We start from the raw sequence: 111,385 nt of genomic DNA, 5'->3' as shown, positions 1-111,385 counted from the left end.
GTGCAGCTCAGCGACGGCATTCTGGGTTACAGCTACCTGTTAGGGCGTGACAAAGCCCATGCCGAACGCTGTGCCCTGCTGGATGCGCTTTTACAGCAGCCGGAAACCCGGCAACTGCTGGAAGAGAAGATTATTACCCCGCTGGCGGCGTGGCGCGATGAGCAGCGACAGCTGCGCGCCCGTGAAATCGCCAGCAGCAAAGTGGATTTCTTTACGCTGGTTCGCGGAGATAACTGATGACTTTACTGGCAAGTTTTAACCATCCGGTGGCGGATGCGCAGCGCGCGTTTCGCCGTATTCTGAAAGCGATGAGCGAACCGGGCGTGATGGTCTCGCTGCCGCTGCAACAGGGCTGGGGCGCACTGTCACCGGCGGCCACGGCGCTGCTGCTGACGCTGGTCGATCAGGAAAGCCCGGTCTGGCTGGATGCGGAAATCGACAACGAACAGCTGCGCAACAATCTGCGCTTCCATACCGGTGCGCCGATCACCACGCAGCAGGATGCGCCTTTTGCCCTGAGCCATGCGGCGGCGCAGCCCGACCCGACGCAGTTCGCGGCCGGTGACAACATTTCACCAGAAAAAAGCACCACGCTGATTATCGAAGTGCCGTCGCTGAATGGCGGCCTGACGCTGCGCCTCTCCGGCCCTGGCCTGCGGGAAACCCGCGCCATCGCGCCACAGCTGCCCGAAAGCGTGCTGGAATATCTGCGCACTCGTCCGCATCCGTTTCCACAGGGCGTGGACCTGATCTTCACCTGTGGCGAAGCGATCATGGCCGTGCCGCGCACCACCGTTGTGGAGGTGTGCTGATGTATGTCGCGGTGAAAGGGGGCGAAAAAGCCATTTCAAATGCCCACCAGTTGCAGGCCGATCTGCGGCGCGGCGATAGAGCGGTAGCCGAACTCGGCTGCGATCAGGTGGCGCAGCAGCTGGGACTGGCGGTGGATCGGGTGATGACCGAGGGAGGAATTTACGATCCTGAGCTGGCGGCGCTGGCGATTAAGCAGGCCAGCGGCGATCTGGTCGAGGCGATCTTTCTGTTGCGCGCCTATCGCACCACGCTGCCACGCCTGGCGGAGAGCACGCCACTGGCGACCGGTGCGATGCGCATCGAACGCCGCATCTCGGCGGTCTATAAAGATCTGCCTGGCGGCCAGGTGCTGGGACCAACTTACGACTACAGCCACCGTCTGCTCGACTTCACCCTGCTGGCCAATGGCGAAACGCCTGCCGCGCCGCGTGACGATCGTTCGGTGCCTGACCAGTGCCCGCACATGTTCAGCATGATGAGCGATGAAGGGCTGGCCGCCGCTGAGATGGATGACGGCAGCGAGCCTGTCGATATCACCCGCGAGCCGATGAGCTTTCCCGCCTCACGCGCCGCGCGCCTGCAACAGCTGGTGCGTGGCGACGAAGGCTTTCTGCTGGCGCTCGGCTATTCGACACAGCGCGGCTATGGGCGCACCCATCCGTTTGCCGGCGAGATCCGCACCGGCACTCTCAGCGTCAGTATCTGTCCCGAAGAGCTGGGTTTTGATCTCGAGATTGGTGAGCTGCTGCTGACGGAGTGTGAAATGGTCAACGGCGTTGCCCACAGCGACGACACGGCGCCGCACTTTACCCGGGGCTATGGGCTGGTGTTTGGCCGCGCCGAACGTAAAGCGATGGCGATGGCGCTGGTGGACCGGGCGCTGCAAAGCAGCGAACAGCATGAGCGTGTTACCAGCCCGGCGCAGGACGAAGAGTTTGTGCTGTCGCACGCCGACAACGTGGAAGCCGCAGGCTTTGTCTCGCATCTCAAGCTGCCGCACTACGTCGATTTCCAGGCGGAACTGGAACTGCTGAAACAGCTGCAGCACGATTATCAGGAGCGCAACCATGGCTGAACTCACCGGCTATAACAACGGCTATCTCGATGAGCAGACCAAACGCACCATCCGCCGCGCCATCCTGAAAGCGGTGGCGATCCCCGGCTATCAGGTGCCGTTCGCCGGACGTGAGATGCCGATGCCCTACGGCTGGGGCACCGGCGGCATCCAGATCACCGCCAGCATGATTGGCGATCAGGATGTGCTGAAGGTGATCGATCAGGGCGCAGATGACACTACCAATGCGGTGTCGATCCGCCAGTTCTTTAAGCGGGTCAGCAATGCTGCCACCACCGAGCGCACCGCCGATGCCACCCTGATCCAGACCCGGCACCGCATCCCGGAAACGCCGCTGGAAGAGGATCAGATCCTGATTTTCCAGGTGCCGATCCCGGAGCCGCTGCGCTTTATCGAGCCGCGCGAAACCGAAACCCGCACCATGCATGCGCTGGAGGAGTACGGCATCATGCAGGTGAAGCTGTATGAAGATATTGCCCGCTACGGCCACATCGCGACGACTTACGCCTATCCGGTCCGGGTCAACGATCGCTACGTGATGGATCCTTCGCCCATTCCCAAATTCGACAACCCGAAGATGCACATGATGCCCGCGCTGCAGCTGTTTGGTGCCGGGCGTGAAAAGCGCATCTATGCCTTGCCGCCTTACACCCGTGTGGAAAGCCTGGACTTCGACGATCATCCGTTCACCGTGCAGCAGTGGGATGAACCCTGCGCGCTGTGCGGCTCGCGCCACAGCTATCTCGATGAGGTGGTGATGGACGATCAGGGAACGCGGATGTTTGTCTGCTCCGACACCGACTTTTGCCATCAGCAGCAGGAACAGCAACATGCACAGTGAACAGCCGCTGCTTGCGGTGAACCAGCTCACCCATCTTTATGCGCCGGGCAAAGGGTTTGAGCAGGTCAGTTTTGATCTCTGGCCCGGTGAAGTGCTGGGCATTGTCGGCGAGTCCGGCTCCGGTAAAACCACGCTGCTGCAGAGCCTGTCGGCGCGTCTGACGCCGCAGCAGGGCAGCATCCTCTATCAGAATCGCGACCTCTATCAGATGAGTGAAAGCGATCGCCGTCGCCTGCTGCGCACCGAATGGGGCGTGGTGCATCAGCATCCCATGGACGGGCTGCGTTCGCAGGTCAGCGCGGGCGGCAACATCGGCGAACGGCTGATGGCGACCGGACAGCGCCACTATGGCGACATCCGCGCCGAGGCGAGCCGCTGGCTGCAGGCGGTGGAGATTGACGCCGGTCGCATCGACGATTTGCCCACCACCTTTTCCGGCGGCATGCAGCAGCGTCTGCAGATCGCCCGGAACCTGGTGACGCAGCCGCAGTTGATGTTTATGGATGAGCCGACCGGCGGGCTGGATGTGTCGGTGCAGGCGCGACTGCTGGATCTGCTGCGGACGCTGGTGCGCGAACTGAATCTGGCGGTGGTGATTGTCACCCACGATCTCGGCGTGGCGCGACTGCTGGCGCATCGCCTGCTGGTGATGAAGCAGGGGCGGGTGGTGGAGAGCGGTCTGACTGACCGCGTGCTGGACGATCCTCATCATCCTTACACTCAACTGCTGGTCTCTTCGGTGCTCAATTAAATGACAACTATCACTCCGCGCCTGCGGGTAGAGAATTTGTGTAAAACCTTTGTGCTGCATAACCAGAACGGCGCGGCGCTGCCGGTGCTGCACAACGCCAGCCTGACGGCAGGCGAGGGCGAATGCGTCGTGCTGCACGGTCATTCCGGCAGCGGTAAATCCACACTGCTGCGCGCGCTTTACGGCAACTATCAGCCCGACAGCGGCCACATTCGGGTCGCGCATCAGGGCGAGTGGATCGACATGGCGCAGGCATCGGCGCGCCAGATTATCGCCCTGCGCCGCGACACGCTGGGCTGGGTCAGCCAGTTTCTGCGGGTGATCCCGCGCGTGCCGACGCTGGAGATTGTGATGCAGCCGCTGCTGGAGCGCGGCGTCGAGCGCGCCTTATGTGAAGCACGTGCCGCCGAACTGCTGACCCGGCTCAACGTGCCGCAGCGTCTCTGGTCGCTGGCCCCGTCCACTTTCTCTGGCGGAGAGCAGCAACGCGTCAATATCGCTCGCGGCTTTATCGCCGACTATCCGGTGCTGCTGCTGGATGAACCCACCGCCTCGCTCGACAGTGTCAACAGCGAGGCGGTGGTGAGCCTAATTGAACAGGCGCGCGCCCGTGGTGCCGCCATCGTCGGTATTTTTCACGATCGGGCGGTGCGCGAGCGGGTAGCGGACCGGCTGCACCTGATGCACCCAATCGAGACAGGAGCGCAGGCATGATCATCAATAACGTCAGACTGGTGCTGGAAAACGAAGTGGTAACCGGATCGCTGGAGTTTCGCGACGAGCGCATCAGCAGCTTCAGCGAAACCACCAGCCAGCAGCCGGGCGCGCTGGATGGCGAGGGCGCCTGGCTGATGCCGGGTCTGGTGGAGCTGCACACCGATAACCTCGATAAGTTTTTCACGCCGCGTCCGAAAGTGGACTGGCCGGCACACTCGGCGATGAGCAGCCACGATGCGCTGATGGTCTCCAGCGGCATTACCACGGTGCTGGATGCGATTGGCGTCGGGGATGTGCGCGACGGCGGGCACCGGCTGGATAACCTCAGCAAGATGATCGACGCCATCCGCGACAGCAACCGCAAAGGACTGAACCGGGCCGAGCATCTGTTGCATCTGCGCTGTGAACTGCCGCATCCCACCACTGCGCCGCTGTTTGAAGCGCTGATGGGCACGCCGGAGCTGGCGCTGGTGTCGCTGATGGACCATTCACCGGGCCAGCGTCAGTACGCGTCCCTGACGAAGTATCGCGAATATTATCAGGGCAAATATCAGCTCAACGACGCGGAGATGGATCAGTTCGAGCATGACCAGCTCACCCTGGCAGCAGAATGGTCACAGCCTAATCGTCAGGCGATTGCCGGACTCTGCCGGGAACATGGCATCGCCATTGCCAGCCACGATGATGCCACCGCGGCGCACGTTGAAGAGTCCCATGCCGCGGGCAGCCGCATCGCGGAGTTTCCTACCACGCTGGAGGCGGCACGCGCCTCGCGTTATCGCAATATGCAGGTGCTGATGGGCGCGCCTAACATCGTGCGCGGCGGCTCGCACTCCGGCAACGTCGCTGCCTGGGAGCTGGCGTCACACGGCCTGCTGAATATTCTCTCCTCCGATTACTATCCGGCGAGCCTGCTGGATGCAGCGTTCCGGCTGGCAGATGATGAGCGCAACAGCCTCGGCATGGCGCAGGCGATCGCGCTGGTCACCTGTAACCCGGCGCGCGCCTTAGGGCTCGAAGATCGCGGGGTAATCGCCGAAGGCTGCCGCGCCGATCTGGTGCTGGCGCACACCGCACACGGCTACCCGCACGTGCGGCACGTCTGGAGCAAAGGCCGGCAGGTGTACTGATGGCGCGGCTGATCTGGCTCACCGGTCCCTCGGGTTCGGGTAAAGACAGCCTGCTGGATGCGCTGCGGGCGGCACCTCCGCCACGGCTGCTGATCGCCCATCGCTACATTACCCGCGCCGCCGATGCGGGCGGCGAAAACCATGTGGCACTGACCGAGGCGGAGTTTGCCCGTCGCGCAGCACTCGGTCTGTTCGCGGTGAGCTGGCAGGCGCACGGTTTCAGCTATGGCATTGGCTGTGAGACGGAACAGTGGCTGCTGCGCGGGCAGAATGTGGTGGTGAACGGTTCGCGGCTGCATCTGGCGCAGGCGCAGGCCCGTTTCGGCTCGCAGCTGCTGCCGGTCTGTCTGCAGGTCACACCCGCCGTGCTGGCAGCGCGGCTGCGCCAGCGCGGACGGGAAGATGAGGTGGAGATCGCCCGGCGGCTGGCGCGCGCCGCACAGCCGCAGCCCGATGGCTGCCTTATTCTCAACAACGACGGCGCGCTGGCGGATACCGTGTGCCTGCTGCGTCAGATACTGGAGGCGCATCAATGAAACTCTCTTATCCTGGCACCGGGGGTGACAGTCCGGCATCGACATCCGCTACCGAAGGCGCATCAATGAAACTCACTTTTCTGGGTACTGGCGGGGTCACTGCCGCACCGCTGCCGGGCTGCGACTGTCGCGCCTGTCAGCGTGCGCAGCTCAACAGCGGCTATGCGCGTGCGCCCTGCAGCGCGCTGATTGAGTTTGGTCGCGAGCGCATCCTGCTGGATGCCGGTCTGCCGCTGCTGGCGTTGTGCTTCCCGCCCGGCACGCTGACGCGCATTCTGCTGACTCACTACCACATGGATCATGTGCAGGGGCTTTTTGCACTGCGCTGGGGAGTGGGCGCGCCGATTCCGGTCTGGGGTCCACCCGATCCGCGAGGCTGTGACGATCTCTATAAACATCCAGGCCTGCTCGATTTCCGTCCCGCCTTAACGCCGTTTGTAGCACACGCCTTTGGTGAACTGCAGGTTACGCCGCTGCCGTTGCAGCACTCGAAGCTGACGCATGGCTATCTGTTCGACTGGCACGGCACCCGGCTCGCCTGGCTGTGTGATACCTGCGGATTGCCACCCGACACCGCCGACTTCCTGCGCGGTCAGCCGCTGGACCAGCTGGTGATTGACTGCAACGATCCGCCGCAAGCAGAACCGCGTAACCATAATGATGTGACCCAGGCGCTGGCGATAGCAGAGATGCTCCAGCCGCGTCAGACCTGGCTCACCCATCTCAGTCATGAGATGGATAACTGGTTAGCTGAGAACCCGTTGCCGGACGGCGTGCTGGCTGCCCGTGACGGCCAGACATTGCTGTGCGGCGCGCACTGGCCTGTCACGGTTTGATCATCTGACTGTCATCTCGTGTTCATCGCGTCACGCCTTAATAACCCGCAGAACGCAATCAGCGATGACGGAGAAACCATGGCACAGGCACTTCTGAAAACGGTGGTCGACAACGACCTGCCACCGGCCAGCCTTAGCGGACAAAAAGTGTTGTCGGTGCAGAAACTGAGCAAAGCCTACGGCGACACTCAGGTGCTGGATCAGGTCAGTTTCGACCTGCACGCCGGTGAGCTGGTGGCGGTGATTGGCCGCTCTGGCGCGGGTAAATCAACCCTGCTGCACATGCTCAACGGCACGATTGAAGCGACTTCCGGCGCGATTGTCAGTCTGCATCATGGCGAAGCGGATCGTAACGTGGTTACGCTCAACAGCCGCCAGCTGCGCGAATGGCGCAGCCAGTGCGGCATGATCTTTCAGGATTTCTGTCTGGTGCCACGCCTCGACGTGCTGACCAACGTGCTGCTGGGCCGTCTGAGCCAGACCGGCACGCTGAAATCCTTCTTTAAAATCTTCTCCGACAATGACCGGGCGCACGCCATCGAACTGCTGCAGTGGATGAACATGCTGCCGCAGGCGCTGCAGCGGGCGGAAAACCTCTCTGGCGGGCAGATGCAGCGTGTGGCGATCTGCCGTGCCCTGATGCAGAACCCCAAAATCCTGCTGGCCGATGAGCCGGTGGCGTCACTCGATCCCAAAAATACCAAGCGCATCATGGATGTGCTGCGTCAGGTCAGCGAGCAGGGCATCAGCGTGATGGTCAACCTGCACTCGATTGAGCTGGTGAAAAGCTACTGCACCAGGGTGATTGGCATTCAGCGCGGCGTGGTGCTGTTTGACGGCCATCCTTCAGGACTGACCGACAGCCTGCTGCACCAGCTGTACGGCGATGAACTTAACCAAATCCATTAACTTCCACAGCAAGAGAACAACCCCGAATGAAACTGACTTCTTTAGCACTCCTGACCAGTGTAATGGCGTTTGGTGTCAGCGCAGCGGATGCGCCGAAACAGCTTAATCTGGGGATTCTGGGCGGTCAGAACGCCACCCAGCAGATTGGTGATAATCAGTGTGTGAAGACCTTCTTTGATAAAGAGCTGGGTGTGGATACCCAGATGCGCAATGCCTCCGACTACTCTGGCGTGATTCAGGGTCTGCTGGGCGGCAAGATCGATATGGTGCTGAGCATGTCGCCAGCCTCGTTTGCGTCGGTCTACATTCAGGACCCGAAAGCGGTGGATGTGGTTGGCATTGTGGTGGATGACAAAGATCAGTCACGCGGCTACCACTCGGTGGTGATCGTCAAAGCGGACAGCCCGTACAAAAAGCTGGAAGACCTGAAAGGGAAATCTTTCGGTATGGCCGATCCCGACTCGACGTCCGGTTTCCTGATGCCTAACCAGGCGTTCAAGAAAATGTTCGGCGGCTCAGTGGATGACAAATATAACAACACCTTCTCCAGCGTCACCTTCTCCGGCGGCCATGAGCAGGACATTCTGGGCGTGCTGAATAACCAGTTTGATGGCGCAGTGACCTGGACCTCACTGGTCGGTGACTACAACAGCGGCTATACCTCTGGCGCGTTTGGCCGTCTGATCCGCATGGACCATCCTGATCTGATGAAGCAGATCCGCATTATCTGGCAGTCACCGCTGATCCCCAACGGTCCGGTGCTGGTCAGCAACAAGCTGCCCGCTGACTTTAAAGCAAAAGTGGTGTCGGCGATTAAAAAGCTGGATAAGGAAGATCACGCCTGCTTCGTGAAAGCGGTGGGCGGCGAGCAGCATATCGGTCAGGCGACGGTTGCCGATTATCAGAACATCATCGATATGAAGCGCGACCTGATGAAAGGCAGCCGCGGCTAAATCCAGCTACTTCTTATCTTCTCCGCTCAGGCGGGGAAAGCGGGACGCGGCAAACTCGCCTGCGTCCCGCTGCTTTAGCGCCGGAGATCCCCTTTGACCGAATTCGAACACTACTACCAACGCATCCGCCGCCAGCAGAAACGAGACACGCTGCTCTGGTCACTGCTGCTGGTGGCACTCTACCTGGCGGCGGGCAGGGTGGCAGAATTTAATCTGCTCACCGTCTGGCAGTCGCTGCCGCACTTCTTTGACTACCTGCACGAAATCCTGCCGGTACTGCATCTGCCGCTGCTGTTTGCCGACGGCAAGACCGAAGGCTCGCTGGCTTACTGGGGCTACCGTCTGCCGATCCAGCTGCCGCTGATCTGGGAAACACTACAACTGGCGCTGGCTTCGACGCTGGTGGCGGTGGCACTGGCCGCGGTGCTGGCCTTTTTCGCCGCCGACAATACCCAGACGCCGGTCAGCGTGCGGATGACGATTCGCGCCTTTGTCGCCTTCCTGCGCACCATGCCGGAGCTGGCGTGGGCGGTGATGTTTGTGATGGCCTTTGGCATCGGGGCGATCCCCGGTTTTCTGGCGCTGGCGCTGCACACCGTGGGCAGCCTGACCAAGCTGTTTTACGAGGCGATTGAGTCGGCGTCGGATAAGCCGGTACGCGGCCTGGCCGCCTGCGGAGCCAGCAAGCTGCAGCGGATGCGTTTCGCTTTCTGGCCACAGGTTAAGCCGGTCTTTCTCTCCTACAGCTTTATGCGGCTGGAGATTAACTTCCGCTCCTCAACCATCCTTGGGCTGGTCGGCGCAGGCGGCATCGGCCAGGAGCTGATGACTAACATCAAACTGGACCGCTACGATCAGGTCAGTATTACGCTGCTGCTGATCCTGATTGTGGTGTCGCTGCTGGATACGCTCTCCGGCCAGCTTCGTCGCCGTGTGACAGGAGACAGGACATGATAAGCACCGTTCCCGATATCGCGCTAATGAAGCAGCAGCATCGTGAACTCTTCGCCGCACAGCCGCGCTATCTGCGTCGCCTGGCGCTGATCACACTTGCGGTGCTGCTCTATTACCTCTTTTTCTTTTCGGTATTTGGTCTGGAGTGGTCGCGTTTGCTGATGGGCTGTCAGCAGCTGGGGCGCTATTTCCTGCGGATGTTTGTCTGGCACGATTTCGTGAACTGGCCGTTTGGCTACTATCTGTCGCAGGTCGGCATCACCTTAGGGATTGTCTTTGCCGGCACGCTGACTGCCTCGCTGCTGGCGCTGCCGCTGTCGTTTCTGGCGGCGCGTAACGTGATGCACAGCCGAACCGCGAAACCGCTGGCGTTTCTGATGCGCCGTCTGTTTGACGTGTTGCGCGGCATCGACATGGCGATCTGGGGGCTGATCTTCGTCCGGGCGGTCGGCATGGGGCCGCTGGCCGGGGTGCTGGCGATTATCCTGCAGGATGTCGGTCTGCTCGGCAAACTCTACGCCGAAGGGCACGAAGCGGTGGAGCGTTCACCGGGTCGCGGACTGGGCGCCGTCGGCGCCAACAGCCTGCAGAAACACCGCTTCGGCATCTTCACCCAGTCATTCCCGCAGTTTCTGGCGCTGAGCCTTTACCAGATAGAGTCCAATACCCGCTCAGCGGCGGTGCTGGGCTTTGTCGGCGCCGGGGGCGTCGGTCTGGTTTACGCTGAGAATATGCGCCTGTGGAACTGGGATGTGGTGATGTTCCTGACGCTGATTCTGGTGGTGGTAGTGATGGTAATGGATGTGATCTCCAGCCGCCTGCGCAAGCGCTACATCAGTGGGAAGCCGGTGCCGTTGTGGCAGCCTGCTGCGCGCGATTAAGCCTTTCGCTGCGCTGCCAGGCGCGCTGTAACGCCTGCACCAGCTGTGCCTGCTGCCAGGGCTTCGCCAGCCGTTCGCACAGCGGCAGCGTCACCGGCTGATGGCGCAGGTCCTGACCGCTGATGAGCAGCGTCGCCAGCTGCGGCCAGTTCTGCTGCGCCTGGCGGATCACCTCCGCGCCGTTAATCTCGCCGGGCAGCATCAGGTCGCTGATCAGCAGGTCGATATCAGGTGTCTGGCGCAGCAGCGCCAGCGCCTCTTCACCGTCACCACACTCCAGCGTCAGATAGCCCAGCTGATGCAGATGCTCACAGAGCGTCTGGCGCACCGCCGGTTCATCATCCAGCACCAGCACCAGCCGGTTACTGGCCGCCGCAATGTCCGTCTCAATGTGCACAGGCGATGGCGGGGTGATCACTGCCGCGACGGCAGCTTCCGGCGCGCGTGGCAACAGCAGCCGCACCGTTGTGCCCTGGCCTGGCGCGGTTTCCAGTTCGATCTGGCCGCCTGACTGCCGTACAAAACCATAAACCATCGACAGGCCCAGCCCGCTGCCGCTGCCGGTAGCCTTGGTAGTGAAAAAAGGCTCAAACACCTGCTCACGAACCCCGGCCGACATGCCGCAGCCGTGGTCTATCACCTCGATTGTGACCCTGTCACGCTTTTCATCCCCCTCCAGACGACGCTGATTCCAGATGCGCAGCCGGATTTCACCGCTTTGCTGATGCATCGCATCGCGGGCATTCACCACAAGATTCATCAGCGCATTCTCCAGCTGGCTGGCATCAATCCAGGCGGGCCAGCCGGGACGCTGTGCATCAATAATCAGCTGCTGGCCAGGCAGCAGCGAGTGCTGCAGCAGCCCCTGCAGGTTATCCACCAGCGTCACCACCGACACCGCACGGGGATAGAGAGCCTGCTTGCGGGAGAACGCCAGCAGCCGCTGGGTCAGCTGTGCAGCGCGGTCGGCCGCCTGTCGCGCCCGATCAATCCGGCTGGCCAGCGGGCCGGGCGTCAGCTGGCCTTCGGTCAGCGCCAGACTGCCGATAATCACCGCCAGCAGATTGTTGAAGTCGTGTGCCAGTCCGCCGGTCAGCTGGCCGACCGCCTTCATTTTCTGGCTGTGCTGCAGCGCCTCCTCCAGCGTTTTACGCGAGGTCCGGTCCAGCACGGTATTGACCATGCCGCGCCGCGGGATTGGACTGAAGCGCAGCTCCAGCGTACGACCATCGGCCAGCCGGATCTCCTGCGGTTCACCGGGATCGTGCAGATCCACCGCCAGCGGCGCCAGCAGTTGCTGCCAGGGAACGCCGCGATGCAGTTCATGCGGCGCGATGCCGAGCAGCTCCGCATACTGGGCGTTCCACACCACCAGCTGTCCGTTGTTATCAAACAGCGCAAAGCCGTCGCGCATCGCCAGAAAGGTGGATTCCAGCTGATTACTCTTCTCTTTCAGCAGCCGTGAGGTGTGAGCCAGTGAGGCGGTGTTACGGGCAAAGACGTTAAACGCCCGCGCCAGCTCGCCCAGCTCGTCGCGACGTTGCAGCCCTGGCACGCTGACGTTCTGCTCGCCCTGCGCCAGCCGCGTCATGGCCCCGGCAATCGCCGTCAGGCTCGACCCGAGATTGCGGTAGATGTAGATACCGGCATAGCCGGTAATTGCCAGCGCCAGCAGCGCAAACAGCGCGATAAAGCCGATGATGGAATCCAGCTCACGGTGGGTCGCCAGGGTGCGCGCCTCACTCTGTAACGCCACCTGCTGCACCGAGGCGCTGATATCTTCATTCAGCATTGCCACCAGCGCTTTAATCCGGTAGGTGGCATAGGCGATCGCCAGATCGCTCTGTTCCAGCGCCTCTGCCAGCGGCAGCAGGCGCTGCTGGGTAGCCAGCAGTCGCTGCACGTTTTCGCCGGTCACGCCCGTCAGCGGCACGTTGCGCCAGTGCGCCATCACCTGCTGGAGCTGTTCGATGACGGCGATGGGCGAGGGTGTGCGGATCGCGATGGTGATCAGCCGTTCGGTTTGCTCCCGCAGCGCGGCATCCGGCAGCGTCCGCTGTTCCCGCTGTACCAGCTGGTCGATATGGCTGAGCAGAATCTGTGTCTGCCACAGGTCGCTCAGCATGTTGTTGCGCTGCAGATGACGCTGGTGACCGGTCAGCAGCAGGCTGTTAATCGTCTGTTCCAGCATCAGGCTGCGGGCGCGGATCCGGGCGATGCGCTCCGGCTGACGTGCCGCCAGCGGCGCACTGGCCAGCAGGCTCAGCGACTGCTGCAACGCCTGCTGATTCTGCTGCAGCCGCTGTGATTCGCTCTGGTACTCCAGCGCGCCCACCACCTGTGACAGCCGCACTGCCGCTGTCGCCACGTTGGCGGTATCCCGCGCCAGCGCCAGGCTGCCGTTCATGTCGGCCAGGGTCTGCGCCTGTGCCTGCTCCTGAATCGCCCCGGCATGACGAAAGCCGAAGATCGCCACCACGCTGACCATCAGCGTGACCGACACCACCAGCAGATTGAACAGCAACAGGCGTCCACGTGCCCCGGCCTGCCACGGATAAGTGCGCTGCATCCCACGACCTCTTATTCACTGCAACGATGGGCCGAGTATAGGAGTGTGCAGGCGGGCGTTTATGACAAATATGAACGGGCGCTGACATTTTCCGTTTATCTGGCGTTGCTTTACTGACGGCTATCCACAGTCCGCAGGAGCGAGGCGATGACAGCCACACCGATACTGGAAATGCGGGGAATTACCCGGCGCTTCGGCAGCTTTTATGCCCTGAAGGGCGTCGATCTCACGGTTTATCCCGGTGAGGTCCACGCGCTGATGGGGGAGAACGGCGCGGGTAAAAGCACACTGATGAAGATTCTGGCCGGTGCCTATACCGCCAGCAGCGGGGAAATTTTAATTGAAGGCAAGCCCTGGGCGCTGAAAGGGCCGAAAGAGGCTCTGGCCGCCGGGATCACCCTGATTTATCAGGAGATCAACCTGGCACCCAACCTGACGGTGGCGGAGAACATTTTTCTCGGCAGCGAAATCGCGCCCGGCGGGCTGGTCAGGCGGCGGCAGATGGCCGAAGAGGCGCAGCGGGTCATTGACCGGCTCGGCGCGCAGTTCAGCGCCTGGGATCTGGTCAGCCGTCTGAGCATCGCCGAGCAGCAGCAGGTGGAGATCGCCCGCGCGCTGCAGCGCAACAGCCGCATTCTGGTGATGGATGAGCCGACCGCCGCGCTCTCCAACCGCGAAACCGAACAGCTGTTCGCGCTGATCAAACGGCTGCGCAGCGAAGGCATGGCGATCATCTATATCAGCCACCGCATGGCGGAGGTGTATGAGCTGTCCGATCGCGTCAGCGTGCTGCGCGACGGGGAGTATGTAGGCAGCCTGACCCGTGATCAGCTTAACGCCAGCGAACTGGTGCGGATGATGGTCGGACGGCCGCTCAGCGACCTGTTTAACAAAGACCGTGCTATCCCGCTGGGCGATATCCGGCTGGCGGTCAATCACCTTACCGATGGTGGCAAAGTGCATCCCAGCAGTCTTGAAGTGCGGGCCGGAGAGATTGTCGGCCTGGCCGGGCTGGTGGGCGCAGGCCGCAGCGAGCTGGCACAGCTGATTTTTGGCGTGCACAAGCCGAAAGAGGGCGAGATCTGGATCGATGGCGAGAAGGTCACCATCCATTCACCGCGCGATGCAATTGCACGCGGCATCGGTTTCCTCACCGAAAACCGCAAAGAGCAGGGACTGTTTCTGGAGATGGCGGCGCAGGAGAACATCGTGATGGCGACGCTGGAACGTGACGCCAGTTACGGGATGCTGAACCGCCGCAAAGGGCAGACCATCGCCAATGAGGCGATCGCTTCACTCAATATTCGCGTTCCTCACGCTCAGGTCCGGGCGGGCGGTCTGTCGGGCGGTAACCAGCAGAAGCTGCTGATTTCGCGCTGGGTGGCGATTGGTCCGCGCATTCTGATCCTCGATGAACCGACGCGCGGCGTCGATGTCGGGGCGAAAAGCGAGATCTACCGCATGATGCAGGAGATGGCGCGGCAGGGCGTGGCGATTCTGATGATCTCCAGCGAACTGCCGGAAGTGGTCGGGATGAGCGACCGCGTTTACGTGATGCACGAAGGCACCATCGTCGGTGAGCTGGAGGGCAGCCACATCAGTCAGGAAAATATTATGACGCTGGCAACCGGTGCGCACAGCGCGTCAGCAGGCGAAATCTAAGGAGACCACCATGACACAACTGGCCCGCACCAAAGCACCGACGCTGAAACGCGCCCTGATGGGCGATCTGCTGCAAACGGTGGGTATCCTGCCGATTCTGATCCTGATCGTGGCGATATTTGGTTTCGTCACGCCGAACTTCTTTACCGAAGCAAACCTGCTCAACATTACCCGTCAGGCGTCGATTAACATCGTGCTGGCGGCGGGCATGACCTTTGTGATCCTCACCGGCGGCATCGACCTGTCAGTGGGGTCAATGCTGGGGACCACCGCGGTGGTGGCGCTGGTAGCGTCGCTGGATCCGATGCTGGCTTCCATGACCATTCCGATGGCGCTGGGCGCCGGCCTGGTGATGGGGCTGTTCAACGGCATCCTGGTCGCCTGGGCCGGGTTGCCGCCCTTTATCGTCACGCTTGGCACCTACACCGCGCTGCGCGGAGCCGCTTACCTGCTGGCGGATGGCACCACAGTAATCAACTCCGATATTAACTTTGAGTGGATCGGCAACGGCTATCTCGGGCCAGTGCCGTGGCTGATTGTGATTGCCTTTGCGGTGATCGCCATCTGCTGGTTCATCCTGCGCCGCACCACGCTGGGCGTCCATATCTACGCGGTCGGCGGCAATATCCAGGCGGCGCGTCTCACCGGCATCAAGGTGGGGATGGTGCTGCTGTTTGTCTACGGCATGAGCGGGCTGCTGTCGGGGCTGGGCGGTCTGATGAGTGCCTCGCGGCTTTACAGCGCCAACGGCAACCTCGGGGTTGGCTATGAGCTGGATGCGATTGCGGCGGTGATCCTCGGCGGTACCAGCTTTGTCGGCGGCATCGGTACCATCACCGGCACCCTGATTGGTGCACTGATTATCGCCACGCTGAATAATGGCATGACGCTGATGGGGGTCTCCTACTTCTGGCAGCTGGTGATCAAGGGCGCGGTCATCATCATCGCGGTCCTGATCGACAAATACCGTACCCGTCATCATGTGAGTTGAGTCTTATAAGGGCGGATGTGCCATTTCACCTCCGCCACCTAAAAAACGCCATTAAGTGGTTGGCACCTTGAAAACAGCAGGAGAAGGTCTATGCGTTTTAATCCGATTGTAACCGGGCTGCTGGCGGCGACGCTGTTCAGTACCGGCCTGGCTCAGGCAAAAGAACTCAAATCTATCGGCGTAACGGTCGGCGATCTGGCAAACCCCTTCTTCGTGCAGATCACCAAAGGCGCTGAGATGAAGGCGCGTCAGCTGGCGGGCGATAAGGTGAATGTGACGCTGGTCTCCAGCGGCTACGATCTCGGTCAGCAGGTGGGCCAGATTGATAACTTTATTGCTGCCAAAGTCGACATGATTATCCTCAACGCCGCCGACTCCAAAGGGATCGCCCCGGCGGTGAAGCGGGCGCGTGATGCCGGTATCGTAGTGGTGGCGGTCGACGTGGCGGCCGATGGCGCGAATGCGACCATCACCTCCGATAACACCGAGGCGGGCGCGATGGCCTGTAAATATATTGCTGACCGGCTGAAGAACAAAGGCAACGTGGTGATCATTAACGGACCACCGGTCTCTGCGGTGCAAAACCGCGTTGAAGGCTGCATGACCGAGCTGAAAACCCATCCTGACATCAATCTGCTCTCTTACAACCAGAACGCCAAAGGCAGTCGTGAAGGCGGACTGGAAGTCATGACCGGTCTGCTTTCTGCCAATCCAAAAATTGATGCGGTGTTTGCCATCAATGACCCGACAGCGATTGGCGCAGACTTAGCGGCGAAACAGGCGCAGCGCAGTGAGTTCTTTATCGTTGGCGTCGATGGCTCGCCGGACGGTGAAGAGGCGCTGAAGCGCAAGAATTCACTGTTCGTCGCGACGCCTGCGCAGGACCCGCAGGTCATGGCCGCCAAAGCGGTCGAGATTGGTTATGACATCCTGCAGGGCAAACCGGCACCGGACAAACCGGTGCTGATCCCGGTGAAACTGATCGATCGTAATAATATCGGCAGCTACCAGGGCTGGACGGTGAAATAAGCTTTAGGGCGGCACTTTTAGGGTGCCGCTCTCAGGAGGCCACCATGCAACGTTCAGAGGTTAATTATTACCTGCAACATACGCGCGAGTTTTTCCGACAGCAGGATGTGCATCTGCCGCCGTGGGCCGATTTCGATGCGAGCCAGTGGCGGGCTCAGGATCGTGAGGTCGCGCAGGAGATTCTGGCGTTGCGGCTGGGATGGGATCTCACCAGTTTTGGCGCAGCTGATTTTCTGCAGACCGGGCTGACACTGTTTACACTGCGCAACGGTTCACCAGGCGGGCAGCCGTGGCATAAACCCTACGCCGAGAAAATAATGCATGTGCGGGAAGGGCAGCAGACGCCGATGCACTACCATCCGCGCAAGATGGAAGACATCATTAATCGCGGCGGCGGGAATCTGATTGTCGAATTGCATAACCGCAATGGTGACGGGCTGGCTGACTCGCTGGTGGCGGTGTCGCTGGATGGCCTGCGCCAGACTCATGCCGCCGGTTCACAGCTGCGGCTCTCACCGGGTGAAAGCGTGACGCTGGAGGCGGGCATCTGGCACAGTTTCTGGGGTGAAAGTGGCTTCGGCGACGTGCTGGTGGGCGAGGTGTCGATGCCCAACGATGATGAAAACGACAATGTGTTTCTGACGCCGCTGGCTCGTTTCAACCCACTGGAGGAAGATGAAGCGCCGCGCTGGCTGCTGTGTAATGATTACGCGCACTGGTTATCCTGCGCGCGGCAGGCGTAATCAGGCAATCTGACTGGCACGCGTTGTCGAATCGGGTTTCACCACATCGGCCGAAAAGACATAACCCAGTCCGCGAATGGTGCGGATCAGGTCGGGCTGGTGCGGGTTGATTTCGATTTTACGGCGCAACCGCATGATCAGCACGTCGATGGTGCGATCAAACACGTCGAGACTTTCGCTGTGGGTCAGCTCCAGCAACTGATCGCGGGTCAGCACTTTTCGGGCGTGGCGAACCAGCGCGCGTAACAGGCTATATTCCCCCTGGGTCAGCGGCACCAGCTCGCGCTGCGGATTAAACAGCTGGCAGCGGCCATCATCCAGTTGCCAGCCGCCAAAACGCCAGCCCTCCTGTTCAGGGTCTGCCTGGGCAATGCGTCCGCTGCGGCGCAGGGCCGCCCGGGTTCGCGCCACCACCACGCGTGGATTAAAGGGTTTGGCGATGTAGTCATCTGCGCCCATCTCAAGGCCCACCACCATCTCCGCTTCAGAACCCATACCGGTCAGCATAATCACCAGCACTTCGGGTCGCTGACGCTGAAGCTGCTGCAACACCAGTAGCCCGTTGGTATCGGGCAGCATCATATCCAGCATCACCAGCGAGATTTCCGGGTGTTCGCCGAGCATCGATAGCGCCTCGCGTCCCTGATGACAGCGGTAGACCGTTAACAGATGTTCACTTAACGCATCCTGCAAGACGTCGCAGACTGCAGGATCATCATCCACCACCAAAATTGCTGGCTTCATTGCGCGGCCTCAATGTTACGAAAGAGTTAATTCAGGAGTCTACACAGGCCAGAAAAGCTTGCTGAGGCAGCGTGCTGAAACGTGACCAGCTTCGCCTGTGAGAGTGCGGAAGCGTGCGCTGGCGCAGAGTTTTTCGGGGCTCGCCGTTTGCCGCAGGAAAACGATTGCGCGGCATCGGTGCATTGCACCATAATCGCGCCTCGTTTTGGTTCGGAATTCTCTTAGGCGTACCCGGCTCTGCCAGGTAATCGATTGCGTCGGTAGATGGCATGGCAATTGCTTTGGGCAGTGGGTAAGTCAGGGATTTCAGGCGATTCTGGCACGCAAGTATGCAGCGGCCGGCATCAGTGTCCCGGAAACAGAATAATCAGCATGCAAACCCCTTTGGCAAGTGAGACTGATGTCTCCTGTATCGAGAGATGATGATGTTAGAAAAACTATTCAAACTCAAAGCGCATAACACGACGGTTCGTACTGAGATTATCGCCGGGATCACCACCTTCCTGGCGATGGCTTATATTCTGTTTGTGAACCCAAGCATTCTGGGCGCAACCGGCATGGACAAGGGCGCGGTATTTGTTGCCACCTGTCTGGCGGCGGCGATTGGCTGCGTGCTGATGGGGCTGATCGCCAACTATCCGATTGCGCTGGCTCCGGGTATGGGACTGAACGCCTTTTTCACCTACACCGTTGTGCTGCACATGGGCTATACGTGGCAGATTGCGCTGGGCGCGGTGTTTCTCTCGGCGGTGATTTTCTTCGCGATGTCGCTGTTTAAGATTCGTGAATGGATTATTGCCAGTATTCCGCTGCCGCTGCGCGCCGGGATTGGTGCCGGTATCGGCCTTTTTCTGGCACTGATTGCGCTGGAAGGGGCGGGCATCGTGGTCGATAACCCGGCGACGCTGGTGGGCATTGGCGATCTGACTAAACCGGGTCCGCTGCTGGCGATGCTCGGCTTTGTGGTTATTGTGGTACTGGAAGCACGTCGGGTGACGGGCGCAGTGCTGATCGGTATTCTGCTGGTGACCTTTATCTCCATGGGCATTGGTCTGTCGCCCTTTGCCGGGGTTTTCTCTGCACCGCCGTCGATTGCACCGACCTTTATGCAGCTGGATATTGCCGGCGCGTTTAACGTCGGCCTGATCAGCGTGATTTTTGCCTTCCTGTTTGTTGATGTGTTTGATAACACTGGCACGCTGCTGGGTGTGACCAAACGCGCCGGTCTGGCGGATGAGCAGGGTAACGTGCCGAAGATGGGCCGTGCGCTGATTGCTGACAGTGCGGCTGCGCTGTTTGGTTCACTGCTCGGCACCTCGACCACTACCAGTTATGTGGAATCGGCGGCGGGCGTGAGTGCCGGGGGCCGTACCGGCCTGACCGCGATTGTGGTCGCCGTGCTGTTCCTGCTGGCCCTGTTTTTCTCGCCGCTGGCCTCCAGTGTTCCGGTTTATGCCACCGCGCCTGCGTTGCTGTTTGTAGCGGTGCTGATGGCATCGGGTCTGGCAGAGATTAACTGGAAAGATATCACCACCGCCGCGCCAGTCACCGTCACCGCGCTGACCATGCCGCTGACCTATTCGATCGCTAACGGTATCGCGTTTGGTTTTATTACCTGGACGCTGGTGAAGCTGCTGAGCGGACGCGCGAAAGAGGTGAATGCGGCGCTGGTGATCCTGTCGATCCTGTTTGTGATTAAGCTGGGATGGTTGAGTGCTTAGTTGTTGCCTGGCGGCAGGGAAGGTCGCTTAGCAGCGGGCGGATTTCGCTGTGCAGCGGGCAGGCACACTGAGTAAGTTTCGCCTGGCAGCGGGCTGGCTGTGAGCAGGTTTCGCCCGCACAGGCGAGGGGAGTTTCAGATCACTTACCGCGCGTAAGCACTGAGCGGGTTTCGCCCGCCAGTCGTTCGGGAGTTTCAGGTTGCCCGTGCAGGCGGACGCGTTAAGGGGCGTACGCCCGCCCCTTAACAATCCCGGCGTCCGGCTGCCTGCGCGCCCCGCTACGCGGGGTGCCTTCGTCACGCCCTGCGGCCGACGGACCGTCCGGACTCGCCATCCCTGGCTCGTGCCGTCCTTTCGCCGACGTCCTGTCGGCTCCCGGCTTCCGGTTGTTCCTCAGCGCTCCGGACGCCTCTGGGAAACCCCCTGCCGGTGGGTTTGTCACCCGGACTGGCTGGGCTCCGGCCGCTGAAAGCGGGAAAAGATTCATAAGGTTTCGCTTTGTAGCGGGCTTGCACTGAGCGGTTTCGCCTGCAAGGCGATGGGGCGTCTTAGTTCACTTAGCCGCGCGTTAGCGCTGAGAGGGTTACGCCCGCCAGGCGATGGGGAGTTTCAGGTTGCCTGTGCAGGCGGACGCGTCAAGGGGCGTACGCCCGCCCCTTAACAATCCCGGCGTCCGGCTGCCTGCGCGCCCCGCTACGCGGGGTGCCTTCGTCACGCCCTGCGGCCGACGGACCGTCCGGACTCGCCATCCCTGGCTCGTGCCGTCCTTTCGCCGACGTCCTGTCGGCTCATCCTTGCCTCCGGTTGTTCCTCAGCGCTCCGGACGCCTCTGGCAAACCCCTGCCGGTGGGTTTGTCACCCGGACTGGCTGGGCTCAGGCCGCTGAAAGCGGGGAAAGATTCATTAGGTTTCGCTTTCTAGCCGGCTGACACTGAGCGGGTTTCGCCTGCCAGGCTATGGGGAGTTTCAGGTTGCCCGTGCAGGCGGACGCCTCTGGCAAACCCCTGCCGGTGGGTTTGTCACCCGGACTGGCTGGGCTCAGGCCGCTGAAAGCGGGGAAAGATTCATAAGGTTTCGCTTTTAGCAGGCTGACACTGAGCGGGTTTCGCCTGCCAGGCTATGGGGTTGGCGGTGTCTGATACACTGCGAAACATTGTAATAGAGCGCATATGGCGGAGTTGTCGTTATTCACGGCTGTTCTCGTTTGTGCGTTTAAATTATAAAAGCATTTCACTTGTGGCGTTTGTTGTTACTTGTTACTCCATTTCAGCGGTGTATTTAATTCCATTATTTCTCACATCATGGCTATCAAAAATCCGGGGCTCCACTGTACGCCAGCTCTAATCTGACTTTCCCTGATGGCAAAACAAGAGGGGTTTCATACATACTCAGCGTTGACAGGATCTCTGAGCGTTTTAGTTAGTTCAGGTAAGCTGATTTTAATGTTGAGCTGACGGAGCTGACGGAAAGTTTTCTTACGCTAAATCAGAGTTATTAAAATGCCTGTTTTAGCTGTGAATTAACCCGTGATAATTGCTGTTCTGGCCTGTTTTATAAGCCTGCTGCCAGGAGAGAAGAGATATTAAGGCGTGGGTGAATTTAGTCGCCGCCATCTCCTCCGTCACCACCGTTACCTCCCGCACCGCCGTCACCTCCCGTGCTGCCACCATTCCCTCCGTTCCCCCCTGCGCCACCAGCACTACCATTGCTGCCATCCCCTCCATTTCCCCCGTTTCCGCCATCTCCCCCCATACTGCCGCTTCCTCCATTCCCGCCATTGCCTCCGGCCTGGCCATTCTGTCCAGCACCTCCGTTCCCGCCATTTCCACCGTTTCCTCCCAGGCCGCCATTTCCGCCATCACCGCCATTGGCTCCGGCACCACCATTTCCTCCTGGCCCTCCATTTCCGCCGATACCCCCGTTTCCCCCTCGTCCTCCATTTTCACCCGGACCGCCATTGGCCCCGGCACCGCCGTTCTGCCCCGGTCCGCCATCAGAACCTGCAGCGGCATCAATGAGAATGACATTATGGTGTGAACTCAACATATCCGTTTTGTACTCAGCATGCGCATACGGAATGATGATTAGCGAAGCTAACAAAGTGATTGTTTTCATTTGAAAATCCTTTTCAGAAAACTTTCTCCACCGGTCCCTCCGTTACCACCCGCACCGCCTGCACCGCCCGCACCACCTGCGCCACCCGCACCACCCGCACCGCCTGCGCCACCCGCACTGCCTGCGCCACCCGCACCGCCTGCGCCGCCCGCACCGCCTTTACTTGATGTATCGGGATTATCGGCACTCCCGCCATTGCCGCCATTGCCGCCATTACCTCCTTTTCCTCCGTTAGTACCTTCTCCCGGAACGCCTCCTTTGCCTCCCGCGCCTCCGTTTTCACCATTGCCTTGTTGTCCGTCTTTGCCTGCTGAGGGCTGGAGGGAGGTATTTGAGGATGAAGTATTCATGTCGCTGGCAGTCTGAGCCAGCGAGTAAAACGGACATGCCACTGTCAGTACGGTGGCTAAAAATAATGGGTAACTTCTGGTAAGTTTCATGTGCTGTTCCTGTGCTAACAGTGATAATGCTCCTGCTATAACGGTTACAAACAGGAGCTTTTTAGTTAATGGACGCCAGACTATCAGTCTCCGCCGCCATCACCGCCGCCATCACCACCGCCATCACCACCGCCATCACCACCACCATCACCTCCTCCATTACCACCGCCGTTGCCTGCATCATTTCCGTTACCGTCACCACTCCCGTTAGCATTCCCGGTGCCGTTATTACTGTTATTACCCTGATCAGAACCGTTGCCGTTTTTACTGCCGTTATCATTATTGGAATTATTACCATTCTGGCTGGCGTTAGCGGCGCCATTACCATCACTTCCGCCAGCACCTCCGGCGCCTCCAACACCTCCGGCACCACCTTGCCCGCCTAACGCGCCTCCTGCACCCCCCGCGCCACCTGCGCCGCCGGCACCTCCCGCACCAGTAAGAATGAAGGAAAACTTAGAGGTATTGACGTCAATGTTTGCTGCACTGATATCAAATTGCCTGGCCATACCCTGAGCGGAGTAGAATAAAACCATACTCGCTAACACAGTCATATTTTTAACTTTCACAATAAATCCTCTTTAAGTGAGTAATTAAATTTATTATCTGCGCTGCCAAAGGTATGTTAATTTTCCTCAAATACTTCTTGTCAATCTTCCTCCATTTTGGGGTTTCTTTATGCGTCCTTTATTTTATTTTATGTGAAAGGCGGGAATACATTGCCAGTATGTGGCACTAATTTTAAGAAATAGCTTCTACAGTCTGCTGTTATTTATATTGCACAGCAATTATGGAGTGACAAGCTCAATAATGATGTTTTTTGTTGCTGTGTATGTTTTTATATTTCGTCTGCAATATGCTTCAGTTATGTTACGGCTTTTAATTTCATCTGTTACTGCAGCTGATGCGCGTGTCAGACAAACCTATTTCTCTCTGCGATTGCCCGGGCTATCCGTTCGTATCAAGGGCTGATGATGGAGAGTTTATTCGTGATGCATATCAGACCAGGGCTATCGTGCAGACGGACACGCTCATCAACGCACTCAGCGCGTTTTCTGCCTGAAGGCTGGATTGCTGCGGCCGGGCTGAAGCATCCTTATGCCGGTCTGTTCTGCCATATTCATCGAACTAATAAAGCATTTATATCCTGCGAGACGTCACAGAACCGGCCCGCGTTTAAAGTGATGTACAGAAGTTCCTGACGTTATTTATAATTATAATTTATGTATTCCTGGTTTTTATTTCGGTGTTTTTTGCATGCGAAAAGCATTCAGTTTGTAGCAGCCTTAAAAGCCGCGCCTGCAAGGGTTAAATGAAATTTTTATGAGATGCAAACCAGTGTAGCGTAACGCAGTAATAAGTTAAGACAATGGTAAGCATAAGGGTTCTGATTGTTTATAACGCACAAAAAACGATTTCTGGTTGAACTGGAAATCATCAAAGCCTGACAAATTTATGAGTTTTTTTGATGCTTTGCAGCGGTGCCATTAATTATGGTTAATATTATTTATGTGATAAATATTCATTGAAGTTAAAAAAAGAGATGCCGATAGATCTATATCGCCGCCCCCCTTCAAGGAATTTTAATGAAAATCTCTACGCGCCTCGGTTCCGGATTTGGCACGTTAATCATCTTTTTCTCCATATGTATCGTTGTCGCTATTCACTCTTTATATCAGGCTAAAAGCACGCTTGAGTCAGTTGTTCAGGGTGATATGAAAAAAACAAAATTAATCAATGAACTTACCCTGGCGCAGCGTGATATGGCGATAACCGTCAGGAATTTATCACTCTTTTCAGATCAGGCTCTTATCCAGGAGCAGTCTGATCGTCTGGTTAAACTGAAGGCTAAATTTGCAGCCAGCAGGGATCAACTGAATACGATGATCAGCCAGTCTGGCGATACGGAAGAATATAAAGCCTTTGCGAAGATCAGTGACAGCGAGAAAAATGCTCTGGATGCCTTCAGTAACACCGTTCCGCTGGCACTGGCTAAAAACAGTGATATCACCGTTAAGTATCTGTTGGAAAAAGTCAGGCCCGCACAGGTTCCGCTGCTTGAAGGTCTTACCCTGATGAGTGAAATCCTGGCAAAGCAGTCGGATGACTCAGTTATTCAAAACGCGAAAAATACCGAAAGAGCCTACATCATCCTGGTGACGCTTTTAGTTGCGGCTATTTTGTTCGGCACGGGCACCAGCATCTATCTTATTCGTAAACTCATGAGCGAGCTTGGCGATGAACCGAGTACCGCGCGGAAACTTGCTAATGCAATCACTAATGGGGATCTGACCACTCCTGTTAGCTTGAAGAAAAATGACACTCTCAGTCTCATGGCCTCTTTAAACAGCATGCAGGTTCGGTTACGGGATATCGTTTCAGAAATTAAATCAGGCTCTTCTTCAGTCGCCCTTTCTGCGAATGAAATTTCTGAAGGAAACAATGAGCTTGCATCTCGTACTGAACAGCAGGCTGCTGCCTTGCAGGAAACGGCTGCGAGTATGGAACAGCTCACCGCTACAGTACAAAATAACAGCAAAACTGCCAGGGACACAGCCAACTCAGCGAGAGATACCGCCTCGATTGCAAAACGAGGGGAAACGGACGTCAAACGAATGTCAGATACGATGAGTGATATTTCAAAAAGCGCGTCTAAAGTCAGAGATATCACCGCCGTCATCGAAAGCATCGCATTCCAGACTAATATTCTTGCCCTGAACGCAGCCGTTGAAGCGGCACGAGCGGGAGAGACGGGAAGGGGCTTCGCTGTCGTCGCGTCTGAAGTCAGAACGCTTGCACAACGTAGTGCGACTGCCGCAAAAGATATTAAAGCGTTAATAGAGCAGGCTGTCGGACAGGTTGAATGCGGCGTCACTGTTGCCAGTGATACGGGTTTGAGTATTCTCAAAGTCGTGCATTTAGTGGATGAACTGGCTGAATCCATGGATGCTATTGCGCTGTCGTCGGCTGAACAGATGCAGGGGATTTCTCAGGTGAGTATTGCAGTCAGCCAGATGGATGGGGTGACGCAAAATAACTCTGCTCTGGTAGAAGAATCATCAAGTGCTTCTCAGTCTCTCTCTGAGCAAGCGCAGTCTCTCAGGCTGATTGTAGAGACCTTTAAAGTATAAATTATCCCGGCACTGACATGCGCGTTGGGTAGATTCCAAAGCAAGAGGCCGGTACTGCCTGTCAGCAGTACCGGCCTTATTCCCCGCATCAGCCGGCTAACGCTTACCTGAAAGGCGGCTCATTAAAGGTACGCAACTTACGCGAATGCAGCTTATCGCCCTCGGCGCGCAGCAACTCAACCGCGTGAATACCAATCTGCAGATGCTCCGAAATCGCCCCTTCATAGAAACGGTTCGCCTGACCGGGCAGCTTAATCTCACCGTGCAACGGCTTGTCTGAAACGCACAGCAGTGTGCCATATGGCACCCGGAAACGATAACCCTGTGCGGCAATAGTGGCGCTTTCCATATCGACCGCCACCGCACGGCTCAGGTTAAAGCGCAGTGCCGAAGCGGAGTAGCGCAGTTCCCAGTTGCGATCGTCCGTGGTCACCACGGTGCCGGTACGCAACCGCTGCTTCACCTCTTCGCCTGGCATGCCGCTCACCGATTTGGTGGCGTCATACAGCGCGCGCTGCACTTCGGCAATGCTGGGTACCGGGATATCAGGCGGCAGCACGCTGTCCAGTACGTGATCGTCGCGCAGATAGGCATGGGCCAGCACATAATCACCAATCCGCTGGCTCTCGCGCAGACCGCCACAGTGACCAATCATCAGCCACGCATGTGGACGCATCACCGCCAGATGATCGCAGATGGTTTTGGCATTCGACGGGCCGACACCAATGTTAATCAGCGTAATACCGCGACGATTCGGCGAGGTGAGATGCCAGGCAGGCATCTGGTGCTTCTTCCACGCCAGATCCGAGAGCATCGACTCACTGTCAGCGGTGTCGGCGGTCAGCACCACATCGCCCGCGCAGGCCAGGCTGTCGTAAGGGGTACTGGGATCGCGCACCTGCTCGATCGCCCAGCGCACAAACTCATCAACATAACGGGTGTAGTTGGTGAACAGCACAAACGGCTGGAAGTGCTCTACGCTGGTGCCGGTGTAGTGACGCAGGCGGGCCAGCGAGAAGTCGGTTCGCAGCGCGTCGAAGTGCGACAGAGGGGATTTTGCATCGGCGTGGAACAGGCCATCGGCGGTCTCATCGCCAATCTGCGACAGCTCGGTGGTCGGGAAGTGGCGCGCAATACCGGCGCTCATGGTGCGATCCAGTGACAGGTCGGAACCGTCGATCACGTAAGGATAGGGGATCTCCTGGCTGGAGGGCCCCACGTCGATCTCCAGCTGATACTCCTTCTCCAGCATCTGAAGCTGTTCCGAAATATAGTGGCGCAGCAATGCCGGGCGGGTGATGGTGGTGCTGTAACTGCCGGTGTGGGTGAAGCGTCCCCAGGCACGCGTGCGGTTCTGCTGCGGACCGTCGCCGCGCCAGGTGATGCGCAGCTCCGGGTAAACAAATAGTCCCTGCGCCCGTGCGGTGGCATCGGGCAGCGTGCCGTTTTCGGTAAAGGCTTTAATCGCCTCGCGCAGCGCATCAACGGCGCCATCGTACAGGCGTTCGAGTTCATCCAGCGCCTGCTGGCTGGTCAGGTTTTTCCGTAGTGTCGGCATGGTTTCTCCTTCCATTTTTTTCCGCAATTTGCCCCAAGCTTAGCGGGTTTGTTGCGGAGATTGTTGAAGAATCTGTGATCGCCGTTTTTTTGCGCCAGCGAAGCGGGAATTCTGAGCAGCGCTGTTTTAAGTGAAGATCTGCTGCACTGAAAAACAGTAAGAAAATCTTTACTATCAGAAGGGGTGGTTCGCCACGTTTGAATGCGTTACCGATGAGGAGATGGCGGAAAAACCGCCAGCAGCAAAGCATGGCCAACCGATCATAACGTCAGGGAAATAATCAGGTTTGCTACAGCGGGCGGGGCAGTGAGGCAGATTGTGCCGTGGCGGCATTAAAAAGTTTGTAACCATGATTAATTTGCACCGGAAAGACTTTGCATATTTCCCTGCCCACTATCATCATTAGAACTCCTGTCCAGTCTCTTCTGATTTGGTAATCCTTTGCAAAATCCCGGCGTAGCAGTGATGCAGGCGATCAAGCGCACGGCGTGGTACCCGAAACGCCGTTCGTATCGCACGCTCTACTGGCGTGAGATATCGCCATTAGCAGTGCCTATCTTTTTCGAGAACGCCTGTGTGCTATTGATGGGCGTACTGAGCACCTTCCTGGTCAGCTGGCTGGGTAAAGAGGCGATGGCGGGCGTCGGCCTGGCCGACAGCTTCAACATGGTGATCATCTCGTTCTTTGCTGCCATCGATCTTGGTACCACGGTGGTGGTGGCGTTCAGTCTGGCAAAACGCAACGGCAAGCGCGCCCGTGCCGCCACGCGTCAGTCGCTGGCCATGATGACGATACTCGCCTTTGTGCTGGTGATCGCCATTGAGTTCTGGGGCCATCTGATCGTCGATGCGATTGCCGGTGCCGCCGATCCAAAAGTCAAAGCGCTGGCGCTGAGCTATCTGCAGACTTCCGCCTGGAGCTATCCGGCCGCCGCCATCACCCTGATTGGCAGCGGGGCGCTGCGCGGTGCAGGTAATACCAAAATTCCGATGCTGATTAACGGCGGCATGAACATCCTCAACATCATCATCAGTAGCGTGCTGATTTATGGCTGCTTCTCGTGGGACGGTTTAGGGTTTATCGGTGCCGGGCTCGGACTGACCATCACCCGCTATATCGGGGCGATCGCGGTGATTTACGTGCTGATGATCGGCTTTAACGCCTCACTGAAAATTACGCTGTCGAGCTATTTCCGGCGCTGGAACAGCAGCATTCTGATGGAAGTTTTAGGAATAGGCGTGCCTGCCAGTATCGAGTCGGTGCTGTTCAACGGCGGCAAACTACTGACACAGGTGTTTGTTGCCGGAATGGGCACCAGCGAGATTGCCGGTAATTTTATCGCTTTTTCTATCGCCTCACTGATCAACCTGCCAGGCAATGCGCTGGGTTCGGCTTCAACGATTATCACCGGTACCCGTCTGGGCAGGAATCAGGTGTTCCAGGCGGAACGCCAGGTGCGGCACGTCTTCTGGCTGGCGACGGTCTGCCTGACCGTGATGGCCCTGCTGACGGTGCCGCTGGCCGGGTTGCTGGCGCGGTTCTATACCAGCGATCCGGAGGTCATTAATGTGACGAAGCATCTGCTCTGGCTCAACGCGCTGTTTATGCCACTGTGGGCCGCATCCTGGGTGCTGCCCGCCGGCCTCAAGGGCGCACGCGACGCGCGTTACACCATGTATGTTTCGATGTTCAGCATGTGGTGCGCGCGCGTGGTGGTCGGTTACGTGCTCGGCATTATGCTGGGGATGGGCGTCACCGGCGTCTGGCTGGGGATGTTCCTCGACTGGACGGTGCGTGGCATCTTCTTCTGGTGGCGACTTAACAGCGGCAAGTGGCTCAACCGCTATCGAAAAATGATCGCGAAAACCGGTTAGCGCGTTGTTAACGCCTTTCACCCGCCGTGGGGAAAGGCGTCTTACCTCTTTCAGCACCATTAAAAATAACATCTCCGTCACATCTCCAGACTTTCGAACCGAATTTCAGACAGTTGCACAAAGCCAGCCTCCCCGGACAGGGTTAGCGTAATGGTTGCTGCGCAATGATGCAGACACTACTTATCAAGGTGACCCTATGATCCGTCTGAAAACGGCGCTGGCACTCCTGCCGCTGCTGTGTAGCGCCCCGTTATGGGCGACAACCTTTGTCTATGTCTCCAATGCCGAATCCGGCACCGTTTCCCGCTATCAGCTCAGCGAGGCGAATGGCAGCCTGCAATGGCGTGGCGATACGCCTGCCGGTAAAAAGATTATGCCGCTGGCGGCCAGCCCGGATGGTAAACGGCTCTATGGTGCGCTGCGGAGTCCGCCTTACTCGATCATCAGCTGGCGCGTCTCGGGTTCGCACGGTGACTTGCAGAAACTGGCGGTGACGCCGGTTGCAGCCAGCTTTCCGTGGATCACCACCGACAGAAGTGGGCGCTATCTGCTGGCGGCCTCCTATGACAGCGATATCGTCACCAGCAACCGGATTGATGACAAAGGCATTGTGACACCACAGGTCACGGGCGAGGTGAAAACCGGGCCGCATGCCCATTCGGTGATCACCGACGTCAGCAATCATTCACTCTACGTCGGCAACCTTGGCGCGGATCGCGTACTGGAATATGCGTTTGCTGATAACGGCGCGATAACGCCGCTGGGAACCGGATTTGTTCAGGGCGAGAAGAACAGCGGCGCACGGCATTCCGTGATATCGCCCGACAATCGTTTTCTCTATAACCTCGCGGAGATGAGCGGCACCATTACGCAGTTCCGTCGCGCGGCGGATGGGTCACTGACGGAGCTGAAAACCTGGCCGAATGCGGTGGCGAAAAAATATAACCTGCAGCATGGCGAGCAGCGCCCGGCGGGCTACAGCGATCCCACGCCGCGCATCTGGGCAGCAGACATGAAAATCACCCCGGACGGCAAATTTATCTATGTCACCGAGCGCACTTCCAGCACCGTCAGCGGCTACCGGGTCGATAAGCAGTCGGGTGAGTTAACACTTATCGGCAGCTGGCCGGTTGAAAAACAGCCGCGCAGTATTGCGATTGATGCGCAGGGTAAATGGCTGATCGTCAGCGGGGAGAAGAGCGCGGTGATTGGCAGTTACGCTATCGATTCCGCCAGCGGCGAACTCAAACGGGTTGCTGAAGCCCCGGCTGGTAAAGGCGCGAACTGGGTGGCGCTGATAACGCAGTAACCGTTTTGAGCAGCCGGTGTCTGGCACTGGCTAAACAGATGGGGGCTGCTTATGCCATTTCCGACATAAGCAGCGCAGAAATTTTTGCTTCAGATTGGGCGTGTAAGCGGGTTAACTCAGAGCATCAACTGATGCGGAGAGCCTGAAATGAAACAGAAACTGATAGCCTGGTTTGAACAGCTGCTGAGCGGCCCTGTGGCGAGTGAACGTGTGCATGATATTAACGTGGAACTGCTGCTGCCGCTGAGCCAGCTGTATGGACTGGAATATTATCCGGCAGTGCATCGCTACCATGAAAAATAATGGTTGTTGTGTGTTGTCTGGTTAAAGGCCCGCTACGTTGCGGGCTTTTTTGCGTTTGGGCCAGGATAGAGTGTGGACTTCATTTCTCCGATTAATACAGGGTAGAGATCTCTGATAGGCATGTCAGTAAACTTCGTTTAATATCTGCGAGTTGTGTTCCAGTACTGCCGGTTGTCGTCCAGCGTTAATCGACGTATTCTTTTTCTGCGCCTGCAAAATCAGGCGACGGAATTGGAACTCCGGTTAATCATACTGGCGACAATGTATTATTGTCGTACGTCTCGCTACACCTCAATGGTGGGCTGGGCGAGGGCACCTCAGGGTGCGCCGGTTCAGTATGCCCGGTAGTTCCAACCTCGTTCAGTCTGCCACCCATGAGATTGGAACCTCAGGTGGCGGTTTAAAAGCATACTGGAGACATCCCCATGACCACGAACCACGATCAATGCCAATTCTCATCTGAAGGCGCGCCATCAAAAACACAACGTCGCTATACCATCGGCTATCAGCCTAAACGCGGTGATTGCAGTACACCTGCAATACATCTGAGCGGAAAATGGCTGCGTGAGGCAGGATTTGATACCGGAACCATTATTACGGTGAAAATTGAGCAGGGTTGTCTTGTGCTGGTTCCGGAAAATGATTAAATATAATTTCCTGATATAGGTAAATGATTCAGATAATGTTAATCACTTTCATTCAATTGTGTAATGACGCTTTTTTTTTAGAGTTTATCTGGCAGGGTATATAAGAGAGGTTGTAAAGTCTGTTTTTGATGTTTTCTACAGGAACATCTGAAGGGTTTCTATAAACGTTTAAAAGAGCTTTCCAGCATTCGTCTTAATTTATCCTGACTAATCTAAAAGATAAAAGCCTCATACTTTCGCAGCAGGCTTTTATCTTTCAATGGCATCACGCTTAGTGCATTAACTGACTCACCAGACCGGTAAGATCAGCCTTTTTATCCACGACGCCCGCCGTTGACGCTTTATCCACCAGCTGCGGCAGATATTTCGCCAGCAGATTCAGTGCATCGCTGGTGTTGATGCCCATCCGCGCAGCCAGTTGCTCAATCGCCTCAGAGTTAATCATCTTCTGCACCAGGTCGCTGCTCAGCGCAACGTTCTGCTCATCGCCCAGCCAGGAGTTGACCACCTCACTGTACTCGCCGCTCTGCAGGTGACTCACGATAGTATGTAAACCACCTTGCTGCTCAACCCACTCCAGCACACCTTTCACTTCCTGGCTGGTCTGATTATTCAGGCCGCACATGGCCAGTACTGTTTCCAGTAAACTCATTCTGTTATCCCCTTTAACGTAATCTATTAAGACTGTTTACACGCTCTGATTTTATGAATGACAAACAGCACAATAATTGAACCCACGGTGGCAATAGCAATGCTGTAAATATTGAAGCCATCGACCTTGCCAAAACCCAGAGCGGTACTGACTACACCGCCAATCAGCGCACCGATAATACCCAGAATAATGGTCATGAAAATGCCCATGTGTTCTTTGCCTGGCATAATACATCTGGCGATAATGCCGGCAAGTAATCCGAATACAACCCATGACAATATGCCCATCATTAATATCCTCTGTTTTTATATTATTTACAGCAACGTTTAGCAGTGGTTTAACCCATGAATTAAAAGCAGGTGTATCGTACGCCGCGTAGTGTTTGCCTGGCAATCCTGTTTTCTTTATTAAACTAAACGTATCAGAAACGATAGGGGAGTAAATATGAGCATTCTGGATAATATTAAAAATATAGGCGATGAGTTGTTACATGCTGTAGATAAAAATGTTGAAGATAAGTCTGTAACCGCCGCAGGGAGTAATCGTACATATACGGTTAAATCAGGCGACACGCTCAGCGCCATCGCAAAGCAGTTTTACAATGATGCGTCCCAGTATATGAAAATCTTTGAGGCGAATAAAAACATTCTCAGCAGCCCGGATAAAATTGCACCGGGTCAGGTACTGACCATTCCTGCGTAATAATTCGTCACTAGTATGAGCCAGCCGGCGTAAATATTGCCCGGCTGGTTTTTCATTTAAAGCCAGCTTGTCATTACACCATGACAGGGTTGCGCCAGACAGCCTGCGTTGATCCAGACTTAACGGTGGTCTCGGTGATAACAACCGCAGACGAGTTGAGATGAACAGTCAGACAGGAAGAGAATACTGGGATCGCTGAAAAGCAAAAAAACCGCTCAGGTTTCCCTGAGCGGGTTTTTCTAATCTGGCTCCTCTGACTGGACTCGAACCAGTGACATACGGATTAACAGTCCGCCGTTCTACCGACTGAACTACAGAGGAATCGTGTGAACGAGGCGAATATTAACGGCGTCGCTCTAAGGTGTCAACAGCAAAAAATACATTATCATTCAACTGGCTAGCTTTAACGCAAAGCGATCGTGATTTAAGCAGTTTGCGCAGTGTCAGCGGCGATTCTGGCCAGGGGATCCTGCTGGTAAAACTGGCGCAGATGCTGATACATGGCGGGAAAGCGTTCGGCCAGCAGAACCGGAGCCGTAAAGAAATATTCAGAGAGCACGGCGAAGCACTCAGCCGGATCGCTGGCGGCGTAGGGATCTATCGTGGCGGCCTGTTCACCCACCAGTTCAACTTCACTCTCAATCTCCGCCATCGCGGCACGCAAATCCTTCTCCCAGAGTGCGACGTCACGCAGTGACATGACCGGAATACCGCTGGTGTAACCGCTGCCGCGGGCATCCAGCTTGTGCGCAACTTCGTGGATCACCAGATTAAAGCCGGAGAGATCGAACGAGTCCTGAATATCGAGCCAGTTGAGTACGACCGGCCCCTGCGTCCAGCTCTGTCCGGCATGAACCGCAGGCGCACTGTGAACCAGCCCATCGTCATCCTGCCACTGATCGTCAACCTCGAACGGCTCGGAATAGATCAGCACATCGTGGAAACCGTCCAGCCACTCCAGGCCCAGTTTCAGCACCGGCAGGCAGAACAGCAGGGCGATCCGCACACTGCGCAATTCATCCAGTTGAACACCATCGAGCGGCACCAGTTTTTTCTGTTGCAGAAAGCGCTGCGCCAGCTCAACCAGCGCCTGCTGTTCAGCCTCATCCAGCTGGCTGAATATCGGCTGCGCCAGCCCGTGCTGCCATGGCAGCGCGGCCAGGGTGGCGTCGTTATGCGTTTTCCAGGGCCATTTAAACATCGCAACTCCCGCACAGAACCGGACTATTTCGCTATCCTGACGCGGCAGACATAAAAATGCCAGCATCGAAACACCATGCTGGCACTGTTCATCTGGCGACAGGGCTAAGGGCCGTCTATTCAACCCGTTAGCACGGTCGTTGTCTGTGATTCAGCCCGCAAAGCGTGGGGCCGGGGCGTCAGTTGCGCTCAATACGATGAAACTCAATCACCCACACCCAGGGATTCACTTCCCAGCTGGTCGCACCATACTGTTTTTCCCAGGCTTTACGGTACGCCTCTTTGGGCGATTCAGAATTGACGTTCATGGTGAAGAAGTTGTTGAGGAAGTGCGAATCGGTCTGCACGCCTTCCGCCATAATGTCATCTTCACTGATGTCCTGAATTTTCTCGGCGCGCACGCCGGTAATCTCCAGATTGATGCGGCTGGCCCAGCGCGGCATATGAATGGCGGTTTGCCAGCCAAACTGCTCTGCTTCCGGCGTGCTCAGTGCATGCTGGCCCAGCTCGTTGCTGTCTGCACGATACTGGCAATATTCTGGCTGGCGGAAGGGCGTCGGGTCGCGTTCATAATCGGCCAGATACTGCTCGGGTACCATCGGGCCACGCCAGGTTTCACGCACCCAGAGCACGTCACCCGGTTTACCGTAAGGACACTGATAGCTGATGTCCGTCATCGACATCATTTTATAACCATGCAGATGATTAGCACTCACATCGAAAGCGTGTACGCCCTCGTGATGATCCTGTCCCGGACCGAAAGCCTGAGTTTTCATAATGCGCCGGGTTTGCGTTTGCTGGCCAACCAACAGGGCACGAACACGCTGTTCGGAAAAAAGAATCGGCCGTTCTTTCATGGATTACCTCTTTTTATTAGTAGAACCCGGTTACTGCTGTAAAAGTCCATTTGCTTCACATCTGAGAGTTATCATAAAAGCTTTAAATCATTTTGCTTAATAATTTGTAGGCTGACTGTCACTGTATAATTGTCACTTTAGTAGTTAAAAACCAGCAAAATGCAAAAAGCGCACCAAAGCTTATCACGCAACTGGCAAAAAGCGACGAATAGCCCGGATACAGTACGTTATAACCGTAAAAATAGGAACCTTTTCAGACTTTTTCACCTGTCATAACGTGCAGTTTTACACTTAATCGCGTGACAAAAAAACGCTGAGCATGAGGCAGGAAGTTGGTTAAGATCGAACCAAACATTACGCCTGTTAAACTAATTTTCTTAGCAGCAATTCACTGAGGAAAGACTGAAAACAGCCGAAATTGCGGTTATTGTGTAACAGAGATGCTATACAGATGATCCAGATCTCATTTTTCTGCCCGGAATTGCTGGCAGCGCTGCTCTTTTCAACTGCACTGTAAAAAAAGTGTCATTAGCCAGTCGCTATGATGGCTTGCCGTTTGCGCACTGATCGCGACAGAAAAACTGCTGTTGATCACTACAGGGAGATAGATTATGTCACTCACACTCTGGCAATCTCGCTATGAAAGCTGGTTTCAGGCGAACTGGATCCACGACGACGGCGCGCACGATATCGCCCATCTGCGGCGTGTCTGGATGAGCGCACAGCGAATCATGAACGGCACGCCCGCTGATCCGCTGGTGGTGCTGACCGCCTGCTATTTTCACGATGTGGTGAACTTGCCGAAGAACCATCCGGAACGTCATCTCGCCTCAACCTATGCCGCGACGGAAACCCAGCGCATTCTGCAGCAGGATTTTCTCGACTTCCCGGCTGAAAAGATTGATGCCGTGATGCATGCCGTTAAAACCCACAGTTTCAGCGCCGGCATACCGCCTCAGACGCTGGAAGCTAAAATTGTACAGGATGCTGACCGGCTGGAGTCGCTGGGTGCGATCGGACTGGCGCGGGTCTTCTACACCGCCGGTGCGCTGAATCGGCCATTATTCGACAGCCAGGACCCGCTGGGTAAAGATCGCGAGCTGAATGATGTTAAGTGGACGCTGGATCATTTCCAGAAGAAGCTGCTGCGTCTGCCGGAAACAATGCACACCGAAACCGGCCGCATGCTGGCTGAGCATAACGCCGATTTCCTGGTACGCTATATGGCGAAGCTTTATGCCGAACTACAGGGCAATCTGGTGGGTATGGATGAGGGTGTGCTGCGGGACTTCACACCTTTACAAACCGAATATTAAATTTTTGTGACAGTATGTTAATCGAAACGGTCATCCGGTAGCGTGTAGCAATAACAAAAAGGAGCTGCCCGATGACTGAAACTGTTAATTTAACAATTAAAATTGATCCTGAGCTGAAAGAAACGATTAAACAGCTGGCGCTGGAAAATCAGATTTCGATGAGCCAGGAGATTGTGCAACGTTTGCAGGCCAGTCTGGAAACGCATCCACATCCGGCGATTGATAACCAGGACATCACTGAAGAGGGGACTGAGGGATCCAGTGCCGCTGACGTGAAGACCGATGCATTAAGTGCAACAGAGCTGAAGCAGATTCGGCTGCTGCTGAAGAAGCAGAGCAAGAAGAAGAAATAAAACAGAAACCCGTCGCCAGACGGGTTTTTACTTTGGAGAAAGGCTGGACCTTTTCGCTGTGAGACTGTGCCTGCGAAGGGAACACGGTCAGATCGGAAAGACGCAAAAGCCGTCATCCATGACATGCTCGGCCCGCGCGATTACGCACCTCATCCCTGAGGTGCGCCCATATCTGGGCCAACGCTTTGCGTTGTTCAAAAACGCTCCCGGCGTTTTTGTCCCTGGCGCGGGACGCTTTCCTATTCTGACCGTGTTCCCTGCGAGTTAAGCTTATTTGTTGCTGTGAGACTCGCCTGATGTGAGTTCTTCATCAGCCTGAAACCCGTCGCCAGACGGGTTTTTTTATTTCAGGATGCTTACGACTTCAGCTGACGGATATGTGGCAGTAACAGCTGAGCCACCGCTGCAAACACAGGCACTACCACCGAGTTACCAAACTGCTTATAAGCCTGGGTGTCCGAAACCGGAATGCGGAACGGCTCGCGGCCTGGCACATCAAAGCCCATCAGGCGGGCGCACTCGCGCGGGGAAAGGCGGCGTGGCCGACGCGCCATGTTATCGGCATCCTGAAACTCCGCTTCGCCCAGCGCACTGTCCCAGCCGCGATCGATCAGAATCTCTGAGCCATCTTTGTAGTAACGTGCTGACAGCGTACGCACGCAGCAGTCAGGATTACGCGGATCGTTGAGGCCAAAGCCAAAGCCATTACCTTTGGCTTTATGTTTTTTCGCATACTGGTAGAGGTAGCGCCACAGGACCGGTGACAGGATATATTTGTCGTCCGGCGCACTCTCCAGCAGGCTCTGCAGGCTGGGTACCTGCGCCGGGTAGAAACGGCGGATATCGCGCAGCGTAAAATCCTGCTTTTTCAGGTCACGGCGAATACCCACCAGCACAATGCGTTCGCGATGTTGCGGCAGGAAGTGACGCGCATCGATCACTTTGGCATCCGGGCTGCTGGCACCCGCATCCGCAACGTCATACCCCAGCTCATCCAGCGTCTCCATGATAATGGCGAAGGTGCGGCCCTTGTCATGGCTCTTGAGGTTTTTCACATTCTCCAGCACAAAGAACGGCGGCTTCTTGGCAGCCAGGATACGGGCCACATCGAAAAACAGCGTGCCCTGTACCTGACACTCAAAGCCATGTGCACGGCCCAGCGCATTTTTCTTGCTGACGCCCGCCAGCGAAAAGGGCTGGCAGGGAAAACCGGCCAGCAGCACCTGATGATCGGGGATTGCCGCATCAATCGCGCGGTATATCGCTTCATCGTCGGTCAGACCTTCCGGCTGGGTGACCTGACGGATATCGGTATTGAAGTGATGCTCAAGCGGATCGCTGTAGTGGTTGGCTTTGTAAGTGCGGACCGCCTCTTTATTCCATTCACTGGTGAATACGCATTTGCCGCCGATGGCCTCGAACCCCTTACGAATGCCGCCAATACCGGCAAAGAGATCGATAAAACGAAATTCAGGATTATCATAATGGGCGGGACGGGATGGCAGCAGCCCTTGTAACAGCGACAGTTCCGCCTCACATAACGGTGGCAGGGCGGTTTTACCCTGACGAATCCGGTTCAGGAGTGCCGGCGTCCAGCAGGAAAATCCTGACTGCTGCAGGCGGGACGTGAGATCACGAACCGAATAGATTGCCAGCACCTGCTGAAAGAGTTCAGACGCATCAGCAGATGAAAGTGCAGCAGAGAGTGGTTCAGCGAGGGCGGCGGGATGCATGCGTTTTTCCTTAACAGTAAGGTGCCTATGCTATCACTCCAGACGCTGTGAGGAAATTGCCTGGATGTGCCCTGTGTCAGCCCCCCGGAATGTTCTGTTTTTGCGGCACACTGTGTGAAGTCGTCGGGCGGCGGCTTTCGCTTTTCGTGGCGCAGGCTAAAGTTGAAGTACCAGCAAAAAAGGAGAGGTTATGGCTGATGTTCACTCCAGCGAAATACGCAGCAAAAATATGCGTGCCATTCGCGCTCAGGATACGGCCATTGAGCAACGTATTGCGCTGCTGCTGAAAGATCGGGGATTCAGCTTTCGCGTGCAGGATAAAAACCTGCCGGGTCGGCCCGATTTCGTTCTGACAGAACATCAGGCAATTATTTTTGTTCATGGCTGCTTCTGGCATCGTCATCACTGCTATCTGTTTAAACTGCCGGCGACGCGCACAGAATTCTGGACCGGCAAAATTAACAGCAACGTTGAACGTGACCGGCGTTATGTGCGCCAGCTGCAGGAGAGCGGCTGGAAAGTGCTGATCATCTGGGAGTGTGCACTACGTGGCAAACTGCGCCTGAAGGATCAGGACCTGCTGGAGCGGCTGGAGGAGTGGCTGCTGGCGATGCCGGAGAGTGCCGAAGTCGACCATCAGGGCATTCATCATTACAACGCCGATTGCTAATCACAGACATAATTGGTTAGATCTGCGCTTTCTCCGTGGCCAGGAGCCTGAAATGAGCAGCATAAAACTGACGGTAAAACGCCTTTACCAGATTCGTGACGAGCGGATGGTGAATACCAAAGCGACCGCGCGGGTTTACTGCGGTGACAGGCTTGTCGCCACGGAGGAGATCACCGGCATGACCGAAAGCCCGGTCAGCAAATATCTGCATGCTGAAGGAGCAGCAGGCGAGACGGTGCGGGTAGAGTGGGATTGTGAGGGCATCGCCGAGATGACCGTTACGGAAATTGAGCGCTGCCCATGTTGTCAACATAACGAACCGGACTAAGGATAAGATTTTGGCGGGAACCAGTTTACTGACTTTACTTGATGATATTGCAACACTTCTGGACGATATTTCCGTCATGGGGAAAGTGGCGGCGAAAAAGACCGCTGGCGTACTGGGCGACGATCTGTCGCTGAATGCTCAGCAGGTCAGCGGCGTAAAAGCCAACCGTGAGCTGCCGGTAGTATGGGGCGTTGCCAAAGGATCGTTTCTTAACAAACTGATCCTGGTGCCACTGGCGCTGATTATCTCCGCGTTTGCGCCCTGGCTGATTACGCCGCTGCTGATGATTGGCGGTGCCTATCTCTGCTACGAAGGCGTGGAGAAGGTGATGCACAGTCTGCAGCATGACAAGCAGAGCAAATCACCGGAAGCGCGTCAGCAGCGACTCGATTCGCTGGCGAATCAGAATGCGGCAGAGTTTGAGAAGAAGAAGATCAAAGGCGCGGTGCGCACCGATTTCATTCTGTCAGCCGAAATTGTCGCGATTACCTTAGGCATCGTGTCGGAATCGCCGCTGCTCAACCAGGTGATTATCCTGGCGGGCATCGCAATTCTGGTTACGGTAGGCGTTTACGGCATCGTGGCGGCCATCGTAAAAATTGATGACTTCGGATTCTGGTTGCGTGAGAAACCGTCCCGCCTTGCGCAGGGTTTGGGTAGTGTGCTGCTGGCTGCCGCGCCCTGGCTGATGAAGATCCTCTCGGTGGTCGGCACCATCGCCATGTTCCTGGTCGGCGGCGGTATTGTGGTGCACGGTATCGCACCGCTGCATCATCTGATCGAGGAAGTCAGCAGTGGCTTCAGCGGCTGGATCGCTATGCTGCTCAGCAACGGCGCCAACCTGGTGCTCGGCTTTATCATTGGGTCGATCGTGCTGTTAGTGGTCAACCTTATTGCCAGAGTGCGCGGAAAATCGGTATAAAGCGCACTGTGATTTACGGTCAGGAGAATGACGATGAACGACGACATGTTTGAATTTGATATCGACGCACAACTGGAGCAGGCTGAAGCGAAAGCAGAGAAAAAAGCCAGCGAAGTGCCGGATGATCTCGGCGACGAAGCCGATTGCGAAGGCTGTAAAATCTGACGTCAGCGTCAATACTTCATCAAAGCGGATAAGTTTTTTTATCCGCTTTTTTTATTTTCCGCATATCCAGCTGATTAATTCCGAATTTGCCCTTTTTTTGCGTGCCTTAACAGGCAGGAACGTTATTCGCCTGCTATAAAGAAAATAATCACTCAGGTTAATAACACTCAGGTTAATAACACTCAGGTTAATAAAAGGAGCGCATCATGGTTTTCGCAATCAGTGAAGAAGTACAGCATAAGGAAGAGGGGCAGACGATGGTGGTGACCGGCTACGCGAGTGGCATGGTGGAGTGCCGCTGGTATGATGGCTATGCCGTGCGCAGCGAAGCCTTTCGCAGCGATGAGCTCTGCGCTTTGAATCCCGCGCAGCAACTGGCGGGCTGACAGCATCAGGCCTGTGGGTTCTGCGACCCGCCAGGCCCGGTTTCTGCTTTTTCTGGCCCGGCACGCTCCCTGTGCCGCCCTGTTTTCAGACGTTACCGTCGTTATCTTCTTCAACCGCCTGATAGATCCGCTGCAGCACATCCGGGAAGGCTGACTGGACGCGACTCCAGCTCGGTATAAACGGCTTATCGTTAGGACGCTCAATAAACGCCTGACCCGCTTCCAGAATCGACTGGGTAAACATCTCTACCGCTGCCTCTTCCACATGCTGATCAAATTTCAGCCCGTTCATCGCCGCCTCGTGGTTATAGGTCTCCATCATATCCAGCGCATTACGATAATAGGTTGCCTTCAGCACCCGGAACGAGTCGCTGGTCAGCGGCACACCCATGGTGGCGAGCTTGCGCAGCAGTGACTGGACGATATCGCTGCTCATGCGCTTCAGGCCGCCGGTGCCATCATCTTCAGCCAGCGGCTGATGCTTGTGATCGTAGTTATCGGCGATCTCAACCTGGCAAGACTGGCGGGTGGTGTAATTACGGTAAATCTCCGACAGCACGCCAATCTCCAGCCCCCAGTCGCCGGGGATTTTAATCCCGTTCAGCACATGCGTCCGCATGGCGAACTCCCCGGAGAGCGGATAGCGGAAGCTCGACAGATATTCCAGATATTCTGAATGGCCATAAACTTTCTGCAGCGATCGCAGCAGCGGACCCACCAGCAGACGTCCCACGCGGCCATTAAGCTTGCCATCCGCGACGCGCGCGTAGAACCCCTTACAGAACTCATACTGAAATGCCGGGTTCGCCACCGGGTAGAGCAGGCGTGCCAGCATTCCGCGCTCATAGGTGACGATATCGCAGTCATGCAGCGCGACACAGCTGGTACGGTCTGACGCCAGCGTATAGCCGGTGCAGAACCAGACGTTGCGTCCTTTGCCGGGATTAGTGGGTGACAGACCCTCTTTATCCAGCTCGGCATCAATCGCCTTCAGACGCGGGCCATCGTTCCACAGAATGCGATGCCGTTGCGGCAGACGGGAGAAAAACTCGCGGGCAAACAGGAACTGGTCGCGGTCGGCGCGATCCAGCCCAATCACAATTTCATCCAGATAGGGCACTTTAGCCAGCTCATCGACGATTTTCGTCAGCGCCGGGCCTTCAAGTTCGGAAAACAGCGATGGCAGGATCAGCCCCATTTTGCGTTTGCGGGCAAAGCGTACCATCTCTTTTTCCAGCGACTCCACGCTACGGTGGGTGAGGTTGTGAAAGTTGGTGATTACGCCATTCTGATAAAAGTCACTCATCGCATCATCCTTTTAATGCCCGTGGGCAGCTCATTGAGGTTGAGTCAAAAAATAGTCCAGTCCTTCACGCCAGCCCTCAGGGCCATGGTGAGCTGTGTGATAGATCTGCTGCTGATCGGATCGGCTGAGTGTCACCGGTGTTTTACTGTAGCCCTTAATTACGACCGCATAATCAACCGCATCCAGCATCGGCGCATCGTTAGGGCCGTCACCCAGTCCGATGGTCACGCGTGCCTCACCGGGTGAATGCGCCAGCAGCCAGCGCAGGGCTTCGCCTTTGCCGCTGCCCGCAGGCATCACATGCCAGAAACGCCCGCCCTGGGTCAGCGCCAGGCCCTCTGCACGCAGTGCGTCATGGAACTGGTCAAACGCCTCGTCACTGTCGCGCCAGACAATCACTTCTGACGCATCGCGCTGACGCGACAGTTCTGCATCCGCCTCGCTCAGGCCGGTCATCGAGGCCACTTCCGGATCAGAGAAGTCATGGAAGCCGGTAAAACGGTACGCTGTTTTCAAGGCAGCCAGCCGCTGGCAGATAGCGTCATAGGTCAGTGTGTTATCGGGCAGGCGGATACGCTGCTGATCGTGCGTTTGCACCACGGCACCGTTTTCAGCAATAAACGGTGAACCGCTGATGCCAAGCCTTTTTTGCAGCGGAATAATCTCGGCTGCCGTTTTACTGGAACAGATCACCAGCGGAACAGCGTACTGCCTGAGCGTGGTAAGCCATTCGGTGGCCGCATCCCAGCGATAGGTATGATGGTCGAGTAACGAACCATCCAGATCGGTAATTATCATTAACGGCTGGTGGAGATCGGGCATTTACAGGCTCCTTTCATCACATTCGCGGCTAAAGCGGCGATTTTTCAATATTATAGTTGAATATGGCTCACACTTTTTTTCCTGCCACGCTGGCTGGAAATCCAGGATAATTCTTAAAACGAAACCGCAGTAAAAGTGGGTATGCAAGAAGTGTGCAGGGCTAAGTGACTGGCGGGCGCGGTGTTTTTGGTAACAGCCGCTCCATAATTACCCGATCGGTTGCAGAAACGTGCATATCTGATGCTTGTTTCGGAGTCGGGAAAGGGTAATCTGCAGAGGTGTTAAGAATTCCCTGGTGTAACGAATTGAATTTTTACCCGGCCTTCCCGCCGGGTTTTTTTTGAAATCGATTTCAGCGGTTCGCTTCATAGGCGCGATAATCACAAATATCAATTTCAAACGCCTCCGCCAGTTCGCTATAGGAGTGGAAAACCCGGCCTTCTACTTCCAGCCGTGGCGTCTGATCCTGCTCCATATACTCCCGTACCTCTCCCGACGTTCTGGCCTGAATCGCCGCCAGTAAACCTTCGACATCAATCTGCAGATCGGATGGCTGAGCATCGCCGTGCTGTTTTTCGTCTGTCATTTTCTGACTCCTGAGAGCAAACAGAGTAATCAGTATAGAACGCAGGGCAGAAAGGCGGGAGCGAAGAGATCGCAGGCAAAAAAAAAGCCCGCGCTGCGCGGGCAAAATCCTTGTTACTTTCAGGTTGGCTGCACCTATGGGGTGGTGCAGTGAGAAGAGTTTAAAGGTCTGACGCGTAAGAAGTCTTGCGGTGAAATGTTAAGGAATTGCAAAAGTTTCTCCTTACTCAGATTTACCTGACTTTTCGACTAAACAGAGCAGAATCAGCTATAGTTAGCGATAAAGCTGATTTTTATCAATACCTAAAGGAATGGTTATGGACATCTTACGAATTATTATCGCTATTCTGCTGCCACCACTGGGCGTGTTTATGCAGGTCGGTTTTGGCGGCGCCTTCTGGCTGAATATCCTGCTGACACTCTGTGGTTATATCCCCGGTATCATCCACGCCGTCTGGGTCATTGCCCGTCGCTAACGCGCTGCATCACCACGGTTCTTCGTTTAGACTGTACTCAGTCAATAATCTGGAGAACCGAAATGAAGGTAAATGACCGCGTCAGCGTCAAAACCGATGGCGGCCCGCGTCGTGTTGGCACCATTCTGGCTATGGAGCCGTTTAATGAAGGCACCATGTTCCTGGTGGCGCTGGAAGATTATCCGCTGGGCATCTGGTTTTTTAACGAGACCCACCAGCCGGATGGCATTTTCGTGGAGCCTTACCACGAAGCCTGAGCCTGACGTGCAATAAAAAAGCCGCCTTTCCGTTTGCCGGAAAGGCGGCTTTTTGCTGTCGGAGATTACGCGGCTGACATCAGCCGCTGACGGTTAACCGCTATAACCTCAGAAGGTTTCCCAGTTATCGCTGCCGCCTGCCAGCGCCGGACGGGGGGCCAGAGCCGGTGTCTTTAAGGGTGAAGAGACACGTGCAGCCACACCTGTGGTTGCAGGCGTGTCCTGCAGGCGGAATGCCGCGACCGCCTGCGTCAGTTTACCCGCCTGATCTTCCAGCGAGGCCGCTGCGGCGGAGGCTTCTTCCACCAGCGAGGCGTTCTGCTGGGTGACGTTATCCATTTCGGTGACCGCCTGGCTCACCTGCTGAATACCACGGCTCTGCTCGTCCGACGCCGCCGCAATCTCCGACATAATATCGGTAACGCGTCGTACGGCTTCGACAATCTCGCCCATGGTGCTACCGGCTGCGCCAACCTGATGCGAACCGTCATTGATCAGCGTGACGGACTCAGCAATCAGCGATTCAATCTCTTTCGCCGCCTGTGCACTGCGCTGGGCCAGATTACGCACTTCGCTGGCCACCACCGCAAAGCCACGACCCTGCTCACCGGCACGCGCCGCTTCTACCGCCGCATTCAGCGCCAGGATGTTGGTCTGAAACGCAATACTGTTAATGACGTTGGTGATCTCAGCGATTTTTTTCGAGCTGCCGGAAATATTGGTCATGGTTTTCACGACGCTGTTCACCAGCTCGCCACCGCTGCGCGCTTTACCCGAGGCATCCGCGGCCAGCTGGCTGGCGTGATGCGCATTCTCGGCGTTCTGCTTCACCGTAGCGGTAAGCTGTTCCATGCTGGCTGCGGTCTGCTCCAGTGCCGCAGCCTGCTGCTCGGTGCGTGAAGAGAGATCGGTGTTGCCGGCTGAAATTTCGCTGGAGCCCTGATAAATCGCGACGGCGCCTTCACGCACCGTACCAACGGTGGTCACCAGCGCCTGCTGCATCAGTTGCAGGTTATGGATGAGCGTACCAATCTCGCTGCGGCCATGGGGCAGGGGAGCGGAGGTCAGATCACCCTGCGCAATGCGTTCGATACGCAGCACCGACTGACGCAGCGGACTAATTACCACGCGGCGCAGGAAGACGAAGGTCAACAGCACCAGCACCAGGGCGGCACTGAATGCCACGGCCATGGAGATAAAGCCGATGCGTGACTGTTGATCGGCCTGGGCGGTAATGGCATTGGCGCGATCAGTTCGGATCTTGATCGCCTTCAGCAACACCGCGTTATAGTCGTCATCCAGCTTGCGGGTGACATCGGTCTCCTGAGCGATGATGCCCTCAAAGCTGCCCTGTTTACCGGATTCAATCATCGGTATCAGGCCTTTGGTAATGTAATCGTTGAAGCGAGCCTGCAGCGTGGCATCCAGTTCCATATCCGCGGGCGTCTTAACTTCACGTGCCTGATAAATCGCAAAGCCAGCTTTTGCCTGCTGGATCCGTTTTTCGGCGGCGGCAATATTGGCGCGAAACTCGTCCATTTCACCAATACGCGCGGCGGCACCGGCCTGAATAATGGTCAGGCGCGCAGTACGCAGGTGGTTTGAACTGTTAGAGAGGCCCATACGAACCTGAATTTCGTCCGTGGCATCATCGAGGGAGTGATTGCCGGAAATCAGAAAGTAACTGGCGACACCAATACAGAGTGCGAACAGCAGCAAAATGCCGCCGAAGATCAGGCTAAACAGCGGCACCAGGCGGAGATTCTGCCAGATGCCTGCGCTTTTCTGTCCATTATTATCTCGTGCAGTGTTCATATCCTTGCTCTCTTGAGGCTGTTGTTATAAGGCATAACATCGGCAAAAGAGCGTAAAGGCTTAGCGGTAAGAGTGAGACCTGGATCGCAATTCCGGGCAAAAAAAAACCGGCCAGAGAGGCCGGTTCTTCAGATGTTATGATCAGCGGATATTAACGTAAATACCTGAAGTCACATTATCCGTTAAACGCACCACATGATAAATAACCTGCTTATTATGGGTTTTGATTTTGCGTTTAATATTACCTTTGTGTGACGATACCGTTTTGGCCTTAATTTGCATTTTATCTGAGATCTGGATGGTATCATGACCTGACATCCACATCTTCAGCATGTTTGACTCAGTCTGGCTCAGCGTTAATGGATGTACATCCATGCCCGACGAGATACGCGCAGACTGGTTAAGCTTCTTCTGCAAATAGGTGCTGAGTAAGGAATCCAGGGTCGATGTCTTCATCGATTTTGATGTAATAATCAGGTTCTTACGAACGTAGAGATATTCCTCAAAATGGATATTGCTAATCGCCATGAATATAAAGAACAGCGTATCAGGATGCTGCGTAATAATGCTGCGGATACGTTCACTGGAATCGGATTCATGAATGAAGCAATCTTCATTAATAAAGACGACACCAGGGTTTAATTGCTCACATTTTTGCTGTAGTTGCTCAATATCGGAGACAGAAGAGATATTCTTCTTCTTAACTCCTTTTAAAGACATGTAGTCTGATAATCCCAGGCGTGTGTAGTTGCAGGAATCCATAATAATAGTTGGCATAATAGCGACCCTCACCAATTTGTTATCCGTTTAAATCAACGATGAATACGCGTTGCGGTACGAGAGAGATTTCTTAGGTACTTTTTTATTCTGCTCGTGCAGTTTGGCAACGGGCAAACGCCCGTAAAAGTCTTCATCCCTGACCCGTTCTGCAAAAAATTTGTGCTGCCATGACGTCACACATTCTCCGGCCATGGCGGGGAATGCCAGTGAAATGTCGGAGGTTAAGTAAGACTCATTTTTTTGGGAGCCAGGTCACTATCCTTGAAAACGAGGAGTTTTCTGATAGGACAATTCTCAAAAACATTTGTTTTACGAAAGTGTGATGTCTCAGCGTGCGTTGACAATGCCGGAAAAAACATTTTTTAACAAGAAAAATCACTTAAAGATTTTTTTGTTGTAAATTCAGTGTCTTGTCGATTTTGCCTGCACATTCACAGTCTGACCGCTCCTGTGAACCACCCCACTAAAATACGCGAAGCCCGGTTTAATAAGAATTATTTTCAGACTCTCCGCACGTTTATCAGAATTTCCTTAGTTGCATTCTGGAAAACATGGTTCGGAAAATGCACGGATGGTTTTGCGATACTTAAGTATCGTTATGCAAAGATAGTTAGAAACTTAATGTTCAGGGACGGGATAGTTCTGTCAGGAACACGGCGAGTAAATCAAATACTTCACCGAACAAATGCTCACAGAACGGGGCTAGCAGAGGCATCAGCAAGCTGATGGTTAAAATTCCGACTGATAAGGTAATCGGGAAGCCAATTGCGAAGATTGATAACTGTGGTGAAACACGGTTTAACAAACCCAGTACCAGATTTACCATGAGTAACAAAACGATTAAGGGCAGCGCTAACATCATGCCATTAAGGAAAATTAATCCGCCAGATTTCACCAGCGCCATAAACGCATTGGCATTTAGCGGCTGACCGCCAATCGGCAGCGTATGAAAACTGTCCGCCAGCAGCGAGATCAGCCACAGGTGTCCGTTAAAGGTCAGGAACAGCAACATCGCCAGCATGTCGAGAAAACGGGCCAGCACCGGCATGTTAAGACGGCTGCCAGGATCGAAAAAGGTGGCGAACGAGATGCCCATCTGTAAACCAATCACTTCCCCGGCAAGGCGCACGGCAGCAAAAGCGAACTGCATGGTGAAGCCGAGTGCAATACCAATCAGCATCTGCTGAATCAGTAGCAGGAAGCCTTCAGGGGAAAACAGGGTGACATTGACCGCAGGTAACAGCGGCATCAGCAGCCAGGTGATCATTACCGCCAGACCGATTTTGACACGTTTGCTGACGGATCGTTCATTGAGGATCGGTGCGGTGGCGAATAGCGCCATGATGCGCACCAGAGGCCAGAAGAACTGGCTGACCCATTGAACCAGCTGGCTGCTGTCGAGAGTAATCATCAGCCGATGATGTAAGGCAGGTTGGTAAAGACGGTGCGGATATAGTCCAGCAGCAGATTCAGCATCCACGGGCCGGCAATGATACCGGTGGTGGCAACCGCCAGAATCTTAGGAATAAAGGATAAGGTCTGTTCGTTGACCTGGGTCGCGGCCTGGATCAGGCTGATCAGCAAACCGCTGACCAGTGCGGCCAGCAGCAGCGGGGCGGCCAGCATCAGGGCGACACGCATCGCTTCCTGTCCCATTACCATTACTGATTCGGGTGTCATATGTTGCTCCGGTAAGAAAAGGGGGATCAGGAGTAGAAGCTTTGCGCCAGTGAACCGACCAGCAGTTGCCAGCCATCGACCAGAACAAACAGCATCAGTTTAAACGGCAGCGCGATGGACGCTGGCGGGACCATCATCATCCCCAGCGCCATCAGCACGCTGGCAACCACCAGGTCGATGATCAGGAACGGGATAAAGACGGTAAAGCCAATCTGGAAAGCCGTCTTCAGCTCGCTGGTAACATAGGCGGGCAGCAGAATACGCATTGGCACTGCTTCAGGACCGGCAATCGGGGCGGTATTCGCCAGACGGGCAAACAGGGCTAAATCCGCTTCACGGGTCTGACGCAGCATAAACTCGCGCAGCGGCTGGGCACCTTTATCAATCGCCACTTCCATGCTGATCTTGTCCTGGCTGAACGGCAGGTAAGCATCCTGATAAATCTTGTCGAAAGTCGGCGCCATAATAAAGAAGGTCAGAAACAGCGACAGTCCGAGCAGCACCTGGTTAGGCGGCGCAGAGGGCGTGCCCAGGGCGTTACGCAGTAAACCAAACACAATGATGATACGGGTGAAGCTGGTCATCATCAGCAGCACGGCCGGAATAAAGGTCAGCGCAGTGATAAAGACCAGCGTCTGTACCGGCAGTGACCAGCTCTGACCGCCATTCGGCAGCGAGTGACTCACCAGACCCGGCAACTGGGCATGGGCAACCGGTGCCAGTAACAACAGTGGCAATAAAGGAAGCAGTCGACGCATCATTGTGGTTTTCCGGGACGTTTAACCAGGTTCTGTAACAGCTGACGAAAATCCTGTGGCGCACTGTTAACCGGCGTCACAGAGACCGGTTCACCCGGCGGCAAAGTATGCAGATGGGTAATCTGCTGTGCGGTTACGCCCAGCACCAGACGCGCATCAGCGGTATCGACAATCACCACCCGCTCGCGCTGGCCCACTGAGACGCTGGCTGTGAGTTTAAGCTCCTGGCCGCTGACCTTTTTCGGCGCGAAGCCGACACGGCGTGCCAGCCAGGCGCAGGCCAGAATCAATAAGATAATCACGGCTAACACGCTGCTGACCTGGGCCAGCATGGAGCCGGTCGAGATCGCCTGAGCGTGCGGTGCAGCCGGTTGCAGCGTTTGATTCTGGCTATTCATAATGTGACTCTTTAGCGACTCAGACGACGCATACGTTCAGATGGGGTGATGATGTCAGTGATGCGCACGCCATATTTGTCGTTCACCACCACCACTTCACCCTGAGCAATCAGGTAACCGTTGATCAGGATATCCAGCGGCTCACCCGCCAGGCCATCCAGTGCCACCACTGAACCCTGCGCCAGACGCAGCAGCTCTTTGATGGTCATTTTGGTGCGACCCAGTTCCACGGTGAGTTTCACCGGGATATCCATGATCAGATCGATATCCTGCAGCGATCCAGCGACGTTGCCGCTGTCGAATGATTTAAAGACTTCGTCGGTCTGCGGCGCACTGCCGCTGCCGACCTGCTCATTCATCGCTTCAGCCCACAGATCGTCCGCAGAGATATCGTCAGACGGTTTATTACTGTCAGTCATGGGGCTGTTCCTCGTTCAGCGAATTCAAAATCGGGTTAATCAGGTGTTCGACACGGAGCGCGTACTGACCATTCATCGTGCCATATTGGCTGGTTAAGACCGGGACGCTATCGACATGGGCGATAATGCGTTCCGGCTTCTCAATCGGCAGCACATCACCGGGTTTCAACTGCAAAATCCGTGACAGACGCAGTGAGGTTTCGGCAAAGTGAGCGATCAGTTCCAGCTCAGAGTGCTGCACCTGTTTGACCAGGTTGTCGCGCCAGTGGTTATCTTCCTGACGTGAGTTTTCGAGCGGTGGATTCACCAGCAGCTCGCGCAGCGGTTCAATCATTGAAAACGGGATACAGATATTAAACTCACCCACCAGGTTACCAATCTCCACCTGGAACGGCGTGTTAACCACGATGTCGTTCGGTGAAGTGGTGATGTTGGTGAACTTTACCTGCATCTCTGAACGTACATACTCGACGTCCAGTGGATAAATGGCCTTCCATGCGTCGCTGTAACCATCCAGCGCCAGCTTCAGCATGCGGCGAATAACGCGCTGCTCGGTATGGGTAAACTCACGGCCTTCGACTTTAGTCGGAAAACGTCCGTCGCCACCAAACAGGTTGTCGACAGCGATAAACACCAGGCTCGGTGAGAACACCACCAGCGCGGTGCCGCGCAGCGGCTTCAGGTGGATCAGGTTCAGGTTGGTTGGCACCGGCAGATTGCGTGCAAACTCGTGGTACGGCTGAATCTTGATCGCCCCGACGCTGATATCCGGGCTACGGCGCAGCAGGTTAAACAGCGCCATACGGAAACTACGGGCAAAACGCTCATTAATAATCTCCAGCGCCTGCAAACGCTCGCGAACCACACGGCGCTGGGTGTTCGGATCGTAAGGACGAATATCGCCTTCCGGTCCGTTTTGTTTCTTTTCTTCTTCCGCACTGCCGCTGTCGCCGTTTAAAAGGGCGTCAATTTCAGCCTGGGAGAGAATGCTATCGCCCATTGATTCACCTCAAAATGAAGGCAGTAAACAGCACATCGTTTACAGCCTGCGGAGGTTGACCTTTTACCAGCGGGGGTGTCAGCGCCTGTTTGACTTGTTCAACAAGCGCCTGCTTTCCTTGCTCTGTCGCCAGCGCCGTAGCGCTCTGACGCGAGAGCAGCAGCAGCAAACGGCTGCGCACCTCAGGCAGATAGTCGTTCATCCGACGCCGGGTATCCTCATCGGCCAGACGCAGGGTAAAGCCTACGTAAAGCACGCGGTCGGGATCGTTGTCGGGATTGACCAGGTTAACCGTAAATGTATCAAGTGCAAAAAAGACCGGAGCGGGAGGCGGTTCAACTTTCGCCACCTCAGGCTTATCGCCCTCATGTTTATTCATCATTCGCCAGACTGCATAGCCTGCCACGCTGCAAGCGGCCAGCGTCAAAATGAGCAACACTGGTATTAAGAGTTTACGTTTGCTGCCTTTTTTTGCTTTCGCGTTATCAGACATGGTGCAGTTACTTCCTGTGAATTATGGGCAAGCCTCTCGGCTCACGAGACAGATTATCCGCGTCTTAAGTCAAACCAATGGGTAGAAAAGACGCGGGTTTTACGCTTACCTTCAGCGTTTGCCGCTGTCAGGCGAAAGTGTCGACGGCGCTGTTGCCGTTAACGCGAGCCTGAAGGGCGGCGGGAACGGCGATCGGCGTAATGTCGGTGTCACTGTCCTGGGTGAGGGAGAAGCGGCCATGCTGTCCATCGCGGCGCGCCTCCTGCTGCTGCTGGAATTGCTGGCCCTGCGCGGAACTGTCACTGCTCACCTGACTCTCGCCCAGGTTGATACCGCTCTCTGCCAGCGCGCTGCGCAGCTGCGGTATCGCGGCTTCCAGTGCTGCTCTGACGTGGCTATGGCTGGAAACCAGATTAATTTGTGCCTGGTCGTTATCCAGTTTCAGGCTGATCTGGATAGCGCCAAGGTCTTCCGGATGTAAACGCAATTCCGCGTTCTGCTGGCCGTTGCGACTGAACATCACAATCTGCTGACTCAGCGCCTGCTGCCACTCGTCGCTGCCCAGCTGTGAGTTCAGCATCGGCGTTGACGGTGTGCTGGTGGTCGCGGAGGCGGTCACCGGCGCGGGCAGGCTGCTGGCGGTGGCGATTGGCGTAGCGTTGACCGCGTTATCGCTGGCGCTGGCTTTAATCGCAGCCTGATCATCCTGCTTAACCATGTTGCTCAGCGCCTGCTGGAAACTGCTGTCGAGCGTCAGGCCGCTACTGGTCGCACTCTGCGCCGTGTTGTTACTCTGGCTGGCGGCAGTGGTGGCGGCAGGTTTGCTCTGTACGTCGCTTCTGGCGTCAGACTTTTCATCTTCGCCCGGTGCGTGGCTCTGCTGCGCGCTGTTCAGCAGTTGCATCAGCGAGCTCTGGCTTTTCCGGCCGGTATCGGTCTGGGCGATCATCTCGCCCGCTTCACTGCTGACCGGGGTCGACGTGGTGGCTGTAACAGCCGCTACACCCGGTAACATGGCGAACAGCGCCTGCATATTCTGCATATCGCTGGCGCTTAAGGGTGCAACGTCCGGCTTGTCTTTATCATCGGCTGATTTTGACCCACCTTTAATATTTTCCGGCTTAAACAGAGCGGTCAGCGCAGCAGGATTTTCCAGTGCTGCCATCAGGGCATTCAGCGGGGCTTTCGGGCGGGCGTCATCGGCAATTTCTGCTTTGACGTCAGCGGATTGCGCCGCTTTTCCCTGCTGTTTAGCTAGGCCGAGTAACTGGTTTCCCAGTGCGGTCAGAAAGTCCTGCGGCAGGGCATCGGCACCCGCAGCAAGGTCAGTTGAGACTGAGGGTTCTGCGTCGGTTTTTACCGTCGCTTTCATAGCAATGTTTGGCAGCGTAATCATTCACCTCTCCTCGATGCGGCCCGTTGGGCAAATTCGTCCATCCGTTTCTGATCGAGACGGTTTTCCTGTCGTAATGCATTTTCTGCTGCGCGCGTAATCAGCGTCTGATAGGCGTTAAGCCGTTGCTGTTTGTCACGCCAGTTGATCAGCGCCTGTTCCAGCCGCTGATTCCAGTTATTAAGCTGGTTGCGGTGCTGCTCAATCGCTTTTTCCAGCGTCTGAATAAACTGGTGATAGTTGGTCCAGCGGGTGCTGGCGATGCCCGACGACATGTCATCGTTGAGCTTGTTGCGATATTCGTCCTGATAGTCGAGCAGCATCGTCAGCTGCTCGTTCGCGGCATGCTGGCCGCGACGCATATCGCCTAAATAGATGGCAGCGCGTTCGAGATCCTGCTCCGCTAAGTCGCGCAGCGTATCGATGGCATTTGCAGTTTTCATTGCCGTTACCTCGCGTTAATTCGTGTGACTAGCCAAACAGCGCATGCAGATGCAGGCTGGCGTCGTCGTAATCACTGCGCTCAAAGATGCCCTGTTGCAGGAAGGCTTCCATCTGCGGATAGAGCGTGATTGCTTTATCAAGCATTGGATCACTGCCCGCGGCATAAGCACCGACGCTGACCAGATCGCGGTTACGCTGGAAGCTGGAGAGCAACTGCTTAAACTGGCGCACCCGCGCATAGTGGTTCTCATCGATCAGCGAGGTCATCGCACGGCTGATCGAGGCTTCTATATCAATGGCCGGATAGTGACCCGCTTCGCCCAGCCGACGCGACAGCACAATGTGGCCGTCGAGAATGGCGCGCGCGGAGTCGGCGATCGGGTCCTGCTGATCGTCGCCTTCGGTCAGGACGGTATAGAAGGCGGTGATTGAGCCGCCGCCGTCGATGCCGTTACCGGCACGCTCAACCAGCGCAGGCAGTTTGGCAAATACGGAAGGCGGATAGCCTTTGGTGGCCGGCGGCTCACCAATCGCCAGGGCGATCTCACGCTGCGCCATGGCGTAGCGGGTCAGGGAATCCATAATCAGCAACACATGCTGGCCGCGGTCGCGAAAGTCTTCTGCGATACGCGTGGCGTAAGCGGCACCCTGCATACGCAGCAGCGGCGAAACATCGGCCGGGGCGGCGATCACCACCGAACGGGCGCGGCCTTCAGCGCCGAGAATGTTCTCGATAAAATCTTTGACTTCGCGGCCACGTTCGCCAATCAGACCGACTACGATGACGTCCGCTTTGGTGTAACGCGCCATCATGCCAAGCAGCACGCTTTTACCCACGCCCGAACCGGCGAACAGGCCCATACGCTGTCCGCGACCGACCGTCAGCAGGGCGTTGATCGCTCGCACGCCGGTATCCAGCACGTCGGTGATCGGCGTACGCTGCAGCGGGTTAAACGGCGGGGTGTTCAGCGGCGCGCGATAGCCGGTATCCGGAGACGGCAGGCCGTCCAGCGGTCGCCCGCTGCCATCGAGTACGCGGCCCAGCAGTTCCGGCCCCAGCATCATCTGTTTGCCTGCCTGCGGGTTCTCTCCGTTCTGGCGCGCATAGACCCGCGCACCCGGTAAAATGCCGTCCACTTCTTCCAGTGGCATCATCAGCAGCTTCTGACCGTTGAATCCCACCACTTCGCTTTCGATTTCACTGATGGTTTTGCCATCGTTGCGTTCGATTACGCAGGTCGCACCCAGCGGCAACTGTAAGCCGGTTGCTTCCAGCACCAGGCCGGTGGCGCGGGTCAGGCGGCCATAACGGCGCACCGGCTGCACCTGGGCGATGCGTTTCTCAAAGGCATCGAGCGAGCCGAGCCAGCGATTCAGACGAGTGGTCATTACAATTCTCCCGGTGCGGCAAGACGGCAGAGTTCCTGCCAGCGCGTCGCGACGCTGGCATCCAGATCGCCATCTTCTGCGCTGAGTTTGCAGCCGCCAGGATGCAGGGTGCTGTCAGCGATCAGCCGCCAGCCGTGCAGATCCAGCGTCGGCCCCAGGGTCTGCTCAATGCGTTGTAAGTCATCCGGGTGAACGCGCAGTTGCGGTTTGCCGCTGAACATCGGTTCCTGCTGCAGTAACCCCTGAATCTGGCGCAGCAGGGCGGTGCCATCCACCGTGGTCGCCTGACCAATCACCGAACGTGCCGCTTCCAGCGCCAGTTGCATCAGACGGGCCGCAATCACGCTGTCCAGCGATTCAAGCGTGTTCTGGAACTCGGTTACCAGCTGCTGCATACGCGCCTGAAGGGGCGCCTGCTGCTGCTGGGCATCGGCGAGACCCTGCTGAAAACCGGCGTCGTAGCCGGCTTTCTGGCCTTCGGTCACACCCTGCTGATAGCCTTCGTTGTAACCCTGGCCCTGTGCCTCTTTGCGCATCTGCTGCTGCAGGCGTTCGAGCTGCTGTTGCTGCTCATCAACGCCATCTTCAGCTTCGTAAATTTCTGGCTGCAGCTCCGGTTCAGCAGGCTCATCGAAACGGCCTAAATCCGTGGGCTGCCACAGCTGCCAGGGGCGCGCAGAAAATGCATCAGACATAAGTTTCCTCGCCACCACCAATCACCATCTCGCCTGACTCGGCCAGGCGGCGTACCACCAGCAGGATCGCTTTCTGTTCGTTTTCCACTGCGGACATACGCACCGGGCCACGGTTGGCCAGATCGTCGCGCAGGATATCCGCCGCACGGGCTGACATGTTTTTGAGGAACTTCTCGCGCAGTGGCTGTTCGGCACCTTTCAGTGCAACCAGCAACTGCTCGGACTCCACTTCCTGCAACAGACGCTGGATGCTGCGGTCGTCCACTGCCACCAGGTTTTCGAACAGGAACATCTCGTCGATAATTTTCTGCGCCAGTTCGCCATCGAAGTCGCGTACGGCTTCGATAACCGCCTCTTCCTGCTGCGTTTTCATCAGGTTGATGATCTCGGCTGCGGTTCTCACGCCGCCCATCTTCGCACGCTTGAGGTTGGTGCCATCCAGCAGGCCGTTCAGTACTTCTGTCAGTTCGGCCAGCGCGGCTGGCTGGACACCACCGAAAGTGGCGATACGCAGCATCACGTCGTGACGCAGACGTTCGTCGAACAGCGCCACAATATCGGCGGCCTGGGCACGCTTGAGGTGGACCAGGATGGTGGCGATGATCTGTGGATGCTCGTCGCGAATAAGGTCGGCAGCAGCCTGCGGCTCCATAAAGTTGAGCGTTTCCATGCCGCTGGTGGTTTCGCGCGTTTCGAGAATGTCCTCCAGCAGGCTGGAGGCGCGCTCTTCGCCCAGTGCCCGGGTCAGCACCGAACGCAGGTATTCGTTGGAGTTCAGGCTCAGCGCCGCGAACTGCTCAGCATCCGCTTCGAACTCACGCAACACTTCAGTCAGCTGTTTATGCGACACCTGACGCATGTTGGCCATCGCGCCGCTCAGGTGCTGGACCTCACGCTGGTTCAGGTGTTTGAAAACTTCCGCGGCGCGCTCTTCGCCAATGGTCATCATCAGGATGGCGCTTTTTTCGGTTCCGGTCAGACTCATAGCTCTTTACTCATCCATTCGCGAATTACCAGCGCTACAACGCGCGGATCGTTTTCTGACATGTCGCGGATGCGTTGACTCATCACTTCTGCGCTCATGCGGTTGTTAGACTTACGTTCCTGATCCAGCTCATCTTTGCTGAGCTGCACATTAAAGGCTTCTTCTTCCGGTTGCTCAGTCGCACGAGCGGCAACGGCTTCCGCGGCGGCTTTCTCTGCGGCCTGCTTGCGAACCAGGTGCGGACGAACCAGTTTGCGGTAGAGGATGAAAGCGACCAGGGCAATCAACAGCCACTTACCGGCGTTCATCAGCTGATCAAAGAACGACTGCTGTTGCCAGAAGGGCAGATCGGTGGTCACTGGTTCAGTGGTGTTGAACTGCGAGTTCACCACGTTGATGCTGTCGCCACGGTTCTGGGAGTAGCCCATCGCTTCGCGGGTCAGATCTTCAATCTGCTTCAGCTGCTGTTCGTTCAGCGCAACCGCTTTGCCTTTATCATCTGCACGGAAGTTCACCACGACCGCCACCGACAGGCGCTGTACGTCACCAACGTTGACCTTGGTATGACGAATGGTGCGATCCAGCTCGTAGTTCACCGTGTCGTCACGACGCGAGTTGGTCGGTCCGGCACTGGCCGCTGCGGTGCTGGTGGTCTGGTTAGCGTTATTCGCCGCGTTGTTCTGACCGTTAGCATTCTGACCATTGGCGTTCTGGCCATTGGCGGCAGTGTTGTTCGGCGTCGTCACCGGCGCAGTGTTAGCTGGCGCAGGCTGGTTAGAGAGCGCGCCCGGCACGCCGCCCGGATAAGGGCTGCCTGACTGGTCGCTGGTGCTGGTCTGACGTGAACGAATCGCTGAGTTCGACGGGTTAGCGTTAGGCTGATATTTCTCGTCGGTCTGCTCGGCGGTGTCGAAGTTAATCTGCGCGGTAACCTGCGCATGCACATTGCCCTGACCGAGAATCGGATTCAGGATCGCTTCGATACGTTGCTGGTAACGTGCTTCAACTTCAGAGGCATACTTAAGCTGTGCATCATTCAGGTCGCGACCGGCGGAATCAGAGCGGGTCAGCAGGCGACCGGTCTGATCGACCACGGTGACGTTGCCCGGCGGTAAACCGGCGACGCTGCTTGAGACCATGTGGGCGATGGCCTGAATCTGGCCTTCATCCAGCGCACGGCCAGGCTGCAGGGTTAAGGTGACAGAGGCGGATGGCGCTTTCTGCTCACGCACAAATAAGGTGGGTTTTGGCATCGCCAGATGAACACGGGCGCTTTTAACCGGGCCGAGTGATTCGATGGTACGAGCCAGTTCGCCTTCCAGCGCGCGCTGGTAGTTAACCTGCTCGCTGAACTGGCTGATACCGAACTTCTCTTTATCGAGCAGCTCAAAACCCACCGAGCCGCCTTTCGGCAGACCCTGCTGAGCCAGACGCAGACGCAGCTCATGCACGTTCGCTTCCGGCACCATCAGCGCGCCGCCATTTTCGGCGAAGCGATAAGGGATGTTCATCTGCGTCAGCTGCGTGACGATGGCACCGCCATCTTCATCTGTAAGGTTGTTATAAAGGACGCTATAGCTGGGCTGCTTCGCCCAGAGCACCATCGCGATCACTATCGCCACAACGGCGGCGGCAGCGACGATTAAAGGAATACGCGGATTTGCGCGCAGGCGAGCGAGCAGGTCACCGAAGCCTTTCTTTTCTTGTTCTGTTGTGGCGGCTGTACTCGCATTCATGACCGTTTCCTGCCTGACGTAATTGACCGGGTAAGTTGAGATGGCAAAACAGACTCCCTGACCTGCGTAGATAAAATTTCCACTTCAATGCCAGGCATTATTAGGTGATAAGCAAAATTCGATGCCTGGATAAGGTAGGGTTTTTGATGTCATTTAGCGGCTTTGTCTCATTGACAACGTGCTAACTTTTGCTCACATCAAAAATGTCATCCTCTTTAATAAGGTATCGTTCATGTCCATTCAGGCAATTGATGGCGTACTGCAGCAGCTACAGGCGACCTCACTGCAGGCCAGCAACCGCAGTAGTGAAGCCCCTAATCAGATCGATTTTGGTGCAACTATGAAAGCGGCGCTGGATAAGATCAGCGAGACGCAGACCACCGCCCGCACCCAGGCGCAGGATTTTGAGATGGGTAAACCCGGTATCGCGCTTAATGATGTGATGGTCGATCTGCAGAAATCGTCGATCTCAATGCAGATGGGTATTCAGGTCAGGAACAAGCTGGTGTCGGCGTATAGCGAAATTATGAATATGCAGGTTTAGTGAGCTGATTCCGCTGAACAAGGCACGCCTGCGTGGAAGTGGATTAGGGTAGTGGGTTGCCAGCATCAAGGCCGATCCCTTTGCTGAGTCTATGACCCTGTACTGGCGATAATACAGGTGTCATTGACTATACTGCTCTTTATTACGAGCCGTGCAGCAGGGAACTCACTCTTCGGTGCAGACGACCCGACCCCTCATCACCCATCAGCAGGACGCCAGCCCAATGCTAAAAAAACTTATCCTTATCGCATCGTTAATCAGCTTATCGGTTCCAGCCTTTGCTGCCACGCAGTGCGGGCCGTTCTATCTTAAATCTGACAAGAGCGGCTGGTTCTCAGTGAATGGAGAACGCGCAAAAACGCAGAAAGTCACTTTTGCGAAAGAGAAGGGCGATTACGACAACGCGACCGTCAAACTGCTGGTGAAAAACAGCAAAGCGCCGGGGATGGTGGATATGGAGCTGACGAACCGTGAGGGCAAAGGGCTATTAAGAGCTGAAATCGTCCGCACCAGCCAGAGTCAGATCCGCATACGAGGTGCCTATGATTGCGAACCGGCTAAATAGGCTGAGCTTTGACTGCCCACTCCTGAACATGGCATAGCCCGGAAGCGGGCGTGATAAAAGCCTTAGAATAGAAGAGTGAGAAAGATTGTCAGGCAAGCGCGTGCGCTCTGGCTGGTCTGACAACTTATTCTGTCTCCTGGTCGTCCATCCTGCATCACATTCATGCCGACGCGGCATTTAACGTGATGTTTTGCACCGCGCGATCATCCCTGAAACTGCTGTGCTGATATCTGATGCTTTTGGAGCATAGTAAAATGTCGCACTGGTCTGATGATGGCTGAACTTTGCAATTTCAACCCAGGCCACGGTTTCATCATCCTGCTCAAGATTATATCGCTTCGTGCCATCCGGCAGAGGTTCATCCTGCTCCAGATAGAGTCTTTGATCCTGTGCCGCTACGCTAAGGCAGGATTCAACCTGAAAAGGATGACCGTCGAAATAAGCGGTTTTTGTTGTCGGATGTAATCCAACCCGTCCCATATCTACGCATCCGCCCAACAGACTTATGCTCAGGGCAATAATGATCTTCTTCATGAACGAAACCATCATAGTTATTTTGTTGACCAATAATATCCGGATATTGATCGTGTGGCTCATTTTAATTAAAAATCTGCGCTTGATATTGCTAGCGTTACGGACTAAATGTAACATTCTTCGCAACGGATTATGATGTAAGCAACGAGCATAAACAAAAGGTAGCCGCATCAGATGACTCACGCTGCCTGCTGGTGTTAACCGTTGTCAGGTGAATGTCAGGTAAATATCACTCTGAATGGTTGCTCATCATATCGTTAGTCTGCTTTGTGGCGGATGCCCGAAAATCATTACCTGCAGCCTTTGTTAGCCAGTTTATTATAAACACGGAAAGTTTTACGCAGTACATTACACACACATCAGGTTCATTAAAAATCGGCCTCAACAAAAGGCGTTATACCTCTGTTGTGTTACGCATGCTGAGGTGTCCTGATGAAAATCCTTACTACTTAAGTGCCTCTGAATACTATGATTTATGACTGTTTTTTATACTACGATGAAGATATCTTGCTTGAGATGCGTCTGAACACGCTTGAGCATGTTGTTGATCGGTTTGTCATTGTGGAATCTCGCTATACCTTTACCGGAAAACGCCGGGAAAAGCTTCATTTTGATATTGAGAAGTTCGATCGTTTCCGCGATAAAATTATTTATATTGTTAACGATATTGCGCCCAGATTTTATCAGGAAGCCTTTAAATCGAATAGTTCTGTGGTTAATGCGGGAGAGACAGATCCCTGGGAAAATGAAGCCACTGCACGTAATCAGATTATGCAGGGGCTGGCCGGCGCGCAGGATGATGATATTGTTATTGTGTCAGACGTCGATGAAATTCCCCGACCCGAGGCGATAAAAGCATTCAGTCATCAACATCTTTGCACGACGCTGCATCAGCAATATTTCAATTTTAAATTTAATGTCCGGGTTTTAAATGACGACGGCACACCGCGCTGTGCCACCCTGGCAAAAATGGTGACCTGTAAAACGCTGCGAAACTTTTTTATGGGACAACCGGAATTGCTTCGCAATGTTAAGCGTCGTGGAACACCGATACGCGAGAACTGGTTGCGCTGGAAGTGGCTAAATTTCCGGACGAAAACCATTAAGAACGCAGGATGGCATTTTTCCTGGGTAATGAGCGATGAGCGCATCAGTGAAAAAATGTCTTCGATTTCTCATACCGAACGTAACTGTCCCGAATTTAATAATCCGGATCACATACGGCGCTGCGTTGAGAACAATATTGATATCTGGAATCGTCCGCGAAGGATGGAGATAGTGCCGGTAACATCCGAACATTTTCCAGCCTGGCTGGTTGAAAATCAGTACCAGCTTGCCGATCTCATTAAATCTTAACGCTGACCAGCGCGCCCAGCGGGCGCGCCTGTCGCACATCAGCTTGCCTTGTAAGGATCTTTTTTGTCATCCTGGCTGTCATCATTTTTGCGCGGCACTTCGCCATGATCTTTCGGCGCATCAGTGGCGGGATGATCATCTTCCTCGTAAGCATTACCAGCGTTTGGCGCGGCTTCGGGCAGGCTTTTGCTGACATCACCTTCTTTCTTACGTTCTTCATTCGTATTGTGTTTAAACATAACTCTCTCCTTTTATTCCAGTCTCTTAAGTTTAGACCAGCACTGACATCCCGCATGCGCAGCGGATTAAAGAAGAAAAAAAGCCCGCCAGCGGCGGGCTAATCGGAGTTTCTCTCATACTGAACACGTCATTTTTCGATGTTTGGGTGTGTACAGCAGGTTCATGCTAACCGGGAATCCCTGATGCAGTAATGGACAAATCTGTCATATCGCTTGCGGCAGGTCACATTCCCGTCGATAAACAGATCGATAAATAAATTCGATTGAAAGGATTAGCAAAAGGCATATAGTGGCCTGCGTTACCAGGAGATAGAAATTATGTTAAGAGACTATTTAAAGATTGAAGCTGAAGATCAGTTAATCGAACAAAGCTCGCTGAGCCTGAAAAATCGTGGTCAGGAAGAGGTCACCGAATGGATTATTGTAAATAGCCAGGGAGTTAAAAAAGGCGGCGTAACCCTGTTCGATAAACTCAGTACCCGCCGCTCATGGCCCGTGAATTACCGCATTATGCAGACCGATTTGCAGGGCAAAGTGGTGGTAGATCAACTGACCGATGCCCTGTAGTTGTCCGGCTATAAACTCAGCCACTGTTGTACGATGAAAAGTGAACCCGCGCACGGCGGGTTTTTTTATGGCTGGCGGTAGCGTCGCAGTTCCACCAGCGTACCAATCAGCTTCAGGCTGTCCCGGCTGGATTGCAGCTCAGGGAAGTTGATATTGACCGGTGCCAGTTCAAACTGCATGACGCCATTATCACTGCCGCGCTGACGCCAGGTGCGTAGCAGCACGACCTGTTGCTGCAATGCCAGCACGCAGTCGCCGGGCTGAGGTGACTGCCTGGGATCGATGATCACCACATCATTCCGCAGAATCGCGGGCGTCATCGCCTGTTCTTCCACCCGGATGGCAAAGCTCTGCTGTGAAAGCGCCATGTCGTTGTGCATCAGCAGTTCATGCCGGACGGAACCGGCCTCGCTCAGCCATCGCGGCACGTCGCGCTGTGCAAGCAGTGGGATCTGGTGCAGACCACTCCAGGCGCTTTCGCTGAAAACAGGACCATCCCCATCTATCAGAAAAGCCGGTGCGCAGCCCAGCGCTTCTGCGAGCCGCAGCAGGTTCTCACCGCGCGGCAGCGTCTCTTCTTTTTCCCATTGCGAAATCGCCACATGGGACACTTTTACCTGTTGCGCCAATTGCTTCTGCGTTAACTGCAGCGATTTACGTCGGAGTCGGATGCGGTCACCCAGCGTTTCGTTTTTCATAAGCTTGACTTTTTGGTTGAGAGTGACTTAAGTATACTTAAGCCTGGTATTTAAGCAATCTTAAATTTCATGCGGGGGACGTGGCTAAGCAGCACGCAGTAAGTTCCAGAGACCTTACCGTACAAAGGGGTGTGGCATGGAAAGTAGTCTGATTACCAGTATGGGTGCGTTAGTTCTGGGTGGGGGGGCAGCAGCACTGTTCTGGAAACCGTTATTGGCGGGAATTGCGTCAATCGTTACCAGTAATCGAGCCGGCGGCGAAATTATTACCAGCTACAAAGAGCAGGTGGTGTTGCTGAAAGAGAGCAACCTGCTGATACGGGAGGAGAACGATGAATTACGCGAACGGCACGACAGGAATCTGCGGCGTATCTCGACACTCGAAACCGATCTTCGGTTAATCAAGAATGCGGTAGGGATTTTACTGGCAATGACCGAAACCGATCAGAACGATAAATTTCGTAATGAGATTGATCGGCTTATCTCAACTCTGGAGGATCGCAGTGATGGCCACGATTAATAGCACTAAGGCACCTATGTCTTACCGGCGCAAAGTTATTCTCGGCTGCGTATTGCTGAGCTGTTCGATGATTTGCATCCTGATGACGATCATTTTTCTCTACGTCAGTAACACCGCAAACAAGCGGGTCGAGGAGATTCGGGCGGATTACCGCTTAATTGCGGCGCGGCGTGATGACAGAGTGGAGCTGCTGACCGATCAGGTTGCAGCAATACAGCACAAGCTGGATGCAATACCGGATCGCATAGCCGACAAAACGGTCATAAAAGTCAAAGAGGTCGTCACTGAGAGTGAGGTGCCAGCCGTGAAATCCGGTCATAAACCATAACTTCCGATTATTCTTAATGCGGCTTCGCTATTATCGACTAGTTTTAAATATCCGGGCAACATTTTGTACCTGAATGCAGGCCCGCTGATTGGCCGGTTGATGAACCGCTAAGCCTACTCACTTTGGATAAATGACCAGAAGGAAATTTAGCATGAGCGATTCAACAGAAACCAAGACCAAAACTGAATATCTGCGTGACGTGACTTCTCAGCTAAAAGAGATGCGTCACTATGCTCAGACCAACACCGAAACCCTTTCCAGCCAATGGTTAGCGTTTGATGCGGGTGAGTATAAAGACAAGACCAACGCCGACCGAATCGATGCGTTGCTTAATAAGCAGGGTAAACTGCTGGAAGATCTGGATGCCGCGATTCAGGACATCGAGATTGAAGTTAATCACAGCGAGCAGGAGAGCTAAGTCATCTCCCGCTAACTGATGTGGTGGCCGTTAAGGGATTAATCGGCCACCAGCCACATTTCCGCTTCGTCGAACATCTCTTCAACAATCCGCGCAACCGTCGCTTTATCGTTCTTACTCAAATCAGTATCAATCGCGTTACGTTCCATCGGCTTGACCTTAACTTCAATGTCAGGGAACACCCGATGCACCCGCTTTTCCAGCTCCTCACGAATCATCTCGCGAGCACCCGGTAAACCGGCAACGTTGCGCTTGTCATAAATCAACTCAACAAACATGATGGCAATCCATTCAGGGCAAAATCGCTGACATATAATACTGTAAATAAAAACAGTAGCAAGGCAGCGCGCCTGATTTCGTGTAAATTTTTATCTCGCATAAACCTCAATCTTCGACTAGCAAAATGCGCACGCATCGCGACATAATGGCGGCTTACTTTTAGGAGGTCCGCGATGCGACAACTGGTAATTGATATTCTGCTAAAACTGGCAAAGATGGACGTCGATGCAAAAGAGTTGACGGCGCAGCTTGAAGCGCAGTCCCTGCTGGTTGCGGCGCTGCTGGTGCAGGCGAAACAGGACAACTCGCTGACTATTTCAGAAACGGTGCAGGATGCCATTGTTACCGCTTCGCAATCTTCGACCGAGTTTCTGCAGTCTGATGTGGATCTGCTGCTGACGCATATTAATCGTCTGCTGGCGGTAGCGAGTTATGTTGAAGTAAAGGGTAAAGCGACGGAAGGTGAAGGGTAGGGGCGGATAAAAAAATTCGCCTCTGGAGGTGGAATTGAGACAACACCTGCAGAGGCAGTGCATCAGCACTATTCGTTAAAGGACAATCACGACCTGAGTCGCACGCCGAAGTTATACACTTTCCCCCGGTTAGTACAATTTTATCTGCAGTGCCGGAACTGGTTGGAGGTGTTTGCAATATACAACTTCAGCGCGGCCCTGATTAAAGCTCGTTTTTGATGCAAAACTCTTCCCAGCTCATCCCCAGCGACTCAGCATGAGATTTGAGATAAGTCTCGATAGCTTCAGCCGCCACCGCTTTATCCGGCTCAGCGAGCTGAATAGAAAAGATCATTCCATCCAGATTCTTCTGCCGCAAAAAGGCCGCATAGATGCGTTCGGCATGCCATTCGCGCAGCTGTCGCAGTGACAGGTTAGCTGCACGGGCGTCGCTCTCCGTTAATTCATCAAGTGCAGACTGAAAGTCGGGATGCGCGGTAAAAAACATCTCGCGCGCCTGGGCATAGTAGGCTTCTGGCGTTTTCATATTCATATTCCTGAAAGTCTGTTGCAGCGCGTCAGTGTAGCGGGTTGTCTTCCGCTTGTCAGGCGTGACAAAGGCGGGGCTTTGCATCAGTTCAGCCTCTGAACTTCCGGTCAAAAACCTGACCGTGGAGCTCACTGCGGGATAAATTCTGGCGCAATCAGGGTCTGCGTGGTGTTTGAACACCCAGATACCTTGCGCAACGCGGTGGAAAAATTATAACGTAGCCGCCATTGATGGGATCTTAGGGATTAAACATGAAAAAGTGGATGCTGATTGCCGCGCTGGCACTGAGTGGCTGTGCACAAATCAACGATTATGAGAATGCGGTGCAAACACCGGCGCCCGCTGAACTGCAGGGAACCTGGCAAACCGTCGGCGCACAGAGCAGCCTGATCAGCGATAAGGCGATAGCCAGTGTGATCATCAATGCGGATGGCAGCACGCTGGACTGCCGTCAGTGGATGCGGGTGATTGCGAAGCCGGGCAAACTGACCCGGTTAAGCGGCGATTATGTCAATGTAACGCGTCAGGTGCGGGTGATGCCGCTGGTCGTGGAGAATGGCGAGCTGAGCTATGACAGGATGACCCTGCGTAAAGTGGCGCGTCCGACCGTTGAGTGTCAGCAGGCACTTGACGAGGTGGCGAAGCAGCCGAAAGCCGCGGTGATTCAGAACATCGAACCGCAACTGCTGCGCACACCGATTACAGAAAATAACGCGAAGTCGTAACGGCCGACCCATAACAAAACCGCCCCGACGGGCAGAGCGCACTTTACGCTTCTGTCTGCCGGGGCGGTTTTAGTTTTGAGTCATTTCTTCTGTAACGAGCTTATTCTGCAACCACCCAGACGCTGACACTGCCACCGTTACAGACAAAGACCGCCGTGCCGTGCTCGTCGGCAGTAATGGTCTCTTCACGGTTACCCAGATGATCGCGCCAGACCTTGCCAGCAAAACCTTCTCCCATCGGCACGCTTTTCTCACCGGCATCGCCGTTCGACATGATCACCACACAGCCTGGCTGTGTTTCGGTGCCGCTGCGGCTGAAGGCCACGCAGTTTGGGTGATCAAAATAGTCGGTCTGCACACCCCAGCCATACTGCTGGCGCGCCCGGATCAATCCTTCCAGTTCAGGGATCACCGGCATCTCAATTTTGTGCTTCTCGCCGTCGCCGCCTTCATCTTCATAGGTCGCCCCGAACAGATCGGGATAGAAGATGGTGGGCACACCCTGCTCACGCAACAGGATCAGCGCATAGGCCAGCGGTTTAAACCAGGCTTCTACCGGTGCTTCCAGCGACTGCAGCGGCTGGGTGTCGTGGTTAGCCACGATCGTCACGGCATGCCACGGATCAGCAACCACCAGCGAGTTAGCAAAAATCTGGCTCATGTCGTAGGCGCTGCCCGCGGTTGAGGCCTGGTGGAAGTTCATGTGCAGTGGCGCATCAAACAGCATGGTTTTGCCTTCTACCTGATGCACATACTCCTGCAGCTTCTCCGTTTCAAACGACCAGTATTCCGCGACGATAAACATCGGCTCCTCAGCAACCTCCTGAATATGGTCAATCCACTCTTTATAGAACCAGGCCGGGATATGTTTTACCGCATCGAGACGAAAGCCGGTGCAGGGCACCTGTTCCATCACCCAGCGCGCCCAGTATTTGAGCTCTTCCCTGACCGCGTTGTTGCGGAAATCGATGTTGGCGCCCATCAGATAGTCGAAATTACCCAGCTCGTTATCAACCTGGTCGTTCCAGCCTTCGGCGGTGTAGTCATTGATGATTTTGAATACGCCGTTTTCGTCCGGATTTTCGATGTGGTCTACGCCGCTAAAGCATTTGTGGTCCCAGACAAATTTCGAAAACTCTCCGGCGCGTGCCGGAAAAGTGAATTTCGTCCAGGCCTCGCACTCGACCACTTCGTCGTAGATTTCATCGCGGTTATCGGGATTGACGCGGTTAACGCTAATCGTCTCTTTTTCGTCGGCACCCATTTTGTGGTTGAGCACCACATCCAGCAGCACCCCAACGTTGTGACTGCGCAGGGCTTCTGTTGCCGCCAGTAACTGCTGTTTGTCGCCATATTTGGTGGCAACACCCCCTTTCTGATCAAATTCACCCAGGTCAAACAGATCGTAGCTGTCGTAACCGACAGAATAGCCCCCCGAATCCCCTTTGTAGCACGGTGGCAACCACGCCATGGTGATACCTATTTCGCTGAGCCAGGCCGCACGATCGGCGACTTCCGGCCACAATTTGCTGCCATCCGGGTAATACCAATGGAAAAACTGTAATAACGTTGGGTTTTGCATGTACCGCACTCCAGGGGATGATGAAAATCAAGTATGGAGTAAGCGGCAAAAAAGAGACGCCGCGCAGAAAAATAAATCTGGCGGCGTGACAGAGCAGGGGATCAGGAGAGGGTTTCGTGCGGCACCATAACAACGCCGCCTTGATTGCTATAAGCGGACATCACCGATTTCTGGCGACTGTTCTGACCCACCAGTGAGGCCAGCTCATCCATCCGCGCCTGCAGCAGACGTTTCACTTCACATTCGTTATCGAGAATACGGCGCAGCACCGGACGTAACTGCTCCTGAGTCTGTGCCGACGGCGACACGGCTTCTGTCGATTGGGCTAAGTTCTGCACCGCACTGACATACTCCATCTCCCTGCTGATCAATTCATCCCATTCGCCTTGTGCTGCATGACGCAGCATTCCCTGGCTGAGATCGAGTAACTGTTGGTAAACGGTAATCAGATGCGGTGCAGTAGTCATTAAACGGCGTCCTGAATCAGGTTAGGTTGAACCACTTCTTTCCACGCGTCAGCAATGTTGCGCAGCAGGCCTTCGACCTCCTCGACTGCTGCAACATCATTGTTCAGGTTGGCATGCAACAGGCGACGCGTCATGTAGTTGTAAAGATCCAGCAGATTATCGGCCAGCTCATCACCACGGTTTTCAGTCAGGCCCTCTTTCAGGCCGGCTTCGATAATATTGATCGCTTTGGAGATCGAGTTGCCTTTGCCTGCAATATTGCCATCCTGCATAAACAGGCGGGCGCGGATTAACGCGCTCAGTGCACCGTCGAACAGCATCACAACCAGCTGCTGCTGGCTGGCGCTCATCACGGCGCTTTCTACGCCAATTTTTGCATAGGCTTTGGTGCCTGTAGCGCTGTACATGGTCACTCCTATGATTTATTAGAACTTGAGGTATCGAACTGCTGCGTCAGATACGTACTGGTCGAGTTGAGTTTACTGATGGCCAGATCCAGCTGGGTAAACTGTGTTTTATAACGTGCGATATCCGCATCAATGCGATCGCTGGTGGTGTTATACAGGGCCGTTAAGTTATTCAGTGTTTTGCTGACGCCATCGGTAGCGGCCTGAACAATCCCTTTAGACGACAACCAGCCCGTGACGCTGGTCGCGATTTTGGTGGTAATACCGGTGGTTTTACCGTCGCCCACGATCATCTCTTTCACGCCTGCGGCATCTTTATCCAGCGCAGCACTGACCTTAGTGGAATCAATTTTCAGTGAACCGGTCTGTGGGTCGGTAGTGATGCCAATCTGCCCCAGTGATTTGTAGGATGACGAGCTTTGCGCGTTGGTCAGCATGCTTTTCAGCTGCGTCTCAATCGTCCGTAACGTGCTGTCGCCGATCAGGGCGCCATTGCTGGCGTCCTGTGAATCCGTGTTGGTATCCACTTTGGTGTATTTGGTCAGAGTATTGAACTGATCCAGCAACGAATTGTAGGCATCCACCCAGCCGCTGATCGCGCTGGAGGCTTTTGAGGTGTCTTTGGTAATCGTCAGCGTCTGAGCGCCAGTTGTCTGCGCGGTCAGATTTAAGGTAATCCCTTCCAGCGCATCGCTAATCTGGTTGCTGCTGTTCTCAATCGCAACGTTGTTAACCGTGAGCTGGGCATTCTGCGCTTTCACGCTTTCTGTCATCACATTGCTGCTGGCGCTGGCGTCAAAGCCCACAACGCCCTGCAACGTGCTGTCGCCGGTGACGGCGATGGTAGCCACTGCATTGTCGCTGCCGGTTTTATTGGCATTCATGGAGAGGCGGAAGCTACCGTCTGACACCTTAATAATGGTGGCGGTGACGCCGGCATTGGCGCCGTTGATGGCGTCACGCATACCGGTCAGCGAGGTCTGATCGCTGGAAAGCGTCACGCTTTTGCTTGATCCATCTTTTAAGGTAATCGCAATGCTGCGGCTGGCCACAGAGCTATCGCCCAGTGCGGCAGTGTTGCTAGTCTGCACCGACGAGGTCAGGACCTGCGCCTGTGCCAGCTGAGTCACATTAATCGCATATTTACCGGCCACGGTGCTGCCAGAGGTGGTGGCGCTGAACGCCGTCGAACTGCTGGCCGCGGTGGTCGAGGTAAACAGGTCCGCACTGTTCAGCTTGGTGTTTGCGGTCTGGAAAGTCGTCAGTGAGCTTTTCAGGGTGGCATAGGCACTGAGCTTGGCGGTATAAGCCGTCTGCTGCGTTGAAATAGGTTTGAGTGACGCTTTTTCAGCGGTGGTCAAACTGTCAAGCATGGTACTGAGTGGCAGGCCGGAGCCTACACCGAGGTTGCTTATACTAGCCATGTTAATTCCTTATAAGGTCGACAGAAAATTGATACCTGGGTTATCGGCCTTGAATAAGGAAAGTTTAAGGTTATTTGCCTTAGGGTAATGAGGTAAATAAGCACTATAGAGAAGGGTAATTCAGCGGCTAGAAAATTAATGAATTAAGTCTAAAGAAGTTCGGGCGAGTGGCGATAACTTAAAACGTGACAGGTTGAAGCAGAAAAATTCGCCTGGTACTAAAAAAATTCTAAAGGTTGTTAAACGGCAGACGATAACAACTTTGACGGCGCTGAAGCCGGCGGGTTGAAGCCCACACCTTAACCGAAAGACTTGATTAACAGGAAAATTCATCATGGCCCAAGTCATTAATACCAACAGCCTCTCGCTGATCACTCAGAACAACATCAACAAGAACCAGTCAGCTCTGTCTACTTCAATGGAGCGTCTGTCTTCTGGTTTACGTATCAACAGCGCGAAAGATGACGCTGCTGGTCAGGCAATTGCCAACCGTTTCACCTCTAACATCAAGGGCCTGACTCAGGCTGCTCGTAACGCTAACGACGGTATCTCTGCTGCGCAGACTACGGAAGGCGCGCTGTCAGAAATCAACAACAACTTACAGCGTGTTCGTGAGCTGACTGTACAGGCTCAGAACGGTACTAACTCTGATTCTGACAAAACCTCAATCCAGGACGAAATCAAATCACGTCTGAGCGAAATTGACCGCGTATCGGGTCAGACTCAGTTCAACGGCGTGAACGTGCTGGCTAAAGACGGTAAAATGTCTATCCAGGTTGGCGCTAACGATGGTCAGACTATCGACATCGACCTGAAGAAGATTGATTCTTCTACTCTGGGTCTGGCCGGCTTCTCAGTATCAGGCAACGCACTGAAAGTCAGCGATTCTATCACTCAGATTACTGGTGCTGCTGCAACTGCACCTGTTAAAGTTGACCTGTCAGCTGCTGCAACTTCGTTGAGCACCGCAACCGGTAAAACTGTAGATGCATCAAGCCTGAGCCTGCATAACACCCTGTCAGCCACTGGCACAGCAACAGCTGATTTCGTTGTACAGAGCGGCAGTGATTTCTACTCAGCCTCTATCAACCATACCACTGGTGCAGTGACTCTGAACAAAGCTGACGTTGAGTACAAAGATACCGACAACGGTTTAACTACCGCAGCGACTCAGGCTGATCAACTGATTAAAGTTGGTACAGACTCAACTGGCGCAGCTAAAGGCTTTGTAACCTTCCAGGGTAAAAACTACGCAACAACAGTAGGTACTGCTCTGGCTGATGACAACACTAAAACTGGTACCGATAATAAAGTCACTGTTGAGCTGTCAACTGCTACTCCAACTGCTCAGTTCGCTGGCGCGGCGTCTGCAGATCCACTGGCACTGCTGGACAAAGCTATCGCGTCTGTCGATACTTTCCGTTCAAGCTTGGGTGCAGTACAGAACCGTCTGAACTCAGCGGTAACTAACCTGAACAACACGACGACTAACCTGTCTGCAGCACAGTCTCGTATTCAGGATGCTGACTACGCAACTGAAGTTTCCAACATGTCTAAAGCGCAGATCGTGCAGCAGGCTGGTAACTCAGTATTGTCTAAAGCGAACCAGGTTCCACAGCAGGTTCTGTCTCTGCTGCAGGGCTAATCACCCAACTTATAAAAGACAAACCCCGCTTCGGCGGGGTTTTTTTATGCCTGCGATTAGCCTGTTTTTGCCCTGTTTCTCTGCCAATCAATCTCCCCGCGTTCCTTTATCCTCACATTAAGACTCTTTTTTAAATGCCTTTGTTGAGCAGGTAAATAATGAAAAATATTACTGTCGTGGAACCGCTCTTTGTCAGCGCCTTCAAATGTATTGGCAGTGAGTGTCGCGATCACTGCTGCAAAGGCTGGGATATCAATCTGGATAAGCCCACGGTCAGGCGCTATTTAAAATCCTCTCAGATTGAAATCAAAACCCTGGCGACCGAAAACATCGTCATTACCGGAAAAAGCTTCGCCAACTGGGGCACCATGAAGCTGAATTCATCTGGCAACTGTGCTTTTATGGGTAAAGACCTCCTGTGCAAAGTGCACGCCAGTCTGGGCGCCTCCGCCCTGAGCAATACCTGTGCCACCTATCCTAGGAAGTCCAGGATTTTTAAAAATGAGCAGCAAAAAAACCTGGTGCTTTCTTGTCCAGAGGCGGCACGGCAGTTATTAGCGGCACCTAATGCAATGCTCTTCGCCCAGGCCCTCAGGCCTCAGGCTGAAGCTAATAAGGCCAAAGATCTCGATCAGCAAAAGAAGCTGCTGAATCTGATGTGTCTCAATATTGTTAAATTGAGCGGTGAGAAACTGGATGAGGCTCTTTATGCGCTGGCCACTTTTTTGCTGGGCGCTGAAAGAGTAAGCCAAGGCGAGGATTGGCTGGTAGAGATGGAGAATCATTTTTCTGACGTACTCAACACTCTGGCTCAGGGCAAGATCAGGCAGCAGCTAGATGATATTAGGCCCGACTATAATCTTCAATGGTCATTACTCATGCGTTTGCAGTCATGGTTAAGCACTAGGGAAGGTAAACGCGCCTTTTCCACCCTGAATCACTACGTTAATAAGCTGATTTACATTCAGGCCGAAGGCGCCAAAACCGACGACGTCAGTCAGTCGATGATCCGGCTGGACAACGTCTGGCAGAAGCAGGTTATGCCCTGGCTCGCTGAGCGCCCGTGGATAATGAACAACTATATTCAGTACCGCATTTATGATGAATTTTTCCCTAATGACGAGAGTCGCAGCCCGTTACTGAGCTTATATCTTCTGACGGCAGAATGGTTCCTGCTTAAATCACTGATTGCGGCCAATGTTGAGTTGGTCGGAACCGTCAGTGAAGAGGATATTATTAATATCATCTACAGCTACCACTCAATAACAAAACATACGCCACAATCGGTGATGGCGTTTCTGGCCGAGATTGATAAGGTCAAGGTCAATGACGATTTGTCGCTGATTTACCTGCTTAAATAATCTGAGGCGATGCAGCTTCGCATCATCGGCATCGCCCATTTGTCCCTGATAGCTACGGGCGGGCATTAGCTAATTGCTGAAAGAATTGCAGCTGGTGTGCTGGCTTATTTTTATGCCAGCAGCTCCAGGCAATGCAACGCAATTTAACACCCGCTTCCTTCAAACCGGTTTCCTGACCACAACCTTGCAGGCTGCCTGTCTCTCAATCCCAGGCAATCCCCCCAGCCCGTTACAGTTCCCCTCCAGACTGCCGATAACTCCTCACAGAACAACATCATTTTTGATTTTAACTTTGTGGAGTGTCTATGCGCTTCAATTATGACCTGTTACCGGGTGAGCGGTTGACCTTTGAAGAGATCGCCCGGCGTTATGCTCTGCAATACCCTGATGATAAAGAGCTGACGGCGCGCGCCTTGCTGAGTCCGTCAACCGGGCTGCGTACGCTGAAAATCCGTGCGGTGTTCGCGCAGGAAGAGAGCAACAGCCCGCTGGAGGATCTGCTGTTCATCTCCCATGACAACGAACGTAAAAATTACCTGCGTCGCTTTGAGCACTATCTTAAGCAGAATCTCTCCTTCCTCTATTTCCGTCGCAGCGATAGCGAAAAGCGCGACAACCTGTGGAAGGTGATGGGCAGCAGCCAGGTCTTCGCGATGATCGATCCGCAATCCGCCACGGCACAGAATCTGCTGAACAGTCGCGGCTACAAACTGGTGCTGATGCATCAGGATGATGAAGACGCTTACTGGCAGCTCTTCAATCCACAGGCGGATCCCTGTTTTCCGCAGTCGCAGCGCATTCAGTTCATCGTGGTGCTGAGTACGCCGCAGCACAAAGTCCCGGCGGCGGTGATGCCGGGAACTGAGGTCGGGCGTCGTGTCAAAGCCCGGGTGCTGCAGCGCGCCAGCCAGGCGGAATTCAGCGCCGGTGTCAAAGCCCGCTACGGCGCCTGTGTGATGACCGGCACCGAGCTGACTGAACGGCATAACTGGCCATGGGTGGAAGCCTGCCATATCGACACACAGGAAGGGGATGACGGTGTACTGGCAGATAACAGCATCGATAACGGCCTGTTTTTACGCAGTGATTTGCAGCGGCTGTTTATTAACCGACTGATTAGCATTGATGGTGAATCGGGCGAAATTCTGGTGCATCCTGGCGAGGAGGCGCAGCAGCATCTGGCGCCCTGGTATCAGGAACTGGAAGGTCGCGTCTGCAGCCTGTGGGCGGCAGTGCCGCCCGCCACCCGGCAACGGCTGCGCGCCCGTCGTTAATCTTCACTGAAGAGTGCAGAAGGATCTGCACTCTGAGGTAACAAAAATGAAATAGCCTCGTTTTACCCCGCCTATTCAGCCAATCGAAAACGCTACAGAATTGGATAATCATGCCGATAACTTCATTAACGCAGGGTAGTCAACGTGAACGATTTCTATACCGCCGAAGGCGTGATGGACAAGCATTCGCTCTGGCAGCGCTACGTGCCGCTGGTGCGCCATGAAGCGTTGCGTCTGCAGGTTCGCCTGCCGGCCAGTGTTGAGCTTGACGACTTGCTGCAGGCGGGTGGGATAGGGCTGTTAAATGCCGTAGAGCGTTATGACGCGCTCCAGGGTACAGCCTTTACCACCTATGCCGTGCAGCGTATTCGTGGCGCCATGCTCGACGAGCTTCGTAGTCGGGACTGGGCACCGCGCAGTGTGCGTCGTAATGCACGCGAGGTGGCCGGAGCAATGCACAGAGTGGAACAGTCGCTGGGGCGTTCTGCCTCTGAGCAGGAAGTGGCGCAGCAGCTGAATGTTTCCATGGAGGAGTACCGGCAGATCCTGCTGGACACCAACAACAGTCAACTTTTCTCCTACGACGAGTATCGGGAAGAGCACGGCGACAGCGCGGAGCTGGTGACGGAAGGCCATGAAGAGGCTAATCCGCTTCATCAGTTGCTTGAAGGGAGTCTGCGTGAGCGCGTCATTGAAGCGATCGAAGCGTTACCCGATCGTGAAAAGATGGTGCTGACACTGTACTACCAGGAAGAACTGAACCTGAAAGAGATTGGGGCGGTGCTTGATGTGGGTGAATCCCGTGTCAGCCAGCTGCACAGTCAGGCGATTAAACGCCTGCGTGCCCGACTTGCGGGAGCGCGCTAGCAGTATCAGTTCCTGGCGATTCAAAATTATAAAAAACCGGGGACTCAGTAATGGGAGCCAAGACCAAGGCCAGACCGTTAAGTCGTTATCTTAAAGACTATAAACACAGCCAGAGCAACTGTTCACACTGTGGCAAGGTATTAGATCGAATGGCGCTCGTTTTTCGTGGCCAGATCATCAATAAAGAGGCCATCGCTCGGATGGACCAGATGATTGATGAGCAGCTGTGGCTGAAACTTCAGCCCGAACTGACCGCGCTTTGTCGTTTTTGCAGTGATATTTTTTGTAATACCCATCCTAATTACTTCGACATAATGGCGTTTAAACAGTATCTGTTTGAACAGACAGAGATGAGCCCCAGCACAATTCGTGAATATGTGGTGCGGCTGCGTCGTCTGGATGAGATGCTGAAAGCCAGAAATTTCCCGGCCGACAGGCTTCAGGGAAATAGCTGGCATCAGTGTCTGGAAAGCGATCTGCCCGATGCCGGTAATAACAATTACCGCATCGCGCTGCGCAAGTACGATCAGTTCTTAGGCTGGCAGCAGGGTTAACCCTGATCTGCACCGATTGCTCCTCCGCGTGCCTGCGGCACGTTCCCCTTTTGCCCGCCAGCCGGGTAAAAGGGAAGGGGGAGCACGGCGCTTCTTTCTCCTGCATCTTCCATTATGCATCTGTCTCACCGCATCTGCTGACACCTGAATCAGGGTGATCCTTTTCGCATCTTCTGCAACACTGTAAGGATAAATTGAATGCCCGAACGGAGGCAGCATTGTCTTTACATCTGTTACACCAATTCCCACGTCTTGAACTGCTGGGCGCACCCACGCCGTTAGAACATCTGCCACGGCTCTCTGACTACCTGGGTCGCGATATTTTTATTAAACGCGATGATTTCACGCCGGTGGCGATGGGCGGCAATAAGCTGCGCAAGCTGGAATTTCTGGCGGCGGACGCGCTGCGTGAAGGCGCCGATGTGCTGCTGACCGCGGGCGCTATCCAGTCCAATCATGTGCGTCAGACGGCGGCAGTCGCGGCCCGGCTTGGCCTGAAGTGCGTGGCATTGCTGGAAAACCCGATTGGTACCCACGCTGAAAATTACCTGAGCAACGGCAACCGTCTGTTGCTGGATCTGATGGACGCTGAAGTGATCATGGTGGATGCGCTGAATAACCCTGCGGAACAGCTGGCTGAACAGGCCACGCGTCTGGAAGCCCAGGGTTATCGTCCTTACATCGTGCCGGTAGGCGGTTCAAATGCGCTGGGTGCACTAGGCTATGTAGAGTGCGCGCAGGAGATTGCTCATCAGAGCGAGGGTGTGGTCGATTTCGCCGCCGTGGTCGTGGCCTCGGGCAGTGCTGGTACCCATGCCGGACTGGCGGTGGGTCTGGAGCATCTGCTGCCGGAGGCCGAGCTGGTGGGCGTCACCGTTTCACGCCAGGTTGAGGCGCAGTTGCCGCTGGTGGAGCGGCTGCGTCAGTCGCTGGCGGAGACGCTGGAAGTGCAGGCTAAGGCACCGATTACCCTGTGGGATGACTACTTTGCGCCGCGCTACGGCGAACCCAACGATGAAGGCATGGCTGCGGTGAAACTGCTGGCGCGGCTGGAAGGGATCCTGCTGGACCCGGTCTACACCGGCAAGGCGATGGCCGGACTGCTGGATGGCGTGAGCCAGAATCGTTTCCGCCGTGAAGGTCCGTTGCTGTTTATTCATACGGGCGGCGCACCGGCGTTATTTGCTTATCATCCTTCGGTCTGAGACAAGCGAATAAAACAGTTTATACTCCGTGGGTTATCCTACTGGACTGGCAGCGACAAGTCGTGCTGCCCTTATAAGAACACACACACAATACTGTCAATAATGGGGTGAATATGTCCTTTTCTCGTGCAGGTCGTCAGATGATGATGGGCGTCATGGCCGTGGCGCTGATTGCTGGCGTCAACGTTAAAACCTTTGCAGCGGAAAATCTGCTGAACAAAATTAAAGAGCGCGGCACGCTGCTGGTGGGTCTGGAAGGCACCTATCCGCCATTCAGCTTCCAGGATGAAAAGGGCAAGCTGACCGGCTTTGAAGTGGAATTCGCGGAACAGCTGGCACAGCACATGGGCGTCAAGGCGAGCCTGAAACCGACCAAATGGGACGGCATGCTGGCCTCACTTGACGCGAAGCGCATCGATGTGGTCATCAACCAGGTCACCATCTCTGATGAGCGTAAGAAGAAGTATGACTTCTCCACGCCATACACGGTCTCCGGCATTCAGGCGCTGACCATGAAAGCCAATGCAAACACCATCACCAAACCTGCTGATCTGGCCGGTAAAAAAGTGGGCGTCGGTCTGGGCACCAACTACGAGCAGTGGCTGCGTGAGAATGTGAAGGGCGTGGACATCCGTACTTATGATGATGACCCGACGAAATATCAGGATCTGCGCTCTGGCCGTCTGAATGCCATTCTGGTTGACCGTCTGGCCGCGCTGGATCTGGTGAAGAAAACGGGCGATACCATGGCGGTCGCGGGTGATGCGTTCTCCCGTCAGGAATCGGGCGTGGCGGTACGTAAAGGCAACGACGACCTGCTGAAAGCGATCGACCAGGCCATTGCTGATATGCAGAAAGATGGCTCGCTGAGCAAGCTGTCTCAGAAATGGTTTGGCGCGGACGTGACGAAATAATGCAGGAAAGTCTTCAACTGGTGCTGGATTCAGCACCTTTTTTATTAAAAGGCGCGCTGTTTACGCTGCAGCTCAGCATCGGCGGTATGTTCTTTGGCCTGCTGCTGGGCTTTATTCTGGCGCTGATGCGTCTGTCGCGCTTCTGGCCGGTTCGCTGGCTGGCGCGGATCTATGTCTCGATCTTTCGTGGCACGCCGCTGATCGCCCAGCTGTTTATGATCTATTACGGCCTGCCGCAGTTTGGCATTGAACTGGATCCGATCCCCTCCGCGATGATTGGTCTTTCCCTGAATACCGCAGCCTATGCCTCAGAGTCACTGCGCGGCGCGATTTCATCGATTGAGCGCGGGCAGTGGGAAGCGGCGGCAAGTATCGGCATGACGCGCTGGCAAACCCTGCGCCGGGTGATCCTGCCACAGGCAGCCCGCACCGCGCTGCCCCCGCTGGGCAACAGCTTTATCAGCCTGGTGAAAGATACCTCGCTGGCGGCGACCATTCAGGTGCCGGAGCTGTTCCGTCAGGCGCAGTTGATCACCTCACGCACGCTGGAAGTCTTTACCATGTATCTGGCAGCCTCGCTGATCTACTGGGTCATGGCAACGGTGTTATCTGCGTTGCAGAACCGGCTGGAACAGCATGTTAATCGTCAGGATTCGGAGTCGAAATGAGCGCCATCGAAGTCAGAAAGCTGGTGAAGTCTTTTAACGGCCAGACGGTGCTGCACGACATCGACCTTGATGTGGCCGCCGGTGAAGTGGTGGCCATTATCGGCCCCAGCGGATCAGGTAAAACCACGCTGCTGCGCAGTATCAATCTGCTGGAAGTGCCGGATAGCGGCACCATCCGCGTTGGAGAGATTACCGTTGATGCGGCGCTGGCACAGAGTAAGCAGAAAGAGCAGGTGCGTCGTCTGCGTCAGCAGGTCGGGTTTGTCTTCCAGAACTTCAATCTGTTTCCGCATCGTTCAGTGATGGAGAACATTATTGAAGGGCCGGTTATCGTCAAAGGCGAAGCGAAAGCGGATGCGGTAGCCCGCGCCCGCACGCTGCTGGAGAAGGTCGGGCTGCACGGCAAAGAAGAGAGCTATCCGCGCCGTCTGTCGGGTGGGCAGCAACAGCGCGTGGCGATTGCGCGTGCGCTGGCGATGCGGCCGGAAGTGATCCTGTTTGATGAACCGACCTCGGCGCTGGATCCGGAGCTGGTGGGCGAGGTGCTCAGCACCATTCGCGCGCTGGCCGAAGAGAAACGCACCATGGTCATCGTCACGCATGAGATGAGCTTTGCCCGCGATGTGGCTGACCGCGCCATTTTTATGGATCAGGGGCGCATTGTGGAGCAGGGCGAAGCGAAAGCGTTGTTCAGTAACCCTCAGCAGCCGCGCACCCGTCAGTTTCTTGATAAATTTCTGAATCAGTAATCCACACTGCCTTCCCCGGAAGGCAGTTTTAACCCGTTTAAAACCCTCATTTTTTAAGCTGCCACTGGCTATGGTCACGCTATTAGCAGGCGCAATATCATAAATAACTCTGCCGCTGTTAAACCTTTTGGCACATCTGACAAATCTTTTCTGTTCATCGGGAATATATTGGCTTTTCCCGTTGCCACTTTCTCTTAATTATATTTTCTGAATTATGAAGCAATATTATCCTTTAAACAGGCTGCGGCACTGCTAATTAGCGCATTGCGTCGATATTAATAAGTGTAAGGAAACGTTCTGCTGAGTAAATAACTGTGGTAACAGGGCCACGCAGCGGCTTTTAAGAGTTTCGCTACATTCATCACCGGTTCAATGGCGAATAATTGCCGGATAATCATAAAAGCAATACTGATTTCCTCGCTTTTACTTTCCAGCATTCTGACCTACACAGCAGGAGTCATTGAATGAACCAGACTAAGTCAGATCAGATATTGTGGGTAGATACCCTGAAGGGCGCCTGCATATTACTGGTGGTCCTGTACCACACGGTTTTACCCGGCTTTGAAGGGACGATGAAATATCTCTCTGCCGGATGGATCCCCGCCGAAATATGGATACAGTTTAATACGGTACTGTCACCGCTGCGTATGCCCGCCTTCTTCTTTGTCTCGGGATTACTGGCGACCAATGGCATTCTGAACCGGCCCTGGAAGCAGGTATTTACCAGTCGCATCACCAATCTTTTTTATCTCTATATTCTGTGGGGGTTTATTCAGTGGTGGTCAATTATCGGTATCTCCACTGAAATTACCGGCCAGCGTATTTCGCAGAACCTTAATGCCGCCTATGCGGGTTCGCTATTCGAGTTTCTCAAGCTGACCTTTATGGCTATGAGCACCTCGTGGTATCTGTATGGGCTGGGACTCTATTTCCTCTGTGCTAAAGTTTTCCGTCAATATAAGCTGGCCCTGGTGGCGGTGGCGATCCTGCTGAATTATCTGGCGGCAGAAAAAGTGATCCCGTTCTGGGGACCACAGAGCCTGGCCCAATATTTTGTGTTCTTCCTGTTAGGGGCATTCTGGAGCCAGACGATGCTGCGCCTGAGTGAATGGCGGCGCGAGAATCTGATGCCCTGGGCGCTACTGGCGGCAGCCGCCGGGATTCATGTGCTATTCGGTCTGGATAAGAGTCTGTTCCTGTGTGTACTGGCAGTGTTATTCAGTATCGCGGCCTGTCGCTGGCTGAATCAGCACTTCAGCATGCGTTATCTCAACTGGGTTGGCCGCAATACGCTGCAGATTTACGTCATCCATCGTATTTTTATCGAGTTTTTTGGTATGTCTGCGATTCTGTTCGCGCAGCGGCATCATCTGTTCGAGCAGGCGTGGTTTTCGTTTCTCTGGGCCTGTTTCTATCCGGTGGCCATCGTGGGTCTCTGCTCGCTCTGTTCAGTGGCAATCTGGTCGCTGACCAATCGCGGAGTCGGGCAGTCGCTGTTTGTGTTCCCGACGTTAATGAAAAGGGCGCCTGGCGGCGCGAGCGGTGGGTAAGTTACGCCTGGCAGCGGGGAAGTTACGCTTTGCAGCGGGCTTGCGCTGAGAGGGTTTCGCCCGCCAGGCGATGGGGAGTTTCAGGTTGCCTGTGCAGGCGGACGCGTCAAGGGGCGGACGCCCGCCCCTTAACAATCCCGGCGTCCGGCTGCCTGCGCGCCCCGCTGTGCGGGGTGCCTTCGTCACGCCCTGCGGCCGACGGACCGTCCGGACTCGCCATCCCTGGCTCGTACCGTCCTTTCGCCGACGTCCTGTCGGCTCATCCTGGCCTCCGGTTGTTCCTCAGCGCTGCGGACGCCTCTGGGAAACCCCCTGCCGGTGGGTTTGTCACCCGGACTGGCTGGGCTCCGGCCGCTGAAAGCGGGAAAAGATTCATAAGGTTTCGCTTTGTAGCGGGCTTGCACTGAGCGGTTTCGCCTGCAAGGCGATGGGGCGTCTTAGTTCACTTAGCCGCGCGTTAGCGCTGAGAGGGTTACGCCCGCCAGGCGATGGGGAGTTTCAGGTTGCCTGTGCAGGCGGACGCGTCAAGGGGCGTACGCCCGCCCCTTAACAATCCCGGCGTCCGGCTGCCTGCGCGCCCCGCGTAGCGGGGTGCCCTCGTCACGCCCTGCGGCCGACGGACCGTCCGGACTCGCCATCCCTGGCTCGTGCCGTCCTTTCGCCGACGTCCTGTCGGCTCATCCTGGCCTCCGATTGTTCCTCAGCGCTTCGGACGCCTCTGGCAAACCCCCGCCGGTGATTTCTTTGTGTTTTCTTTAGTGCAGCGTTGTCTGGTGACCCGAAAGCCAGTCTCAATTCCGGAATCTCACCGCAACACTCTTAGTGACCTGAAAACGAGATAACAGCGGTTAGGGTTGAATAACATTCGGTCTGCTGAGCCAAAAGTCAGAGGCAATCCCAAAAAACCACAGCGATAAAGTACCCGACATAACAAGAAGAGATAACAGCGGGTGGGTTGAATAACATTCGGTCTGCTGAGCAAAAATTCAGAGGCAATCCCAAAAAAACACAGCGATAAAGTTCCCGACATAACAAGAAGAGATAACAGCGGGTAGGTTGAATAACATTCGGTCTGCTGAGCCAAAAGTCAGAGGCAATTTCCAAACTCACAGCGACAGCGAACCCAACATAAAAAGAAAAGATAACAGCGAGGGGGTGGGGAGGCCGTCAGAACCGCTGAGCGGATGAGGGATTTCAGGACGAGCGACAGGGATGTCGCGAAGAGGCGGGTTCGCGCCAGGGATGGCGCGTCCCGCTGGTCCGTGAGAAATCCTGAAGAGGCGAAGGAACCGCGAAGCGGCGGTGAAGCAGGCCGGAGCCCGGGGTCAAGGGGGCGCGGCGACTGGCGCCCCCTTGTCGGTCGCCTGCAGAGGCGAATCTGAAACTGCCTGGCTTACCAGGCGAACGAAACCTTCTCATAGCCCGTTCGCGCAGCGAACCATCCCAGCTTCAGCACCGCACCTCAGCCCGTTCGCGCAGCGAACAATCCCAGCTTCAGCGCTGCACCTCAGCCCATTCGCGCAGCGAACAACCCCCTTAAGCTTCAGCGCTACCCTATGGTCATCAGGCTAGCATTACCGCCTGCCGCAGCGGTATTCACACTCAGCGAACGCTCAATCAGCAGACGTTCCAGCAGCAGATTGGTCTCGCCGCGGGCAAAGCCCTGCACCGACACAATCGCGCCTTCACGTGCGGCAATCTGTTCACACAGGGTACGCAGCTGATCGGCATCGCCGTGATAGATCACTGCATCAAACTCTGCTGCTAACGGGTCACGCGCCAGCGTGATGCGCGCTTTCACTGCGTCCGGCAGCGAGGCCAGCAGGGCGCGATGCAGCTCATCATCCTGCCACAATGCTTTACTGCCGACGCTGGTCACCGCGGCCAGCTGGATTAACGCATCCTGCTCGTTATCAGCCAGACAGAGCACCTGATCACGCGGCAACAGTGAGAAGGTATTGCGCTCGCCTGTCGGGCCAGGCAGCAGACGGACCACGCCCGCCTGCGCCAGATCGCCATAGTGCTGGCAGAGTTCAGCCAGTTCAGGCTTATCCTTAGCCCAGTTGCTGAGTGCCAGATGCGGTGCCAGCAGTGACTGACGCAGCGTGCTGTCCGCCGGGCGTTCTGCATCCTGACGATCAAAAGTCAGACGCAGCGCACTATCCGGACGATGCGCCAGCAAGCGGTAAAGATAGAGCGGACCGCCCGCTTTCGGACCGGTACCGGATAAGCCCTCGCCACCAAACGGCTGTACGCCGACCACCGCGCCCACCATATTGCGGTTGACGTAGAGATTGCCGACTCGGGCGTTCGCCGTGACCTGTGCAATCGTTTCGTCGATGCGGGTATGTACGCCCAGCGTCAGGCCATAGCCAGACGCATTGATCTGCTCAACCAGCTGCGGCAGGTTATTGCGAGTGAAACGCACCACGTGCAGCACCGGGCCAAAAATCTCTTTATCCAGATCGCTGACCTGACCCAGCTCAATCAGTGTCGGTTTAACAAAGGTACCGCTATTCCACTCTTTGCTGTCCTGCGGGTTATCCTGCACCGCCTGATAGACCGTGAAGCCTTTATTACGCATCGCCTGAATATGGCGATCGATATTGGCTTTCGCTTCGGCATCAATGACCGGGCCGATGTCGGTCGAAAAGCGTTCCGGATTGCCCATGCGGCACTCCGCCATCGCGCCGCGCAGCATCTTCAGGGTATGGTCGGCGACATCTTCCTGAATGCAGAGCAGGCGCAGGGCAGAACAGCGCTGTCCGGCACTGTCGAAGGCAGAGGCGACGATATCGATCACCACCTGCTCAGTCAGCGCGGAAGAGTCAACGATCATCGCATTCATGCCGCCGGTCTCAGCAATCAGCGGCACAGGACGACCGTGCTGGTCAAGGCGACCCGCCAGATTACGCTGCAGCAGTGTCGCCACCGCAGTTGAACCGGTAAACATCACGCCACGCACCCGAACGTCACCGGTCAACTGTGCACCGACGGTTTCACCCTGGCCAGGCAGCAGTTGCAGCACGCCTGGCGGCACACCCGCATCCAGCAGGATCTGAACCGCCTGTGCGGCAATCAGCGGTGTCTGCTCGGCCGGTTTGGCCAGCACGCTGTTGCCCGCTGCCAGTGCAGCCGCAATCTGACCGGTAAAGATCGCCAGCGGGAAGTTCCATGGACTGATGCAGACCACCGGGCCCAGCGGACGATGGGTTTCGTTGTCGAAATCGTCACGCACCATTCCGGCGTAGTAATAGAGGAAATCAACCGCTTCGCGCACTTCCGCGATGGCGTTGTTGTAGGTTTTGCCCGCTTCACGCACCAGAATGCCGAGCAGCTGCTGCATCTGGCCTTCCATGATCTGTGCGGCGCGTTCCAGAATGGCGGCACGCTCCTGCGGCGGTGTGGCAAACCAGATTGGCCCGCTGTTCACCGCGGCATCCAGCGCCACAGAAACTTCCTGCTCTGTGGCTTCACGGACCTGACCTACACGGTCGCCAGGCGCTGCCGGGTTCAGAATGTCGCGCAACTCGCCGGCACCCGCTTCACCGTCGATCATCGGCTCGGCCAGGCAGGGCTGTGCGGCACTGCTCAGCAGGGCGCTGGAGAGTGAGGCAAGACGGTGTTCGTTGGCCATATCCAGACCCGCAGAGTTAACGCGGTTATCGCCATACAGATCGCGCGGCAGGGGGATTTTTGGATGCGGCAGACCAATGGCACCTTCGCTGACACCCAGCTTCTCCACCGCGCTCACCGGATCGGCCACCAGTTCATCAATCGGCAGCGAGGTATCGGCAATGCGGTTAACAAACGAGGTGTTGGCCCCGTTTTCTAACAGGCGGCGCACCAGATAGGCCAGCAGGGTTTCATGGGTACCGACCGGCGCATAGATACGGCAGGGGCGGTTAAGTTTGCCGTCCGCCACTTTGCCCACCACCTGCTCATAGAGCGGTTCGCCCATGCCGTGCAGGCACTGGAACTCATACTGACCGGGATAGTAGTTGTTGCCCGCCAGCTGATAAATCGCCGCCAGGGTGTGGGCGTTGTGGGTGGCGAACTGCGGATAGATCAGGCTTGGCACGGCCAGCAGTTTGCGGGCGCAGGCCAGGTAAGAGATATCGGTGTAAACCTTGCGGGTGTAGACCGGATAGCCTTCCAGGCCTTCCATCTGGGCGCGCTTGATTTCGCTGTCCCAGTACGCGCCTTTCACCAGACGAATCATCAGGCGACGGCGGCTGCGCTGCGCCAGATCGATCAGCTCATCAATCACAAACGGACAGCGTTTCATGTAGGCCTGAATCACAAAACCGATGCCGTTCCAGCCTTCCAGCTCTGGCTCGAAACAGAGTTTCTCCAGCATATCCAGCGACAGTTCCAGCCGGTCCGCCTCTTCTGCATCGATGTTGATGCCGATGTCATAGGAGCGGGCCAGCAGCGTCAGCGATTTCAGAATAGGGTAGAGCTCTTCCATCACGCGCTCATACTGCGCCCGGCTGTAGCGGGGATGCAGTGCTGAGAGCTTGATAGAGATGCCGGGACCTTCATAGATGCCACGACCATTCGACGCTTTACCAATGGCATGGATCGCCTGCTGATAAGAGAGTAGATAGGCTTTGGCATCGCCTGCCGTCAGGGCCGCTTCGCCCAGCATGTCATAGGAGTAGCGGAAGCCTTTCTCTTCCAGCTTTCGGGCGTTAGCCAGCGCTTCGGCAATGGTTTCACCGGTGACGAACTGCTCGCCCATCAGACGCATCGCCATATCCACGCCTTTGCGGATCAGCGGTTCGCCACCCTTACCGATAATGCGGTTAAGCGAGCTTGAGAGATTCGACTCGTTGTGGGTCGAGACCAGGCGGCCGGTGAACAGCAGGCCCCAGGTCGCCGCGTTGACAAACAGTGACGGGCTGCGTCCCAGATGTGACTGCCAGTTGCCGTTGCTGATCTTGTCGCGGATTAGCGCATCACGCGTTGGCTTGTCGGGAATACGCAGTAGCGCTTCAGCCAGACACATCAGCGCCACACCTTCATGGGAGGAGAGTGAGAACTCCTGCAGCAGGCTCTGCACCATGCCAGCGCGTCCGGTTGCCCCTTTCTGGTGCCGCAGCTTGTCGGCGAGCTGGTAAGCCAGCTGATGGGTTTTCTCTGCCAGCGCCGCCGGTAAACGTGCCTGTTCCAGCATCATTGGCACCGCATCAGTCTCCGGACGACGCCATGCGGCGGTCACCGCTGAACGGGTCACTGACTGAGGTAAAATCTGCTCTGCGAAATCAAGGAACGGCTGGTGCGTCTCCTCTGGCTGGGTGTCGTCGGACTCTGCGGCCGCCTGAGCAGAAAGCGGGATCTCCGGCACGGTATCGCCGGTTTCCAGCTGGCCCAGGTAGTTAAAGATCGCCTGTTTAATCAGCCAGTGTGGCGTGCGATCGATGCGCTGCGCAGCCAGTTTGATGCGCTCGCGTGTCGCGTCATCCAGTTTTACACCCATGGTAGTTGTAGCCATGACTCCAGAGCTCCTTGATAGTGGTTCGATACGGCGTTGGCTGCACTATCACTTAAGTTGCAACTTTGTGCAACCGTGTTAAATGTGAGCCAGTTAACACCCTTTTAACGTCGACGATTGTTAAATCCCGCAATGCGGCACGGATATTGCTGCAAGATCCTCGCCAGTCTGGCAGACCCGATGAAAAGCGGGTTTCAGGCAGGTAATGCGATGGTGCAACCGGATAACTGTGAGCGAGTGCAACCTATGAGCACGTTTTCACAAACGGTTAGTGAAATCACTGTAACGCCTGTGTTAAATCCATTGTGCGCACAACGCCTTTCCGGCAGGATACCGCGCCGCTGGGAAATGAGTGACGCCCTGACGAAGAAAATCGGCCCGCTTTGCCCCGTTCCGGCAGGCGGGTAGCTGGCGATTTCTCTGGGATATCAAATAATAAGTGGAGAGACAGATGAGTGTAAGTACACCTTTGCTGGTGACCTTTTTGGTTTATATTCTTGGGATGGTATTAATCGGGTTTGTGGCTTATCGCTCAACCAAAAACTTTGATGATTACATCCTCGGTGGCCGCAGTCTGGGTAGCGTGGTCACGGCACTCTCTGCCGGTGCATCCGATATGAGCGGCTGGCTGCTGATGGGCTTACCGGGTGCGATCTTCATCTCCGGTATCTCTGAAAGCTGGATTGCGATTGGCCTGACGATCGGTGCCTGGCTGAACTGGAAAATCGTGGCCGGTCGCCTGCGGGTTCAGACTGAACATCACAACAACGCCCTGACGCTGCCGGACTTCTTTACCAGCCGCTTTGAGGACCACAGTAAAATCCTGCGCGTGATCTCCGCCATTGTGATCCTGGTGTTCTTCACCATCTATTGCGCCTCAGGCGTGGTAGCCGGTGCGCGTCTGTTTGAAAGCACCTTTGGTATGAGTTACCAGACCGCTCTGTGGGCGGGTGCAGCGGCGACCATTCTCTATACGCTGGTGGGCGGTTTCCTTGCGGTGAGCTGGACCGATACCGTTCAGGCGAGCCTGATGATTTTTGCGCTGATCCTGACGCCGGTGTTTGTGATTATCGCGGTCGGCGGCTGGTCTGATTCGCTGGCGGTGATTGAAGCGAAGAGCCTGGAAAACCTCGACATGCTGAAGGGACTGAACTTCGTTGCGGTGATCTCCCTGCTCGGCTGGGGCCTGGGCTACTTCGGGCAGCCCCATATTCTGGCGCGCTTTATGGCGGCAGATTCGCATCGTTCAATCCGTACCGCTCGCCGTATCGGTATGACCTGGATGGTGCTCTGTCTGGCCGGTGCCGTGGCGGTGGGCTTCTTCGGTATTGCCTACTTCCAGAACAACCCGACGCTGGCGGTTGGCGTTAACGCCAATGCGGAGCGGGTCTTTATCGAGCTGGCGCGTATCCTGTTCAACCCGTGGATTGCCGGTATTCTGCTGTCAGCGATCCTGGCAGCCGTGATGTCAACGCTGAGCTGTCAGCTGCTGGTCTGCTCCAGCGCCCTGACCGAAGATCTCTACAAAGGCTTACTGCGTAAAAATGCCAGCCAGAAAGAGCTGGTATGGGTAGGGCGTCTGATGGTGCTGCTGGTGGCGCTGATTGCGATCGCGCTGGCGGCTAACCCGGAAAACCGCGTGCTGGGCCTGGTGAGCTACGCCTGGGCGGGCTTCGGTGCGGCGTTTGGTCCGGTGGTACTGTTTGGTGTCTGCTGGAAGCGGATGAACCGCAACGGTGCGCTGGCGGGCATGATCGTCGGTGCGCTGACCGTGCTGGTGTGGAAACAGTATGGCTGGCTGGGACTGTATGAAATCATCCCAGGCTTCATTTTCGCCAGCATCGCCATTGTGGTGTTCACGCTGATGGGACGTGAGCCTTCAGCGGAAGCGCAGCAGCGCTTTGCCGCTGCAGAGGCGGAGTTCCAGACAAAATAAGCGAGGCGTTAATCGCCTGGCCCGTCCCGAAAGGGGCGGGCTTTTTTGTTACAAAGATAAACCACTCAAAGATGAAATTATCTCCACCGGCAACTTGTTTTTTTCTCAGCGATAATGATAATCGGTATCGTTTACACTTTACCTTATTTTACTGTTTATTGACGCTGCTTAACATTCAAGAGGTTGGCGATGTTTGTTCCTTTTCTCATCATGCTGCGCGAAGGGCTTGAAGCCGCGCTGATAGTCAGCCTGATAGCCAGCTATCTCAAACGCACCCAGCGCACCCAATGGTTTCCCGCGATGTGGGCCGGCGTGTTTATTGCCGCCGGGCTCTGTCTGGGCCTGGGTCTGTTCATCAATGCCACCACCGGTGAGTTCCCGCAGAAAGAGCAGGAGCTGTTTGAGGGCATCGTGGCGCTGATTGCGGTGGTGATCCTCACCTCAATGGTTTTCTGGATGCGCAAAGTCGCCCGCAACATCAGGGTCGAGCTTGAACAGGCGGTCGATCAGGCGCTGCAACGCTCAGGTCGTGGCGGTCTGGCACTGGTGCTGATGGTGTTTCTTGCCGTGGCGCGCGAAGGGCTGGAGTCGGTGTTCTTCCTGCTGGCGGCGTTTACCCAGGATGTCGGTTATGCGCCGCCGATTGGCGCAGTGCTGGGTCTGGCAACCGCGGTCGTGCTGGGCATGCTGCTCTACTGGGGCGGTATCCGTCTTAACATGGCCCATTTCTTCCGCTGGACCAGCGTATTCATCCTGTTTGTCGCCGCGGGTCTGGCAGCGGGCGCCATCCGCGCCTTCCACGAAGCGGGTTTATGGAATCGCTTTCAGGATGTCGCCTTCGATCTCAGCAATACCTTATCGACCCATTCGCTGTTCGGCACCCTGCTGGAAGGGGTGCTGGGTTATCAGGAGTCCCCAAGCGTCAGTGAAGTGACCGTTTACTTTGCCTACCTGATCCCGGCGCTGATTCTGTTCTTTATGCCTGCGCGTTCTGCTGCGTCGGCCACTGTGTAATTTGACATTTAACGGGCGCATCTTACGCCTGCAACATGATAGGGAAAGAGAGATGACAATGCGTTTCCGCCGCAAGGCACTGCTGCTTCCTCTGCTGGCAATCTCCGCAACGGCGGCCGCGGCGGTTCCTCAGGTTACCGTAAGCGTCACCGACAAGCAGTGCGAGCCAATGAGCTTAACGGTCAAGGCCGGTAAGACCCAGTTCCTGATTAAAAACAACAGCCAGAAAGCGCTGGAGTGGGAGATCCTCAAAGGCGTGATGGTGGTTGAAGAGCGTGAGAATATCGCGCCGGGCTTCAGTCAGAAACTGACCGCCAATCTGGAGGCGGGCGAATATGAGATGACCTGTGGGCTGCTGAGCAATCCAAAAGGCAAGCTGATCGTGCAGGCCGGTGAGGGCGCGGCGAAAAGTGGCACCTCAGCACGTATGCAGCTGGAAGGCCCGATCACCGAATACAAAGCCTATGTGACCGACCAGGTGAACCAGCTGGTGAGCAACACCCAGGCCTTTACTGACGCCGTTAAAGCGGGTGACGTTGAAAAAGCCAAAGCGCTGTTTGCTCCGACCCGTCAATATTATGAGCGCATTGAGCCGATTGCTGAGCTCTTCTCCGATCTCGACGGCAGCATTGACGCCCGTGAAGATGACTATGAGAAGAAAGCGGCCGATCCAAAGTTCACCGGTTTCCACCGTCTGGAGAAAGCGCTGTTTGCTGATAACAGCACGAAAGGCATGGCGGACTACGCTGAGCAGCTGAATAAAGATGTGAAAGATTTGCAGGTGCGCATCAGCGAACTGGCCTTCCCGCCAGCCAAAGTGGTCGGCGGCGCAGCCGGCCTGATTGAAGAGGTCGCTTCCAGCAAAATTTCCGGTGAAGAAGATCGCTACAGCCGGACTGACCTGTGGGACTTCCAGGCGAACATTGATGGCGCGCAGAAAATTGTCGATCTGCTGCGACCCATGGTAAGCAAAGCGAACCCGCAGTTGCTGGCTAAAGTTGACGCCAACTTCAAAAAAGTGGATGCGATCCTGAGTAAGTACCGCACCCAAACCGGTTTTGAATCCTATGAGAAACTGACCAGCGCCGACCGTAACGCGCTGAAAGGACCGATCACCGCACTGGCGGAAGATCTTTCATTACTTCGTGGCACCCTGGGTCTGGATTAATCATGAGTCGCAAGGAAGATGACGCGCAGCCTGCGCGTCGTCGGTTACTAAAAGGGCTGGGGCTGCTGGGTGGCGCGGCAGCGCTGAGCGGCGGCTGTCCGTTCCATGCAGCCGCCGCCGACAGCTTTTCGCCGGGTACGGTTACGCCGCAGGCCCGACAGCAGATGCAGCCGTTTTATGGTCAGCATCAGGCGGGTATCACGACGCCACAGCAGGCATCGATGATGCTGGTGGCGTTTGATCTGCTCAGCAGCGATAAAACGGAGCTGGTGCGTCTGTTCCGGTTGCTGACCCAGCGTATTGCCTTCCTGACCACTGGCGGTCCGGCACCGGTAGTCACCAATCCGCGGTTGCCGCCAATGGATTCCGGCATTCTTGGGGCGACTATCGCGCCTGATAATCTGACGATTACCGTGTCAGTCGGCAACTCACTGTTTGATGAACGCTTTGGTCTGGCGCCGCACAAACCGAAAAAATTGCAGCCGATGACTCGCTTTCCCAATGATTCGCTGGATGCCAGTCAGTGTCATGGCGATCTGCTGTTGCAGTTCTGTGCCAACACCCAGGATACGGTGATTCATGCCCTGCGGGATATCATCAAGCATACGCCTGACCTGCTTGGCGTACGCTGGCGGCGCGAAGGCTTTATCTCCGATCACGCCGCGCGCAGTCAGGGGCAGGAAACCCCGATCAACCTGCTGGGTTTCAAAGATGGCACCGCCAATCCGGATACCCACAATCCTGCTCTGATGAATCAACTGCTGTGGGTGACAGACGATCAGGACGAACCGGTCTGGGCGCGCAATGGCAGCTATCAGGCTGTACGGTTAATCCGCTTTCACGTCGAAATGTGGGATCGCACGCCGCTGGGCGAGCAACAGACTATCTTTGGTCGCGAGAAATTAAGTGGCGCGCCGCTGGGGATGCAGCATGAGCGCGACGTTCCGGATTATGCCCGTGATCCGGACGGCGAAGTGATTGCGCTGGATGCGCACATTCGTCTTGCCAATCCCCGCACGCCAGAGACGGCAAGCAGCCTGATGCTGCGGCGCGGCTACAGTTACTCCGCGGGTATCTCTGCATCGGGACAGCTGGAGATGGGGTTACTATTCGTCTGCTATCAGCACGATCTGGAACGCGGCTTTCTCACGGTGCAGCGGCGCCTGAACGGCGAAGCGCTGGAAGAATATATCCGGCCTTTTGGCGGCGGTTACTTTTTTGTTTTGCCCGGTGTACCAGACGCCAGCCATTATTTAGCGCAGTCGTTGCTGGAAGCCTGATTAAAATTCAACCACTGTGGGCGTCCCTTTTCTGGTCGCCCACGTTTTACGGTTTTCGTGCTTTGCTGACTGAGGTTAAACTGAGTTTTAGCGGTTGTCTGGCATATATAAAATAAGCTAATTCACTGTAATAAAACGCTTTTACATTTTGCCTTAAAAGAAATACATACACGTGATTAGCAATTCTTTTGCCAGCAGGTAAAATTACTATTGCAAAGGCCCAACAAAATGGTGCACTTTATTAAACAGGCGTAATCGGATGTGTTGATGTATCACACTGGAGTTCGCGCATGGGTCGAGTCTTTAATGGAAAGTCACTGTCAGTAAATAGATTGCGCCTGACCGCGAGGGCAATTCTGCCTCGTTATTTCTTCCTTCCTTCAACCATCTCTTTTGTTTTATCGCATCCTGTTTTATCCGGTGTTCAGCTACGCTATTGCGCTGCTGCATACCCACTATCCTGTCCTGTCATGGCTCAAAAGGAAGCCAACTGAAACCTCTAAAGCGTTCACGTTATCGCAACGGGCCACCGGCCTGACGCAGGAAATGAAACCAACTGAAAGGTGCCACTATGGGAAGACAGAAAGCAGTGATCAAAGCGCGTCGTGAAGCAAGAAGAGTGCTTCGTAGTGACTCAAGAAGTCATCGTCAGCGTGAAGAAGAGTCGGTCACTTCGCTGGTGCATATGAGTGGACTGGATGCCATTGGCATGGCGCGCGATACGCGTGACCGGTTGCCAATTGAAGCCCGTAATGAAGCTCAGGCGCACTATCTTAACGCCATAGAGAGAAAACAGCTGATCTTCGCAACCGGTGAAGCCGGGTGCGGTAAAACCTGGATCAGTGCCGCAAAAGCGGCTGAGGCCCTGATTAATAAGGATATCGACAGGATTATCGTTACGCGCCCGGTACTGCAGGCAGATGAGGATCTGGGATTCCTTCCCGGCGATATTTCTGAGAAATTCGCGCCTTATTTCCGCCCGGTTTATGACATTCTGGTTAAACGTCTTGGCGCATCCTTTATGCAATATTGTCTGCGTCCGGAAATTGCCAAGGTAGAGATTGCACCGTTCGCCTATATGCGTGGTCGCACTTTCGAAAATGCTGTGGTAATTCTGGACGAGGCGCAGAACGTCACCGCCGCGCAGATGAAAATGTTCCTGACCCGACTGGGCGAAAACGTCACGGTCATTGTTAACGGCGATATTACCCAGTGCGACTTGCCCGCTGGGGTGCCTTCCGGTCTCGCAGACGCGCTGGCGCGTTTCGAAGAGGACGAGATGGTTGGCATTGTACGCTTCGGCAAAGAAGATTGTGTGCGTTCTGCGCTGTGTCAGCGCACCCTGCACGCGTATAGCTAGCGTTTGATTGAGTAGAAGTGTAGCGCCCAAACCCGGCTCCGGCCGGGTTTTCTTATTGTGGGGCAGCGGCTGCGCACGTGGTCGTTCCCCGGCGGGAGTTATCACGCTCTCTCAGAGTGAAATATGCAAAAAGAAGAGCCTGAACAAAAGTTCAGGCTCTTCTTTGAAGATGGCGGTGAGAGAGGGGTTCGAACCCTCGATACGTTGCCGTATACACACTTTCCAGGCGTGCTCCTTCAGCCACTCGGACACCTCACCAGATTTACTTCGCTGACCGCGATGGGTCAACGGGGCGGTACTATAGGGAGTCGACTGAAAACGGTCAAGCACTATTTTTCTCTTTTGATCTATTCGCTTAAGCTCTGAACGAATCGATTTACTGCGGCATAAAACCCGCCGTTTTACCGGCCACATCCCGTCATCCTGATGAGCCCGGTCAGGTGAGTTTTATGGCAGCAAATAAACCGGGGCGGCGTTCTCACCCTCGTTACTGGTCAGACGCTGCCCCGACTGATGCCGGAATCAGCGCTTTACTCTGTTAGCGAAACTTTTACGCAGCTTCTGCAATTTCGGTGGAATGACCGCCATGCAGTAGCCGTTGCGCTGGCCCGCGCCTTCCCAGTAATCCTGATGATAAGCTTCAGCGGGATACCACTCTTTCAGCGGCTCAATGGTGGTCACCACCGGCACATCATGGTCAGCCTGAGCGCGGGCAATGGCGGCGCGTGCTTCCGCTTCCTGCTCTGCATTGGCCGGGAAAATGGCGGAACGATACTGGGTGCCAATATCATTACCCTGACGGTTAAGCTGGGTCGGATCATGCGTCACAAAGCTGATATCCAGCAGATCGCCAAAGCTGACTTTCTCCGGGTCGAAGCCAATGCGGATCGCTTCCGCATGACCGGTCGCACCGCTGCAGACCTGCTCATAAGTCGGATTAGGACGAGCACCGCCGGTATAACCGCTTTCTACCGACTCTACGCCGATCACATCCTTAAATACCGCTTCGGTACACCAGAAACAGCCGCCAGCGATAACTGCGTATTCGATTGCCATAATAATTTACTCCTGTCAGGTCGAAAGAGGTGAATGGGGTCGCAGAAGAGCGCTTTCAACTAGATCAGCATCTCCGGTTTAAAATCGCCGCTCTTATCCAGTATTTTGTCGCTCATCACGCTGAACCGGCCTTCGCCAGTGTAGTGCAGGGTAGTGGGGTATTCCGGCTGCTCGGCAACGTGCGCTTTAACAATCTCAAAAATAAACAGGTTGTAGTTAGCGACCATCGAATCGTCATAAAGCTGACACTCAAAGCTGGCAAAACATTCGGCAATCATCGGCGCGCCAACCACCTGAGCGGGTTCCGGCGTCAGGCCAAATGCCTCAAACTTATCAATGCTGTCGCCGTGGCTGTTGCCGATTGCCACAACTTCATCAATCAGCGAGGCAGAAGGAATGTTCAGCACGCACTGACCGCTGTTGCGGATAAGCTCATGGCTGTGGTTCATACCGGCAATCATGCAGCCAACCAGTGACGGAGAAAACTCCAGCACCGTGTGCCAGCCGAGCGTCATGATGTCATGTTGATCTTTGTACTGCGAACTGAGCAGCAGCACCGGTCCGGGCTCAAGATATTTGCGGGCTTTGCTGACCGGAAAAGCATATTTGTGCATGCGTTGGCTCATGGCATAACTCCTGAAACGGAACGTAGCCATTAAGTGTAGAGCACCGGGCGGATGCAGCAGGCGTGTCAGCGGGCAGAAATGCGAGGTTGATGGCGGCGTCCGGCAGCGCAGACATTTTTAGCGGCAGTGTCGCGAGCTTAAGGTTTCCTTAATATGCAATCGCGATACTGCCTGCTTTAACTGAGGATGATGCTATGAAAACTGCTCCTGTTGCCCTGTCTGTGACTGCTCCGCGTCCGATGAGTGAATATGCTGCACTGCTGATTGCCGCAGCCACGGTCGTTCTGTTCCTCTCCGCCTGGTTCAGCGCTTAAAACTTCACCACGGCACGACAACCGCTTCGGTCGCGGCGGTTCTCTAAGAAAAACTGAAACCGGTGTAACTGGACGATGCGGCTGACGATGCTCAGCCCGAGTCCGATACCGCCGTAGCGGCTGTCCATCCGGATAAACGCTTTACTCAGCTCGCCACTTTTACTCTCATCAATTCCCGGGCCCTGATCTTCCACCACCAGCATCGGCTGAGGAGCTAACACCAGCTGCACACTGATGGTGCTGTTATCCGGGCTGTAGCGATGGGCGTTCTCGACCAGGTTACGCAGCAACATCTTCAGCAGCGTGGCATCACCACGCACAAACTGCTCCTGCGGCAGATCGAGCACCAGCGTCTGCTGATGCGCCTCCAGCATAATACTCAGCTCTGCCTCCATTGGCAGGATCACATCTTCAATCAACCCCACGTTCTGATAGGTGCCAGAGGTAAAGGACTGTCCGGCGCGCGCCAGATTCAGCAGCTGCGACACACTGTGCGTCATCTGATCCAGGCGCTGCACCAGCGGCTGAACTTTGACATCGCTGTTACGTTCGATTAACTCCAGATGCAGCCGCAATCCCGCCAGCGGCGTGCGCAGCTCATGTGCCACGTCGGCGGTGAACAGCCGTTCGCGCTCCAGACTGCTGTTCAGACGCGCGACCAGCTGGTTTATCGCCTGCGTCACCGCATCGATCTCCTGAACCTGACTGTGGCAGGAGACGGGATCAAGATTCTCTTCGCTGCGACTCTCCAGTTCACGCTGCAGCTGATAAAGCGGCCGGGTAATCCACTTCACCGCCTGATAGCAGAGCAGCAGCGTCAGGGTAATCATCACCAGACTCGGCACCGCCAGGCTGGCTACCGCTTCATGCACTTCACGCTTAACGTGACTGTCCATGTTGCGCTTCTGCAGCTGCGCTTCCACCAGAAACTGAATCTGCTCTTTGCTCTCATGCCACAGCCAGACCACGCTGATCACCTGGAAAACCAGCAGGATCAGACCGATGGTCAGGATAAGGCGAAAGCGCATACTGCGATGATCGAAACGTCTTATCATGTTGCCTCACGAACGCCATCCTGCGTCACCAGCGCATAGCCAAAACCGCGCACGGTGCGGATAGCGCTTTTGCCGATTTTGTCGCGCAGATTATGGATATGCACTTCCAAGGTATTAGTAGAAGGCTCGGTCTCCCAGTTATAGATATCCTGGTAGAGAATTTCACGGTGAACCGGATTCCCGGCCTTGAGCATCAGCCGTGACAGAATCGCAAACTCTTTGGGTGTCAGATCCAGCAGTACGTCGCTGAGCGTAATCTGGCGATGGGTCATATCCAGCGCCAGCGCACCCACTCTGACATGACTGTCGCCCTGATTGACGTGGCGGCGAATCAGGGCGCGGATCCGCGCCAGCAACTCATCAAGCGAGAACGGTTTGATCAGATAGTCGTCCGCGCCTGCGTCGAGTCCGGCAATGCGTTCGCTGATGGTGTCGCGTGCGGTCAGGATCAGCACCGGCGTCATCTTCTTCTGCCGCCGCAGTCGTATCAGAAAATGCAGTCCATCTTCATCCGGCAGGCCAAGATCCAGCACCACCAGGCTATACAGGCCGCTGGCGAAATGCGCTTCAGCATCCCGCACCCGCGTAACGCCATCACAGACATAGCCTTCCCCTTCCAGCGCCAGCATCAGACCCTGCAGCAGCAGGGCATCATCTTCAACAATCAGTATCTTCATTAAGGTTGGCTCCGACACGACGTCAAAATATCATCCGCAGGCACATATTCGTGGGTCGCGGTGCCGGTTAATCCCAGCATGGTTGAAAACAGATTATCCTGTGAAAAATCGTCTGTCGCCGCCAGTTTATTCAGACAGCCGCGATTAACCGCATAACGTTTCTGATAATCATCGGAAAGCCAGATCAGCAACGGCACATGTTTCTGGGTGTCCGGCGCGATAGCATAGGGCAGGCCATGCAGGTAAGCACCATTTTCACCCAGGGATTCGCCATGGTCAGACAGATAGACCAGGCTGGTGGTGAAGCGGTCCTGATGCGCGCGCAATACATTAATGGCTTTATCGACGATGTGATCCACATTGACCAGCGTATTGTCATAGGTGTTGATCAACTGTTGTTGCGAACAGTCCTGGATCTGGTTGGTGTCGCAGGTCGGTTCAAACTGACGAAACTGTGGCGGATAGCGATGGCTGTAAGTCGGGCCATGACTGCCAATGGTGTGCAGCACAATCACTGCGTTGCCTTTTAACTGGCTGATATATTCATCCAGACCGTGGAACAGCACGTCGTCATAACACTCACCGTCAATACACATGCCGGGCAGGTTCAGGCTGGTCATGTCCTGATGCGGAACCCGATCGCAGGCACCTTTACAGCCTCCATCATTCTCATTCCACAACACGCTGATGCCGGCGCGCTGAATAATATCCAGCAACCCCTCCTGATGCGCGGCCAGCACATCATCATAGTGGGCGCGCGGCATGTTGGAGAACATGCAGGGCACGGAGACCGCCGTCGCCGTCCCGCACGAGGTGGTGTGCGGAAAATAGATCACATCATCTTTCGCCAGTAAGGGGTTGGTCAGACGACCGTAACCGCCCAGCGAGAAGTTTTGCGCGCGTGAGGTCTCTCCCAGCACCAGAATAGTCAGGTTAGGTTTGCCACTGCTGCGGCTGGGCTGCAGATGCGCATCTTCACCAATGCGTATCAGCGGCGCGTTCTGTAACTGCTCATGCTTATACCAGGAGAGCGTCGCCGCAATGCTGTTAGAGGGGCTAAGCGCCTTTACCAGTTCACGGTTGTTGCGGAACAGCGAGGCGTAATCTTTATAGAAGAGCAGGGCGACCAGCACAATCAGCGCTGCTGACAGCAGCACGCTGAGCAGTCGCGCCAGCACGCCGCGCCACTGCTGCTTTTTAAGTCGCGGCCAGAACACCAGCAACGCCATCAGCACGCCTGAGCTGAGCAGGGTTACGAGTAGCTTTGGCGTAATCAGCGCAAAAGATTCCGAGGCAGTGGTATCCATCATGTTGGTGATCATCGAGCGATCGACCACGATGTTATAGGTATGAATAAAGAACTGTGCCGACGCGGAGAGCAGAATAAACAGCGCGGCCAGTAGCCGATCCAGCCAGATAAACGAGGCCAGTGTAATCACGATATTGATCACGCTAAAGGCGACCAGCGGCATCGATAAAAATACCAGGGTGGTGTGCAGGTCGTTCAGTGGCATCACCGCCAGCACCTGACGGTAATAGACAATGTTAAGGAAAACCGCGATATAAACCGCAGCCAGAATCAGCAACGTAAGGCGGCTAATCAGCGGCCTTTTCAGAGTAAACGCCATGTGAGCAGGAACCCGAGTAATAAAAGTGTCACGAGAATGCGCTTTCAATATTAGGAATACCTTAAGAAGCTTAAGGTTTGAGGAGTGCCGACTCTGCCGGGTGCGATACGTGCGTGACTCCAGTCAGCAGCGGATCGTGTCTGGCCTGATCATCGGAAGCGAAGCAGAATTGAATGGTGCTTTTATGCTGACTTAACCGCAGCGGCTGGCATGAAACCTGCATCTTTTTGGCATAACCCCTGTTAATGACTACACTTACTGTGAAGATGTTCTCAGTTAGCCAGTATTGTCAGCAATGCGCTTGCAAGTTTGAGGAGAGTGACCTATCCCGTTACCGCGTTTTATCCCTCAATCACCGCTTTATCAGAATTTCCCGCTTGCTGACCTGACTGCGTCAGGACATTCTTGTTTTAACTCAATGTTTTATTAAAATTCGATTTTCAGGAGAAGTAACGTGACCCAAGCGGCAGACACCCATGCCAGGTACCCGACATTAAGCGGCGGGCAGTACGCCTTCTTTTTTGATGTCGACGGCACGCTGGCAGCGATTCAGTCCCGTCCCGAAGCGGTATTTATTCCTGAGCAGGTCATCGCGCAACTGCAGCAGCTCTCTGCACTCTCGCAGGGCGCGCTTGCGCTGGTCTCCGGCAGACCCATAGAACAACTTGATGCGCTGGCCGCTCCCTGGCACGGCCCGGCTGCGGGCGTACATGGTGCAGAGCGCCGTGATGCAGAGGGTAATCTGCAACGCATCAGCCTGCCGGTCGAGGTGGAGCAATCGCTCAGGGCGGAATTGCAGGATGCCATGGCATCCTGGCCTGGCACCCAGCTGGAGGTAAAAGGCATGGCTTTCGCAATTCACTACCGCCAGGCGATGCAGCATGAGCAGGATGTGATGCGACTGGCTGAACAGTCAGTAAAACGTTTTCCCGGACTGGCGCTTCAGCCGGGGAAATGTGTGGTAGAGATTAAACCGGCAGGTATCGATAAAGGCGCCGCAATCAGCGACTTTATGCAGCAGCCCCCTTTTGCCGGACGTACGCCGGTCTTTATTGGCGACGATCTGACGGATGAGAAGGGCTTTCTGGCCGTGAACGCACGGCAGGGCGTCTCGATCAAAGTCGGAGAAGGTTCCACCCAGGCCCATTATCGGCTTCATGATGTCGATGCGGTTTACGGCTGGCTGGAAAGAACATTATTACTATCAGAACAAGACAACGTCGGTAAGGAGTTTAGGTTATGAGTCGTTTAGTAGTTGTATCTAACCGTGTCGCCATGCCCGATGGGTCAAAAACCAGCGCTGGCGGTTTGGCCGTCGGTATTCTCGATGCACTAAAAAGCACCGGTGGACTGTGGTTTGGCTGGAACGGTGAAATCAGCGAGTACACAGGCGAAGAGGTGGAAGAAGTCACGGTTCAGGAACATGAGGGTATTGAGTATGCCTCGTTCCCGCTGAGCCAGAACGATTACGATCTCTACTATTGCCAGTTCTCAAACACTGTAATCTGGCCCGCATTCCATTATCGCCTTGACCTGGTGCAGTTCCAGCGGGAAGCCTGGGAAGGGTATTGCGACGTTAACGATGCGGTGGCACAGCGTTTAAAACCGCTGATTAAGCCGGATGATATTGTCTGGATCCACGATTATCACTTTTTACCGTTTGCAGCCGCGCTGCGTCGGGCGGGCATTAATAACCGCATCGGCTTCTTCCTGCATATTCCGTTCCCGACGCCTGAAATATTTAATGCGCTGCCGCCGCACAAAGAGCTTCTGGAAATGCTGTGCGAATATGACCTGCTGGGTTTCCAGACCGAATCGGATCGGGTGGCCTTCCTCGACAGCGTCAGCCAGCTCACGCAGCTGCAGAATAAGGGCGACAAAAAACATCGCGCCTTTGGCAACACCTTTATGACTGAGGTTTATCCCATCGGGATTGAGCCAGACAGTATTAAAGAGATGGCCGAAGGGCCGCTGCCACCGAAAATGGCCGCCATGAAGAAAGAGCTGGGCGATGCACGCAATATTATTGCCTGCGAACGTCTCGACTATTCCAAAGGTCTGCCTGAGCGTTTTCTTGCCTATGAAGCGCTGCTGGAGAACTTCCCGCAGCATCGCGGCAAAATCCGCTACTCGCAGATTGCACCAACCTCGCGCGGTGATGTGCAGGCGTATCAGGATATCCGTCATCAGCTGGAGACCGAAGCAGGGCGCATCAACGGTAAATACGGTACGCTGGGCTGGACCCCGCTCTACTACCTTAACCAGCATTTTGACCGTCGCCTGCTGATGAAAATCTTCCGTCTGACCGATGTCGGTCTGGTTACGCCGCTGCGTGACGGTATGAACCTGGTGGCGAAAGAGTACGTGGCTGCGCAGGACCCGGATGATCCCGGTGTACTGGTGCTGTCGCGCTTTGCGGGTGCGGCTAACGAGCTCACCTCCGCGCTGATTGTAAATCCGTATGACCGTGATGAAGTGGCCGCCGCGCTGGATAAGGCGATTACTATGCCGCGTACCGAAAGGATTTCACGCTACAACGATATGATGGCGGTATTGCGTAAAAATGATATTACCGCCTGGCGTGAAGGCTTCCTGAAAGACCTGGAGCGCATTGAACCGCGCAGCGTTGACCACAACACGGTTAACAAGGTCGCGACCTTCCCAAAACTCGCCTGATATCTGTTCTGACTCAGGTTATGAAAGCAGCGTCGCCTCTACGGCGTCGCTGCTTTTTTTTCGGCCCAGATCACAGAAAACTCGCCTGCTATCTGTTAACGACCACTTGCTACGATTCTACGCTGATAACGTCAGTGGCTGCCCGGAGTGGCCCGATAAATGCAGGTAAGCCCGGAAACCCCCGTCCCGTCAGCCCCTGCCGCTTTCTTTACCTTCTTTACTCAAGTTTCTCTTCAGGCTGCCGATAGTGATAGTGCCAACGCATAACCCTTCGTTAATTCATTCGACTTTCTTATATAACCCCTTGTTACATTGGGAATCAGAGTCTGTACACCTTGCCACCACTGTTAACGCCAGGTTGCCAGAAATCTTCCCTGATGCCGTATAAACCTTAACGATTTCATTACTCACCCTCTGCGATACTCCCCTTAAGTAACTAATTTAACAGCAAATACCCGCACGGTGCGGTAGCATAATATGCTGATAACCTTTCTTTGGGTGGTTCTAAATAGGGTGTTAAAACGATTAACACCCGATATTCATTCCGGACCGCGCAAAGCGTCGAATAGCGATGCTTTTACCCCCTATTAAACCTTTCTCAGGACCAATTGGACTTAAAATCGGGCTTTTTTGCTCAAAAAATGACCAGTCGGTAAGTAATGGTAAAGGGTTACTGAAGAAATTTGCGTTAAAAGTGTGATCTGCGTCACACTTTATCTAAAATTTCATATCACTGTCGTTGTATGTGGAAATCAGACGATATAGATTTGCGTTGTTTTCGGAATAGTCCTAAAAAATGTAAGAAGACGTCACGGAAGATGTCCAGAACTCGAAAATAAAATGGCATGGATTTTCGACCTTCGGTGGGTCTGAAACCCACACAAAAATGGAAGGCGAAAACGGTGACATTAACGTTACGTAAAGTTTTTTTTGCCATCTTTTGATTTAACAAACAGCAGCTCGAACCGCAGATTTATTCTGCGATACAGTTACGTCGCATCTCTCAGGATGGAAAAATAATGGGCACCTCTGAAGTACTGAAACATATTTACGATCTCAACTTGTCTTATTTACTGCTTGCGCAGCGTTTAATTAACCAGGATAAAGCTTCTGCAATGTTTCGCCTCGGAATTGACGAGAAAATGGCGAATGCATTATCTGAATTAACATTGCCTGAGATGGTAAAAATGGCGGAAACCAATCAACTGGTTTGCCAGTTTCGTTTTACCGATAGCAGCACCATTAATCGCCTGACGCAGGAATCACGCGTGGATGATTTACAACAAATCCACACCGGCATTTTATTATCGAGCCGTTTACTGCGTAATGCGTCTAAAGATGATGCACCTGCTAAAAAGAGAGCAATGTCATGAGTGAGAAAAGTATTGTTCAGGAAGCACGTGATATTCATCTCGCGATGGAGCTCATTACATTAGGTGCCCGCTTACAGATGCTTGAGAGCGAAACCCAGCTGAGCCGCGGTCGTCTCATTAAGCTCTATAAAGAATTACGTGGCAGTCCGCCACCGAAAGGTATGCTGCCGTTCTCTACGGACTGGTTTATGACGTGGGAGCAGAACATTCATGCTTCTATGTTCTGTAACGCCTGGAAGTTTTTGCTGAAAACCGGGTTGTGCAGCGGCGTCGATGCCGTGATTAAAGCTTACCGCCTGTATCTTGAACAGTGTCCTCAATCGGACGAGGGCCCGCTGTTGGCGCTGACTCGTGCCTGGACCCTGGTCCGATTCGTTGATAGCGGTATGCTGGAACTGGCAGATTGTAAAAGCTGCAACGGCAGCTTTATTAATCATGCGCATCAGCCGGTTGGCAGCTTTACCTGCAGCCTGTGCCAGCCACCATCACGGGCAGTAAAAAGACGTAAACTTTCTGCAGAACCTGCCGATATGTTTCCACAACTGCTGGATGAACAGGTTAAACACGCCGTTTAAGTTTGTTCGCACTGTGGAAGCCATCCAGCAGCGGTTAATACCGCTGCTTTTTTTTTGCTTGCGGTTCAGGAATAACATCTGCGGCTCTCTGGCTTAACTTCCACCAACACGTTACGGACGTAAGGATTTTTTTGTGCTGATAATTATAGGTTACCTGATTGTTTTAGGCTCCGTGTTGGGCGGATATGCGCTGGTAGGTGGCCATCTGGGCGCGCTTTATCAGCCAGCCGAATTATTAATGATCGGCGGTGCCGGTGCCGGTGCTTTTTTAGTCGGCAACAACGGTAAGTCGATTAAAAAAACGCTGAAGGCGCTGCCTAAGTTATTTCGCGGCTCCAAGTACAACAAAGCGGTTTACATGGATTTGATGGCGCTGCTTTATCGCCTGATGGCGAAGTCGCGTCAGCAGGGCATGTTATCGCTGGAACGCGATATTGAAGATCCCAGCCAGAGTGAAATTTTTGCTAATTATCCCCGCATTCTTGCCGATAAACAGTTAGTGGATTTTATTACTGACTATTTACGCCTGATGGTGAGCGGCAACATGAACGCTTTTGAAATCGAAGCGTTGATGGATGAAGAGATTGAGACCTACGAACACGAGTGTGACGTACCAGCGCAAAGTATTGCTGCAGTGGGTGATGGTCTTCCGGCATTCGGTATCGTCGCCGCGGTAATGGGCGTGGTCCATGCACTGGCTTCGGCCGATCGTCCGGCCGCTGAACTCGGTGCGCTGGTCGCGCATGCGATGGTGGGCACCTTCCTGGGCATCTTGCTGGCCTACGGGTTTGTCTCTCCACTCTCGTCAGTGCTGCGTCAGAAGTGTGCGGAAACCACCAAGATGATGCAGTGCATTAAGGTGACATTGCTTTCGAGCCTGAATGGTTACGCGCCGCAGATTGCGGTGGAATTTGGTCGTAAGACACTCTATTCCGCCGAGCGCCCGTCGTTCAGCGAACTGGAAGAGCACGTACGTAACGCCAAGAACCCGGCTAAACAGACTTCAGACGAGGCTTCATGAAACACGGCAATCGCCCAATTGTGCTGATCAAAAAGCGCAAACATAAAGGCCATGAAGGCAGCCACGGATCGTGGAAGATTGCCTACGCCGACTTTATGACGGCGATGATGGCCTTTTTTATGGTGATGTGGCTGCTCTCAATCGCCAACCCGCAGGAGCTGGTGCAGATAGCAGACTACTTCAAAACACCGCTGAAGGTAGCGATTACCGGCGGGGCGCGCAGCAGCGACAGCGAGAGCCCGATCCCCGGCGGCGGTGATGATCCGACTAAAAAGATTGGCGAAGTGAACAAAGTCGTCGATATGGACGCCCAGAAACGCAAGCTGGATGAGATTCGCCTTAACCGGCTGCGTGAAAAGCTCGACCAGCTGATTGAAGCGGATCCGCGTCTGAAAGCGCTGCGCCCGCATCTGATCATCAACATGGTGGAAGAGGGGCTGCGTATTCAGATTATCGACAGCCAGAATCGCCCGATGTTTAAGACCGGTCGGGCCGAGGTTGAGCCCTATATGCGCGATATTCTGCGTGCGATAGCGCCAGTCCTTAACGACATTCCGAACCGCATCAGCCTGGCCGGACATACCGATGATTTTCAGTATGCCAGCGGTGACAAAGGCTACAGCAACTGGGAACTGTCGACAGACCGTGCTAACGCCTCACGCCGTGAACTGGTGATGGGCGGCTTAGACAGCGGAAAAATTTTACGGGTGTTGGGTATGGCCGACACCATGCGCCTGAAAAATCGTGGCGGTAATGACGCCGTTAACCGCCGCATCAGCCTGCTGGTGTTGAACCACGACACCGAAGCGGCAATAGAAAAAGAGAACGCAGAAAGTGATGCCGTCCAGATCAGCGATCCGGCGGCCATTGAACAGATTACCGCACCTGCAACACCAGGCGGCGCGGTGAATACAGCAGCCCCCTCACAGCCGAGGTGATTCCCGTGAGTATGGACATCAGCGATTTTTACCAGACGTTTTTTGATGAAGCCGATGAGCTATTAGCGGATATGGAACAACACCTGTTGGGCTTAGACCCGCAGGAGCCAGATTCGGAACAGCTTAACGCCATCTTCCGTGCCGCTCACTCCATTAAGGGTGGGGCCGGAACCTTTGGTTTTACGGTATTACAGGAAACGACTCATATCCTGGAAAACATTCTGGATGGTGCTCGTCGCGGCGAGATGCAGCTCAGCACCGACATCATCAACCTGTTTTTGGAAACCAAAGATATTATGCAGGAACAGCTCGATGCTTATAAAACCGCGCAGGAGCCTAACGCGGAGAGCTTCAAATATATCTGTGAAGCGCTGCGCCAGCTGGCGCTAGAGGCCAAAGGTCTGCCGGTTGATGTTCCGGTTAGTGTTGCCACTGCCAGCGCAGAATCGGCCAGCACCAGCGGCCTGCGTGTACAGCTGATCGATCTCAAAGAGAAAGAGGTCGATCTGATGCTGGAAGAGATGAGTAATCTCGGCACCCTGACCAACGTGCAGAAGGGCAGCACCACGCTGGATGTCTGCATTGATGGCGTCGGTAAAGATGACATCGTGGCGGTGCTCTGCTTCGTCATCGACGAAGCACAGATCCGCTTCCCGGCAGCTGACGAAGCCGTTGCCGCGCCAGCTGCTGTTGCAGCCGAGGCCGAACCGGTGGTGGAAGACGTTCACACCGCCACCGTCACCGAACTGCCGGTGGCCGCAGTGAAGCGTGAAAGTAAGCGCGTCGCGGCACCTGCCAAATCAAGCGAATCCACCAGCATCCGTGTTGCGGTGGAGAAAGTCGATCAGCTGATCAACCTGGTGGGCGAACTGGTCATTACCCAGTCAATGCTCGCTCAACGTTCCGGCGAACTCGATCCGGTCGCGCACGGCGACCTGCTGAACAGCATGGGTCAGCTGGAACGTAACGCCCGCGATCTGCAGGAATCGGTGATGTCGATTCGTATGATGCCAATGGAATATGTCTTCAGCCGCTTCCCGCGTCTGGTGCGTGACCTGGCCAGCAAACTCGGTAAAGAGGTCGAACTGACGCTGCTGGGCAGCTCAACCGAACTCGATAAGAGCCTGATTGAACGCATCATCGATCCATTAACGCACCTGGTGCGTAATAGCCTTGACCACGGTATCGAAACTCCAGAGAAACGTCTGGTGGCCGGTAAAGTGGCAACCGGTAACCTGACGCTTTCAGCGGAACATCAGGGCGGCAACATCTGCATTGAAGTGTCTGATGATGGTGCCGGTCTGAACCGTGAACGTATTCTGGCTAAAGCCCTCTCATCGGGCCTGCCGGTTCACGAGAACATGAGCGACGAAGAGGTCGGCATGCTGATCTTCGCACCGGGCTTCTCCACCGCAGAGCAGGTGACGGATGTTTCAGGACGCGGCGTCGGTATGGACGTGGTGAAACGAAATATTCAGGAGATGGGCGGTCACGTCGAGATCGCCTCGAAGCAGGGCAAAGGCACCACCATTCGTATCCTGCTGCCGCTGACCCTGGCCATCCTTGATGGGATGTCCGTTCGTGTGGCCGATGAAGTCTTTATTCTGCCGCTGAATGCGGTGATGGAATCGCTGCAACCGCGCGCCGAAGAGCTGAAACCGCTGGCCGGTGGCGAGTGCGTGCTGGAAGTGCGTGGCGAATATCTGCCACTGGTCGAGCTGTGGAACGTCTTTGATGTGCAGGATGCCAAAACCGAGGCCACTCAGGGCATCGTGGTAATCCTGCAAAGCGCGGGCAAACGTTACGCGCTACTGGTCGATCAGCTGATTGGCCAGCATCAGGTGGTGGTGAAGAACCTGGAAAGTAACTATCGCAAAGTGCCGGGCATCTCTGCCGCCACCATTCTTGGCGATGGTAGCGTGGCGCTGATTGTTGATGTTTCAGCACTGCAATCACTTAACCGTGAAAAACGTGTGGCTGGCGCTGCCGCCTGATTGATAACGAAAGGGTAAATAACATGAATGGAATGGCAACCGTGACAAAAATCGCTGGCGAAACTGTGGGTCAGGAGTTTCTGGTCTTCACGCTGGGCGACGAAGAGTACGGCATCGATATCCTCAAAGTTCAGGAAATTCGCGGTTACGATCAGGTAACGCGTATCGCAAATACCCCTGAATTTATTCGCGGCGTCACTAACCTGCGCGGCGTTATCGTGCCGATTATCGATCTGCGCGTGAAGTTTGCGCAGCCCGATGTTGAGTACAATGAAAACACCGTGGTTATCGTGCTGAATCTGGAAAATCGCGTGGTCGGTATCGTGGTTGACGGCGTCTCTGATGTGCTGTCGCTGACCCAGGATCAGATCCGTCCTTCACCAGAGTTCGCTGTGACCATGTCCACCGAGTACCTGACCGGTCTGGGTGCGCTGGGCGATCGCATGCTGATTCTGGTCGACATTGAGAAGCTGCTGAGCAGCGACGAGATGGCGCTGGTGGATAACCTGCGTAGCGCGTAATTGAATCATCACGGGCCGGTTATGGCTGGCCCGTGATAGTTTCACTGAGCGATAATTCCTTTCTAATCATACAATAAAGCCGCATTGCACTCTAATTTCCCGCTGTCACCTGCCGATAATCCCTCAGTCACTTTAATTACCTACTTTCTTCAGGGTTACTCATGTTAACGAAAATCCGTGTTGTCACCAGCCTGTTACTGGTGTTGCTGGTGTTTGGGCTGTTACAGGCCTTCTCCGGTTCTGTTTTCTACTCCGCATTAAGCCACGACAAGCAAAGCTTCGCCGTGTCGCAGCTGGCGATGCAAAATACGCAGTCGCTCAACGACGCCTATATGAGTCTTAACCAGAGCCGGGTGCTGCTGACCCGTATTCAGCTGCGTTTCGCCACCAGTAAGCTGGAAGGCAAAGCGGCCGATGTCGCCACACTGTTTGACGACAGCAAAAACTTCCAGCAGGCGGCCGCCGGTTTTTTCAAAGTCTTTAAAGAGACACCCGATACGCCGGGACAAAATAGTGAGTTAAACAACCAGCTGGAGCAGCGCTACAGCGACTATGGCGCTGCGCTGGATCAGTTGCAGACGGCGCTACAGGCAAACGATCTGATTGCGGCCGGTAAAGCCCCGGTGGCGCCAAGCCAGAGTGCGTTTCTGACGCTTTACCGTGAATGGCGAGCCGATCAGAATCGCCTGACTACGCTTGGTGTTGAAGAGAACAGTTCTGCTTACAGCCGTATGATGTGGATCCTCTCCACCATCATGGCCGTCGTGGTCGCCGTGATCGTGCTCTGCTGGTTTGGATTGCGCAAAATCGTGATGACACCCCTCAACAGCAGCATTAATCACATCCAGCATATCGCCCAGGGCGATTTAACCCAGCCGATTGTGGTGGAAGGGCGCAATGAGATGACTCAGCTCGCGGCCAGTCTGCATGACATGCAGCAGTCACTGGTGCGCACGGTGACCAATGTGCGTGACGGCTCGGATGCGATTTTCACCGGTGCCAGCGAGATCTCTGCCGGAAACAATGATCTTTCTGCCCGCACAGAACAGCAGGCGGCGTCACTGGAGCAGACGGCGGCCAGCATGGAGCAGCTCACTGCCACGGTGAAACAAAACGCCGAAAACGCCCGCCAGGCGTCACAGCTGGCACTCAGCGCCTCAGAAACCGCAGAAAAAGGCGGCAACGTGGTGGCGGGTGTCGTGAAAACCATGAGCGAAATCGCCGGCAGCTCGAAGAAGATTGCCGATATCACCAGCGTGATTGATGGCATTGCTTTCCAGACTAATATTCTGGCGCTTAACGCCGCCGTTGAAGCGGCGCGTGCCGGCGAGCAGGGTCGCGGTTTTGCCGTGGTCGCGGGCGAAGTGCGTAATCTGGCGCAGCGCAGCGCCCAAGCGGCAAAAGAGATCAAAGGGTTGATCGACGACTCAGTGAACCGGGTCAATGTCGGTTCGCAACTGGTCGGCACCGCCGGGGAAACCATGAGCGATATCGTCAGTGCGGTTACGCGCGTCACCGACATCATGGGTGAAATCGCCTCGGCGTCGGACGAGCAGAGTCGCGGTATCGATCAGGTCGGGCAGGCGGTCACTGAGATGGATCGCGTTACCCAGCAGAACGCCTCGCTGGTGGAAGAGTCCGCAGCCGCAGCCGCTTCGCTGGAAGATCAGGCCAGCCGGTTAAGTCAGTCAGTGTCGGTCTTCAAAATTAAACGCGGCGCGTTGCAGCAGACGCTGACAAAGCATCTGCCGATTGCCGCACCCGCCACGGCGGCGCTGGCACCACGCAAAGCCCTGACGGCACCGGTCAGTGATACTCACTGGGAAACCTTCTGATGTCACGCTGCGCATCCTGCGGGATGCGCAGCAACCCCTCGCGATTCCTCTGCGTAAAGCCAAACTCAGCAGCTCATGCTGATAAAAATAATTACAAAAGCCACTTCTCTCCTGAAAGCGCTGAATAGCGTTAATTAATCCTGTTACATCGCCGATATAGCCGCTGCACCTAAATTAACCTGCAGGGGAACAAGATGTTAAAAAAAATAAAAGTGGTGACCAGTTTAATCGCAGTCCTGGTCATCTTTGGCGCGCTCCAGTTAGTCGCTGGCAGCCTTTTCTGGTCAGCCCTCAATAAAGACAAAGAGTCCTTTGCGCTGTCGCAGGTCTCTAATCGCAATGTCACCGAGATGACTGACGCCTATATTTCACTGAACAACAGCCGTACCACGCTGAACCGCGGCATGCTGCGCTTACAGACCAGCATGGCCTCGCAGATGAACGGTGGTCAGCTTGATGAGCTGATCAACAAAGCCAATACCCAGTTAGCGGAAGCCGATCGCCACTTTAAAATCTATTACCATCTGCCAACCACGTCAGGTCTTGACGAAACCATGGGCGACACGCTTGAAGCGGATTACGCTAACTACGAAAACGGCCTGAAGGCGATGGTAAAAAGTCTGCAGGCGCGTGACCTGGAAGGGATGTTTAAACAGAACATTGAGCAGAAACAGGTCGCGATGCAGGAGAGCTACAACAAATGGCGTGCGCGTCAGACTGAGCTTTCCGATCAGGGAATGGCGCAGAACCAGAAAGCCTTTAAACAGATGATGTGGCTGCTGGCCGCGATTGGTGTTGCGGTGCTTGCGGTGATTATTACCTGCTGGTTTGGCCTGCGTCAGGTGCTGATTCAGCCGCTGCAACAGCTGCTGGCACAGATTCGCGCTATTGCCTCCGGCGATTTGACCCAGCCGATTGTGGTTGAGGGGCGTAATGAGATGAGCCAGCTGGCAGCAGGCATCCATGAGATGCAGCAGTCGCTGGTGATGACGGTGGGGAATGTGCGTGACGGCTCTGATGCCATCTTTACCGGTGCCAGCGAAATCGCCGCCGGTAACAACGACCTGTCGGCCCGCACCGAAGAGCAGGCCGCTTCGCTGGAGCAGACCGCCGCCAGCATGGAGCAGCTTACCGCCACGGTGAAGCAAAATGCTGACAACGCCCGTCAGGCATCCCAGCTGGCGCTGACCGCCTCCGAAACCGCGCAGCAGGGCGGTAAAGTGGTGAATGGCGTGGTCACAACCATGAAAGAGATCGCCGGCAGCTCGAAGAAAATCGCGGACATTATCAGCGTGATCGACGGCATCGCCTTCCAGACTAATATCCTGGCGCTGAATGCGGCGGTTGAAGCGGCACGTGCCGGTGAACAGGGTCGCGGTTTTGCGGTGGTGGCCGGTGAAGTGCGCAGTCTGGCCCAGCGCAGCGCTCAGGCCGCCAAAGAGATTAAAGGCCTGATTGAAGACTCGGTGTCACGCGTCAACAGCGGTTCACTGCAGGTTGAAAGCGCCGGCAGCACCATGAATGAGATTGTGGGTGCCGTGACCCGCGTTACCGACATCATGGGTGAGATCGCCTCCGCTTCCGATGAGCAGAGCCGCGGTATCGAGCAGGTCGGTCTGGCCGTTACCGAAATGGATCGCGTGACCCAGCAGAACGCCTCGCTGGTTGAGGAGTCTGCCGCCGCTGCGGCCGCACTGGAGCAGCAGGCCAGCGTCCTGACCCAGGCCGTCTCCGTTTTCAAAATTTCCCGCGCCTGATTTTTTCCTCTTTCAACATGGCGGCGGCGTAAAGCCGTCGCCATGCATAAAGTTCCCCCCGTCTCCGCCGATAAATACACACGAATCGCCAACCAATGAGGTGTTTATGTTTAGTCGAGTACGAGTCGTCTCCGGCCTGCTGTGTGTGCTGGCGCTGTTTGCGCTGCTGCAGCTGTTTTCCGGCGGAATGTTTTTCAAAACTGTCAGTTCAGATAAAGAGAATTTTGCCTACAACCAACGCCTGAATACTCTGCAACAGGCGATGGGCACCTCATGGGTTTCGCTGGTTCAGGCGCGCAACACCCTTAACCGCGCCGGTATCCGTTTTCTGCAGGATGCACAGATGTCGGGCTCGGGTGCCAGCGTGAAAGAGCTGGTCGCCCTGGCGGGCGAGGAGCTGAAGCAGGCTGAAGTCAGCTATCAGATATTCAACGATAACCTGTCAGAAGAAGGCAAAACGGCCGAAAACGTCCGGGCGTTACAGGCGAACTACAAGGCCTATCACGATGCGCTGGCGGAGCTGATGGTCTTCTTCACCGCCGGCAATTTCAAAGGTTTTGTGGATCAGCCGACCCAGAGCTACCAGGACAAGTTCCAGAAAGATTACAGCGAGTGGCTTGAGCACAATAAAGCGCTGTCTCAGCAGGGTGTGGAAGCCAACCAGCACGCGTATACCCGCTCCATCACTATCGTT

At 55.1% G+C, this 111,385-nt stretch carries 112 protein-coding genes and 2 tRNA genes (2 of these 114 running past the window's edge); 69 read left to right on the top strand and 45 right to left on the bottom strand.

The window, feature by feature from the left end; translation table 11 throughout:
• The 13 genes from phnG to phnE (ACMGGP_RS10655) all read left to right on the top strand — a co-directional run.
• Positions 1–237 carry the 3' portion of a phosphonate C-P lyase system protein PhnG gene (gene phnG / locus ACMGGP_RS10715; RefSeq protein ID WP_498798419.1) on the top strand. The gene continues 210 nt to the left of window position 1, outside the view, so 237 of the gene's 447 nt are visible here — the last part of the coding sequence; the start codon falls outside the window, past its left edge; it ends in the stop codon at positions 235–237.
• Positions 237–812, top strand: a complete 576-nt coding sequence (phnH, locus tag ACMGGP_RS10710) for a phosphonate C-P lyase system protein PhnH (protein WP_022624940.1) — start codon at positions 237–239, stop codon at positions 810–812. The genes phnG and phnH overlap by 1 nt, the downstream gene beginning before the upstream one ends.
• Positions 812–1,888 (top strand): carbon-phosphorus lyase complex subunit, encoded by a 1,077-nt coding sequence (locus ACMGGP_RS10705; protein WP_498798418.1) that lies wholly within the window; start codon positions 812–814, stop codon positions 1,886–1,888. The genes phnH and ACMGGP_RS10705 overlap by 1 nt, the downstream gene beginning before the upstream one ends.
• Positions 1,881–2,729: an alpha-D-ribose 1-methylphosphonate 5-phosphate C-P-lyase PhnJ gene (locus ACMGGP_RS10700; RefSeq protein ID WP_033788395.1), complete on the top strand. Its 849-nt coding sequence runs from the start codon at positions 1,881–1,883 to the stop codon at positions 2,727–2,729. Before ACMGGP_RS10705 ends, ACMGGP_RS10700 begins: the two co-directional genes overlap by 8 nt.
• Complete coding sequence (gene phnK, locus ACMGGP_RS10695) at positions 2,719–3,480, top strand: phosphonate C-P lyase system protein PhnK (protein ID WP_013358336.1); 762 nt, start codon at positions 2,719–2,721, stop codon at positions 3,478–3,480. Before ACMGGP_RS10700 ends, phnK begins: the two co-directional genes overlap by 11 nt.
• Positions 3,481–4,194: a phosphonate C-P lyase system protein PhnL gene (phnL, locus tag ACMGGP_RS10690; RefSeq protein ID WP_033772090.1), complete on the top strand. Its 714-nt coding sequence runs from the start codon at positions 3,481–3,483 to the stop codon at positions 4,192–4,194.
• On the top strand, positions 4,191–5,327 hold the full coding sequence (gene phnM / locus ACMGGP_RS10685) for an alpha-D-ribose 1-methylphosphonate 5-triphosphate diphosphatase (RefSeq protein WP_010247783.1): 1,137 nt from the start codon (positions 4,191–4,193) through the stop codon (positions 5,325–5,327). The genes phnL and phnM overlap by 4 nt, the downstream gene beginning before the upstream one ends.
• Entirely contained in the window at positions 5,327–5,863 is a 537-nt protein-coding gene (gene phnN, locus ACMGGP_RS10680; RefSeq protein ID WP_187491502.1) for a ribose 1,5-bisphosphokinase, read from the top strand. The genes phnM and phnN overlap by 1 nt, the downstream gene beginning before the upstream one ends.
• Positions 5,860–6,699, top strand: coding sequence for a phosphonate metabolism protein PhnP (phnP, locus tag ACMGGP_RS10675; protein ID WP_498798417.1), 840 nt, complete (start codon positions 5,860–5,862; stop codon positions 6,697–6,699). Before phnN ends, phnP begins: the two co-directional genes overlap by 4 nt.
• A gap of 78 nt (positions 6,700–6,777) precedes the next feature.
• Positions 6,778–7,608 carry a phosphonate ABC transporter ATP-binding protein gene (gene phnC / locus ACMGGP_RS10670; RefSeq protein ID WP_033772086.1) on the top strand — a complete coding sequence of 277 codons (831 nt, stop codon included), beginning with the start codon at positions 6,778–6,780 and terminating at the stop codon, positions 7,606–7,608.
• A gap of 26 nt (positions 7,609–7,634) precedes the next feature.
• Positions 7,635–8,561, top strand: coding sequence for a phosphonate ABC transporter substrate-binding protein (gene phnD / locus ACMGGP_RS10665; protein WP_010247773.1), 927 nt, complete (start codon positions 7,635–7,637; stop codon positions 8,559–8,561).
• Positions 8,562–8,654: 93 nt separating this feature from the next.
• Positions 8,655–9,515 (top strand): phosphonate ABC transporter, permease protein PhnE, encoded by an 861-nt coding sequence (phnE, locus tag ACMGGP_RS10660; protein WP_010670882.1) that lies wholly within the window; start codon positions 8,655–8,657, stop codon positions 9,513–9,515.
• Entirely contained in the window at positions 9,512–10,396 is an 885-nt protein-coding gene (gene phnE / locus ACMGGP_RS10655) for a phosphonate ABC transporter, permease protein PhnE (protein WP_061901337.1), read from the top strand. Before phnE (ACMGGP_RS10660) ends, phnE (ACMGGP_RS10655) begins: the two co-directional genes overlap by 4 nt.
• On the opposite strand, the gene ACMGGP_RS10650 is transcribed toward phnE (ACMGGP_RS10655), so the two are convergent.
• On the bottom strand, positions 10,350–12,965 hold the full coding sequence (locus tag ACMGGP_RS10650) for an ATP-binding protein (protein WP_498798416.1): 2,616 nt from the start codon (positions 12,963–12,965) through the stop codon (positions 10,350–10,352). The two genes, phnE (ACMGGP_RS10655) and ACMGGP_RS10650, sit on opposite strands and share 47 nt — an antisense overlap.
• A gap of 147 nt (positions 12,966–13,112) precedes the next feature.
• Here ACMGGP_RS10650 and ACMGGP_RS10645 point away from each other — a divergent pair, with 147 nt between their 5' ends.
• The 4 genes from ACMGGP_RS10645 (at position 13,113) to ACMGGP_RS10630 (ending at position 17,390) form a co-directional block, all read left to right on the top strand.
• A complete protein-coding gene (locus ACMGGP_RS10645) occupies positions 13,113–14,627 on the top strand; it encodes a sugar ABC transporter ATP-binding protein (RefSeq protein WP_061703818.1) in 1,515 nt (504 codons plus the stop codon).
• A 10-nt stretch (positions 14,628–14,637) separates the two neighbouring features.
• The gene (locus ACMGGP_RS10640) at positions 14,638–15,618 is read left to right on the top strand and encodes an ABC transporter permease subunit (RefSeq protein ID WP_010247757.1); all 981 of its coding nucleotides are present in this window, start codon (positions 14,638–14,640) and stop codon (positions 15,616–15,618) included.
• Between the two features lie 90 nt (positions 15,619–15,708).
• Positions 15,709–16,647 carry an ABC transporter substrate-binding protein gene (locus tag ACMGGP_RS10635; protein WP_498798415.1) on the top strand — a complete coding sequence of 313 codons (939 nt, stop codon included), beginning with the start codon at positions 15,709–15,711 and terminating at the stop codon, positions 16,645–16,647.
• A 44-nt stretch (positions 16,648–16,691) separates the two neighbouring features.
• The gene (locus ACMGGP_RS10630) at positions 16,692–17,390 is read left to right on the top strand and encodes a D-lyxose/D-mannose isomerase (protein WP_307593638.1); all 699 of its coding nucleotides are present in this window, start codon (positions 16,692–16,694) and stop codon (positions 17,388–17,390) included.
• Here the strand turns inward: ACMGGP_RS10630 and ACMGGP_RS10625 are convergent, their stop codons facing one another.
• A complete protein-coding gene (locus ACMGGP_RS10625) occupies positions 17,391–18,134 on the bottom strand; it encodes a response regulator (protein WP_192072833.1) in 744 nt (247 codons plus the stop codon).
• Between the two features lie 419 nt (positions 18,135–18,553).
• On the opposite strand from ACMGGP_RS10625, the gene ACMGGP_RS10620 reads away from it, so the two are divergent.
• Positions 18,554–19,855, top strand: a complete 1,302-nt coding sequence (locus ACMGGP_RS10620; RefSeq protein WP_498798414.1) for an NCS2 family permease — start codon at positions 18,554–18,556, stop codon at positions 19,853–19,855.
• A gap of 1,508 nt (positions 19,856–21,363) precedes the next feature.
• Here the strand turns inward: ACMGGP_RS10620 and ACMGGP_RS10615 are convergent.
• Both ACMGGP_RS10615 and ACMGGP_RS10610 read right to left on the bottom strand, forming a co-directional pair.
• On the bottom strand, positions 21,364–21,759 hold the full coding sequence (locus ACMGGP_RS10615; protein ID WP_165588083.1) for a hypothetical protein: 396 nt from the start codon (positions 21,757–21,759) through the stop codon (positions 21,364–21,366).
• A 224-nt stretch (positions 21,760–21,983) separates the two neighbouring features.
• Complete coding sequence (locus ACMGGP_RS10610; protein WP_498798413.1) at positions 21,984–22,166, bottom strand: hypothetical protein; 183 nt, start codon at positions 22,164–22,166, stop codon at positions 21,984–21,986.
• A 312-nt stretch (positions 22,167–22,478) separates the two neighbouring features.
• On the opposite strand from ACMGGP_RS10610, the gene ACMGGP_RS10605 reads away from it, so the two are divergent.
• Positions 22,479–22,796, top strand: coding sequence for a hypothetical protein (locus ACMGGP_RS10605; protein WP_498798412.1), 318 nt, complete (start codon positions 22,479–22,481; stop codon positions 22,794–22,796).
• A 1,200-nt stretch (positions 22,797–23,996) separates the two neighbouring features.
• On the top strand, positions 23,997–25,541 hold the full coding sequence (locus ACMGGP_RS10600; RefSeq protein ID WP_033772080.1) for a methyl-accepting chemotaxis protein: 1,545 nt from the start codon (positions 23,997–23,999) through the stop codon (positions 25,539–25,541).
• Between the two features lie 103 nt (positions 25,542–25,644).
• Here ACMGGP_RS10600 and ACMGGP_RS10595 read toward each other — a convergent pair whose 3' ends face one another.
• Positions 25,645–27,099 carry an AMP nucleosidase gene (locus ACMGGP_RS10595; protein WP_010670874.1) on the bottom strand — a complete coding sequence of 485 codons (1,455 nt, stop codon included), beginning with the start codon at positions 27,097–27,099 and terminating at the stop codon, positions 25,645–25,647.
• Between the two features lie 441 nt (positions 27,100–27,540).
• Here ACMGGP_RS10595 and ACMGGP_RS10590 point away from each other — a divergent pair, with 441 nt between their 5' ends.
• From ACMGGP_RS10590 to ACMGGP_RS10575, 4 genes are all read left to right on the top strand, one after another.
• Complete coding sequence (locus ACMGGP_RS10590; RefSeq protein WP_498798411.1) at positions 27,541–28,974, top strand: EmmdR/YeeO family multidrug/toxin efflux MATE transporter; 1,434 nt, start codon at positions 27,541–27,543, stop codon at positions 28,972–28,974.
• Between the two features lie 196 nt (positions 28,975–29,170).
• Positions 29,171–30,283, top strand: coding sequence for a lactonase family protein (locus ACMGGP_RS10585; RefSeq protein ID WP_498798410.1), 1,113 nt, complete (start codon positions 29,171–29,173; stop codon positions 30,281–30,283).
• A 147-nt stretch (positions 30,284–30,430) separates the two neighbouring features.
• A complete protein-coding gene (locus ACMGGP_RS10580) occupies positions 30,431–30,586 on the top strand; it encodes a hypothetical protein (protein ID WP_010670871.1) in 156 nt (51 codons plus the stop codon).
• Positions 30,587–31,011: 425 nt separating this feature from the next.
• Positions 31,012–31,233 (top strand): SymE family type I addiction module toxin, encoded by a 222-nt coding sequence (locus ACMGGP_RS10575; RefSeq protein ID WP_132500007.1) that lies wholly within the window; start codon positions 31,012–31,014, stop codon positions 31,231–31,233.
• A 271-nt stretch (positions 31,234–31,504) separates the two neighbouring features.
• On the opposite strand, the gene ACMGGP_RS10570 is transcribed toward ACMGGP_RS10575, so the two are convergent.
• Complete coding sequence (locus ACMGGP_RS10570; RefSeq protein WP_010247730.1) at positions 31,505–31,885, bottom strand: YidB family protein; 381 nt, start codon at positions 31,883–31,885, stop codon at positions 31,505–31,507.
• Between the two features lie 26 nt (positions 31,886–31,911).
• Positions 31,912–32,175, bottom strand: a complete 264-nt coding sequence (locus ACMGGP_RS10565; protein ID WP_250488483.1) for a GlsB/YeaQ/YmgE family stress response membrane protein — start codon at positions 32,173–32,175, stop codon at positions 31,912–31,914.
• 154 nt (positions 32,176–32,329) lie between these two features.
• Here ACMGGP_RS10565 and ACMGGP_RS10560 point away from each other — a divergent pair, with 154 nt between their 5' ends.
• On the top strand, positions 32,330–32,587 hold the full coding sequence (locus tag ACMGGP_RS10560; protein WP_158131606.1) for a LysM peptidoglycan-binding domain-containing protein: 258 nt from the start codon (positions 32,330–32,332) through the stop codon (positions 32,585–32,587).
• A gap of 245 nt (positions 32,588–32,832) precedes the next feature.
• Here ACMGGP_RS10560 and ACMGGP_RS10555 read toward each other — a convergent pair.
• From ACMGGP_RS10555 to ACMGGP_RS10545, 3 genes are all read right to left on the bottom strand, one after another.
• A tRNA-Asn gene (locus tag ACMGGP_RS10555) sits at positions 32,833–32,908 on the bottom strand.
• 103 nt (positions 32,909–33,011) lie between these two features.
• Positions 33,012–33,788, bottom strand: coding sequence for a DgsA anti-repressor MtfA (gene mtfA / locus ACMGGP_RS10550; RefSeq protein WP_193555285.1), 777 nt, complete (start codon positions 33,786–33,788; stop codon positions 33,012–33,014).
• 178 nt (positions 33,789–33,966) lie between these two features.
• On the bottom strand, positions 33,967–34,563 hold the full coding sequence (locus tag ACMGGP_RS10545; protein WP_250488484.1) for a hypothetical protein: 597 nt from the start codon (positions 34,561–34,563) through the stop codon (positions 33,967–33,969).
• Positions 34,564–35,255: 692 nt separating this feature from the next.
• Here ACMGGP_RS10545 and ACMGGP_RS10540 point away from each other — a divergent pair.
• Positions 35,256–35,960, top strand: a complete 705-nt coding sequence (locus tag ACMGGP_RS10540; protein ID WP_010670862.1) for a phosphohydrolase — start codon at positions 35,256–35,258, stop codon at positions 35,958–35,960.
• Positions 35,961–36,031: 71 nt separating this feature from the next.
• A complete protein-coding gene (locus ACMGGP_RS10535; RefSeq protein ID WP_010247717.1) occupies positions 36,032–36,313 on the top strand; it encodes an Arc family DNA-binding protein in 282 nt (93 codons plus the stop codon).
• Between the two features lie 356 nt (positions 36,314–36,669).
• Here the strand turns inward: ACMGGP_RS10535 and dcm are convergent, their stop codons facing one another.
• Entirely contained in the window at positions 36,670–38,046 is a 1,377-nt protein-coding gene (gene dcm, locus ACMGGP_RS10530; protein WP_163763035.1) for a DNA (cytosine-5-)-methyltransferase, read from the bottom strand.
• Positions 38,047–38,236: 190 nt separating this feature from the next.
• On the opposite strand from dcm, the gene ACMGGP_RS10525 reads away from it, so the two are divergent.
• The 5 genes from ACMGGP_RS10525 (at position 38,237) to ACMGGP_RS10505 (ending at position 40,517) form a co-directional block, all read left to right on the top strand.
• Positions 38,237–38,716 (top strand): very short patch repair endonuclease, encoded by a 480-nt coding sequence (locus ACMGGP_RS10525; RefSeq protein ID WP_498798409.1) that lies wholly within the window; start codon positions 38,237–38,239, stop codon positions 38,714–38,716.
• A gap of 52 nt (positions 38,717–38,768) precedes the next feature.
• Entirely contained in the window at positions 38,769–39,044 is a 276-nt protein-coding gene (locus tag ACMGGP_RS10520; RefSeq protein ID WP_010247711.1) for a hypothetical protein, read from the top strand.
• 10 nt (positions 39,045–39,054) lie between these two features.
• Positions 39,055–39,966 (top strand): DUF808 domain-containing protein, encoded by a 912-nt coding sequence (locus ACMGGP_RS10515; protein WP_010247708.1) that lies wholly within the window; start codon positions 39,055–39,057, stop codon positions 39,964–39,966.
• 33 nt (positions 39,967–39,999) lie between these two features.
• Complete coding sequence (locus ACMGGP_RS10510) at positions 40,000–40,131, top strand: hypothetical protein (protein WP_003854444.1); 132 nt, start codon at positions 40,000–40,002, stop codon at positions 40,129–40,131.
• A 206-nt stretch (positions 40,132–40,337) separates the two neighbouring features.
• The gene (locus tag ACMGGP_RS10505; protein ID WP_010247703.1) at positions 40,338–40,517 is read left to right on the top strand and encodes a YodC family protein; all 180 of its coding nucleotides are present in this window, start codon (positions 40,338–40,340) and stop codon (positions 40,515–40,517) included.
• 85 nt (positions 40,518–40,602) lie between these two features.
• Here ACMGGP_RS10505 and ACMGGP_RS10500 read toward each other — a convergent pair whose 3' ends face one another.
• From ACMGGP_RS10500 to ACMGGP_RS10490, 3 genes are all read right to left on the bottom strand, one after another.
• Positions 40,603–41,823: a glycosyltransferase family protein gene (locus tag ACMGGP_RS10500; protein ID WP_010247700.1), complete on the bottom strand. Its 1,221-nt coding sequence runs from the start codon at positions 41,821–41,823 to the stop codon at positions 40,603–40,605.
• A 30-nt stretch (positions 41,824–41,853) separates the two neighbouring features.
• Entirely contained in the window at positions 41,854–42,645 is a 792-nt protein-coding gene (locus ACMGGP_RS10495) for a mannosyl-3-phosphoglycerate phosphatase-related protein (RefSeq protein ID WP_022625472.1), read from the bottom strand.
• A gap of 352 nt (positions 42,646–42,997) precedes the next feature.
• Positions 42,998–43,231 carry a DUF2525 domain-containing protein gene (locus ACMGGP_RS10490; protein WP_010247694.1) on the bottom strand — a complete coding sequence of 78 codons (234 nt, stop codon included), beginning with the start codon at positions 43,229–43,231 and terminating at the stop codon, positions 42,998–43,000.
• Between the two features lie 316 nt (positions 43,232–43,547).
• Between ACMGGP_RS10490 and ACMGGP_RS10485 the strand changes: the two genes are divergently transcribed.
• Positions 43,548–43,706 carry a YqaE/Pmp3 family membrane protein gene (locus ACMGGP_RS10485; protein ID WP_010247691.1) on the top strand — a complete coding sequence of 53 codons (159 nt, stop codon included), beginning with the start codon at positions 43,548–43,550 and terminating at the stop codon, positions 43,704–43,706.
• A gap of 62 nt (positions 43,707–43,768) precedes the next feature.
• The gene (dsrB, locus tag ACMGGP_RS10480; protein ID WP_010670857.1) at positions 43,769–43,963 is read left to right on the top strand and encodes a protein DsrB; all 195 of its coding nucleotides are present in this window, start codon (positions 43,769–43,771) and stop codon (positions 43,961–43,963) included.
• Positions 43,964–44,071: 108 nt separating this feature from the next.
• On the opposite strand, the gene ACMGGP_RS10475 is transcribed toward dsrB, so the two are convergent.
• From ACMGGP_RS10475 to fliF, 15 genes are all read right to left on the bottom strand, one after another.
• Complete coding sequence (locus ACMGGP_RS10475) at positions 44,072–45,778, bottom strand: methyl-accepting chemotaxis protein (protein ID WP_033778944.1); 1,707 nt, start codon at positions 45,776–45,778, stop codon at positions 44,072–44,074.
• Positions 45,779–45,919: 141 nt separating this feature from the next.
• Entirely contained in the window at positions 45,920–46,555 is a 636-nt protein-coding gene (gene rcsA, locus ACMGGP_RS10470; RefSeq protein ID WP_010247685.1) for a transcriptional regulator RcsA, read from the bottom strand.
• A gap of 628 nt (positions 46,556–47,183) precedes the next feature.
• Positions 47,184–47,969 (bottom strand): flagellar biosynthetic protein FliR, encoded by a 786-nt coding sequence (fliR, locus tag ACMGGP_RS10465; protein ID WP_010247683.1) that lies wholly within the window; start codon positions 47,967–47,969, stop codon positions 47,184–47,186.
• Complete coding sequence (fliQ, locus tag ACMGGP_RS10460) at positions 47,969–48,238, bottom strand: flagellar biosynthesis protein FliQ (RefSeq protein ID WP_003854466.1); 270 nt, start codon at positions 48,236–48,238, stop codon at positions 47,969–47,971. Before fliQ ends, fliR begins: the two co-directional genes overlap by 1 nt.
• Positions 48,239–48,264: 26 nt before the next feature.
• Entirely contained in the window at positions 48,265–48,999 is a 735-nt protein-coding gene (gene fliP / locus ACMGGP_RS10455) for a flagellar type III secretion system pore protein FliP (protein WP_022625475.1), read from the bottom strand.
• A complete protein-coding gene (gene fliO / locus ACMGGP_RS10450) occupies positions 48,996–49,394 on the bottom strand; it encodes a flagellar biosynthetic protein FliO (RefSeq protein ID WP_010247672.1) in 399 nt (132 codons plus the stop codon). Before fliO ends, fliP begins: the two co-directional genes overlap by 4 nt.
• A gap of 11 nt (positions 49,395–49,405) precedes the next feature.
• Positions 49,406–49,813 (bottom strand): flagellar motor switch protein FliN, encoded by a 408-nt coding sequence (gene fliN, locus ACMGGP_RS10445; protein WP_010247669.1) that lies wholly within the window; start codon positions 49,811–49,813, stop codon positions 49,406–49,408.
• Positions 49,806–50,813, bottom strand: a complete 1,008-nt coding sequence (fliM, locus tag ACMGGP_RS10440; RefSeq protein ID WP_003854473.1) for a flagellar motor switch protein FliM — start codon at positions 50,811–50,813, stop codon at positions 49,806–49,808. The genes fliN and fliM overlap by 8 nt, the downstream gene beginning before the upstream one ends.
• A gap of 4 nt (positions 50,814–50,817) precedes the next feature.
• Positions 50,818–51,306, bottom strand: a complete 489-nt coding sequence (gene fliL / locus ACMGGP_RS10435; protein ID WP_010670855.1) for a flagellar basal body-associated protein FliL — start codon at positions 51,304–51,306, stop codon at positions 50,818–50,820.
• Between the two features lie 127 nt (positions 51,307–51,433).
• Positions 51,434–52,702: a flagellar hook-length control protein FliK gene (locus tag ACMGGP_RS10430; protein ID WP_498798408.1), complete on the bottom strand. Its 1,269-nt coding sequence runs from the start codon at positions 52,700–52,702 to the stop codon at positions 51,434–51,436.
• Positions 52,699–53,142, bottom strand: a complete 444-nt coding sequence (gene fliJ, locus ACMGGP_RS10425) for a flagellar export protein FliJ (RefSeq protein ID WP_003854478.1) — start codon at positions 53,140–53,142, stop codon at positions 52,699–52,701. The genes ACMGGP_RS10430 and fliJ overlap by 4 nt, the downstream gene beginning before the upstream one ends.
• A gap of 28 nt (positions 53,143–53,170) precedes the next feature.
• Positions 53,171–54,532 carry a flagellar protein export ATPase FliI gene (gene fliI, locus ACMGGP_RS10420; RefSeq protein ID WP_010247655.1) on the bottom strand — a complete coding sequence of 454 codons (1,362 nt, stop codon included), beginning with the start codon at positions 54,530–54,532 and terminating at the stop codon, positions 53,171–53,173.
• Entirely contained in the window at positions 54,532–55,227 is a 696-nt protein-coding gene (fliH, locus tag ACMGGP_RS10415; protein WP_010247652.1) for a flagellar assembly protein FliH, read from the bottom strand. The genes fliI and fliH overlap by 1 nt, the downstream gene beginning before the upstream one ends.
• Positions 55,220–56,212, bottom strand: coding sequence for a flagellar motor switch protein FliG (fliG, locus tag ACMGGP_RS10410; protein ID WP_003854483.1), 993 nt, complete (start codon positions 56,210–56,212; stop codon positions 55,220–55,222). Before fliG ends, fliH begins: the two co-directional genes overlap by 8 nt.
• Positions 56,209–57,948, bottom strand: a complete 1,740-nt coding sequence (gene fliF / locus ACMGGP_RS10405; RefSeq protein ID WP_191918444.1) for a flagellar basal-body MS-ring/collar protein FliF — start codon at positions 57,946–57,948, stop codon at positions 56,209–56,211. Before fliF ends, fliG begins: the two co-directional genes overlap by 4 nt.
• Before the next feature lie 232 nt (positions 57,949–58,180).
• Here fliF and fliE point away from each other — a divergent pair, with 232 nt between their 5' ends.
• Positions 58,181–58,492 (top strand): flagellar hook-basal body complex protein FliE, encoded by a 312-nt coding sequence (fliE, locus tag ACMGGP_RS10400; protein ID WP_003854485.1) that lies wholly within the window; start codon positions 58,181–58,183, stop codon positions 58,490–58,492.
• Positions 58,493–58,715: 223 nt separating this feature from the next.
• On the top strand, positions 58,716–59,057 hold the full coding sequence (locus tag ACMGGP_RS10395) for an STY1065/STY2022 family phage-derived protein (RefSeq protein WP_061901353.1): 342 nt from the start codon (positions 58,716–58,718) through the stop codon (positions 59,055–59,057).
• A gap of 177 nt (positions 59,058–59,234) precedes the next feature.
• On the opposite strand, the gene ACMGGP_RS10390 is transcribed toward ACMGGP_RS10395, so the two are convergent.
• Entirely contained in the window at positions 59,235–59,591 is a 357-nt protein-coding gene (locus tag ACMGGP_RS10390; protein WP_263054082.1) for a hypothetical protein, read from the bottom strand.
• Positions 59,592–60,059: 468 nt separating this feature from the next.
• On the opposite strand from ACMGGP_RS10390, the gene ACMGGP_RS10385 reads away from it, so the two are divergent.
• Positions 60,060–60,947, top strand: coding sequence for a glycosyltransferase family 17 protein (locus ACMGGP_RS10385; RefSeq protein WP_064691423.1), 888 nt, complete (start codon positions 60,060–60,062; stop codon positions 60,945–60,947).
• 38 nt (positions 60,948–60,985) lie between these two features.
• Here ACMGGP_RS10385 and ACMGGP_RS10380 read toward each other — a convergent pair whose 3' ends face one another.
• Positions 60,986–61,186 (bottom strand): hypothetical protein, encoded by a 201-nt coding sequence (locus ACMGGP_RS10380; protein ID WP_010247636.1) that lies wholly within the window; start codon positions 61,184–61,186, stop codon positions 60,986–60,988.
• Positions 61,187–61,504: 318 nt separating this feature from the next.
• Between ACMGGP_RS10380 and ACMGGP_RS10375 the strand changes: the two genes are divergently transcribed.
• Positions 61,505–61,753: a hypothetical protein gene (locus ACMGGP_RS10375; RefSeq protein ID WP_498798407.1), complete on the top strand. Its 249-nt coding sequence runs from the start codon at positions 61,505–61,507 to the stop codon at positions 61,751–61,753.
• Between the two features lie 65 nt (positions 61,754–61,818).
• On the opposite strand, the gene ACMGGP_RS10370 is transcribed toward ACMGGP_RS10375, so the two are convergent.
• Positions 61,819–62,451, bottom strand: a complete 633-nt coding sequence (locus ACMGGP_RS10370) for a helix-turn-helix domain-containing protein (RefSeq protein WP_498798406.1) — start codon at positions 62,449–62,451, stop codon at positions 61,819–61,821.
• Positions 62,452–62,587: 136 nt separating this feature from the next.
• Here ACMGGP_RS10370 and ACMGGP_RS10365 point away from each other — a divergent pair, with 136 nt between their 5' ends.
• The 3 genes from ACMGGP_RS10365 to ACMGGP_RS10355 all read left to right on the top strand — a co-directional run bounded on the left by ACMGGP_RS10365 (position 62,588) and on the right by ACMGGP_RS10355 (position 63,717).
• Positions 62,588–62,971, top strand: a complete 384-nt coding sequence (locus ACMGGP_RS10365) for a hypothetical protein (RefSeq protein ID WP_010247627.1) — start codon at positions 62,588–62,590, stop codon at positions 62,969–62,971.
• Positions 62,958–63,299, top strand: coding sequence for a hypothetical protein (locus ACMGGP_RS10360; RefSeq protein ID WP_010670838.1), 342 nt, complete (start codon positions 62,958–62,960; stop codon positions 63,297–63,299). Before ACMGGP_RS10365 ends, ACMGGP_RS10360 begins: the two co-directional genes overlap by 14 nt.
• A 151-nt stretch (positions 63,300–63,450) precedes the next feature.
• Entirely contained in the window at positions 63,451–63,717 is a 267-nt protein-coding gene (locus ACMGGP_RS10355; protein ID WP_010670837.1) for a hypothetical protein, read from the top strand.
• A gap of 38 nt (positions 63,718–63,755) precedes the next feature.
• Here ACMGGP_RS10355 and ACMGGP_RS10350 read toward each other — a convergent pair whose 3' ends face one another.
• Positions 63,756–63,995 (bottom strand): DinI-like family protein, encoded by a 240-nt coding sequence (locus tag ACMGGP_RS10350; RefSeq protein ID WP_003854508.1) that lies wholly within the window; start codon positions 63,993–63,995, stop codon positions 63,756–63,758.
• A gap of 174 nt (positions 63,996–64,169) precedes the next feature.
• Between ACMGGP_RS10350 and iraP the strand changes: the two genes are divergently transcribed.
• Positions 64,170–64,469 carry an anti-adapter protein IraP gene (gene iraP / locus ACMGGP_RS10345; RefSeq protein WP_010247621.1) on the top strand — a complete coding sequence of 100 codons (300 nt, stop codon included), beginning with the start codon at positions 64,170–64,172 and terminating at the stop codon, positions 64,467–64,469.
• Positions 64,470–64,671: 202 nt separating this feature from the next.
• Here the strand turns inward: iraP and ACMGGP_RS10340 are convergent, their stop codons facing one another.
• A complete protein-coding gene (locus ACMGGP_RS10340) occupies positions 64,672–64,995 on the bottom strand; it encodes a DUF6388 family protein (protein WP_008926858.1) in 324 nt (107 codons plus the stop codon).
• A 254-nt stretch (positions 64,996–65,249) separates the two neighbouring features.
• Here ACMGGP_RS10340 and yedD point away from each other — a divergent pair, with 254 nt between their 5' ends.
• Positions 65,250–65,723, top strand: a complete 474-nt coding sequence (gene yedD, locus ACMGGP_RS10335; protein WP_122888753.1) for a lipoprotein YedD — start codon at positions 65,250–65,252, stop codon at positions 65,721–65,723.
• A 100-nt stretch (positions 65,724–65,823) separates the two neighbouring features.
• Here the strand turns inward: yedD and amyA are convergent, their stop codons facing one another.
• The 4 genes from amyA to fliD all read right to left on the bottom strand — a co-directional run bounded on the left by amyA (position 65,824) and on the right by fliD (position 69,603).
• Entirely contained in the window at positions 65,824–67,305 is a 1,482-nt protein-coding gene (gene amyA, locus ACMGGP_RS10330) for an alpha-amylase (RefSeq protein WP_061901356.1), read from the bottom strand.
• Between the two features lie 101 nt (positions 67,306–67,406).
• Positions 67,407–67,772: a flagella biosynthesis regulatory protein FliT gene (fliT, locus tag ACMGGP_RS10325; protein WP_010247612.1), complete on the bottom strand. Its 366-nt coding sequence runs from the start codon at positions 67,770–67,772 to the stop codon at positions 67,407–67,409.
• On the bottom strand, positions 67,772–68,179 hold the full coding sequence (fliS, locus tag ACMGGP_RS10320) for a flagellar export chaperone FliS (protein ID WP_010247609.1): 408 nt from the start codon (positions 68,177–68,179) through the stop codon (positions 67,772–67,774). The genes fliT and fliS overlap by 1 nt, the downstream gene beginning before the upstream one ends.
• A gap of 8 nt (positions 68,180–68,187) precedes the next feature.
• Positions 68,188–69,603, bottom strand: a complete 1,416-nt coding sequence (gene fliD / locus ACMGGP_RS10315; protein WP_167430278.1) for a flagellar filament capping protein FliD — start codon at positions 69,601–69,603, stop codon at positions 68,188–68,190.
• Positions 69,604–69,937: 334 nt separating this feature from the next.
• Here fliD and ACMGGP_RS10310 point away from each other — a divergent pair, with 334 nt between their 5' ends.
• The 10 genes from ACMGGP_RS10310 (at position 69,938) to ACMGGP_RS10265 (ending at position 80,390) form a co-directional block, all read left to right on the top strand.
• Complete coding sequence (locus ACMGGP_RS10310; RefSeq protein WP_167430279.1) at positions 69,938–71,248, top strand: FliC/FljB family flagellin; 1,311 nt, start codon at positions 69,938–69,940, stop codon at positions 71,246–71,248.
• 158 nt (positions 71,249–71,406) lie between these two features.
• The gene (fliB, locus tag ACMGGP_RS10305; protein WP_498798405.1) at positions 71,407–72,609 is read left to right on the top strand and encodes a flagellin lysine-N-methylase; all 1,203 of its coding nucleotides are present in this window, start codon (positions 71,407–71,409) and stop codon (positions 72,607–72,609) included.
• A 305-nt stretch (positions 72,610–72,914) separates the two neighbouring features.
• The gene (locus ACMGGP_RS10300; RefSeq protein WP_010247595.1) at positions 72,915–73,883 is read left to right on the top strand and encodes an HNH endonuclease signature motif containing protein; all 969 of its coding nucleotides are present in this window, start codon (positions 72,915–72,917) and stop codon (positions 73,881–73,883) included.
• 144 nt (positions 73,884–74,027) lie between these two features.
• A complete protein-coding gene (locus ACMGGP_RS10295; protein ID WP_003854529.1) occupies positions 74,028–74,750 on the top strand; it encodes an RNA polymerase sigma factor FliA in 723 nt (240 codons plus the stop codon).
• A 50-nt stretch (positions 74,751–74,800) separates the two neighbouring features.
• Positions 74,801–75,304 carry a flagella biosynthesis regulatory protein FliZ gene (gene fliZ, locus ACMGGP_RS10290; protein WP_010247591.1) on the top strand — a complete coding sequence of 168 codons (504 nt, stop codon included), beginning with the start codon at positions 74,801–74,803 and terminating at the stop codon, positions 75,302–75,304.
• A 218-nt stretch (positions 75,305–75,522) separates the two neighbouring features.
• Positions 75,523–76,509 (top strand): D-cysteine desulfhydrase, encoded by a 987-nt coding sequence (locus ACMGGP_RS10285; protein WP_159226502.1) that lies wholly within the window; start codon positions 75,523–75,525, stop codon positions 76,507–76,509.
• A gap of 113 nt (positions 76,510–76,622) precedes the next feature.
• A complete protein-coding gene (tcyJ, locus tag ACMGGP_RS10280; protein WP_010247584.1) occupies positions 76,623–77,423 on the top strand; it encodes a cystine ABC transporter substrate-binding protein in 801 nt (266 codons plus the stop codon).
• Positions 77,423–78,091 (top strand): cystine ABC transporter permease, encoded by a 669-nt coding sequence (tcyL, locus tag ACMGGP_RS10275; RefSeq protein WP_003854540.1) that lies wholly within the window; start codon positions 77,423–77,425, stop codon positions 78,089–78,091. The genes tcyJ and tcyL overlap by 1 nt, the downstream gene beginning before the upstream one ends.
• Positions 78,088–78,840 carry an L-cystine ABC transporter ATP-binding protein TcyN gene (gene tcyN / locus ACMGGP_RS10270; RefSeq protein ID WP_010247571.1) on the top strand — a complete coding sequence of 251 codons (753 nt, stop codon included), beginning with the start codon at positions 78,088–78,090 and terminating at the stop codon, positions 78,838–78,840. The genes tcyL and tcyN overlap by 4 nt, the downstream gene beginning before the upstream one ends.
• Before the next feature lie 464 nt (positions 78,841–79,304).
• Positions 79,305–80,390, top strand: a complete 1,086-nt coding sequence (locus ACMGGP_RS10265) for an acyltransferase family protein (RefSeq protein ID WP_010247569.1) — start codon at positions 79,305–79,307, stop codon at positions 80,388–80,390.
• A 1,549-nt stretch (positions 80,391–81,939) separates the two neighbouring features.
• Here the strand turns inward: ACMGGP_RS10265 and putA are convergent.
• Positions 81,940–85,887 (bottom strand): trifunctional transcriptional regulator/proline dehydrogenase/L-glutamate gamma-semialdehyde dehydrogenase, encoded by a 3,948-nt coding sequence (gene putA, locus ACMGGP_RS10260; protein WP_124890049.1) that lies wholly within the window; start codon positions 85,885–85,887, stop codon positions 81,940–81,942.
• A gap of 451 nt (positions 85,888–86,338) precedes the next feature.
• Between putA and putP the strand changes: the two genes are divergently transcribed.
• From putP to phoH, 5 genes are all read left to right on the top strand, one after another.
• Positions 86,339–87,823, top strand: a complete 1,485-nt coding sequence (putP, locus tag ACMGGP_RS10255; RefSeq protein WP_010670826.1) for a sodium/proline symporter PutP — start codon at positions 86,339–86,341, stop codon at positions 87,821–87,823.
• 189 nt (positions 87,824–88,012) lie between these two features.
• Positions 88,013–88,837 (top strand): iron uptake transporter permease EfeU, encoded by an 825-nt coding sequence (gene efeU / locus ACMGGP_RS10250; RefSeq protein ID WP_010258496.1) that lies wholly within the window; start codon positions 88,013–88,015, stop codon positions 88,835–88,837.
• 52 nt (positions 88,838–88,889) lie between these two features.
• Positions 88,890–90,005: an iron uptake system protein EfeO gene (efeO, locus tag ACMGGP_RS10245; RefSeq protein ID WP_010670825.1), complete on the top strand. Its 1,116-nt coding sequence runs from the start codon at positions 88,890–88,892 to the stop codon at positions 90,003–90,005.
• A 2-nt stretch (positions 90,006–90,007) separates the two neighbouring features.
• Positions 90,008–91,285, top strand: a complete 1,278-nt coding sequence (gene efeB / locus ACMGGP_RS10240; RefSeq protein WP_132499906.1) for an iron uptake transporter deferrochelatase/peroxidase subunit — start codon at positions 90,008–90,010, stop codon at positions 91,283–91,285.
• A 571-nt stretch (positions 91,286–91,856) separates the two neighbouring features.
• Positions 91,857–92,645, top strand: a complete 789-nt coding sequence (phoH, locus tag ACMGGP_RS10235) for a phosphate starvation-inducible protein PhoH (protein ID WP_010258505.1) — start codon at positions 91,857–91,859, stop codon at positions 92,643–92,645.
• A gap of 170 nt (positions 92,646–92,815) precedes the next feature.
• Here the strand turns inward: phoH and ACMGGP_RS10230 are convergent.
• The 6 genes from ACMGGP_RS10230 to eptA form a co-directional block, all read right to left on the bottom strand.
• A tRNA-Ser gene (locus ACMGGP_RS10230) sits at positions 92,816–92,903 on the bottom strand.
• Between the two features lie 264 nt (positions 92,904–93,167).
• Positions 93,168–93,701, bottom strand: a complete 534-nt coding sequence (gene msrA / locus ACMGGP_RS10225; protein WP_158149243.1) for a peptide-methionine (S)-S-oxide reductase MsrA — start codon at positions 93,699–93,701, stop codon at positions 93,168–93,170.
• A gap of 59 nt (positions 93,702–93,760) precedes the next feature.
• Entirely contained in the window at positions 93,761–94,327 is a 567-nt protein-coding gene (locus ACMGGP_RS10220; protein WP_022625495.1) for a flavin reductase family protein, read from the bottom strand.
• 310 nt (positions 94,328–94,637) lie between these two features.
• A complete protein-coding gene (gene pmrB / locus ACMGGP_RS10215; protein ID WP_060680407.1) occupies positions 94,638–95,696 on the bottom strand; it encodes a two-component system sensor histidine kinase PmrB in 1,059 nt (352 codons plus the stop codon).
• Positions 95,693–96,373: a two-component system response regulator PmrA gene (gene pmrA / locus ACMGGP_RS10210; RefSeq protein WP_010670822.1), complete on the bottom strand. Its 681-nt coding sequence runs from the start codon at positions 96,371–96,373 to the stop codon at positions 95,693–95,695. Before pmrA ends, pmrB begins: the two co-directional genes overlap by 4 nt.
• On the bottom strand, positions 96,373–98,001 hold the full coding sequence (eptA, locus tag ACMGGP_RS10205; RefSeq protein ID WP_498798404.1) for a phosphoethanolamine transferase EptA: 1,629 nt from the start codon (positions 97,999–98,001) through the stop codon (positions 96,373–96,375). Before eptA ends, pmrA begins: the two co-directional genes overlap by 1 nt.
• A 454-nt stretch (positions 98,002–98,455) precedes the next feature.
• Between eptA and otsB the strand changes: the two genes are divergently transcribed.
• The 11 genes from otsB to ACMGGP_RS10150 form a co-directional block, all read left to right on the top strand.
• Positions 98,456–99,244: a trehalose-phosphatase gene (otsB, locus tag ACMGGP_RS10200; RefSeq protein ID WP_498798403.1), complete on the top strand. Its 789-nt coding sequence runs from the start codon at positions 98,456–98,458 to the stop codon at positions 99,242–99,244.
• Positions 99,241–100,677 (top strand): alpha,alpha-trehalose-phosphate synthase, encoded by a 1,437-nt coding sequence (otsA, locus tag ACMGGP_RS10195; RefSeq protein WP_010258527.1) that lies wholly within the window; start codon positions 99,241–99,243, stop codon positions 100,675–100,677. Before otsB ends, otsA begins: the two co-directional genes overlap by 4 nt.
• 1,019 nt (positions 100,678–101,696) lie before the next feature.
• Positions 101,697–102,050: a flagellar transcriptional regulator FlhD gene (flhD, locus tag ACMGGP_RS10190; protein WP_010258528.1), complete on the top strand. Its 354-nt coding sequence runs from the start codon at positions 101,697–101,699 to the stop codon at positions 102,048–102,050.
• Positions 102,047–102,625, top strand: coding sequence for a flagellar transcriptional regulator FlhC (gene flhC, locus ACMGGP_RS10185; RefSeq protein WP_010258532.1), 579 nt, complete (start codon positions 102,047–102,049; stop codon positions 102,623–102,625). The genes flhD and flhC overlap by 4 nt, the downstream gene beginning before the upstream one ends.
• A gap of 133 nt (positions 102,626–102,758) precedes the next feature.
• Positions 102,759–103,646 (top strand): flagellar motor stator protein MotA, encoded by an 888-nt coding sequence (gene motA, locus ACMGGP_RS10180; RefSeq protein WP_003849139.1) that lies wholly within the window; start codon positions 102,759–102,761, stop codon positions 103,644–103,646.
• On the top strand, positions 103,643–104,584 hold the full coding sequence (motB, locus tag ACMGGP_RS10175) for a flagellar motor protein MotB (protein WP_010258536.1): 942 nt from the start codon (positions 103,643–103,645) through the stop codon (positions 104,582–104,584). The genes motA and motB overlap by 4 nt, the downstream gene beginning before the upstream one ends.
• 11 nt (positions 104,585–104,595) lie before the next feature.
• A complete protein-coding gene (gene cheA / locus ACMGGP_RS10170) occupies positions 104,596–106,578 on the top strand; it encodes a chemotaxis protein CheA (RefSeq protein ID WP_182504426.1) in 1,983 nt (660 codons plus the stop codon).
• A gap of 23 nt (positions 106,579–106,601) precedes the next feature.
• Positions 106,602–107,099: a chemotaxis protein CheW gene (gene cheW / locus ACMGGP_RS10165; protein ID WP_010258541.1), complete on the top strand. Its 498-nt coding sequence runs from the start codon at positions 106,602–106,604 to the stop codon at positions 107,097–107,099.
• 161 nt (positions 107,100–107,260) lie between these two features.
• A complete protein-coding gene (locus ACMGGP_RS10160; RefSeq protein WP_062757849.1) occupies positions 107,261–108,934 on the top strand; it encodes a methyl-accepting chemotaxis protein in 1,674 nt (557 codons plus the stop codon).
• Positions 108,935–109,128: 194 nt separating this feature from the next.
• Entirely contained in the window at positions 109,129–110,691 is a 1,563-nt protein-coding gene (locus ACMGGP_RS10155; protein WP_022625501.1) for a methyl-accepting chemotaxis protein, read from the top strand.
• Positions 110,692–110,797: 106 nt separating this feature from the next.
• Positions 110,798–111,385, top strand: the beginning of a protein-coding gene (locus ACMGGP_RS10150) for a methyl-accepting chemotaxis protein (protein ID WP_010258548.1). Its footprint extends 1,089 nt past the window's final position; the window shows 588 of its 1,677 coding nt (coding positions 1–588); the start codon lies at positions 110,798–110,800; its stop codon lies off the right edge, out of view.

The organism is Curtobacterium sp. BNK-1, assembly GCF_048685235.1.
Classification (GTDB): domain Bacteria; phylum Pseudomonadota; class Gammaproteobacteria; order Enterobacterales; family Enterobacteriaceae; genus Pantoea; species Pantoea agglomerans.
Note: the sequence above shows the minus strand (reverse complement) of the source record. Positions and strands in the feature narration are given on the sequence as shown.

What these genes read in the sequence shown, in the direction of transcription:
- phnH (WP_022624940.1), top strand. Translation starts at nt 237, where the DNA reads ATGACTTTACTGGCAAGTTTTAACCATCCGGTGGCGGATGCGCAGCGC.
- ACMGGP_RS10705 (WP_498798418.1), top strand. Translation starts at nt 812, where the DNA reads ATGTATGTCGCGGTGAAAGGGGGCGAAAAAGCCATTTCAAATGCCCAC.
- ACMGGP_RS10700 (WP_033788395.1), top strand. Translation starts at nt 1,881, where the DNA reads ATGGCTGAACTCACCGGCTATAACAACGGCTATCTCGATGAGCAGACC.
- phnK (WP_013358336.1), top strand. Translation starts at nt 2,719, where the DNA reads ATGCACAGTGAACAGCCGCTGCTTGCGGTGAACCAGCTCACCCATCTT.
- phnL (WP_033772090.1), top strand. Translation starts at nt 3,481, where the DNA reads ATGACAACTATCACTCCGCGCCTGCGGGTAGAGAATTTGTGTAAAACC.
- phnM (WP_010247783.1), top strand. Translation starts at nt 4,191, where the DNA reads ATGATCATCAATAACGTCAGACTGGTGCTGGAAAACGAAGTGGTAACC.
- phnN (WP_187491502.1), top strand. Translation starts at nt 5,327, where the DNA reads ATGGCGCGGCTGATCTGGCTCACCGGTCCCTCGGGTTCGGGTAAAGAC.
- phnP (WP_498798417.1), top strand. Translation starts at nt 5,860, where the DNA reads ATGAAACTCTCTTATCCTGGCACCGGGGGTGACAGTCCGGCATCGACA.
- phnC (WP_033772086.1), top strand. Translation starts at nt 6,778, where the DNA reads ATGGCACAGGCACTTCTGAAAACGGTGGTCGACAACGACCTGCCACCG.
- phnD (WP_010247773.1), top strand. Translation starts at nt 7,635, where the DNA reads ATGAAACTGACTTCTTTAGCACTCCTGACCAGTGTAATGGCGTTTGGT.
- phnE (WP_061901337.1), top strand. Translation starts at nt 9,512, where the DNA reads ATGATAAGCACCGTTCCCGATATCGCGCTAATGAAGCAGCAGCATCGT.
- ACMGGP_RS10650 (WP_498798416.1), bottom strand. Translation starts at nt 12,965, where the DNA reads ATGCAGCGCACTTATCCGTGGCAGGCCGGGGCACGTGGACGCCTGTTG.
- ACMGGP_RS10645 (WP_061703818.1), top strand. Translation starts at nt 13,113, where the DNA reads ATGACAGCCACACCGATACTGGAAATGCGGGGAATTACCCGGCGCTTC.
- ACMGGP_RS10640 (WP_010247757.1), top strand. Translation starts at nt 14,638, where the DNA reads ATGACACAACTGGCCCGCACCAAAGCACCGACGCTGAAACGCGCCCTG.
- ACMGGP_RS10635 (WP_498798415.1), top strand. Translation starts at nt 15,709, where the DNA reads ATGCGTTTTAATCCGATTGTAACCGGGCTGCTGGCGGCGACGCTGTTC.
- ACMGGP_RS10630 (WP_307593638.1), top strand. Translation starts at nt 16,692, where the DNA reads ATGCAACGTTCAGAGGTTAATTATTACCTGCAACATACGCGCGAGTTT.
- ACMGGP_RS10625 (WP_192072833.1), bottom strand. Translation starts at nt 18,134, where the DNA reads ATGAAGCCAGCAATTTTGGTGGTGGATGATGATCCTGCAGTCTGCGAC.
- ACMGGP_RS10620 (WP_498798414.1), top strand. Translation starts at nt 18,554, where the DNA reads ATGATGATGTTAGAAAAACTATTCAAACTCAAAGCGCATAACACGACG.
- ACMGGP_RS10615 (WP_165588083.1), bottom strand. Translation starts at nt 21,759, where the DNA reads ATGGAGGGCCAGGAGGAAATGGTGGTGCCGGAGCCAATGGCGGTGATG.
- ACMGGP_RS10610 (WP_498798413.1), bottom strand. Translation starts at nt 22,166, where the DNA reads ATGGCGGGAGTGCCGATAATCCCGATACATCAAGTAAAGGCGGTGCGG.
- ACMGGP_RS10605 (WP_498798412.1), top strand. Translation starts at nt 22,479, where the DNA reads ATGGACGCCAGACTATCAGTCTCCGCCGCCATCACCGCCGCCATCACC.
- ACMGGP_RS10600 (WP_033772080.1), top strand. Translation starts at nt 23,997, where the DNA reads ATGAAAATCTCTACGCGCCTCGGTTCCGGATTTGGCACGTTAATCATC.
- ACMGGP_RS10595 (WP_010670874.1), bottom strand. Translation starts at nt 27,099, where the DNA reads ATGCCGACACTACGGAAAAACCTGACCAGCCAGCAGGCGCTGGATGAA.
- ACMGGP_RS10585 (WP_498798410.1), top strand. Translation starts at nt 29,171, where the DNA reads ATGATCCGTCTGAAAACGGCGCTGGCACTCCTGCCGCTGCTGTGTAGC.
- ACMGGP_RS10580 (WP_010670871.1), top strand. Translation starts at nt 30,431, where the DNA reads ATGAAACAGAAACTGATAGCCTGGTTTGAACAGCTGCTGAGCGGCCCT.
- ACMGGP_RS10575 (WP_132500007.1), top strand. Translation starts at nt 31,012, where the DNA reads ATGACCACGAACCACGATCAATGCCAATTCTCATCTGAAGGCGCGCCA.
- ACMGGP_RS10570 (WP_010247730.1), bottom strand. Translation starts at nt 31,885, where the DNA reads ATGAGTTTACTGGAAACAGTACTGGCCATGTGCGGCCTGAATAATCAG.
- ACMGGP_RS10565 (WP_250488483.1), bottom strand. Translation starts at nt 32,175, where the DNA reads ATGATGGGCATATTGTCATGGGTTGTATTCGGATTACTTGCCGGCATT.
- ACMGGP_RS10560 (WP_158131606.1), top strand. Translation starts at nt 32,330, where the DNA reads ATGAGCATTCTGGATAATATTAAAAATATAGGCGATGAGTTGTTACAT.
- mtfA (WP_193555285.1), bottom strand. Translation starts at nt 33,788, where the DNA reads ATGTTTAAATGGCCCTGGAAAACGCATAACGACGCCACCCTGGCCGCG.
- ACMGGP_RS10545 (WP_250488484.1), bottom strand. Translation starts at nt 34,563, where the DNA reads ATGAAAACTCAGGCTTTCGGTCCGGGACAGGATCATCACGAGGGCGTA.
- ACMGGP_RS10540 (WP_010670862.1), top strand. Translation starts at nt 35,256, where the DNA reads ATGTCACTCACACTCTGGCAATCTCGCTATGAAAGCTGGTTTCAGGCG.
- ACMGGP_RS10535 (WP_010247717.1), top strand. Translation starts at nt 36,032, where the DNA reads ATGACTGAAACTGTTAATTTAACAATTAAAATTGATCCTGAGCTGAAA.
- dcm (WP_163763035.1), bottom strand. Translation starts at nt 38,046, where the DNA reads ATGCATCCCGCCGCCCTCGCTGAACCACTCTCTGCTGCACTTTCATCT.
- ACMGGP_RS10525 (WP_498798409.1), top strand. Translation starts at nt 38,237, where the DNA reads ATGGCTGATGTTCACTCCAGCGAAATACGCAGCAAAAATATGCGTGCC.
- ACMGGP_RS10520 (WP_010247711.1), top strand. Translation starts at nt 38,769, where the DNA reads ATGAGCAGCATAAAACTGACGGTAAAACGCCTTTACCAGATTCGTGAC.
- ACMGGP_RS10510 (WP_003854444.1), top strand. Translation starts at nt 40,000, where the DNA reads ATGAACGACGACATGTTTGAATTTGATATCGACGCACAACTGGAGCAG.
- ACMGGP_RS10505 (WP_010247703.1), top strand. Translation starts at nt 40,338, where the DNA reads ATGGTTTTCGCAATCAGTGAAGAAGTACAGCATAAGGAAGAGGGGCAG.
- ACMGGP_RS10500 (WP_010247700.1), bottom strand. Translation starts at nt 41,823, where the DNA reads ATGAGTGACTTTTATCAGAATGGCGTAATCACCAACTTTCACAACCTC.
- ACMGGP_RS10495 (WP_022625472.1), bottom strand. Translation starts at nt 42,645, where the DNA reads ATGCCCGATCTCCACCAGCCGTTAATGATAATTACCGATCTGGATGGT.
- ACMGGP_RS10490 (WP_010247694.1), bottom strand. Translation starts at nt 43,231, where the DNA reads ATGACAGACGAAAAACAGCACGGCGATGCTCAGCCATCCGATCTGCAG.
- ACMGGP_RS10485 (WP_010247691.1), top strand. Translation starts at nt 43,548, where the DNA reads ATGGACATCTTACGAATTATTATCGCTATTCTGCTGCCACCACTGGGC.
- dsrB (WP_010670857.1), top strand. Translation starts at nt 43,769, where the DNA reads ATGAAGGTAAATGACCGCGTCAGCGTCAAAACCGATGGCGGCCCGCGT.
- ACMGGP_RS10475 (WP_033778944.1), bottom strand. Translation starts at nt 45,778, where the DNA reads ATGAACACTGCACGAGATAATAATGGACAGAAAAGCGCAGGCATCTGG.
- rcsA (WP_010247685.1), bottom strand. Translation starts at nt 46,555, where the DNA reads ATGCCAACTATTATTATGGATTCCTGCAACTACACACGCCTGGGATTA.
- fliR (WP_010247683.1), bottom strand. Translation starts at nt 47,969, where the DNA reads ATGATTACTCTCGACAGCAGCCAGCTGGTTCAATGGGTCAGCCAGTTC.
- fliQ (WP_003854466.1), bottom strand. Translation starts at nt 48,238, where the DNA reads ATGACACCCGAATCAGTAATGGTAATGGGACAGGAAGCGATGCGTGTC.
- fliP (WP_022625475.1), bottom strand. Translation starts at nt 48,999, where the DNA reads ATGATGCGTCGACTGCTTCCTTTATTGCCACTGTTGTTACTGGCACCG.
- fliO (WP_010247672.1), bottom strand. Translation starts at nt 49,394, where the DNA reads ATGAATAGCCAGAATCAAACGCTGCAACCGGCTGCACCGCACGCTCAG.
- fliN (WP_010247669.1), bottom strand. Translation starts at nt 49,813, where the DNA reads ATGACTGACAGTAATAAACCGTCTGACGATATCTCTGCGGACGATCTG.
- fliM (WP_003854473.1), bottom strand. Translation starts at nt 50,813, where the DNA reads ATGGGCGATAGCATTCTCTCCCAGGCTGAAATTGACGCCCTTTTAAAC.
- fliL (WP_010670855.1), bottom strand. Translation starts at nt 51,306, where the DNA reads ATGTCTGATAACGCGAAAGCAAAAAAAGGCAGCAAACGTAAACTCTTA.
- ACMGGP_RS10430 (WP_498798408.1), bottom strand. Translation starts at nt 52,702, where the DNA reads ATGATTACGCTGCCAAACATTGCTATGAAAGCGACGGTAAAAACCGAC.
- fliJ (WP_003854478.1), bottom strand. Translation starts at nt 53,142, where the DNA reads ATGAAAACTGCAAATGCCATCGATACGCTGCGCGACTTAGCGGAGCAG.
- fliI (WP_010247655.1), bottom strand. Translation starts at nt 54,532, where the DNA reads ATGACCACTCGTCTGAATCGCTGGCTCGGCTCGCTCGATGCCTTTGAG.
- fliH (WP_010247652.1), bottom strand. Translation starts at nt 55,227, where the DNA reads ATGTCTGATGCATTTTCTGCGCGCCCCTGGCAGCTGTGGCAGCCCACG.
- fliG (WP_003854483.1), bottom strand. Translation starts at nt 56,212, where the DNA reads ATGAGTCTGACCGGAACCGAAAAAAGCGCCATCCTGATGATGACCATT.
- fliF (WP_191918444.1), bottom strand. Translation starts at nt 57,948, where the DNA reads ATGAATGCGAGTACAGCCGCCACAACAGAACAAGAAAAGAAAGGCTTC.
- fliE (WP_003854485.1), top strand. Translation starts at nt 58,181, where the DNA reads ATGTCCATTCAGGCAATTGATGGCGTACTGCAGCAGCTACAGGCGACC.
- ACMGGP_RS10395 (WP_061901353.1), top strand. Translation starts at nt 58,716, where the DNA reads ATGCTAAAAAAACTTATCCTTATCGCATCGTTAATCAGCTTATCGGTT.
- ACMGGP_RS10390 (WP_263054082.1), bottom strand. Translation starts at nt 59,591, where the DNA reads ATGAAGAAGATCATTATTGCCCTGAGCATAAGTCTGTTGGGCGGATGC.
- ACMGGP_RS10385 (WP_064691423.1), top strand. Translation starts at nt 60,060, where the DNA reads ATGATTTATGACTGTTTTTTATACTACGATGAAGATATCTTGCTTGAG.
- ACMGGP_RS10380 (WP_010247636.1), bottom strand. Translation starts at nt 61,186, where the DNA reads ATGTTTAAACACAATACGAATGAAGAACGTAAGAAAGAAGGTGATGTC.
- ACMGGP_RS10375 (WP_498798407.1), top strand. Translation starts at nt 61,505, where the DNA reads ATGTTAAGAGACTATTTAAAGATTGAAGCTGAAGATCAGTTAATCGAA.
- ACMGGP_RS10370 (WP_498798406.1), bottom strand. Translation starts at nt 62,451, where the DNA reads ATGAAAAACGAAACGCTGGGTGACCGCATCCGACTCCGACGTAAATCG.
- ACMGGP_RS10365 (WP_010247627.1), top strand. Translation starts at nt 62,588, where the DNA reads ATGGAAAGTAGTCTGATTACCAGTATGGGTGCGTTAGTTCTGGGTGGG.
- ACMGGP_RS10360 (WP_010670838.1), top strand. Translation starts at nt 62,958, where the DNA reads ATGGCCACGATTAATAGCACTAAGGCACCTATGTCTTACCGGCGCAAA.
- ACMGGP_RS10355 (WP_010670837.1), top strand. Translation starts at nt 63,451, where the DNA reads ATGAGCGATTCAACAGAAACCAAGACCAAAACTGAATATCTGCGTGAC.
- ACMGGP_RS10350 (WP_003854508.1), bottom strand. Translation starts at nt 63,995, where the DNA reads ATGTTTGTTGAGTTGATTTATGACAAGCGCAACGTTGCCGGTTTACCG.
- iraP (WP_010247621.1), top strand. Translation starts at nt 64,170, where the DNA reads ATGCGACAACTGGTAATTGATATTCTGCTAAAACTGGCAAAGATGGAC.
- ACMGGP_RS10340 (WP_008926858.1), bottom strand. Translation starts at nt 64,995, where the DNA reads ATGAAAACGCCAGAAGCCTACTATGCCCAGGCGCGCGAGATGTTTTTT.
- yedD (WP_122888753.1), top strand. Translation starts at nt 65,250, where the DNA reads ATGAAAAAGTGGATGCTGATTGCCGCGCTGGCACTGAGTGGCTGTGCA.
- amyA (WP_061901356.1), bottom strand. Translation starts at nt 67,305, where the DNA reads ATGCAAAACCCAACGTTATTACAGTTTTTCCATTGGTATTACCCGGAT.
- fliT (WP_010247612.1), bottom strand. Translation starts at nt 67,772, where the DNA reads ATGACTACTGCACCGCATCTGATTACCGTTTACCAACAGTTACTCGAT.
- fliS (WP_010247609.1), bottom strand. Translation starts at nt 68,179, where the DNA reads ATGTACAGCGCTACAGGCACCAAAGCCTATGCAAAAATTGGCGTAGAA.
- fliD (WP_167430278.1), bottom strand. Translation starts at nt 69,603, where the DNA reads ATGGCTAGTATAAGCAACCTCGGTGTAGGCTCCGGCCTGCCACTCAGT.
- ACMGGP_RS10310 (WP_167430279.1), top strand. Translation starts at nt 69,938, where the DNA reads ATGGCCCAAGTCATTAATACCAACAGCCTCTCGCTGATCACTCAGAAC.
- fliB (WP_498798405.1), top strand. Translation starts at nt 71,407, where the DNA reads ATGAAAAATATTACTGTCGTGGAACCGCTCTTTGTCAGCGCCTTCAAA.
- ACMGGP_RS10300 (WP_010247595.1), top strand. Translation starts at nt 72,915, where the DNA reads ATGCGCTTCAATTATGACCTGTTACCGGGTGAGCGGTTGACCTTTGAA.
- fliZ (WP_010247591.1), top strand. Translation starts at nt 74,801, where the DNA reads ATGGGAGCCAAGACCAAGGCCAGACCGTTAAGTCGTTATCTTAAAGAC.
- tcyJ (WP_010247584.1), top strand. Translation starts at nt 76,623, where the DNA reads ATGTCCTTTTCTCGTGCAGGTCGTCAGATGATGATGGGCGTCATGGCC.
- tcyL (WP_003854540.1), top strand. Translation starts at nt 77,423, where the DNA reads ATGCAGGAAAGTCTTCAACTGGTGCTGGATTCAGCACCTTTTTTATTA.
- tcyN (WP_010247571.1), top strand. Translation starts at nt 78,088, where the DNA reads ATGAGCGCCATCGAAGTCAGAAAGCTGGTGAAGTCTTTTAACGGCCAG.
- ACMGGP_RS10265 (WP_010247569.1), top strand. Translation starts at nt 79,305, where the DNA reads ATGAACCAGACTAAGTCAGATCAGATATTGTGGGTAGATACCCTGAAG.
- putA (WP_124890049.1), bottom strand. Translation starts at nt 85,887, where the DNA reads ATGGCTACAACTACCATGGGTGTAAAACTGGATGACGCGACACGCGAG.
- putP (WP_010670826.1), top strand. Translation starts at nt 86,339, where the DNA reads ATGAGTGTAAGTACACCTTTGCTGGTGACCTTTTTGGTTTATATTCTT.
- efeU (WP_010258496.1), top strand. Translation starts at nt 88,013, where the DNA reads ATGTTTGTTCCTTTTCTCATCATGCTGCGCGAAGGGCTTGAAGCCGCG.
- efeO (WP_010670825.1), top strand. Translation starts at nt 88,890, where the DNA reads ATGACAATGCGTTTCCGCCGCAAGGCACTGCTGCTTCCTCTGCTGGCA.
- efeB (WP_132499906.1), top strand. Translation starts at nt 90,008, where the DNA reads ATGAGTCGCAAGGAAGATGACGCGCAGCCTGCGCGTCGTCGGTTACTA.
- phoH (WP_010258505.1), top strand. Translation starts at nt 91,857, where the DNA reads ATGGGAAGACAGAAAGCAGTGATCAAAGCGCGTCGTGAAGCAAGAAGA.
- msrA (WP_158149243.1), bottom strand. Translation starts at nt 93,701, where the DNA reads ATGGCAATCGAATACGCAGTTATCGCTGGCGGCTGTTTCTGGTGTACC.
- ACMGGP_RS10220 (WP_022625495.1), bottom strand. Translation starts at nt 94,327, where the DNA reads ATGAGCCAACGCATGCACAAATATGCTTTTCCGGTCAGCAAAGCCCGC.
- pmrB (WP_060680407.1), bottom strand. Translation starts at nt 95,696, where the DNA reads ATGATAAGACGTTTCGATCATCGCAGTATGCGCTTTCGCCTTATCCTG.
- pmrA (WP_010670822.1), bottom strand. Translation starts at nt 96,373, where the DNA reads ATGAAGATACTGATTGTTGAAGATGATGCCCTGCTGCTGCAGGGTCTG.
- eptA (WP_498798404.1), bottom strand. Translation starts at nt 98,001, where the DNA reads ATGGCGTTTACTCTGAAAAGGCCGCTGATTAGCCGCCTTACGTTGCTG.
- otsA (WP_010258527.1), top strand. Translation starts at nt 99,241, where the DNA reads ATGAGTCGTTTAGTAGTTGTATCTAACCGTGTCGCCATGCCCGATGGG.
- flhD (WP_010258528.1), top strand. Translation starts at nt 101,697, where the DNA reads ATGGGCACCTCTGAAGTACTGAAACATATTTACGATCTCAACTTGTCT.
- flhC (WP_010258532.1), top strand. Translation starts at nt 102,047, where the DNA reads ATGAGTGAGAAAAGTATTGTTCAGGAAGCACGTGATATTCATCTCGCG.
- motB (WP_010258536.1), top strand. Translation starts at nt 103,643, where the DNA reads ATGAAACACGGCAATCGCCCAATTGTGCTGATCAAAAAGCGCAAACAT.
- cheA (WP_182504426.1), top strand. Translation starts at nt 104,596, where the DNA reads ATGGACATCAGCGATTTTTACCAGACGTTTTTTGATGAAGCCGATGAG.
- cheW (WP_010258541.1), top strand. Translation starts at nt 106,602, where the DNA reads ATGAATGGAATGGCAACCGTGACAAAAATCGCTGGCGAAACTGTGGGT.
- ACMGGP_RS10160 (WP_062757849.1), top strand. Translation starts at nt 107,261, where the DNA reads ATGTTAACGAAAATCCGTGTTGTCACCAGCCTGTTACTGGTGTTGCTG.
- ACMGGP_RS10155 (WP_022625501.1), top strand. Translation starts at nt 109,129, where the DNA reads ATGTTAAAAAAAATAAAAGTGGTGACCAGTTTAATCGCAGTCCTGGTC.